This is a genomic window from Photobacterium sp. SP02 (assembly GCF_038519165.1).
Lineage (GTDB): Bacteria > Pseudomonadota > Gammaproteobacteria > Enterobacterales > Vibrionaceae > Photobacterium > Photobacterium halotolerans.
The window spans coordinates 1-91,630 of the sequence record NZ_JASJOJ010000013.1 but is presented as its reverse complement, the minus strand read 5'-3'; the positions used below and the strand labels follow the sequence as shown (position 1 = coordinate 91,630).

Genomic DNA, 91,630 nt, shown 5'->3' with positions numbered 1-91,630 from the left:
CTGATGTTACAGAGCAGCTGGCTCCTTGTGCTCAGACAGGGAGTCTGCCAGGGCAATAAAAGCACTCAGATAATCAATGTCCAAATCTGTTTCCCTGACCCCCAGGTGAATGTGCTTGTGAATGCCACTTTCGCCCAGCCGCACAGCGACGATCGGCATTTTCTCCTCATATTCTTTGGCCAGCCATTTAGGTAGTGCCGCGACACCGCGTCCGGCCGCCACCATCTGCAGCATAATGTCAGTCGTTTCAATCAGCTTGTGTTTGCGCGGGCTGCATTTGGCGGGTGTCAGAAACTGGCTATACACATCCAGCCGGCTTTGCTCAACCGGGTAGGTGATCAGGGTTTGATCCAGCAGCATGTCCGGCGCTATGTATTCCTCGTTAGCCAGCGGGCTTTGCGCGCTGACCACCAGCACCTGCTCATAATCAAACACGGGAATATAGCGGATACCGGGCCGGAGTAGCGGATCGGGCGTGACCAGGACATCGATGTCATACCCGAACAGCGCGCCTAAACCGCCGAACTGGAATTTCTGTTTCACGTCCACATCGACATCCGGCCAGCCTTGCAGGTAGGGATGGACCACTTTGAGCAGCCACTGATAGCAGGGGTGGCATTCCATACCAATCCGCAGTGTGCCCCGCTGACCGGAAGCGAACTGCTGCATCTGCACTTCCGCGTGTTCAAATTGCGGTAACACCCGCTCCGCCAGCCGTAACAGATAAAACCCCGCCTGGGTAAAGTGCAGGCTGCGGCCTGATTTGCTCCAGACAGGCGTACCTATCTGCTGCTCCAGTTTTTTCATGCTGTGGCTCAGCGCCGACTGGCTTAAATACAGTGCCTCTGCGGCGGCTGTCAGTGAGCCGAGCCGGTGTACCTCGCGCAATATCGCCAGATGGCTTCTTTCTATCATAGTGATCCTTAACTTATGATTAGAATTCATTAATTGATGAAATAATGCCATTTTTATTCATCACAATATAGCCATAAGATGTCTTCAACAACCTTGGAGGACGTATAGATGGCTAAAATTCATAACTTAGGTTTCCCGCGCATCGGTGCTAGCCGCGAACTGAAATTCGCACTGGAAAAGTACTGGAAAGGCGAAAGCAGCCAAAGCGAGCTGACAGAGCTGGCCACCGGCTTGCGTCAGAAACACTGGCAGCAGCAGTCGGGTCTCGATCTGACCCCGGTCGGCGACTTCTCTTTTTATGATCAGGTGCTGGATACCAGCTTCACACTCGGCAATATCCCGGCCCGTGTCGAAGGGCTGGCCGGTGACGAGCTGGACAACTATTTTCGTGTTGCACGTGGCCGTTCAGCCAACGACAGCGGTTGTCACTGTGTGCATGCCGGTGAAATGACCAAATGGTTTGATACTAATTACCACTATATCGTGCCTGAATTTACCGCTGATACCCGTTTTGAGCTCAACCCAGAGCGCCTGCTGGCACAACTGACGGAAGCCAAAGCGCAGGGCGTCGCCGCCAAACCTGTACTGATCGGCCCTGTGACCTATCTGTGGCTCGGTAAGGAAAAGGACAACTCCAATAAACTGGAACTGCTTGACCAGCTGCTGCCTGTGTACGAGCAGCTGCTGGCGCTGCTGGCCGACAACGGGGTCGAATGGGTGCAAATCGATGAGCCGATCCTGGTCACTGAACTGTCTGCAGAATGGCAGCAGGCGCTGAGCAAAGCCTACCAGTCGTTAAACAAAGGTCAGGTGAAACTCTTGCTGGCCACTTACTTCGGTGAGCTGAAAGAGAACCTGTCGCTGGCGGTCAATCTGCAGGTTCAGGGCTTACATTTTGATGCGGTGCGTGGCCGTAATGAAGTGGACGCCGTCATCGCTGCCCTGCCGGCTGACAAAGTGCTGTCTTTGGGGGTTATCAATGGCCGTAATATCTGGAAGACTGACCTTAATGCGGTGCTGAACTGGCTGGCGCCGATTGCCCGCGATGTCGGCGACCGCCTGTGGGTGGCCCCCTCCTGTTCACTGTTGCACGTACCGGTTGATCTGAACAGCGAGCAGAAACTCGATGCTGAAATTCAGTCATGGCTGGCCTTTGCGCTGCAAAAACTCGACGAGCTGACTGTATTGGCCCGTGCCCTGAACCAAGGCCGCGATGCGGTCTTCGCTGAACTGGCCGCCAATCAGGCCGCCATCGACAGCCGTCGTCAGTCTCGCCGGGTGAATAACCCTGACGTGCAGGCCGCCGTTGCGGCGATTAACCCGCAGCTGGGCCAGCGTCAGAATCCGTATGCCGATCGTATTGCTAAGCAAACGGCGCACCTGAATCTGCCGGCGTTTCCGACCACCACTATCGGGTCGTTTCCTCAGACCGCTGACATCCGTCAGGCCCGGCTGAAATTCAAGAAAGGTGAGCTGGATCAGGCAACCTATGTCAGCCAGATGAAGCAAGAGATTGCCCGCGCGGTGCGTGAGCAGGAAGCCCTGGATCTGGATGTGCTGGTTCACGGTGAAGCGGAACGTAACGACATGGTGGAATATTTCGGCGAACAGCTGGACGGCTATGCCTTCAGCCAGTTTGGCTGGGTACAGTCTTACGGTTCGCGTTGTGTCAAGCCGCCGATCCTGTTCGGTGATATCAGCCGACCGGCTGCCATGACGGTAGCCTGGACCCAGTACGCCCAATCACTGACCGCAAAACCCATGAAAGGTATGCTGACCGGTCCTGTAACCATATTGAACTGGTCTTTTGTCCGCGACGATCAGCCTCGCTCCGTCTCTTGCTACCAGCTGGCACTGGCCATTCGCGCCGAAGTGCTGGATCTGGAAAAGGCCGGGGTAAAAGTGATTCAGATTGATGAAGCCGCTCTGCGTGAAGGCTTGCCATTGCGCCGCTCTGAGTGGCAGGACTACCTGAACTGGGCTGTGGAGTCGTTCCGTATTACGGCGAACGGGGTGGCCGATGAAACCCAGATTCATACCCACATGTGTTATTCCGAGTTTAATGACATTATTGCGTCAATAGCCGAGATGGATGCCGATGTGATCACCATAGAGACTTCCCGTTCCGACATGGAACTGTTGGACGCCTTTGATAACTTCAAGTATCCGAACGAAATTGGCCCGGGTGTCTATGATATCCACTCGCCCAATATTCCGACTGAAGCCCAGATGGTGAAACTGATGCAGCAAGCAGCAAAGCGTATCCCGGCCGAGCGCCTGTGGGTGAACCCGGACTGCGGCCTGAAAACCCGCCAGTGGGCAGAAGTGGTGCCTGCACTGCAAAACATGGTGGCAGCCGCCAAGACGCTGCGTGCTGACGGCTAAGCAGAGCCGGAGGCCTTCAGGCCAGAACCCTAAACCTATTGCGTCCAGCCAAGGCTGCTCCTGACAACAGGGCAGCCTTTTTCATTTGAAACATATTCAGCGGATGTGGCCGTATCGACACTATAGTGTATCGGTAGGTGAAATTTTAAGGAGTGGAATATGCCGCTTACGCAATTGGATAGTCGCACTGCATTGATTGTGGTTGATCTGCAAAAAGGCATAGTGGGACTGCCTCTGGCTCACGATGCCGGCACCGTCGTGAAACATGCCGCCCGGCTGGCAGAGGCGTTTCGCTGCCATCAGTTACCAGTTGTACTGGTGAATGTGGCAGGCGGCGCGCCCGGGCGCACAGAGCAGCCCCGTGCCGGAGGCACGCCTGCCACCGACTGGGCGGAGTTGGTACCGGCAATGACGCCGCTGGCGAATGATATCTGTATCACTAAACGGTGCTGGGGGGCGTTCAGCCATACTGGCCTGGAAGAAACACTCAGCGCCTTGTCCGTAACCCAGGTTGTGGTGGTCGGTATTGCCACCAGTATCGGTGTGGAATCAACCGCCCGTCAGGCGTATGAGCTCGGGCTGAATGTCTCTTTATGTACCGATGCCATGACAGATGTGAATGTGTATGCCCATCATAATTCGCTGGAACGTATTTTCCCCCGTTTGGGCGAGACAGGAACCTGCGAGGAACTGCTGGCCTTGCTGGACAAACGCTAGCGTATCAAGGCCGTTGGGCACAGGCCAGACAGTCCTAAGTTATGAACTACTTTAGCCGGGCTGGATGTCCAGTCCTGCAAGGCGGTGCCAGTAACCGTTACAGTGGATGTGATCCGTTAACGGGCTGGTGGTGCCTGTTAATTCGGCCTGTTTGAATGCGCTGAGTGTGGCCAGTGTATCGCCAGCGAGCGGACTGATACGGACGACATCGACTAATCCTTTCATGCTGGCGAGATCCTTGATCAGGTTATAGCAATAACCAGATTGCGTTTGAATGCCATTCAATGTGAACAGGCGCTGATTTTCCTGACTGTTTGCGGCCAGGCCTTGCGGGTAATGAATGCAGCAGGTCTGACAGTCGTCTTTGGTTTTGCCTTCCGCCCGGGCGGTAAAACAGCGGGCGGAGTAGGCCAGCGGCAGATAGCCATAACTGAACACTTCGGTTTCAAACCGGTGACGAATCCCCATTGCAGCACAATCGTTCAGAATGTTATTCAGCCAGTCCCGTGACAGCTCTACCGGCATGCACCAGCGAACCATTCCCTGTTTCACGAATAGCTGTAAGGTCTGCGCGTTATAACAGTTAACCGCCGGGCCAACCACAAAGGGGACGTTTTGCTGATGAGCAAGATGGATGGCTGACACATCATTGGCTTCTATACTGAATTCGCCGTTAGCAATGTATTTCTTCATCACATTGATTTCGCTGGGGGCTTCCAGCAGAGCCTGAGTCGAAAGCACAACATTTTTGCCGGCCGCCGCCAGTTCCCGGGCCAGCAGCAGCCAGTCGGCGGGTTTCATTGCCCGTCGTTTGGCACACACGGTTTCGCCCAGATACACAATATCGGCATCGCTGCTTGTGGCCGCATGATAAAAGGCCTCAATGTCAGTTTTTGGCCAGAAATACAACAATGGTCCCAGTGAAAACTTCATGTTTTTCTCCTGTTACTGCCACTGACGCTGGTAAGCGCCCAGGGTGGTTTGTGCGCCTTCAGACAGTTTGCCCAATGCCGCATCCCATTCACGTTTTACCTGATAGCTGCCGGGCGAGGACAGATAGCTGTCGATGGCTGCACGCCAGGTACGGGTAACCTGTTCTACGTAGGCCTGGCTTCGCTGACGGCCTTCGATTTTGACTGAGGCAATACCTGCGTTGAACAATTCAGGCAGCAGGCTCAGGGTGTTGAGGCTGGTTGGCGCTTCCAGCACATGTCCTCGCTGGCTCAGTCCGTTTACTTGTGTATCAAATCGCCCTTTGCATAAGGTGGGATAGCCGGCTTTCTCATCCTGACGGTAACGGTCAATCAAAATACCGTTCAGGCGTGATTCCAGTCCGTCCCCGGTTTCCTGCCAGCGGACAAATTTAGCCGGAGAGCAGGCCCCGGCTGTGTTTGGCGACTCACCGGTCAGATAAGAGGATAAATAACACCGGCCTTCAGCCATGATGCACAAACTGCCAAAAGCAAAGACTTCCAGCTCGACCTCGCTATTGCGGGCAAGCTGTTTTACCTGGTGGATGGACAACACGCGAGGCAGCACAACGCGCTTTACGTTGAAGTTGTCACGGTAAAAGGCAATGGCTTCGGTGTTGGTGGCGGACGCCTGAACCGACAGGTGCAGTTCCAGCTCAGGATAGCGGCGGGCGGCATAATCCAGGACTGCGATATCGGCCACAATCAGGGCATCGACGCCCAGTGCGGCGGCTTTATCGACAGCCTGCTGCCAGCGGCCGAAACCGTCGGGATGGGCAAAGGTATTGAGGGCAACATGCAGTTTCCGGTTGTGCTGGCGGACATAGTCTGCGGCTTGTTCGAGCCGCCGGCCGTCAAAGTTCAGGCCGGTAAAATGGCGGGCATTGGTGTCATCTTTGAAGCCGATGTAGACCGCATCGGCGCCGTTATCGATGGCGGTCTTGAGTGCGGGTAAATTACCGGCCGGACAGAGCAGCTCCATACCTGGGCTCCTTGAGTGTCGAAAGAAGGGGATATCATAAAAAGCTGGCGGGAGACGATCTTGATATCACGCAGGTTTTTTCTCGTTTTTAAACGCTATACCCCTTTGGGGTGAACTGCGCTGGTCCGGGTTATTGATGTATCGCAGTAAGTGCCGTCTTGATTTCCCGTAAGCTGATGCCATCACAATGATGGAGGAGGGATTCACAGTGTATTTGCAGATCTTGCCGGGCTTACCTGAACTGGCACCGCAGTTGTTGAAATACCATTGCAGGCTGGCACCGTTTTTTGTCCATAAGAGACTGATAGAACAGGCGCTGGCTGTGGTGTTTAAAGAGGCGTTATCCGACGGTGAGCTGGATTTTCTGGCCGATCGGACGGTGACGATCACGATCGAGGATCTGGATTGGTCGTTCACCCTGACACTGAATTCCGGAAGGCTGGTGGTGTTGCCCTGTGTTTCGGCACCAGACGCGCTGATGAAAGCCAGCAGCCAGGATTTGTTGCGTATAGCCGCCCGTAAGGTGGATCCCGATACGCTGTTTTTTCAGCGGCGCCTGACGATGCAAGGGGATACCGAACTTGGCCTGGCGGTAAAAAATCTGCTGGACAGTCTCGATCTGGACAGCCTGCCTAAGTCGTTACACTGGCTGCTGACCAAAGCGGCGTTGGTGTCCGGCGCCGCATAAGCGCTCAAACAGACGGTTCAGTAAGTGTTGAACCCACGGCGACAGGAGGGTTTTACTTGGCTTGTCGCCGATTTTCGTTCAGTTATTTTGCCTGGTTCGCGCATCGGAAGCAGCTTGAGTGGCGAGTGACTGTTTCTTTGCGCAGACTTTGCGTATAATTCCGCCATCATATACCCAAGTCATCCCCTACTGCCTGTTACGGCACAGAAGAGCAAACAGAGGCCAGGATGTAACCACAGGTTAATCAGCCATCACCCGGCTTGTTCCGGGCAAGACTCAACTGACATACCGGGCGCCGCGTTTAAACGGATCTCGCCTGGGCTGACTTAATTCGATAACTGGATCTTCACTGAATATGTCTTTTTTAACTGAAGTGGGTAAACGCCGCACGTTTGCCATCATTTCTCACCCGGATGCGGGTAAAACCACCATTACTGAAAAAGTGCTGCTGTTCGGAAACGCCTTGCAGCGTGCCGGTACGGTCAAAGGCCGCGGCTCTAACCAGCACGCCAAGTCGGACTGGATGGAAATGGAAAAAGAGCGTGGTATCTCGGTCACCACCTCTGTGATGCAGTTCCCGTACAACGAGTGTCTGGTCAACCTGCTCGATACTCCGGGGCACGAAGATTTCTCGGAAGATACCTACCGTACCCTGACCGCCGTGGACTCCTGTCTGATGGTGATTGATGCGGCGAAAGGTGTTGAGGACCGGACCCGTAAGCTGATGGAAGTCACCCGTCTGCGCGACACGCCTATCGTGACCTTTATGAACAAACTTGACCGTGACATCCGCGATCCGATGGAATTGCTGGATGAAGTGGAAAGTGAGCTGAACATTGCCTGTGCGCCGGTCAGCTGGCCGATTGGCTGTGGTAAAGAGTTCAAAGGCGTTTACCACATTCATCGTGACGAAACCATTCTGTACGCTACAGGTCAGGGTCACACCATTCAGGAAGTCCGGATTGTGAAAGGCCTGGACAACCCTGAGCTGGATGTGGCTGTTGGCGAGGACCTGGCCGGCCAGCTGCGTGAAGAGCTGGAACTGGTGCTGGGTGCATCGCACGAATTCGATCGTGAACTGTTCCTGAAAGGGGAGCTGACGCCGGTATTCTTCGGTACGGCACTGGGCAACTTTGGTGTTGACCATATGCTTGACGGCCTGACTGAGTGGGCACCTGCGCCGCTGCCGCGTCAGGCGAATGAGCGCGATGTTGAAGCCACGGAAGAGAAGTTCTCCGGCTTCGTGTTCAAGATTCAGGCCAATATGGACCCTAAACACCGCGACCGTATTGCCTTTATGCGCATCGTCTCGGGCACTTATACCCAGGGCATGAAAATGAACCATGTCCGTATCGGCAAGAACATCAGCATTTCGGATGCTGTGACTTTCATGGCCGGTGACCGCTCCCGTGCTGAAACCGCCTATGCCGGCGACATCATTGGTCTGCATAACCACGGGACGATTCAGATTGGCGATACCTTTACCCAAGGGGAAAGCCTGAAATTTGCCGGTATTCCGAACTTTGCTCCCGAGCTGTTCCGCCGTATCCGCCTGCGTGATCCGCTGAAGCAGAAACAATTGCTGAAAGGCCTGGTGCAGCTGTCGGAAGAAGGTGCGGTGCAGGTATTCCGTCCGCTGCTCAACAATGATTTGATCGTCGGCGCCGTCGGTGTGCTGCAGTTTGACGTGGTCGTGGCCCGTCTGAAGGCAGAATACAATGTCGAAGCCATTTACGAGAGCGTAAACGTGGCAACGGCACGCTGGGTCGAGTGTGCTGACGGCAAGAAATTCGAGGAATTTCGCCGCAAGAATGAAGTGAACCTGGCGCTGGATGGCGGTGATAACCTCACTTACATCGCACCGACTATGGTGAACCTCAATCTGGCGAAAGAGCGTTTCCCAGAGGTGGACTTCCGCGCCACCCGCGAGCATTAATGCCTGTCTGTTGACTTAAGGCTACGAAAGAAAAAAGCCCCTGATTTCAGGGGCTTTTTTTGTAACGTCTTACTCAGAAATAGACTTTGGGCTGGCTGAGACTATCACAATAGCCGTTGTTGGAGAGTGGGTTGAAAAAGACCCGCTCGGCGGCTGGTAAGCCAAAGGCCGCGACCTGATGACCGGCTTTGGCGCTGTAGGTCAATCCCATCAAATCCAGATAGGGGCGATAATCCAGGCCGGCCGCGTAGCTGGCGGCAATCAGTAACCAGTCGTTATTGTCCAGAGCACGGGCTTCCTCGCGAGAAAAGTTTGCAAATCCAAGCGTCGCTTTTTTGGCCTCCCAGTCGCTGTTGTCCCCAGCGGCCTGAGAAAAGGCTTTTTCCAGTAAATGTAACCGCGGGATTAAGTGCCAGCCATTAGCCAGTAACCCTTGGTCCTGAGCGTGCATCAGCATTTGAATAATGAGAGTAACCCCCTGGCTCCAGCTGCTACTGTAGCGGCTCGCCATATAGGCCATGGGATCGGCGGTCAGTTGGCTTTGTTCAATGTCAGCCAGTAAGTCGTCAAACGGCAACGACTGGCACTGATGGTCATAACCCGGCTCATTGATGGCTGCCAGCGATTTAGGGTAATAGGAATAAAAATTCGTGGTTGCATGCCCTTCAAAGCCATTGAATTTAAATCTGCCGCTTTCGACATTGTGACCCACTTCATGCAGGTCACCGTGACCCAGAATGCTGAAAGCCCAACCGGCATCGTAGGGATTACCCGAGCAGCCATAACCACAGGTCGGCTGGTCGGCATTCATGTGCTGAATCTGATCCCAGGTGGGGACGCTGAACTGATGCTGGTCTGCAAAGGATTGCACCTCACTGATAGGGGCTATGTTTTCACCCTGACTCCCCGCCAGCGCCCTGAGCGCACTGTGGTGATAAGTCGTAATGAAATCTGCCATTTCACCGGGCGTATCCCAGCGGCTGTTTTCGGACAGTGTGGTTTGCATCCGGTTGTTTCGCGAATGGATTTCAAAATGTTCAGTTGCCACTTCCGCCCAGTCGAAGGCGTTGTTGTTCAAGGCTGCGAGAAAGGCCGCATCGTTTTGACCCAGCTGCCAGTAAGGATGGAGCCCAATCTGGCGAAAGGAAAAGGTCATTGCTGTTCCCTTGTCGGTAAAGCCAATCTGGATCGGGCCGCCATAGGGAGAAGTGATCGTCAGCGTTTGGCCGGCTTTAATCGCCAGGCGGTGAGACTGGAGGTATTTAGGGCGGTTATAACCATTGCTGACGGCCATCTGTTTGGTGGACGCTGGGCGCTGGGTATTGATAGAGATACTGGCGGCCACCGCATCATTGTTATCGGTGCGGGTAACACTAAACGTCTGACCCGGAAGGGCATAGACACCTGCTGCTCGCCAGGGCTGCCGGCTGACCAGCGTGACGTTTTTTTCTGTTGGCGTGATGTGGCTGAAGTCAGTCCGGCTGAAGTTGCCTAAATCAGGCTGAACCGGATTGAACCGGCGCGCGTTATACACCAGGTGGTCGGCATAATAACTCTTTAAAAACGCGAGAGTGGATGCCGTGTTCTTTGACATAGGAAACTGCACTGCTTCACGGTATTTATCCGCCAGCAGGATCAGATGTTTTTCCAGTGTATACTGCCCCGGAAGGGCAAAGATATCTGTCGCGGTTGCATCTAAGGAGCCAATGAGCTGGCGCAGTGATCCGGCAGGGGAAAGAAACTCACGGTTAAAAGCTGGAATATTGCTGCAGTTCGCATTGTCATCTTCGCAATCTGCAACAGAGAAGCTGAAGCTATCGTACTGAAGGTGCTTTACCAGTGCATGAATCTGAGCCAGCAGCCCAGTCTCAGACCGCATATCGGCGGCAGATGTCCAGTTAGCTTTATCTTGCGAAAAATAATTCCCTGCTCCGCCTATCTCCTCGGTTCGGGCGCCAAAGTAGGTCAGAACCAGGTTGGTCAGCGGTGCCGCATTCCAGCTGTTAGTGTGGACATACAGCAGGGACTGTTTACGGGCTGCCGCGGCACTGAGGGCGGTCTGAACCGCAGATTCGCTGAGCGCGCCGCTGGAACCGGTAATGATAAGGTGTGCTGATGATAAACACTCTGCCAGTTGCGCTTGATTACTGCAGAGGGTGGTTTCTATTGTGGGGTAGCGGCTGGCAAGCCAATTTTTCGACTGGTTGTACTGGCTGTTGCTGAGCAACATAAAAGACACGCTGACAGTATCTTTCTCCGCAAGTGAGGCGGGGACAAGCAACCAATCTGTGATGCTTTTCATGTGTGATGCGAAGGCCGCGTTCTCGCCAGCATCAAGGTCGCGCAAAATGTTACTGCCAAAAGCGACACTGCGGCGCGATTGCTGTTCACTGACGGTGGCCAGCGTATTTCCCTGGTTACCCGTGATCAGTTCTTTGGCGCTGGTTAATGTGTGCAAGCTGAAAAGCCGGGAGTTTCGGCTAGGATCATAATCGATCGCTTTATTACCAAAAATCTGCTGATGCGTAACAGTGAGAGCCGTTTGCTCAGCATCGATCAGATCTGTAATTCTTTGTTCAAGCAGGGCGGCATCGGCAGGCAACAGTGCGGGATCGCCCTGTTGTACGGCTTTGCTGATGGGATCTTGCGGTAAAGTGATCGCAGGGGGATGCCCATTGTCATGCGGTGTATCTGGCAGACTTCCGGAGGATGCCGATGGGGTGTTTTCCCCTCCACACGCTGTTAATGAGAGTAAGAAAAGAAAACTGTATTTGTTCATGGGTGTATATGGTCGCTGAGCCTTGCGGGCTTAGTATCATAAACCGTGATGATTTGCTGAAATGGAAGAAAGACTTGGGCTGAATGGCTGATTTTGGGAAAAACAGTGTTGGAGTGAAAGACTGCAGTCACATTGGAGCGCATTCCTTGCCCAAGATCTGAATGCCGGTATGTTGATTGTGTTTTTTGCCTGACATAATGACCACAGAGATTCTCCGCTATTTAGGAAGAAGGTGCCATGTTAACTCTGATCCGCCGTTGGCTGGCTCACTATGATGCCTGGTGCGAGCGTATGGGCTTTGTGCCGGAAAACCGGCGCTGCTGTGCGCCCGTCCGCTATGATGAAGACGATGACCGTCATCCGGCGCAGCGCGCTGCCAGGGCAAGAGCGTGTCAGTCAGTGAAAAAGGATACCTCAGGTGCAGCTGATAGATAGTCACTGCCATTTCGATTTTCCGCCGTTTGCCGCTGAACCAGAGTCCTATCTGGCACAGGCCGGGCAGGCTGGCGTCAGCCATATCGTGATCCCATCGGTCGGGGCGCGTAACTGGCAGCCCATTCAGACCTTGTGTGCCCGCACGGCATCCCCTGCACAGCCGGCACTCTTCTATGCGCTGGGCATGCACCCGTATTTTGCTTCCGAGCATGATGCCGACACACTGAACCAGCTGGAGAGCAGGCTGGAAACGGTCAGCCAGCAGGCGGGCAACCGCTGTGTGGCTGTCGGGGAATGCGGGCTGGACTTTGCTATCCCCAATGCAGACAGACAGCAGCAAATGGGCTGGTTGATCAGGCAGCTGGAATTCGCCAATCAATTTAACCTGCCGGTGATACTTCATTGCCGCAAAGCCTTTCCTGAACTGATGCAATGCCTGAAATCCTGCCCGCCAATTCGGGGAGGGGTTTATCATGCATTCAGTGGTAGTTTGCAGCAAGCGTCTCAACTTCTTGATCTAGGTATCAAAATTGGAGTAGGTGGTACGATCACCTATCGCAGAGCGAACAAAACTCGAACTACAATGACTCAGTTACCTCTTGATGCAATGTTACTGGAAACCGATGCGCCAGATATGCCGTTGGCCGGTTACCAGGGAGAGCCGAATCAGCCGGACAGAGTGGCGTTAGTGCTGGCGGCTCTGGCTGAACTGAGATCAGAATCATTGGCGGTACTTGCTGCTGCTACTAGCAAAAATGCAGAAGTTTTGTTTGCACTGCCTTCTCAAATTTGATGATTCTGACATTTCTCTGGCTTTTCTTTATGCATCAGGTAGTGCTTTGGTGTGAGTTTCATCACACTTGATGTTCAACTTTCACTCGGTTTCCAATCAAAGTGTGATGTGTGCATTACATGCTGTAAGTTGCCATGCGTATAATGCGCCCGACTCTTGAGAGAGCCGAATTGTCGAGACGCCAAAATTTAACTATAGGGATGCCATAAACTATGAGCGTGTTTATGAGCCTGGTTGGGATGGTTGTGCTGCTGCTTGTGGCTGTGCTGCTGTCTGATAACCGTAAAGCTATTAACTTACGTACCGTGGGTGGCGCGTTTGCCATTCAATTCTTCTTCGGCGCATTTGTTCTGTATGTGCCGGTAGGCCGTGATGTGCTGTATGGTGCATCGCAATTCGTTGCCAATGTGATCGGATATGGTGATCAGGGGATTTCCTTCCTGTTCGGCGGTCTGGTTTCAGGCAAGATGTTTGAAGTCTTCGGTGGCGGCGGTTTCGTCTTCGCCCTGAAAGTGCTGCCGGTTATCGTGTTCTTCTCAGCACTGATCAGCGTACTGTACTATCTGGGTATCATGCAGTTTGTGATTAACATTCTGGGTGGCGCACTGCAAAAAGCGCTGGGAACGTCCCGTGCCGAATCCATGTCTGCAACAGCAAACATTTTCGTGGGTCAGACCGAAGCACCACTGGTTGTGCGTCCGTTTGTACCTAAGATGACTCAGTCTGAGCTGTTTGCGGTGATGTGTGGTGGTCTGGCGTCTGTTGCCGGTGGTGTACTGGCCGGTTATGCCTCTATGGGTGTACCGCTGGAATACCTGATTGCAGCCTCTTTCATGGCGGCACCGGGTGGCTTGTTGTTTGCGAAAATCATCAAACCTGAAACAGAAACGCCTGTGGATCAATTGGGCGTTGATAAAGATGATGAAGGTCACGATGACAAGCCTGCTAACGTCATTGACGCAGCGGCTGCGGGTGCCTCTTCCGGTATGCAACTGGCACTGAACGTCGGTGCGATGCTGCTGGCGTTCATCGGTCTGATTGCACTGATCAATGGTATTCTGGGTGGTGTTGGTGGCTGGTTCGGTATGCCTGAGCTGACGCTGGAACTGATCCTGGGTTATGTCTTCCAGCCGCTGGCTTTCCTGATTGGTGTGCCTTGGAATGAAGCACAGGTTGCCGGTTCTTTCATCGGTCAGAAAATAGTCGTGAACGAGTTCGTGGCTTACCTGAACTTCACGCCGTACCTGAAAGATGTGGCTGATGGTGGTCTGCTGGTTGCTGAAACTGGTGTAGCGATGACTGAGAAGACCAAAGCGATTATCTCTTTCGCACTGTGTGGCTTCGCCAACCTGTCTTCTATCGCTATCCTGCTGGGTGGTCTGGGCGGTCTGGCACCAAGCCGTCGTCACGACATTGCCCGCTTCGGTATGAAAGCCGTTGCCGCAGGTACGCTGTCTAACCTGATGTCTGCAACGATTGCAGGTCTGTTCCTGTCACTGTAATTCAGTCAGAAACCGTTAGATTGAAAACGCCACAGCTTAGCTGTGGCGTTTTTTTTTTGCCTCGCATTTTCTTTGCCGCTGACAATGGCGGCTGTCAACAGAATCAGTAACTATCTGAATCATTTCCGGTAAAAGCCGCTAAAAAGCGCCAATTGACTCTTCCTTCACTCAGGCGGCACGCGCATGCTTAAGGGGTCAGCAGACACTTGGTTTTCTGCAGTCTACACTCTGTGAGTATTTCCAAACCGGACTGCTTCGCTCTCCCGGTCTGGTCACAACGACGGGAGTGACAGCATGCATGATGTAATCGTGGCTTTACTGGCAGGTGTGATAGTCGGGCTGATGTTTTCCGCACTCAAATTGCCGATTCCGGCTCCGCCTGTGTTATCCGGAGTGATGGGCATTGTTGGTGTGTATCTCGGCGGACAACTGTATCAATGGCTGATTGAACGTTTCTTTTCCTGAGCAAGGGATCAGAAGTGATCCGAAGGGGCCGGGCGGAGAGGTGACGATAGCTGCGTGCTGGGTCAACACATTATCCACTCTGGGAAACGTCTATTGTATGGTTTGCCTCTGAGCTCCTTGGTAAAATGGCAGCGTGGAATCGCGGATTGATGATATCTGCGTGTAAGTATTCTGATAATTTTGTGAATTAGGATGCAAAAATGAATGGCTGGCAAGGTGATAGCCACCTTGTGCGGTGAAAAGGACGTCGATCGGGCACGCTGTAAAGGGCCTGAGTCTTCATGGAATCAAGTCCGCTTCTGTTTCTCTGAGGCTACAATCTGCAGAGTTGCCACTGTCTGAGTGAGCAAAGTGAACAGGACACTTGGTAGAACATAATCGACTGGAGAAAGTCATGAGCGATTTAAAAACGGCTGCACTGCGTGCGTTAAAACTGATGGATCTGACCACACTGAACGATGACGATACCGATGCGAAAGTGATCGAACTGTGTAAGAACGCGAAAACCCCTGTTGGTAATACCGCGGCGATTTGTATTTATCCGCGTTTTATTCCGGTTGCCAAAAAGCAGCTGCGCGAGCAGGGCACGCCGGATGTCCGTATTGCCACAGTGACCAATTTCCCGCACGGCAACGATGACATTGAGATTGCCGTGGCTGAAACCAAAGCGGCCGTTGCTTACGGCGCGGATGAAGTGGATGTGGTGTTCCCGTACCGCGCTCTGATTGCCGGTAACGAAGATGTGGGTTTTGAGCTGGTTAAACAGTGTAAAGCCGCCTGCGGTGATATTCTGCTGAAAGTGATTATCGAAACCGGTGAGCTCAAAGAGCCGGCACTGATCCGCAAAGCCTCTGAAATTTCTATCAAAGCCGGTGCGGATTTCATCAAGACCTCCACGGGTAAAGTGCCGGTGAACGCAACGCCTGAAGCAGCAGAGATTATGTTGACGGTAATCAAAGACATGGGCGTACAGGACAGCGTAGGCTTTAAGCCTGCCGGTGGTGTACGTACCGCTGAAGACGCACAGCAGTTCCTGGCGATGGCTGATTGTATTCTGGGTGCCGACTGGGCAGACAGCGCGCACTATCGTTTTGGTGCATCCAGCTTGCTGGCAAACCTGCTCAATACGCTGGGTGAAGGCGAGAAAGCCGCAGAAGGCGGTTACTGATACCTCTGGTATCGGTTGACCGATTCTGAACCTGATCTGTGGCAGCCGGCTCGACTGGCTGCCACAGGAAACTGCCAATAAAGGGAAAGACCGCGTCTGCCGGCACCTGCCGCTGACGCTGCCTGGTCTGCCGGGCGTTATTGTCTCTCCCCAGCCATGTCGAGGCATCCTATGTATTTACCTCAGGAAATTATCCGCAAAAAGCGCGATAACATCGCACTCACCCAAGACGAAATTAACTTCTTTATTCAGGGCATCGCCAAAGACACTGTGTCTGAAGGCCAGATCGCGGCTTTCGCGATGGCGGTGTACTTCAACGACATGACCATGAATGAGCGGGTCGCGCTGACCTGTGCCATGCGCGATTCCGGCATGGTGCTGAACTGGGATCACATGAACTTCGGCGGCCCGATTGTCGACAAGCATTCCACCGGCGGTGTGGGTGATGTGACCTCACTGATGCTCGGCCCTATGGTCGCCGCCTGTGGCGGTTTCGTGCCTATGATTTCTGGTCGTGGTCTGGGCCACACCGGCGGCACGCTGGATAAACTGGAATCCATTCCGGGCTATAACATCATGCCGTCGAACGAGGTGTTCGGTCAGGTGACCAAAAGTGCAGGCGTGGCCATTATCGGTCAGACCGGTGATCTTGCACCGGCTGATAAGCGCGTGTATGCCACCCGCGATATTACTGCCACGGTCGATAACATCTCGCTGATCACTGCTTCTATTCTGTCGAAGAAGCTGGCGGCAGGTCTGGAATCGCTGGTGATGGACGTCAAAGTCGGTTCAGGTGCTTTCATGCCAACCTATGAGGCCTCGGAAGAGCTGGCGAAATCCATTGTGGCCGTGGCCAACGGTGCCGGCACCAAAACTACCGCCTTGCTGACCGACATGAACCAGGTACTGGCTTCCAGTGCCGGTAACGCAGTAGAAGTGCGTGAAGCCGTCCAGTTCCTGACCGGCGAATACCGCAACCCGCGCTTGTTTGAAGTCACCATGGCGCTGTGTACCGACATGCTGCTCAACGCTGGTCTGGCCAAAGAGGAAAGCGAAGCCCGTGCTAAGTTGCAGGCGGTGCTGGACAACGGCGCAGCGGCAGAGCGGTTCGGCAAAATGGTGCACGGCCTGGGCGGCCCGGCGGATTTTGTTGAAAACTATAATAATTATCTGGCGAATGCAGAGATCATCAAACCTGTGTTTGCTGAAACCAGCGGCTTTGCCGGGGCGATGGATACCCGCGCACTGGGCATGGCCGTGGTGAGCATGGGCGGTGGCCGGAAAGTGGCTTCCGACAGCATTGATTATGCGGTGGGCCTGACTGACATGATACGTCTGGGCCAGACAGTTGATCAGCAGACCCCGCTGGCCGTTATCCATGCCCGCACTGAAGCACAATGGCAGGACGCTGCGAATGCTGTTCGTCAGGCTGTCACAGTCACTGAGCAGGCACCTGCGGCGACCCCTGAGGTTTACCGCCGCATCCGTGCTGAAGATGTCTAAATTGGAGCAATGATGAAAAGAGCAATTATCCTGGTACTCGATTCTTTTGGCTTGGGTGCCACTGAAGATGCGGTCAAATTTGGCGATGTGGGCTCGAACACCATGGGCCATATTGCCAAAGCCTGCGCCGAAGGCCGCGCCGACAATGCCGATCGCAGCGGTTTGCTGAACCTGCCAAACCTGACCCGACTGGGTCTGGGTAAGGCGGCGGAAGAGTCCTGCGGTGAATTCCCGCAAGGCTTAGATCCTGTGGCTGAGATCACCGGTGCCTACGGTCATGCTGCTGAGATCTCATCCGGCAAAGACACCCCGTCTGGCCACTGGGAAATCGCCGGTGTGCCGGTATTGTTCGACTGGGGTTACTTCAGCGACACCAGCAACAGCTTTCCGCAGGAGTTGCTGGATCGCATTGTCGAACGTGCACAACTGCCGGGTTACCTGGGTAATTGCCATGCTTCCGGTACTCAGGTACTGGACGATCTGGGCGAGGAGCACATGAAAACCGGCAAGCCGATTTTCTATACCTCGGCAGATTCGGTGTTCCAGATTGCCTGCCATGAAGAGACTTATGGCCTAGATAACCTGATGACGCTGTGCGAGATCGTGCGCGAAGAGCTGGAAGACTACAATATCGGCCGCGTGATTGCCCGTCCGTTTATCGGCGCAGGTAAAGGTCAGTTCGAACGTACCGGTAACCGCCGTGATCTGTCCCTTGAGCCACCGTCAGCCACTGTGCTGCAAAAACTGGTGGAAGAGAAGCAGGGTGAGGTGGTGTCTGTCGGTAAGATTGCCGATATCTACGCCCATTGCGGCATCACCCAGAAAGTGAAAGCGACCGGCCTGGAAGCCTTGTTTGATGCCACCCTGGCACAAATGGAAAAAGCCGGTGACAACACCATAGTGTTCACTAACTTTGTCGATTTCGATTCTGCCTACGGCCACCGCCGCGATGTGGCCGGTTATGCCGCCGCGCTGGAATATTTTGACCGTCGTCTGCCTGAGCTGTTGTCGCAGCTGCAAGAAGACGACGTGCTGATCATCACGGCCGATCACGGTTGTGACCCAACCTGGCCGGGCACAGACCATACCCGTGAGCACATTCCTGTGCTGGTGAGTGGTCCTAAGATCCCGGCCGGCTCACTGGGCCGTCGCGACACCTTTGCCGATATCGGCCAGAGCCTGGCGAGTTACTTCGGTACCTCGGCAATGGATTACGGCAAATCTTTTCTGTAACCGCACTGCAGTGTGGTGAGGTTTGATGCTGAATGCGTCACTGCCTCGTCCATAATGGATGAGGCACTCAACAAATTTAAGGAGCGAACAGATGGCTACTCCACATATTAACGCTGAAATGGGTGATTTTGCCGACGTGGTTCTGATGCCGGGCGACCCATTGCGTGCCAAGTTCATCGCAGACACTTTCCTGGAAGAGGTCAAAGAAGTCTGTAATGTGCGCAATATGTACGGTTTTACCGGCACATACAAAGGCCGCAAGATCTCTGTGATGGGCCACGGCATGGGCATACCTTCCTGTTCTATCTATGCCACTGAGCTGGTCAAAGACTTCGGCGTGAAGAAAATCATCCGTGTCGGCAGCTGTGGTGCGGTGCGTGATGACGTCAACCTGCGTGATGTAGTGATCGGCATGGGAGCCTCGACCGACTCTAAAGTGAACCGCATCCGTTTCGGTGGTCACGATTTTGCGGCCATTGCTGATTTTGGCATGGTGAAAAATGCCGTGGATGCCGCCAAAGCCAAAGGCATTGAAGTCAAAGTCGGCAACCTGTTCTCTGCCGACTTGTTCTACAACCCGGATTTTGACTTCTTCAAGACCATGGATAAGTACGGCATTCTGGGGGTGGAAATGGAAGCGGCCGGTATTTACGGTGTGGCGGCGGAATTCGGCGCCAAAGCCCTGACCATCTGTACTGTGTCTGACCACATTCTGCGTGGCGAAGCGACGACCTCTGATGAGCGTCAGACCACGTTTTTAGAGATGATGGAAATCGCCCTGGAATCTGTCCTGCTGGGTGATAAAGACGCCTGAATTTGAGTCTACGCTTGTGGAGACAGGCGGACGCGCAAAAGAGGCTTCGGCTTCTGACTCAAAGCAAAAGACGACCGCATGGTCGTCTTTTTTTTGCTCATACCGCGTGGGACAATGCCGCTCTGCAAGCGCTTTCGCCGCATCGGAGAGAACATCTAATCCTTGGCGTTCGCCGTCAGCAGGAACGGGAAATGCCACACGTCTTTTCGGCGTCCGAAGGTATAAGCCAGAATAAAACCGATCAACAGCGCGACCAGTAACATTCCGCGTACTGTGTTGGTCATACTGTCAATCTGATCGGCAGCGTGCTGGACCAGTTTGCCGTGTTCCAGCGTCAGGCGGATAAAGCCGACCACCTGACCTTCATCGGTTATCACAGGCTGAACCAGCTGCTGGCGGCCGATACTGGCCGTCGAAAGAGGGGTAGTCAGGCCGGACACCTGCTCAAGCGGCATCGCATCTTCGGTTTGTGCCAGCGGAACACCTTCAAGATCATAAATACTGGCGTCCAGTATCAGGGGTTCATCGGAAATACGGTTGACCAGATCCTGCAGCTTATCCTGCTGTTTGTCGAGAATATCGCCAGCTGCTGTGCTGGCAGCCTGACGGGCGATAATGCGAGACAGCGACTGCGTCTGCTCACTCAGCATGTTGAAGTTATTCTGATTCAGCCGGGCGCCGTACTCCAGCATGGTAATCAAGCCGGCAAAACTAACGGCTAATACCAGAAACTGCCAGATACGCTGCATGCGTACAGTTTTGAACTTAAACATAGTCGTGACTTCTTCGATAAGGCTAACTGAGCAATATTGGGACTTGCCCTGACAAATTGCAATAGGGTACTTTGAAGGGAGTTGAATACGCCTTTACAGGGATGTGATATACAGTGCTGACCATAAAAAAACATACTTCGCTTCATACCCGCTTTCCAGACTGTGTTGCCAGCAGTAACCTGGATGTTAAACACGTGGCTTCAGTGATTTACAGTAAATCTCTGACTACAGATCGTATCGATCGTCTTGAGAGCCAGACTGGTGAGAGCCTGTCGCCGGTGGCCGCCTGGAAGGTGGGCGAGTACGACGTGCTGCTGCTGACCAACCCTTTGTCCGACACCCTGATCAGTGCGCTGGACGCCAATAAGATTGATTACGCCCATTATAAAGACTTGCCGGATTTGTCCGAGCCGGGTCTGGTGGTGTTTGATATGGACTCCACGGCGATTCAAATCGAATGCATTGATGAAATTGCCAAACTGGCCGGTGTCGGTGAGCAGGTGGCGGAAGTGACTGAGCGAGCCATGCAGGGGGAGCTGGACTTTGAACAGAGCCTGCGCCAGCGCGTCGGCACACTCAAAGGCGCCAGTGCTGAGATTCTGCAGCAGGTCCGCAACCAGCTACCTCTGATGCCGGAAATGCGCGATTTGGTGGTGGCGCTGCACCACTATGGCTGGAAAACCGCGATTGCCTCCGGCGGCTTTACCTATTTCTCTGATTATCTCAAAGACGAGCTGAATCTGACGCACGCCCAGTCCAACCAGCTGGAAATCGTCGACGGTAAACTGACCGGCCAGCTACTCGGCAGTGTGGTCGACGCACAAACCAAGGCCGATATCCTGCGCGAGCTGGCAGAAGAATACGATATCGCCAGGCACAACACGGTCGCGGTCGGTGACGGCGCCAATGACCTGGTGATGATGGCAGCCGCCGGGCTGGGTATCGCTTACCATGCCAAACCCAAAGTGGTCGCCGCAGCACCCGCCGCCGTCCGCTACGCCGATCTCGGCGGCGTGCTGTGTATTCTTTCCGCTTCCCTCTGGCCGCAGAAAATCGGCTGGTAAGTGATTCTGAAAAAATGGAAAAAGCGAAATCGGTCGGTTTCGCTTTTTTGTGCGCCGTCAAATGAGGGAGAGATTTCATGCCATCTCAGTTGGAAACTCAGCCGCCCCGGAAAACACCAGAGAACCCAAAAGGCTTTTCTGGACACGCTGTAAGCAGACCAAGCATGTCTGGCGCGCTTCAAACCATGCTGAGGTGAACACCGGACTCAAGCGCGACATGCGTCCGCAAGAATTGATGTTGTAAATCCCACCGCTATTTAGTTAGAGAAATGACAAGGACAGCAGCTTGAATTACCGAAGGATTCAGCAAAACATCCTCAGAAGGATAGTCAGCCACAGCCCCAGGGTAAAAATACATGGATGTATTTTTAGGTTGTCGGCGCTTGGAGCGCCTACAACCGACCCGAACAACACCAGAGATCCAAAAAGGCTTTTCTGGGCACTCTTTGAGCAGACAAAGAGTGTCTGGCGCGCTTCAAACCATGCTGAGGTGAACACCGGACTCAAGCGCGACATATGTTCCGCAAAAATTGATATTGTGAGTCTTCCCATCATTAGTTAGATGAATGATCCGGACAACAGCAGAGAACCCAAAGGCTTTTCTGGACACGCTGTGAGCAGACCAAGCGTGTCTGGCGCGCATCAAACAATGCCGAGATGAACACCGAACGCAAGCGCGACATAGGTTCCGCAACAATTGATGTTGTAAATCTCACCCCTATTTAGTTAGAGAAATGACAAAGACAGCAGCTGGAATTACCGAAGGATTCAGCAAAGCATCCCCAGAGGGATAGTCAGCCACGCCAGGGTAAAAATACATGGATGTATTTTTAGGTTGTCGGCGCTTGGAGCGCCTATAACCGACCCGGACAACGTCAGAGAACCGAAAAGGCTTTTCTGGGCACTCTTTGTGCAGACAAAGAGTGTCTGGCGCGCATCAAACAATGCTGAGGTGAACACCGAACGCAAGCGCGACATAGGTTCCGCAAAAATTGATGTCTTTTTATAAACGTTTTGTGGAACAACATTTTACGGAGAAATTAAAATCGATGAAAATTGACGCTTATTTGGTTAATTCCTTTACTGCCAATGGTACCGGCGGAAATCCTGCCGGCGTAGTATTGCACGCAGATAATCTTTCTGACGACGAAAAATTAACCATCGCCAAAGCCGTTGGTTATTCAGAAACCGCGTTTGTATCCCAAGATGACGAAGCCGATTTTGAGCTGTCGTTTTTTACCACCACGGATGAAGTCGATTTCTGCGGTCATGCCACCTTAGCTGCATTTGCAACCCTGTATCAAAAAGGGATCGTAACCGATGGGCAATATGTTCAGAGGACTAAAGCCGGTTTACTTGCCGTCACTATAGAGCCTGATGGCCATATCGTTATGGCGCAGAAATTACCTGAATACCTTGGGGTGTTTGATTGCGAGGCGATATCAGCGTTAATTGGTATTGACTCGACAGCTCTGGCGTCAACCGGATTACCTGTCGAGGTTATTTCAACAGGCTTGCCAGATATGATTGTTCCCGTGCCATTGGGGTATCTGGATAGAATCCAGGTAAATGAAGACTTACTCAGTGATTTTTGCAGAGAACATGATCTTGTCAGTCTCCATGCTTTTGAACTGTGTGAGAAAGACAGCGGACTGACAGCGAGTTGTCGAAACTTTGCTCCTTTGTTTGGTATCCCGGAAGAATCCGCAACCGGAAGTGCCAGCGGCGCCTTAGCCTGTTATTTATCCAAGCACCTTGGTAGCGAATATTCGGAAGGTTTTACTTTCGAGCAAGGAAGGGCAATGGACTGTGTTTCAATCATTACCGCGTCAGTTGAGTTGAAAGAGCACAATATTTCCAAGGTACGGGTCGGCGGTTATGCGCATGAGATTGGGCTGCAGCAAGTCTTCTTATAACAATGAGCTTAAATGGACAATCGACTCCCTCTGTTTTTAACAGCATAAAATGACATGGGAGATTTAGACTTGCACTCCAGCAAACGAGAGCGCCCCTGCTCGTCATCTGTCTGCCTCCCGATCGCCCCAGTGGGACAGGAGTGCCTCGCGAAATACAGTCAGTTTGGCCGAATATTGACGAGATGGCGGGTAGAGTAAAGTCAGTGGCTGGGGAGGCGGTGCATTGTGGCTGAGCACTTCCTGTAAGCGTCCGTCGGCGAGATATGGCCGAACGAAAAAAGTCAGCAGTTGCACAATTCCGGTGCCGGCGACGGCTGCTTCAACCAAAGGGTCGCCATGATCAAGAATCAGATTCCCACTCACATCCATGCTGATGGGTTTACCGTTATCCGTAAACCGCCATGGGTTAATCAGCCCGTTTGTAGATAAACGAACTCTCAGGCAATTATGTTGCGATAACTCCTTGATACACTTTGGGACGCCACGTCTGGCAAGGTATTTAGCAGAGGCCACTGTGACCCAATTGGCTGGCGATAAGCGCCTGGCTATTACTCGGGCATCGGCAACGGGGCCGCTGCGAATGACCGCATCAAATCCCTCATCAATAATGTCGACTATTCGATCGGTCAAAACCAGTTCGATGTTTAACTGGGGATGGGATTCCAGTAACTCACTGACGATCGGAATCAGGATAGCCCGTCCAAATGCGGAAGGCGCACTGACTTTCAGCGTGCCTTTGGGAGCATTGCCATGATGCTGCATTTCATGCTGAGCATCAGAAAGTCCGGAGATTAATGGGCGGACGCGAGACAGAAATAATTCACCGTCTGCGGTCAGGCTCAGGCTGCGGGTATTGCGATGTAACAATTTAACACCCAACTGTGCTTCCAGTCTGCTGATAGCCCTGGAAATACCCGATTGCGTGATACCTAGCTGCGTGGCTGCAACGGTGAAGCTTTGATGGTCGGCCACTTTAATGAATTGCCTGATGGCATTGAGATCAGCATCCATGATTTAAGTCATTAGTGAAATGATTTCAAAGTATTTATCGATCATATTTCATAAATGATACTGGGTGAATCTCAAACGTCATTTGGAATGAATTTATGCGATCTCCTCTACCTTCAGGGATTTACCTGCTTAGTCTCGGTATCTTTATCATGATTTCCTGCGAGTTGCAGGTGCTGGGTTTTATGCCTGCGCTGGCAGCCGATCTGGGTGTTTCCATTGCTGAGGTCGGTTATCTGGTCTCAGCCTTTGCCGCCAGTATGGCCATTGGCGGGCCAATCCTTGCTGTCGTGAGGTAAATATTGCTCAACGAGGAGTCGCTCGTCATGCTTTTGACGTTCGCGGCGATGACCTTTATGCCCTTGCTGAGCGCCTTGCTTTTTTGTCGATTTTCTCCGAGTGGGGGGACGTATTCCTGGCCTTGTTGGCAAAATTGTCTTTAGAGGGAGGCACGGAAGAATTACGACTACTTTGATTGAGTCGGTCTTCAAGTTCAGCAATTTTGTTCCTGAGGAAGCTGATTATCTCTCTCGCCTGCTCGGGCGTATCAAAATTAGGAACAGGAAGCATTTTCTTTGTCATGCCACTAACATGACAGCTGGGGAGGATCGTTCAAGGTGAAATGCGGATCAAGTTAACACGGTCACAAAAAATGCGTGTCGATATGCACCCGGTGAAATGTTGCAAAAACATTTCAGGCCTGATCATTACTCAATCGCAAGTAATGTAATATTCAAAAAAAGATCACAATAAAAATTAGATCAAAGTCACAAATGTACACCAAAGGATTTAAAGAATAATTTAGAATATTAACCTAGATTTACATTAGATGTGAGGATATAACACCAAAATTCAAAAAGAAATGAGAATCAATATCAAAACAATGTGAGGTATAGTGCATATTAATATGATCGCATATAAATTCAATTGATTTCATATGGTTATGATAATTTCCCCACCCCTACTTCTGCCTAATTAGCCGTAAAAAGTAAGATAATGAGTGATTCTTGTGTAAGCCAGCTAATGATGGGCATAATAATTTTCTGCCAAACTCTTATTTACAAATAGGAAATAAATCAAAATCTTATCGTTGACAATATTTATCATTAATAATATCTTTTGGTCGTTTAAACAACAGTCTTAATAATTTCTGTTGTGTGAAAAATTAAAGCCAACAAAGTTCAATTATCAAATAATTTTAATACAAAGGAAGTATGATGAACAGAGTTAATCATATTGGGTTCGATCACCCTAAAAGTTTTTTAGATTCAGAGGAAAGTTTAGAAGTTAAAAATAAAATTGACACCTACATTGATAAAAAAATGGCAGAGTGGGATGAAAAAGTCGTTCATGCGAAACACTTATATGAGCCAGGTGTTGATACTGCTTATTACAAACGCCATATGATTGAGCATGTTTGGCGTATTCGAATGAGCCGCACTGTTCAAGCAAAAGCTCTTCATCAAATTGCTAAAATATCTCCAGAAGCAGCTCAATTATATGCTCGCTACCAAGATGAAGAAATGCTTCATGACATTCTTTTTAAGAATGATGCACTTGCAATCGGTGTCACTGAAGAAGAAATTAAGTCGACTGAACCAATGTTCAGCACACGCTTATTAACCGGGTTTAAATATTTTATTGTTGAACATGAAAACCCACTGGGTGCGGTTGCCTACAGTTACCTGGTTGAGTATGTAACGGCTAAAATCACACCAGATCAAGTCAATAACTTACAATCCGAACTTGGTTCAGAAAAAATAAAAGGTCAAGTTGCGCACATTAATACGGACCTAAGCCATGACCATTCCGGTGATATGTGGGAAATTGTTAAAGCATTAATTTTCTGTGAAGAAGATATTGATTCATTCATGAAGTATATCGATGAAATTCAAGACCTTCTTGCTATGTATTACACCGAACTATATGAAAAAACGGTCGGTTTAAATAAAGCGGCATAAATTATAATGAGACATGTTAGCAATCGAGAACATGTCTCAATTATTTTTATGCAATGGAATGAAGGTTCCAATAGTACTCTAAAATATAATACGATTTTTTATATTTATTTACTACCAAATGTTACATCCCTATCCTGACAAAGTAACTTGAAGTAAGTAACACATAAATGAAATTGATATAAAGCCATGACTCCTCACTTGTGAAAACACTCTATAGGATAATTTATGTTTAGATTACTATTCGTTAATTTAAACTTCTCGCGCTTTGTCTTGGGAAGATTCTTCACGCTATGTGCAGATCAGATTCTATTATTTGCTATACCTCTTATTGTATACAGAAATACAGGAAGTATCACACAAAGCGGTATCGTGTTTTTTTTAGAATGGCTACCACGTGTGATCTCACTTCCCGTTTCAGGAATTTTGGCTGATCGATTTGGTGGTCGATTACTATCTATTATTTCAGACTTTATGCGAGGAATAAGTTGTCTTGTTGTCGCATTACTGTTAACGATTCATAATGAATATAGCTTCTATATTCTAAGTGCACTTGCAATAGTCAGTTCATTTTTTCAAGCTCAGTCATTGATAGCAATAGAGTCACTTGTTCCTAATATCTTTGGCTCCTCAAAGCTCATTCAAGTTCAATCTTTACTTCAGGCTATTATACAGCTTTCAATGATTGCTGGGCCGATCGTTTGCGCTTCAATGCTTTTGATTATAGATAAAAATGGATTACTATTTCTAGCATCATGCATTTATATTGTATGTTTTTTAAATACAATATTCTTGCAATTTGACAATCCAGTTTATGATAAAGAACATGGAGTATCATTCATAAAAAAAATACAACTATCTGTATCACTTATTTTTAATCAGCATAAGCTTCGGTATCTTACGCTTGAGTCGATGGCTGTAAACCTTTTATTTGGGGTTTTAATGGGGCAAGCCTCTATTATCTCAATATCCGCTTTTAATGTGACAGACCAAGAGTTTAGCTTAGTTCAATTAAGTCTGGGTATCGCAACAATTTCTGCTTTGTCATTTAGTGGTAAAGTCTTTGAGAAGTGGGAAGGAGTTAATATTTGTATGACATCTATTATACTCATTTTCTCTGGGTGCATCGTCGTTGCACTATCAAAGTCTTTTTCTGTATTTATTTTCGGGTATGCCGTGATGATGGCCGCTTTATCTTTCTTCAATGTATATATGAGAGCAGAACGAGTAAAACTTATACCTGAAGGCGACAGAGGAAAAGTCATTTCTGTAATGGTCATGCTTAATCAAATCCCACTTCCTTTATCTGGAATTCTTATCTCTCTATATGCGGAATCACTTGGCCCACAAAACTTGTTATTAACATCAGTTTTATCAATCAGTATTTTAAATATTTTACTCTTCTCTTTATATCGTTCTAAGAGGAAATTGAAAATCAAAGAATATACAAATCAAAATTGATCATGGAGTTAGATATGCCAACTATAAAATTCAAAGGATGTGGGGATTCAATACACTTAGCTAAAAATAGCAATCTTACTGAGCTTGATAACTCTTCACAGCAAGAGCTCATGTTTGGTTGTCGGGCAGCTGCATGTGGCTCTTGTGCTATTAATGTTTTAGAAGGAATTGAAAACTTGAATTCAAAAAATGCAAAAGAAAATCATTTGCTCGATATGTTATGTATGAATGGCGACACACATCGCCTGGCTTGCCAATGTAAGATTCATGGAAACATAACAATTGAGTCTTTGAGCTAAGAGAGAATCATTATGAAAGGGATTATTGCGCTGGTACATGGTGGTAAGTCATTTATCAACCAAATAAAATATACCTGTGATAAATTAAATCTTGAACTTTACGTGATTTCATCAAAAATAGCTGATCCTAGTATTTTAGAAAATATGAAATCAAAGTGCTCTGATCACAGAGTTGTCGAGAGCTCTGACTTAAATGAAGAACAGTGTTTATCATTCCTCCATCATCTGATTGAGGATGGAAAAAATCCAGTCGCATGTATCAGTGTTTGGGAGAACTACCGTTCACTCATGGCTGTCACCAATGGAAAAATTGGCAATCATGATATGCCATCCTCTCAAGTATCATTCTTGAGGGATAAATATCTTCTTCGTAAAAAACTAAATGACTCAAATTTAAGCACTGTGGAGACTATTGTTTTAGACTCTTCTGTTTTTAATAATATAAAAGAAGAAGGTAAACAAAAGTTCATTAAACCACGCCAAGGAATAGCATCTTTCGGAGCATTTAAATTAAAAAACAACACCCAGTGGGAACATATTATTAACATATCAGATCAAATAAAAAATGATGAAATTTATCAGTCAAGCTTTACTGAAGAAATACAATTTATTGCTGAAGATTATATCCCTGGAACTGAATACTGCTTCGAAATAATAAATAATAGTAAAAATTGCCACATTATAGCAATACACGAAAAATTAGAAGTCGGTGAACTGAACGGGACAACACTAGAGAATGTAAGTATTACGCCACCGGTTTCTTTGAGTAAAGAGCAAATAAAATCAGCAAATCATTGGGTTTCATTGATATTTGCATCACTTGAATTAGGAGATGGTTGCTTCCATCTAGAAGCAAAATGTTCAGCTGACTCCTGGGAAATCATAGAAATCAACCCAAGAATTGGTGGCGCATTCATCAATGAAAGCGTTGCTAATCATTCAGGATATTCTTTATTAGAACTTTGGATCAGTTCTCTGATTGATTATAACTGTAAAGAATTTGAGGGATTATTAAACTCATTAAATCCTGAATCTGAGTGTTTTTTTGAACGAAGAAAAGGATCATTTTTCAGAGTTTTCTTTGCTGAGCCAAGTAAATCAATAAAAAAAATAAAATTCAACTCAAATTTTTCACCTATTCAAAAGGCAATATTTATGCAGGAGGGACAGGAAACTCCTGATGCAAGCCGTGAACTATTTATGGCGCAAGCCCTATGGTCTTGGGATATATCCAAAGAAGCTCATCAAATAAAAAATACGGTCTACGAAACACAATCAGCCTTAGAGGTAGATTATGAGTAAGTTTTTTTTAATCGTTGGGTGTGCACATAGTAGAGTCCCAGATCTGGAACAAATTTGTCTGTATGTTAAACAAGCATATCAGTTAAAAACAATTTTACTGGCAAAAAAACCAAAAGATAATGCTTATAATATCTGTGATGTGGTCTTTGACATGAATCTCACAGATGAAAACTTCTTGGAGAGTGCATTATCAAATATTTCAGAGTACCCAATTAAGGGAGGTTTGCTTTTTTCTGATGAGTCTATTAAAAACGGGCCTTCATTATTTAAAAATCTTGGTATTTTATGTGACGAGCAAGAACTAGGTCGAAATGCATACTCTAAGCTTTCATTCCGAAAACATGAAGAAAAATATCTATCCACTTATGGAACAGACGATATATTCCGACCTTGCTATAAGGAAGTCACTTCTTTTTCAGACGTCTTAAATTTTGCAAAGGATAATCCAGAAGGATTTATCCTTAAGCCCGTCAGTGAGGCCGCAAGCCGGGGAGTCCTGAAGCTAAATATTTCATCTGATTTAGAAAAATCATTTAAAGAATTAGAATGCTATGCCCATGGCGGTTTGATCTGTGAAACTTTAATACCTTTCAACAGGGAGTTCTCCTTTGATGGTTTTTCAACATTTTCTTTTCTCACTGAGAAAATAGTCTCTTCTGGTCAATATCCAGTTGAAATTGGTCAGGTTTTACCTGCTGATATCAGTGTTGAAGAAGCTAGCCGAATTAAGAGCCATGGCATAATCATGAACTCATTAACTGGGCAAAAAATTGGTGCATTTCATAATGAAATCGGTTATGTCGATTCAACTCACCAAACAGCAAGTATTGAAGCCAACCGCCGGCCAGGAGGTATGGGTATTTGGAATCTTGCAGAAAAAGTTTATGGCCATAATTTATATCAGTTACTCGTTGATGCGGCCATGGGAAAAAACCTCAGCGATATTTTATTTGAACCCCAAGGGAAAGCAATTACTTGTATGCTAGGTTCAGCTGAGGATTTGATCGATGATTTAGAACCTCATATTGATTTAATAAATAAAGAATTTGAAATAAATATTATCGATAATATTGAGATTTTATCATTCCGTTGGATTAATACCCAACCTCAGAGTGTACCTTTGATTCCTAAAAGCAATCATGATTTTATCGCAGAAGTCTATGTATATTCTTCAAAATCAACCTTACCCACTAAATTAATGTTTTCAGCAGTCCAAAACGCCTGGAATAAGTCTTTGCACATTGTAAAGAAAAGGAAATTAATCGCATGAATAACCCTTTATCAATTCTTATTTTACATCGAGTTCCATTTGAGAATGTTGGCTATGACAATGTTATCGATCATCAATTTCATAACGTTACTTATATTGGATTAAGCAGTGCTATAAACAGTATACCTCCACAGATTCATTGTTCTCGTGTCATCATTGAAAGCACAGACGATTTAGTTGAAAAATCTGTTAACTTGTGCAAGGAAGAGAATAAAAAGTTTGACCATGTTATTGCAGTTTCAGAATATCAATTATATGACGCTGCTAACATTCGTCACACTTTAAATATACCTGGTCCCAAGATGCAAGAAGTGAAGAAAGTAAGGGACAAGGTCATTATGAAGAAAAGTATTGAGAGTGCCGGACTTGATACACCTAAATTTTCAGAATTAACAGATGTTATATTTGGAAAAGAAAAGTTTTGTGCTGATATAAAGTTAATTTTAAAACCTAAAGATGGCGCATCTAGTGAAAATGTCATTGCTTTTGACAATATTGACTCTCTTTTAAGTTCAATTCACAGAAAAGAGACAGGTATTGAATTACTTGATAAGCATCATGCTTATGAAAAGTTTGAAGTTGAAGAGTTTATCACTGGATCCATTATCCATATCGATGGCATTGTAGAAAATTCACTCATCAGTGAATTAATAGTTAGTCGATATGAAGGAACATGTTTAGCTTTTGCAGAAGGCCAAGCATTTGGATCCTATCAAATTGACATGGAAGAGAAGTTTCACGTCTGGGCACAGTCTGTTATTCATGCATTAAATATAAAATCTGGTGCATTCCATTTGGAAGGATTCGAATCGGGAGGTAGATTGGTATTTTTAGAAATTGGCCATCGAGCAGGTGGTGCCAATGTAGTTAAAACATTTGAACTCGCAACTGGTATCAATTTACATCAGGCAAATATCGCAACACAACTTGACTTACCGATAAAAATAAAATCAGTTCAGGCCGGAAAAAACTATGGGTGGTTTGTATTCCCTGGCCACCATTATCCCTGGACTCATTGTCGTCTTTCTGGACATGAAAAGCATTGTATTGATGAAAGAATGTTAGAGTGGAATCAATTGATGCCTAAACAACAATTGACCAAAAATATAACATATCAAAAGAAGGAAGTTCCCGCAGCAGGCATTATTCATGGTAATAATACCTTAGAAGTACAACAATTTATGCAACTTGTTCTTAATGAAGTTAAAGTTTTAGAGCATTTATAATAATTGGCGATTAAATTTATTTTTGAATACTGATTACTTTTAAATAAATGAGGCAATGCATGAATAGGGAATTTGATTTAATTATTGTGGGAACCGGACTGGCTGGCTATGGACTTGTTGAACAAATAAGACAAGTTGAATCTAATCTGTCTATATTCATGTTAACACAGGATGATGGAAGTTTTTATTCAAAACCTATTTTATCTACTGGATTTAGCAATAACTTAGAACCTTCATCAATTATTGATTATACAGCCGAGGAAATGGCTGAAAAACTAAACATTGAGATTAAAACCTTTGTTAAATCAGATTCAATAAATACCAAAGAAAAATTAATTTCAGCAGGTGGTTATGTATATCGATATAATAAACTTGTCCTTGCTCAAGGTGCATTGCCAGTTCATCTGGAGTGGCCTGTCAATGTACAACCATCTGTTTTCTACATCAATAACCTCTCTGAATATCAAGACTTTAGAGAAAGTTTGAAAAAAAATAACAAAATTGCTCTTGTTGGTTCTGGCCTGGTTGGAATGGAATATGCGAATGACCTTGCTGCAAGCGGTATGCAAGTTCATGTGATTTCTGTAGATAACTACCCATTGGAAAAACTAATTCCATATAAGCTAGGAAATGCTTTAAAAGCGTGCTTAGAAAAAATAAATGTTAATTTTCACTTAGATACAAAGATCACTGACTCATATGTAAAAACTAATGGTGAAATCAGTATAACTACTGAGAACGGTGAACAGATTGACGTTGACATCATTTTATCTGCAGCAGGATTAAGGCCAAACATTCAATTAGCAAAATCGGCTGAATTAAACATTGGGTATGGCATTAAAGTAAACTCAACACTACAAACAAGTGATGAAAGCATATATGCAATTGGAGATTGTGCTGAGATAAATGGTGATGTCCGCATGTTCTTGATACCTATAAATTTAAGTATTAAGTCATTAGCCAATACTCTGACAAATAGTTATGGTTTGAGTGATGAAGTCAATTTTCCACTTCTTCCTGTTTTAGTGAAAACCTCAGCATGTCCCATCTTCTGTGTACCACCTCCGGTAAATGTTCAAGGAAATTGGAAAATTGACGGTGAAGAGAACAATCTTAAGGGTTGTTTTTTTGATAATGAAAATAATTTAAAAGGTTTTGCCTTAATGGGAAGTCGAATCAGAGAACGTGTCTCTCTGATTAAAGAATGCAATCAATAAATCCTTTTAATAAAAAGATAATCATTGATGTGAATCTCAGTGGGATAAATTACCTCACTGTTTTTCATTATATCTCTAAGTATCTTTCGAATGTTCTGTAACTTCACTGAAATTATGTTTCAAAGCCTCAAATTCTTGAGGCTTTCGTGTATCCGATATTCCGGAGCCATTTCAGGGATAATCCGCTTCATATAGCTTGCCCAATAACCTAAGTAATCGTGTTTGATTTTCCTGGATGCCCGTAATGAACCTTGGCCGCCTAGTTTGAACGTATCTACCTCCTCGAATTTCAAGAATACCCAACGCGGGGTTGGTTTTGAGGTTGTCTTGTTCTTAACCATTCTTGGTAAAAACTCGTCGCTATTGGCTAGTTGCTCTCGGATTTTGTGCTCAAGACCGGCATAAACCAGTAAACTTAACGTCATGATTATCAGCGATGCTTCAATGCGCTGTGGCTTTTTCAAAAAGAACGATGACGTTAAGAACTCAGGGCTTTTGGGAAGCGAAAGCCTCGCTCTACCTTCTGTTGCGATTTGTAATGCTCAAGTAATGCAGGCATATCAAGTTCGGGGCTGTCGATGTCATTCGTCGCTAAAATGAACATGCCGACTTTCAGTTTTGCTATATTTTCTTTTTCTAAATTAGCGAAGGGGGTGATGGTCGGCCACTTTAATGAATTGCCTGATGGCATTGAGATCAGCATCCATGATTTAAGTCATTAGTGAAATGAATTCAAAGTATTTATCGATCATATGTCATAAATGATACTGGGTGAACCTTAAACATCACTTGGAATGAATTTATGCGATCTCCTTTACCTTCAGGGGTTTACCTTCTTAGTCTCGGTATCTTTATCATGATTTCCTGCGAGTTGCAGGTGCTGGGTTTTATGCCTGCGCTGGCAGCAGATCTGGGTGTTTCAATTGCTGAGGTCGGTTATCTGGTCTCAGCCTTTGCCGCCAGTATGGCCATTGGCGGGCCAATCCTCATGCTGGCGCTTTCTCGCTTTCCACCACGCACGATTCTGACTTGCCTGTATAGCATTTTTATTCTGGGTGAGCTCTTTGGTGCTCTGGCACACAGCTATACCCAGCTGATGTTGGCGCGTGCTGTTACGGGTATGGTGTCCGGCGCATTCTTTGGGGTATCGATTGGGCTTTGTTCAAGGATGGTTGCACCCAAAGACACGTTGCGAGCCGTTGCAATGGTGCTGGCGGGTATCATGTTGGGCACCATTATCGGCTTGCCTCTGGCAAAAGTGATTGCAGAATATTGGGGATGGCGTGAAAGCTTTTATGTGGTCGTGGCACTGGCAGTGTTCAGCGCAGCCTTGTCGCTGAAGGCTGTTCCGTCCTTGCCAGCAGAAGCTTCGCATCCGTTAAAGCAAGAGCTGAAAGGGGTACTGGATGTGAAGCTATGGTGGGTTTTTGCGACCAGTTTTTGTGTGCTTGGTGCGGTTTATGCGCCTTTTAGCTTTATCGTGCCGATTCTGACTGACTTAGCAGCTCTGCCGGAAGGGGCTGTCACCTGGTTACTCTTGGTCTACGGGCTGTGCATGCTGGTAGGGAACAATGTTGTTGCTTCTCTGGCTGTGAAACATGCTAAAGCGACAATCATGGGTGGTCTGGCTATCATGAGCTTTGTTTTTGTGATGTTTGCGCTGTTTGCCGACATTGGCTGGGTGGCAGTGATTTGTCTTGTCCTGTTGGGTTTCTGTGGTGTGAGTCTCAACCCGGCCTTGGTCAGCCGACTGATGTCGTTACCACAGGGGCAGGGGGCCTTTATCAATACCTTGCACGCTTCTGTGATTAACGCAGGGATTATGTTCGGCAGCTTTGCGGCAGGCCTGACACTGGATTCAGGCTTCAGTCTGCATGCCACAATATGGCTGGGAGCTGCCATTGCTATCCTTGGTCTGACTGTGCTTGGAATGTCGCCTCAGCTTTGTGTATCCTCTGCTCAAACAGCGTCGCAGTTGCCTCAGGCAGATTAGTCCCGTATCCATTTTCGGACAACAATAAAGCATTGCTGTCCGAAAATGCACCTGTTGTCAGCACCTTGCCCTGATGATCCTCACCATCGATATTCAGCTAAGCTTGGCTAAATCAACCCCCGAAACACAATAGACTTAGCGGAGTTAGACAATGAGCGAGTTGACTATCTGGACGTTAGACTGGGTACCTGAAGGCCCACGCGGCTTTGTGCGTGACTTGCGCTTGCGATGGGCATGCGAGGAAGCAGGACTGTCATACAAAGTGCAAACGATCCCCTTTGATGGCCGCGAGACTAATCATCTTGCCCGTCAGCCTTTTGGTCAGGTGCCGTTTTTGAGTGACGGTGAACTGCAGTTATTTGAAAGTGGCGCATGCCTTATGCATATTGCGCAGCAATCTGACAAGCTGATGCCGGGCGATGCTATTGGTCAGGCGCACACGCTGCAATGGGTATTTGCGGCGCTCAATTCTATTGAGATAGTCAGCGTACCCTGGTGGTTTCTGACGATTTCCGGTAATAGCGATAATGAACTGACCGGGTGGGTAGACAAGCGCCTGGCGCAAATTGAAGATGTGCTGAGTAAGCGAGAATGGCTTGCTGGTGATCGGTTCACGGCTGCGGACCTGCTGATGGCTGACGTGCTGCGCATACCGCAAGTACGTGCTGTCAGTAACCGCCCGGCTTCGGAAGCCTACGTGATTCGTTTAACCAGCCGTCCGGCCTTTAAGAAAGCTTATGCGGATCAGATGGCACATTTCGAACTGGCCGACAAGGAGCGGACTTAACCTGCGTTTCGGCTGTGTGTCAGCCCGGATCTGACCGGATCACTCAAAAACACGCTCAAGCCGCATTCTTGTTGCGAGGGAGGGGCCGATAGATCAACCTGGCAGTAATGCCAGGTTTTTGCGTGTTCATTCAACCTAATACGCGTTACAGGCCCAGCCTCAGCAGCACTTCATCGGTCACGTCGTAGAACTCACCGAATCCCATCAGCGAGGTAAACTCATTTTCCAGCGCTCTGGCGCGGTGCATGGCCAGGCGGGACAGCTCTGCCAGCTCCCGGCTGATCAGTGCGGTGGTCGGATCCAGCATAGGTACGGCGGTGATACGTACCGCCAGAAAATGCCCTTGCTCTCTGGCCTGCTGAGCAAAGCGGCGGCGGGTGTCGCCTGTCGGAAAATCACTGAACAGCTTGCTGAGCACTTTGGGCTGACCAAGCGGCTGAGGCAGCACCGCCAGGTACATTTCGTGTACATAGGGTTCACTGACGGTTATCGGGCGCATCGGCTCGCTGAGCAGCGTTTTCACCCTGTTCTGGAAAATGGGTGCCAGATTGATCTGCTTGCCATCGCCCAGCTCCATCATCAGTTTACCCAGCGCCGGCAGCGGCTGGTTAGCGCCCAGTGCGCGCACTTTCACCTGATTCTCAATTTTCTCGCAGAAGAAGGGCAAACAGTTGAGCCGTGTCAGCAACATCTGGTGCATGGCCAGTAGCAGCGGACCGGCAGGCATAATTTCTTCGCTGACAGGCAGTCGTTCTTCGTTGTGTTTGATGAGCCGCCGCAGAAAATGTTCGCTGCGTGTGGCGTCATCACCGCGGCCGGTTTCAAGCTGCACATTACGCCTGTCGGGACTTAAACGGACAACCTGATAAGGAATGCGTTTCAGCGGGGCATCTTTGGCCATTTTCAGCAGTTCATCGAAAGTGACTTTCAGCACATCGCCCCGCTTGGCATCCAGCGGTTCAGTCAGGCGAATGTTCAGGCCGCGGGTGGACACATCAATACTGGATCCGCTGAGAACACTGGCTTCTTTGTCTGCCGCGCCGGGCTGCAACAGGCTGACAGGTGTGCGGAACAGAAAGCGTGATTCGCTGCGCTGCGGCTTGGGATCAAAGTAAATGGCGCGTGAGCCGGAAACGGGATTTCGCGGATGACGGAACGTGTGTAAGTGCTTGCTGGGTAGTGCCGGTTTTTCTGTCAGGCGATAGTCGTGCTGACCATCCTTGTTGGTTAAATTCTGCAGTACCCCGATATGGGTCAGGGTAGAGAGGGTTTCCAGCAGCTCAGGGGCGATTTCCTGCAGCTGGATTTTGTCATCCTGACTAATAGGATACAGCGTCAGGCGAACAACCCGCCAGCTGTCTCTTGTTGCCCCGATTTGCCAGAACAACTGCCGCTCTTCCACGCTCATCTCGGGCAAGGCGGCGGAATAAAAATAGGCTTTTTCTTCGTGCTGATGAGTAAAGCTGTAAATCAGGGTACTGCATTGACTCAGGCCTTTGCGGCCCAGAGTACGGATACGATCTTCCGACAGCAGATGGTTGATCACCGACTGATTACGCTCGTCATGCCAGTGTTCCCAGAGATGGCGGTTATGCTCTGTCAGCAGACAATATTTCAGCTCATTACCGGCAAAAAACAGCGGTATGCTGCTGGTATGCTTGAGGAAGCAGTGCTCATAGCCCCGGGTGCGCGACTGAATGATTTTATCTTCATGGTTCTGGCGCGAGCGGCTGGCCGCTATTTTCTGACGGGCTTCAATCGCATCTTTCAGGGCATCACTGGATTCAATCAGCATCAGGCGCAGCCAGGTATAGCTGTCGTTATCTGCATGAGGTGATACCCCCAGAATCCGGTAACTGATCCCCTGCACCAGCCGTTCGTCTTTGAGTTGCTTGGCCAGTTCGGGGAAAAACGCGGTGACAACCTGCCCGGTATGGTAGCGGAAGGCGGAAGACACCCGAAAGCGTGCGCCGGAAGGCGAAATATCTGATGTGGTGCCGTTCACTTCCTGTGAATAGGGCAGAGTCAGCACAACCGGTGTGGTGATCTGGATACGCTGTTCGCTGCGGCTGAGGTGGTAACCAAAACGCAGCAACTCGGCCCCAAAGGGCAGCGCTTCGGTCGGCTCCTCTGGCAGCGGAGTTTGTGTGTCCTGCTGCTGCATGACCCGGAAGTTATTACGGGTATTCATCAGCGATTCAAACAGGCCGACCCGGTATTGTTCGCCATAGGTTTTGATCCGGCGACGATAGACATTCATCGCCACATCATCCAGCCAGTGCGTCATACCGTGCATGTCGTAGGGGCGACACTCGCCACTGACCTTGCCGCGTAAATCAACGGGCTGGCGGCAGGGGGCCATCAGGCGGTTGATTTCCATTTTGACCTGCAAGCGTACCGGGCCACTGAGATCCGCGGTCAGGTGCTGAAACAAGTCATTAAAATCCCCGCTGTCATAAGCCGGGAGCAGTTGTTCTATCAGTCCTTTGTATTCATCCAGCAACATAGTGGTTTTAGCAATAGGTCTCTATCGGGTATGATCCCTATTGTGCAGTAAAACGAAGAATTGTCATAAGCTTGTAGGCGGAAAGTCAGGCATGACGCATGTCCTGTCTGTTTCTTAGCCACAGATTGGCTGTCGCCTGCACTGAGTGGCCCTTACTGGTCACGGCTTGAAGACTCAAAAGGGATACAATGGCGAAAACCAAAAGAGCTTACGTCTGCAGTGATTGCGGCGCCGATTTTCCACGCTGGCAGGGCCAGTGCAGTGCGTGTGCCGCCTGGAATACCATTACTGAATTTACCATTCCCAAAACCAAATCTGCACTCGGCGGTGCTGGTGGCAGTGCAGCCAGCAGCTATGCCGGTTCGTCGACCAAAGTGCAGACCTTGTCGGATGTCGAAAGTAAAGATCTGCCGCGTTTCAGCTCGGGCATTTCAGAGCTTGATCGCGTGCTGGGCGGCGGTATCGTGCCTGGATCTGTGCTCCTGCTTTGCGGTGATCCAGGCGCCGGTAAATCCACCCTGCTGCTGCAAAGCATCGGGGCGGTCGCGGAATCCCGTCAGGCACTGTATGTCTCGGGTGAGGAGTCCATTCACCAGATTTCACAGCGTGCCAAACGCCTGGCGACGCCGAACATCGATAAAATTCAGGTGGTGGCCGAAACCTCGGTTGAGCAGATCCTCAATCACGTGGTCGAGCAGAAAGTCTCTTTCGTGATCATTGACTCTATCCAGACCATGACGGTGGCGCACAATGAATCGGCGGCGGGCAGCCCGAGCCAGGTCAAAGAATCGGCGGCGGCACTGACCCGTTTTGCCAAGACCGAAGGCGTGACTTTCATGATAGTCGGCCACATCAATAAAGACTCGAATGTGGCCGGTCCGATGCAGCTGATCCACATAGTCGATGGCTTGTTCGCACTCTCGTCGACCTCGGATGAAAAATTCCGGGTATTACGTACCTCGAAGAACCGCTTCGGTGCCGATTCTGAATCCTGTTTCTTTGCCATGACAGAAACCGGCATGAAGCAGGTCAAGAACCCGTCTGCGATATTTCTCAGCCGCTCGAACAAAAACCATGCAGGTTCGGTGTGTACCACGCTCTGGGAAGGCACCCGCCCGCTGCTGGTGGAGATTCAGGCGCTGTGCAATCAGTCAATGACGGAAGTACCGCGCCGCTTGAGTGTGGGGTATGACTCCAACCGGCTGGCGATGTCCATTGCAGTGCTGGCGCGTCATGGCGGCGTGATGCTGTCGGACATGGACATCTTTGTAAACTGTGTCGGCGGGATCCGGATCGAAGAGACTTCTGCGGATTTATCTGTGTTGCTGGCGATATTCTCCAGTTTCAAAAACGCACCGATCCCACAGGATGTACTGGTGTTTGGTGAAATCGGCCTGAACGGTGACATCCGTCCGTCAGCGAACGGGGTCGAACGGATTCGGGAAGCGGCAAAGCAAGGCTTTACCCGTGCGATTATCCCGAAAGCCAATGCAAGTCGCCCGCTTCCCGGCATTGAAATCATGCCGGTTGAAGACTTGCAAGAAGCACTGGCCGCGTTTGAGCGGGTCGCTGTTTAAACCACGAAGGCTTGTTCTTCTCCTGATTCCCCCTGTCTGGCCGGTGGTTGTGTAAGGCGAACACAACCACCGGTTTTCGTTGCCGTTAGTCACGGCTATTAACTCCTGTTCAGGGGAATTAAAGGCTTACCGTTTTAAAGAAAATTCACACTTCAGGTGTTAATTTCACACTGAAAAAAGTGAATTGCCCTTTATCTTTAGTCAATATTTTCAATAGCCTTCCAGTAAAATCTCCTTATTACATAGGAGGTAATACATGGCAATTGAATCATTTCTGAGCTGTTCTCATTTTAAAGATGCACCTAAAGATGTTTTCATGGCATCGCCTTATCAGCGTCCTTGTCGGCCACAAGATGTAAAGGCACTGGATTTATCGAAACCTGTTAACCTTGATAATTACTCGTCAAATGAAAACCTGTTAATTCAACGTGCAATTTTAAATGCGTATGAGTTGGACCTGGTCTTTCTACCTTCCAGTAAAGCTGTAAATTTAAAAGAGTTAAAAACATTCTATAGTGATGAAAACTACAAGAATGCAGCCGCTGTATTACCTTCTTTTGAACATCTTGCTTTTTCATCTCTGGAAAAAAGTATCAATGTATCCGGTCACTGGACTCTGCAAGATTTTATTAAATATACAAAGACAAAAATAAAAGATGTTGCCAATAGTGAGTCAACACTTTACAAGAAAATAACAGGTTCGAAAGATCCTGAGTCAGCGGCTAGGTTTTTCTTTATCCAGTGTGCAGGTGACTTCCTGTCTGAAGCATCGGCTATGGCGCGGAATGTATTAGGAAATTATGGCTCTGCTACGTCTGAGCTATTTAAAGTGCTGATCGATGAATACGGATATGGCGTTCACGAGAAAAAACACTCCAGTATCTTTGAAGGAATGATGAAAGATGTTGGATTAAATGAAATGATTCATTACTACTGGAATTTTTATACACCTGGTAGTTTATCACTCATTAACTACTTTCATTACATTTCTAAAAATCACAGCCGTTTTTTTAAGTATCTTGGTGCGCTTTATTATACCGAAGCGACATTAGCCTTTACCACCAAGAGTCAATCAAAGATTGTTAATGATGTGTTTAAAGGTCGGGTGAGTGCTTTGTATTTTGATGAGCACAGCCATATTGATATTCATCATGGCAGAATGGCGCTAGAGAAAATTATCATTCCTCTGGTTGAATTACACGGCGAACATATAATCCCGGATATTTTGGCAGGATTTGAAGAATTTGCATCTCTACAAGATATAGCTGACGAAGAGTTGTATCGTCATATTGAGGTGCATGACTCGCTTGATGAACTGATAGCAAAAGCGAAAAATTATCACGATTTAAGCGGTGCAATTAAATTTGAAGAAGTACTTGGTGAGGTGTCAGTATCGCATATCCATAACAACGATGAGTTATTCATGGTTGATGACGGGGAGTTAGAGCTTTATTTCTCACCCGATAAAGTGGTACAGATGAAGGCAGGAGATAAGATCATTATTCCATCAGGAATCCTGCACCTGTCGAAAATTACTTCTGAAAAATGTCTTTACTCTGTCAAGCATATTGAGGTGGCGTAAATGACGGTTATATCTTTAGATTCAAAGCAAAATAACAGACTTGCTGTTAATGACCAAAAGTTTTTCATTAAACGTGTTGAGCATGACGGTAAAGTTTGGGTCTTGCCGTCTGAATGCCCGCATCGAGGTGGTCCACTGCACCTTGGTAAACAGTGTGAGAAAACAGGCGCAATAGTTTGCCCTTGGCACGACAATCGAATTAGCATGCATTGTATAAAGAGAAGTTCATTGCCTGCTATATCTAATAAAGATTTAGTTCACGTGGTGTTACCGAATGATAATTACCATATATGGTCGGAAAGTAAATTATAAAGGAATGGGAAATGAATAGTACATTATTAAAGACGTATCTATTGCTTGCATTTTCTGTTTTTCTTGATATGTCAATTCAAATTGTCATGATCTGGAAAATACTTGAAATAACAAGCTCTACTGTTTATATGGGGATGATTGTCAGTATTGGCGCTGTTACGCCTTTTATTCTCAGTAAAATAATTAAAAAGAAAGACATTTTCTACAAGAAATCCACTATCACAACACTCAGGGCTATCTTTTTTGTTTGCATGGCTACCGTCTTGTATTTTGATATCACTGGCTTGATATACATTATCTTTATGATTGCTGTTTTTTCATCATGCAATATGGTTTGCAGTATTAATACCTTTGAGGTGAAAAACTCCAGTTTTGTGAAAAACAAACTGATTGAAGCCTCAAAGGCGTCCAGGGTGCTGCAAACAACCATTCAGTTTGGTGCTTTCTTTGGCGCGCTGTTTGGGGGTTGGTATCTCAAAGCTATGGGGTTTGAAAACTTCATTTATTATATAGCCGTGATGTCCATATTATTATCAGTGTCTTATTTGTTTGTTTCTGATGTTGATAAAGAAGAGACAGAAACTGAAGCAAGCAATCAGCAAGCACTTTCCGGGAAAAGAGAACGCTTTATTATCCAGGTTGCCTTGTCGGTTTTAACCGGTTTGCACATCGGTGCGTTCAACACTTTCGTACCAGTGTACTATCAGCTATTCAGGGAGTGGGGGCCTGATATCCTGGGTTTTGCATCAGGTTTGGCTGGTATAGGCGCATTATGTGCAGCGCTTCTTCCTCAGAATAAACATGTTTATTTGCTCAGTGCGATACTGTTACTGGTAGGGGATATCGGGCTTTTCTTGATGGATATGCCTTATTTATCAGTGCTTTTCTGTTTCTGCATCGGCTATGCGGTGAACTCAGTGAGAATTACATCAAGAACGGAAATATTGAAGTCTGATGCTGTTCAGAGTGATGTCAATAGTGCTATCAGTCATTCTAATTATCTGTTCTATATTGTATCAGGAACCATTCCAATGCTGGTGACTATGGTGTTGACTTACTTTTCATTCTCAAGTCAAGCCTATGGTATATCACTGATACTGGTCGGTATTTTCTCCGCTGTTGTCATCATGCTGTTAACCAGAAGCAAAAAAACAATCACATTGGAAGGTGCATATGAAAAGTAAAGTATTGATAGTAAACCCAGCTTCCAGCGGAAAAATGATCCGACCGAAACTGCAAGCAAACAATATTCAATGCGATGTGTATTTTGATTCAGAGCATGATCCGAAAGGCATGCTGGATACGATTAACATGGAAAACTATGATAATAATGTATCCCATCTTGAAATTGATGCATTGCAGAATGAAAAGTACGATGCGGTTATTGCTGGCTCTGAATTAGGTGTTGAACTGGCAGATAAGCTCGCCAGTGAATTAGGTTTACCGGGAAACTCACCTTTGACGACCGGTCTGCGCCGGAATAAAAATGAAATGCAAGATGCATTGAAAAAACATGGATTAGCCTATATTCAGACATTTCTGGTTGATATGGATGGAAAAGGTCTTAATGAGCTTCATGAAATTAAATGCAAAAAGTATATCATCAAGCCAGTTAACTCTGCAGGTTCTGAAAACGTCTACTTCTGCAATAGCAGAGATGACGTAATTAATAAGATATCTTCCCTGCCTTGGAGGAAAATAAACAGTACAGGAAAAATAAATGATCAGTTTCTTGTTCAGGAGTTTATTGAAGGCGAGGAGTATGTTTTAGATCTGATAGTCAATGGGGACCAAATCGCTTTAGTGGCTATATGTAAATACGTAAAAGGTCAGTCTGGTAATAATCCATTTGTTTATAATCGACTGGAACTATTGGATCCTTATGACGCCGGGTTGGCAACAATTCGTGAATATGCTGTTGCGGCCACCAGAGCACTCGATATTAGGTATGGGCTTGTGCATATGGAACTGATGCTGAGTCCGTCATCAGGCCCGGTCATGATTGAAGCCGCAACACGGATACACGGTGGTGTTGCCCCATCATTATTTGAAAGCTGTTATTCTCCCAGTTTGCTGGATACGATTGCTTCACTGGTGTCAGAACACAGAGTACCGGAACTAGATTCGAAGCTAGTTAAGCAGGGGAGAGTGTATTTTCATGTCAATAAACACGCTGCGAAATTTTCAGGTGTCGATGCCATCAGTGACGGTAAGCTAAAAAGTATTCCATCCTTGATTGATTATTTTGTCACAGTGAAAGAGGGGCAAGAATTACCGGCCACGGAAGATTTGTTCACTTGCCCGTGTCTTGTGTGGTTAGCCAATGATAATGCCTTTGATTTAGAGTCTGATATTCAGGACGTTGAGCATGTTCTTAATGGTGTATTTAATAAGGAGTTGATCAGTGCCTAAGCTAATTATTAAAGACACAGATGAAACGATAGAAGCAGAAACAGGAACCCCTGTTTCAGAATTGTTTGAGTTTGATGGGCTTAGAAGTGTTCCGTTTAATTGTATGCGTGGCATTTGTGGTTCTTGTGCCGTAAAACCGGTCACAAATATAGATCATCTCGGCGATGTACATGAGAATGAGAAAGGCACACTTGAGATTCTGGCTTTGTGTCCGACTGAATACAGGTTACTGTGTCAGTGTACTTTAGTCAGGGATTCTGAGGTTGAGTTAGCTTAAGGTAATTATGAATATATCTACTTTATATAATAACAATGTGAAGTTGTTTGAAACGTTAAACCTGGATTATCGTTCATATAAACATGAGCCTATACTGGATTATGAAACCGATTTGAAAGTTTCTAAAGAGTTAGGCTGGACAGCAGCACCCAGTAAAAGCTTATTTCTGAAACGTAAAAGCGGCGGCTACTGTGTGTTTGTTACCCACAAAGAAAACCGTTTTGATCAGAAGAAGATTCGCGACGTTATTGGTGAGCGGGTGTCTATCTGCAACAATGAAGAGATGGAAACGATTACGGGATGTATTGCTGGTGCGCTCTGTCCTTTTGTTTTAGATACATCGATCCCGATTATTTTAGATGTATCTTTATTGGATCATAAAGAAGTGATGTTTACTCCAGCAGATCCCAGTTATACCTTCATTGTTGAGTCAGATTCGCTGGTCAATGTGTTTGAAAGCCTGAACAATGAAATGTATTTTTACGCTAATTAAAGCTAATTAAAATAGGGGGCTGTTAAGCCCCTTATTCATGTTTAATGTCTAACACTGGAAGAATATGGATGGATTCAATACCGCCTATATCTATGATGAATTTTTTAATTTCATACAGTAACGGAAGTCGGGTGCTGTTGACCCTTATCAGGCAGTCGAACTCACCGTATATAGATTCGAATTGAAAATCATAACCGGCACTTTTGAGGTGTTTGAAAATCTGTTTACAGTCTACGCTTCCGGATTTGATCAACAGGTAAGAATGGATATCATCAGAAGGGGATAAGCGCTGATCAAAGCAAGTACTGATTGTGAAGCCTGTTATGACGTTCTCCTGTATGAGCGATTGTATTCTTTTATCAACGGCACTGCGTGAGAGATTGACCTGTTCTGCAATTTTTTGGATGCTCTCTCTTGAGTTATTTCTCAATAACTCAATGATTTTCATGTCCACTTTATCTAAATTCATGATGGTTACTAACTAGCCTAGCCTGGTGAATTTTTGATTCAAAAGAAACAGAAAGTGTTTTTAGTTATATTCTGTTTTGATATCGGTTCTTTCTCTGCTTTGTTTGACAAGCAACCGCATACTTACCATACACCTCAGGTATCTTGTCAATATGAACATTAACGATTATGTGAATAACGTGATAGGAAATGATCTCAGTAGAGAAATGACTGAAACGGCAGGGCGCTGTCGTGAGAGTGGTTAGGGTCACCTGAAGCCGTAACACATGCGAAACTGGCCCTGAAAAGCAAAATTGTGTCCTGTCTGCATCAAGGCACTTCGCTGGCGCGCTCGCCGGGCAGCACAGGTGAAACGTTGTGGGTTTCAGTCAGCAAGATCGGCAAGGAGTTCCAGTTCACGATAAAGCAGCTCATCGTCCCCCACATTAAGTTCAATCAGGCGGCGCAGGTGAGAAATGCTGTCGATATCAATATTCACTATTTTCATCCGCAAACAGTCGCTGTCATGGGCGACCAGTTCAGTGACCATCGTCATATGAATATCTGTGTCATGCAGGGTGACATCGACTTCAAACGGGGCATTGTCATCCGGCTGCCAGTGTTCAGGCATGCTGAGCAGAATACCATGCAGCGAGATATCCCGAACATCAGCAGGCCAGTGTGACTGGGCCTGACGTATCATCGCCGGGGCCTGATAAACAATACGGATAAACTGGCGTCTTTCGTTCATAGTCTGTGATTACCTGTATGAGCCTATATTGTCGAGTTTAGGGGCTGCTGGCTTTTTTTGGTTCTGTTTTTTCTATGTTGACGCGATATCTGTTTGCAGCGCTGCAGCTCAGCTGAGGAATCGAGTGGCGATTCATCCTGTGCTGAAACAACCTTGAACCTGATTAAACAGGCGACTTTGATGATTTGCTTATTAAGTAATCACGCAATAAAAAAGGCTGCCAAAATAGCAGCCTGAGTTCAGTGATTGCACATCTGTCCGGAGACGGTTATTTGGCAATACGTTTGTACTTAATACGGTGCGGCTCTGCAGCCTGCGCGCCCAGCGTTTTCTTCAGCCAGTCGGTATACTCGCTATAGTTACCTTCGAAGAAATTCACCTGGCCTTCGTCGCGGTAGTCCAGAATGTGGGTCGCGATACGGTCCAGGAACCAGCGGTCGTGCGAGATCACCATGGCGCAGCCAGGGAACTCCAGCAGGGCTTCTTCCAGTGCACGCAGTGTTTCTACGTCCAGGTCGTTGGTGGGTTCATCGAGCAGCAGTACGTTGCCGCCGGCTTTCAGCAGTTTCGCCAGGTGGACACGGTTACGTTCACCACCAGACAGCTCGCCAATGCGTTTTTGCTGGTCGCTGCCCCTGAAGTTAAAGCGGGACACGTAAGCACGCGACTGAATCTCGAAGTTGTTGATGCGAATCACATCATTGCCTTCAGAGATTTCCTGATACACAGTATTGTTATCATCCATGCTGTCGCGGAACTGCTCAACAGAGGCCAGTTTGACTGTGTCGCCCAGCTCGATAGTCCCTGCGTCCTGCTGCTCAGAGCCGCTCAGCATCTTAAACAGGGTCGACTTACCGGCACCGTTCGCACCTATGATGCCCACGATGGCACCTTTAGGCATGCTGAAAGACAGGTTGTCGATCAGAACACGGTCACCAAAAGATTTGGTCAGGCCGTTGACTTCGATCACCTTGTCGCCCAAACGATCACCCGGCGGGATGAAGAGTTCGTTGGTTTCGTTACGTTTCTGATGATCTGAGGTATTCAGCTCTTCAAAACGGGCCATACGAGCTTTGGATTTGGCCTGACGACCTTTCGGGTTCTGGCGTACCCACTCCAGCTCTTTCTCTATGGTTTTCTGGCGCGCTTTCTCCTGAGAGGCTTCCTGCTTCAGGCGGGCGTCTTTCTGCTCCAGCCAGGAGGTATAGTTGCCCTGCCATGGAATGCCTTCACCACGGTCCAGTTCCAGAATCCAGCCGGCGGCGTTATCCAGGAAGTAACGGTCGTGCGTGATCGCCACCACGGTACCGGTGTAATCAACTAAGAAACGCTCCAGCCAGCCCACGGATTCGGCATCCAGGTGGTTGGTGGGTTCGTCGAGCAGCAGCATGTCCGGCTGTTCCAGCAGCAGGCGGCAGATAGCCACACGGCGGCGTTCACCACCCGACAGCAGCTTGATCTGCGCGTCCCACTCCGGCAAGCGCAGCGCATCGGCAGCACGCTCCAGCGTGTTGTCCAGATTATGGCCGTCTTTGGCCTGAATCAGCGATTCCAGCTCACCCTGCTCTTTAGCAAGGGCATCGAAATCCGCATCCGGTTCGGCGTAAGCGGCATACACAGCATCCAGGCGGGTCAGGGCGTTTTTCACATCGGAAACGGCCTCTTCGACCACTTCACGTACTGTCTTGCTTTCGTCCAGTACCGGTTCCTGCGGCAGATAGCCGACATTCAGGCCGGGTTGCGGGCGGGCTTCCCCTTCGATATCGGTATCGATACCTGCCATGATACGCAGCAGAGTGGATTTACCGGAACCGTTCAGGCCCAGTACACCGATTTTGGCGCCAGGGAAGAAACTTAATGAAATATCTTTCAGAATCTGTCGCTTAGGTGGCACAACTTTGCTCACTCGCGACATGGTATAGACGTATTCAGCCATTTCCGTAGGTCATCTCTAATGATTGGAGAAAGGGGTATTTTAACCATTCTGGCCCTAAGTTTAACAGCAATGTCTCACAATGACGGTTAAGATGAATACATGCCCCTGTAAGCAGGTTTTCGTTATTGACCTGAGCCTGACTCTGGGCTGACGTTGATGAGGGGATGGGACGCTAGGATACAGTGTTAATTAAACGTGCTGATTTTTAATCTGAGTGAAGCTGGAGCTGGAAAAAGTATATATGCAGTCTGAAGCCGTTATGCACCGTTGTAGCCGTTGGATGCTGGGCCTGGGGGTATGGGTGCTGTTGGGAGGAAGCGTGGCACAGGCCGCCTCGCTTGAAGAGCAGAGAGAATGGTATGAAGCCGCTAAGGATGCGCTGGAACGCAAGGACCAGTCGGCTTATCAGCGTTATCGCACCAGGCTCAATGACTATCCGCTGACCCCTTATCTCGACTATCGCCAGTTTCAGGACAATCTGGATAAGCGCTCCCCTGCCGAAGTGAGTGCATTCATCAAAAATTTTCAGGATCTGCCTTTCACTATCAAGCTGGGGTATGCCTATCAGGATGTGCTGGCAGAGGCCAGGCGCTGGCAGGATCTGGTGACCTTTCAGACTGAACCGCCATACAGAGAAAGTTATCAGTGCCAGTATTATCTGGCGCTCAGCAAAGTGGGCCGCAAGGATGAAGCCTGGCAGGGCGCGCAGTCACTCTGGCTGACAGGTCAGTCTCTCGACGATGATTGCGATCCCATGCTGGATGCCTGGCAACAAGCCGGAAAACGTACCAATCAGCTGATTCTGGATCGTATGCTGCTGGTGTTTGAAGCCGGCAATCAGGGGCTGCTCAAATATCTCGACAAGCAACTGACAGGCAGCGCCAGAAAAGTGGGGGACACTCTCCTTTCATTGTTTGCCAAACCGCAAGGTGTGGCGGACTTCGCCAAAAAAAGCAAAGTGACCGACTATAACCGGCAATTGACGCTCGCGGCCTATAAGCGCTTGGCGCGCGTGGATACCAAAGAAGCCCTGAGCCAGTTAGAGCGGGTGGCGGACGGGCAAAAGCTCAATACAGCGCAGAAGCAGTCACTGGCGGATTATACGGCGTCACGGCTGATGGATGCCGAAGAGGCCGATCTTGTTCGCTGGCGTGATGCCATGCTGCGCAAAAGCAGTGATGATGATTTGATTGGACGGCGCATCCGTCTTGCCCTTCGTGAAGGCAACTGGACCGAAGCGCAGGCATGGATCCCTCAGTTATCGGCCGAAGAACAGAACTCGCTGCGGTGGAAATTCTGGCAGGCGCATCTGCTGGCCAAAACCGATCCTGTGGTTGCCAAGCCGAAATATCAGGCATTGCTGGGCGAGCGGAACTTTTACAGTGTTGCTGCCGCCACTGTGCTGGGTGAAGAGATCGATTTTCCGGTGGAATCCCTGAGTGAGACAGAGCAGGATGTGACCCCTTATCTGCCGGCGTTAAAGCGGATTGAAGAAATGATTGCCCAGGATAAGGTGTTTGATGCCAACCTGGAGTGGTGGTATCTGATGAAAGATCTCGATCCGAAAGCCATCTGGCCGCTGGCAGGCTACGCAGGTAAGCAGAACTGGCACCATCTGACGGTGCAGGCCACCATATATGGCCGGATGTGGGAGCACCTGTCGTTACGTTTCCCGCTGGCCTTTGCCGAGACATTCAAGTCATTCGGCCAGCAGCGTGAGCTCTCTGTGACCACTATGATGGCACTGGCGCGTCAGGAAAGTGCGCTGAATCCGCAGGCAATGTCGCCGGTAGGCGCCCGCGGACTGATGCAACTGATGCCTGCCACAGCCAGAGAAACCGCGGGTAAGCTGAACTATACATATGCGGGCAGCAGCAGTCTGTTTGAGCCAGAGGTCAATATCCGGCTGGGCAGCGGTTACCTGAAAATGATGCTGGAGCGTTACGACAACAACCGGATCTTTGCTTTCTCGGCGTACAACGCCGGTCCGGGCAGAGTCATCAGCTGGCGGAAAATCAGTGATGGCAAACTTGATGCTTTTGCCTTTATGGAAACCATTCCTTTCGGTGAGACACGCGGTTATGTTCAGAATGTGCTGATGTTTGAAGTCTACTACGACAAGCTGACCAGTCAGCCGGTCCAGTTGCTGACCACAGAGGAACTGAACGCTAAGTATTGAGACAAACTGCTGCTATAGGTTTGGTGGAAGGCTGTGGTTCAGGGTAGAATCCGGACAGAATTAATACGCCTGTGTGGGTTACTAACGGCTAGCGCAGGCAATTTTTGAGGAAAACCATGTCAACCAAAGCCGATACGCCGGACTTTTCTGACTGGCAGCAAATAGTCTCTCTGTTTCGTCAGGCCTCTGCTGAAGGCAAAGATGAATTACTCCTTCGCCTGCTGTTAACCCCGGATGAGCGTGAATCGCTGATCGCCCGGGTGAATATCTTCCACGAACTGCTGAATGGTGAGCGTAGCCAGCGTAAAATCAGCGAGTTGCTGGGCGTTGGCGTGGCGACCATCACGCGTGGCTCCAACGAACTGAAACACCATGATGCGGAGATCCGCGACTGGTTAGCTGAATTCCTGTTGAAACAGCAGCCGAAAGGCTGAAGTACCTTGTCACCCCCTCCTGACCTCCCCCTTGAAAAGGGGGAGGGATTATACAGAGCTCACTGAAACCACGAAGATTCCCTCCCCTTGAAAAGGGGGAGGGATTATACAGAACTCACTGAAACCATGAAGATTCCCTCCCCTTGGCAAGGGGAGGGTTAGGGTGGGGTTCGTCAAGCGTTCACGGACTTTGCGTCAGTACCTTGTCACCCCCTCCTGGCCTCCCCTTTGAAAAGGGGGAGGGATCGTACAGAGCTCACTGAAACCACGAAGGTTCCCTCCCCTTGGCAAGGGGAGGGTTAGGGTGGGGTTCGTGACTTGAGCACAGATGCTGAGTCAGTGTCCAGTAACCCCCTCCTAGCCTCCCCCTTGAAAAGGGGGAGGGACAGTACAGAGATTGCTGAAACCACGGATATTCTCTTCCCTTAGTCAATCCTCAGAGCGAGAGCGACATTACTTTTGTACGAACTCAGTGCCTGTCTGATCGTACAGTCCCGGGTTCATAAAAGGGATCAGGGCCAGTATCAGAGCCTGCTGATACACACTGCTGCGGCTGAGCTTGTGCTCAGTGAGCATAGCAATGGCGCCCCCTTGTTGTTTCACATTCTGCTGCTGAAACATATCATCCATCACATCCCCCAGTTCTTCTCCGTCATGCAGACGGGCCAGCGCTTTGGGCGGCAGAGGCAGCGAGGCAGAACGGGATTCACCCCGCTGATTGCCGTTATCTATCACCATCCAGGCAAACGTCGCACAGCCATCAAGCCCGGCTTCCAGACTGACGTAATAATCCGCGCCAGGCTGCAGTTCCCGGGCATGTACAACCCGGTTACGGGCACCGGTCAGGGTTTCTTCGGCACACATAGGCTGTGCTCTTACGCCGCTCTCCACTGCCACACCGCTAATTTGCAGGGCTTGCGCCGGGAAGGCCTGGTGGAAGGCGTTTTCTACCGCCCGGATTTTGGCCGGGTTTGTCGAGGCGACAATAATGCGAATCTGGCGCTCTGGTGCTGGATTGGTGGTGTGCATGATGGGCTCCTTCAGTTCACGTCGTTATTGTACGCATTGGAAGGGCGCTGTCACCCCTGACCGGCATCTGCAAGAGCATGAGCAAATCAGGGGGGAGGCGGCAGGATAACCAGCGGGGCAATCAGAGGCGGTCGAATGACCAATCGGACTGAATAATGTAACCGTGGATCTTGAACTCGTCGTGGTTGACAAACAGGTTCGGAAAATCCGGCTGGGAAGTGGAAAACACCACGCCATCTGCCAGTTGTGTCATGTGGTAGAAATCGGGCTCGCTGCCACGCACCGACGCAAAAACCGGCTGTTTAGGACGATAAGGGGCTTTACGTGTGGCCAGCGCATAGCTGCCCAGCGGCGCACACTGAGCGATGTTTTCGTTATCTACCAGCAGGCCAAGGCAGTCATCGCGATCTAAATGATGCGGGATCGCCCGCTTGCTCAGCACGTCGACTTTGCCGCCATCGCGATAGGACAGATAGTCTTTGCGATGAATAATCGGAATGTAAGTCGATGTCGTGTTGTGCCCCGTTTCGTGGCTGATGGCCGTTGTTGCCTGAGTACCTGAATCAATCTGTCCGGTCAGCAAGTAGCTGATGGAGGTGTTCAGGGTTTCAGCAATTCTTTCCAGCTCACGTACTTCAATGCCGTATTTGCCTGACAGCTTACGGCTCATGGTGCCTTGTTGTAAGCCCAGAGTTTCACCCAGTTGTTTCTGGCTAATCCCCTGAATCTTGGCCAGGCGCTTAATCCGCTCTAAATATTCCATAAGAATGGCTTCCCGCTCGCAGTAAAAAAAGAATGCGAAAGGCATTCGCAAAAGTCATAAATTATTTTACTGATATCCTTGTCTAAAGATTTTACTCAAGCTGAAAAGTGCGATGGATTTCGTTAAAGGAATATACATTTGCACTCGGTTGGGTAAAAAAAGGGACAATTTTTTTTCAGTAAAATAAGCCAGTAAGAAAAAACAACGCCAGCTGCTGACAAAAATAACATATCAGTTCCGACCAAGAAATAAGGAAACTGCATGGTAAAGGCGGTTTTATGCCTATTTTATGATATGCAACCCAAGGTTTAGCAGGATTTCTTAAAAACCTGCTGAATGACAGAAAGGCCTGCAGATTCAGTCCGTAAATGAAATCGATTTCATTCTCAGTGTGAATATGTGTCGGTTATCAATAAATACAGTGCATATTATGCCAATTTGGAATATTCGATAGATTCCGTCCGCCACCCCGGCAAGGAATCAGTAAAGAGCAAGGACTGCCGGAATGGACTTTTCCTTAACCGCTGAACGCTTTCATTTAAATCTGTGTGTGGCGTTTCACCCTAATTGGGCAGTAAAAAGGTGTACAAGTTGCACCATTATGGGTCGAACGGAACGGTATTGGTGCGCAAGGCTCGGGTGTTACGGACGTACAGCTGAACACACTATTTTTTGTTATTGATTTTCAATCACTTAGTTTTACTGGCGAATTTAGCAGTTAGTGAATCAAATTGGAACAGTTATTGCTTGCCCCTTAATCATGATTGATTCGCCCTAATTTGGGGCTTGTGGTTAATTTTTGTACATATTTTGTGCGCGACTTAGGGAAGAGTTCAATGACTGAATCTATGACACAGGTAACGGGGGCCGTGCAGGCCCTCACGCAAAGTGCGGACACTTTGTTTCTGTTGCTCGGTGCCATCATGGTATTTCTGATGCATGCCGGTTTTGCATTTCTGGAAGTGGGCACGGTACGGCAGAAAAACCAGGTCAATGCGCTGGTGAAGATATTGGCTGATTTTGGCGTCTCAACCATCGCTTATTTCTTTATCGGCTACTGGCTGGCCTATGGCGTCACCTTTTTTGCCGATGCTGAAACCTTATCGGCCGGCAATGGCTTCGCCTTAGTCAAGTTCTTCTTCCTGCTGACCTTTGCGGCAGCGATCCCGGCGATAGTCTCCGGCGGTATTGCAGAGCGGGCCCGCTTCAACCCTGTGCTGATTTCGACCTTCTTTATTGTGGGCCTGGTGTACCCCTTGTTTGAAGGCATGATCTGGAACGGCAACTTTGGCCTCCAGGCGTGGTTTGAAGGTCAGTTTGGTGCCGCTTTCCATGATTTTGCCGGTTCTGTTGTGGTTCATGCGGTCGGCGGCTGGATTGCGCTGGTGGCGGTAATGCTGCTGGGGATGCGCAAAGGGCGTATCCGGGCAGGCAAACACACCAACTTCGCGCCTTCTAACATTCCGTTTCTGGCGTTGGGGGCGTGGATCTTAAGTGTCGGCTGGTTCGGCTTTAACGTGATGTCGGCACAGTCGATCAACGGTGTCAGCGGACTGGTTGCCATCAACTCTCTGATGGCGATGGCTGGCGGGATTCTGGCCGCCGTGGTGCTGGGGAAAAATGACCCCGGTTTCATCCATAACGGCCCGCTGGCTGGTCTGGTGGCTGTGTGCGCCGGTTCGGATCTGATGCATCCGTTGGGGGCGCTGATCACCGGCATCGTGGCGGCTGCGATCTTTGTCTGGCTGTTCACTTACCTGCAAAATCACACCAAAATTGATGATGTGCTCGGTGTCTGGCCGCTGCATGGCGTGTGCGGAGCCTGGGGCGGCATTGCGGCCGGCATCTTTGGCCTGCAGTCGTTAGGCGGGTTAGGCGGCGTCAGTTTCGTGGTGCAATTGCTGGGCACTGTGATAGGCATCGCGATTGCACTGGCAGGTTCGTTTATCGTTTATGGTCTGGTGGATAAGCTGTCGGGCCTGCGCCTGAGCGAAGAAGATGAGTTCAACGGCGCCGATCTGGCAATCCACAAGATCAGTGCCACTAATCTGGAATAAAACGGGTTCAATCCGTGAATTTTCGAATGCCGCCTGGTGCGGCATTTTTTATGCGAGGTATTCAATGCGTGAGTGAAGGAAAAACCGTTAACTGTCACTCTGGTGTTGGTCACAGTTAACGGCCCGGATTTCTTACTCTTATGACGACGCAACTCGCTGCTATTACATAAGCTCAGTCTGTGTTCCTGTGCTGGGTTTAAAGCATGCAGCAACGAATATGGCAAGGTCAGTGGCATCGACTTATCGCAGCCGCCTTGAGCGGCCTTTTTGTCATCCTGATTCAGGGGCTGCTGAGTGCCAGTGTGGCAAGCGCAGAAGCCCCTGAACTGAAAGCGCTGCACCAAAAAGAGCCCTATGTCAGCTGGGATCGCACCGCGTCAGAAGCACGAGTGCTGTTGCAGGAAAAAACCGCAGATACCACTCAACTAGAGCGCATTCGCGCAACCCTGGCAGAACAGCGGGGTGAAGCTTATCAGATATCACAAGACAAATCGGTGGATGTACGCTGGCTGGAAGCGCAAATTAAATCCCTTGGTCCGGAACCGAAAGAAGGGGAAAGCGAACCCGAGGTCATTAGCAGTCGTCGTGCCGAGCTGGAAAATGAACTGGCCATAGTCAGTGCACCGATTTTTCTTGCCGATGCAGCGTATGAGCGGGCTAACCTCCTGGTGGGTGAAGTCGACAAGGTGATCCGCCAGAACCTGTCTGAAAAATTGCTCAATAAAAGCCCGACCCCGTTATGGCCAGGGCGTTGGGGAGACGCGCTGAGCGAACTGAAACAGTATGCCGGCGTGTTAGGACAGCAGTTTCACGCCGTCAGGCAAGATCCGCAACAAGCCCGAGATATGAGTGCATCCATTACCCCGTTTCTGGTGTTCATGGTGTTGGCTCTGCTGACCATGCTGCTGATACAGCCTTGGGTGATCAACCGGCTGGACAGGTTTAGCCATAACCTGACCAAGAAAAGCCAGATTCTGATCTGCAATGTATTCTCAACATTACTGAGGCTGTTCTTTCCTTTGCTCACCGCGTTCCTGTTAGTGGTGGCAATCGGCCAGCTGAAGTTGCCTTTACCGGCTGTGAAAGCAACGATCAGCGCGCTGGCGGGCGCGGCTGTGTATATTGTTGTCAGCCATTGGCTGGGGTTTCTGATATTCCGCCCCAAGGCAGCAGAGCAGCGAATTATCCATCTTGATGACGCTTCAGCCCGGCGTGGCATGCGGATCTGCCAGCTGCTCGGGGTTTTTCTCGGTCTGATTATCCTTTTGACGGCAGTCAAAACGGATCATGCCTTTTCAGCGGCCAGTTCAGCATTTTTGACCTTGCCTATAATCGTGTTCGGCAGCTGGTTAATGTGGCAACTGGCGAAAGTATTAAGCAAGGCCGCCAAGAAAGCCGATGAGACCGATGAGCAAAGCGAGCAGGCCAACCATGTCAGTCGTGGCGCACTTAACGCGCTGGTCTGGCTGATGAAGGCGTCCAGTATTCTCAGTGTCGTCTTTGTCTGCGTGGGCTACGACAGCCTGGCGCGGCAGGCCATCATACCTATGGTGATGTCCATTGCGCTGATTGCTTTTGCCATGGTCATTTACTACGGCCTGCTGAATGTCATTACCCGGATCCTGGGAGGTGACAATGAGCAAGACACAGAAGTGAGTGTCAGCGAGGGGCTGTTACCCATAGTGCTGATTGTCATTATGTTCATGCTGTTTGCTCCAATGCTGGCACTCACATGGGGCGCCCGGCTCACCGATATCGCAGAAATCTGGCGGCTGTTATCCGATGGCGTTGAGCTGGGAGATGTCCGCATTTCTCTGGACGTTATTATAATGTTTCTGGTGGTGGTGTTTGCCGGTGTGCTGCTCACGCGATGGATTCAGCACGTCATGCGTCATTCCGTGCTGCCAAAAACCAAGACCGATCCCGGTGCGCAAACGGCCATTGTGACAGGCCTGGGTTATGTGGGTTATACCTTGGCCATCATTATTGCCGTGTCAGCGGCGGGTCTGAATTTATCCAGCCTGGCAGTGGTGGCTGGGGCATTGTCGGTCGGTATCGGTTTTGGCTTGCAGACCATAGTGTCGAATTTTGTGTCCGGCATTATTCTGCTGATCGAGCGGCCGATCAAAGAGGGAGACTGGATTGAAGTGTCCGGTTATTCGGGCTTTGTCCGTAAGATAGCCGTCCGATCAACGCGAATCGAAACCTTTGATCTGCAGGATGTGGTGGTGCCCAACTCGGATCTGATCGCCGGTATCGTGAAAAATATGACCCTGCGATCCGACCATGGCCGGCTGATAGTCCCGGTTGGTGTGGCCTACGGCAGCGATCTCAATATCGTCAAGCAAGTGTTGATGGCTGCGGCCAAAAAGCATGGCATGATCCTCAGTTATCCCGAACCTACCGTTGTCTTCACCGAGATGGCCGACAGCGCTTTGCTGTTCGAGCTTCGCTGCTTTGTCCGCGACATCAAACTGTACATGATTATCAAATCCGAACTTTTGTTCGACATTTATCAAGCGCTGACTGATCAGGGCGTCAGTATCCCATTCCCACAACGTGATGTGAGTATCAAAGGGCTGGAAAAGTTACTGAAGGCATGGGAAGAGAGAAAAGCGCAATCGGGTGACTGAGCGATGAGCCTCGCGCGTTGCACCGAAGATCTGAATGCATTTGCCTAACAAAGGATTGTATGACGATAGCGCAATCATAATAATGACAGCCATTGTTCTTTGCTATGGCTTTGCTTTTTATGATGACTCCGTCCGCTTTCTTTCAGCCGCTGCGCTCAGTCACTTTGCCCGGATGTGGCACTGAAGTGTTACTGGCCGGGTTTGATCTGCACCATTACTCGCCGTCCCTGTTCAACCAGCTTGGCGTCAAGATGCCTGACGCAATAAGCCGGGCGGTGCCCAAGCGGCAGGCGGAATTTCTGGCCGGCCGTTATCTGGCACAGCAACTGCTGACAGAGCGGGGAATCGCACCGGTTGAGATAGCGGTTGGCGACAACCGTGCACCTGTCTGGCCGCAGGGGCTGACCGGCAGCATCAGCCATCATGACCAGCTGGCAGCCTGCGTGATTTGTCCCCGGCACCATGAGCAGGCCGGTGTCGGTTTAGATATTGAACTACCCGTTAATGCGGATATTGTGCCGGGCATGCAAGGGATGGTCGTCAATGAGCAGGAGCTGGCCAGGCTGGAAACCGATGAACAAAATGCAATCTGGCTGATGACCCTGATGTTTTCCGCCAAAGAAAGCATTTTTAAAGCCTTATACCCGCAAGTTCAGCGCTATTTCGATTTTCTGGATGTCTCGTTTCTGGGGATGGACGATCAGTGGCTGTACTTTGAGTTGAACACAGAGCTGGCCGGGTCTTTGCCTTCCGGTCGACAGGGAAAGGTGTATTACACCAGAATGGGAGAGTCTGTGCTCACGTTTACCCGTTCTGAGTATTTTACTGATAATAATTATCATTATTGAGTTTGCGCCGGTCGGCAGTTACAATCGCTTTTTTTTTTGTGAATGGATCGTGTCGTCATGGACAGCAACACGCTGAATGCAAAGTCAGTGTTAAGGCTTGCGCTGCTTATTAATATGCTCTCGGTCGGTACCCTGATGATGGTGATGCCGCTGGGGCCCGATTTAGTCCGGGATATTGGTTTGCAAGGTGAGCACATCGGATACATCAGTGGGGGAGCGACGTTCGGCTCCGCAATCATTGGTTTTTTCCTTGCCCCGGTATTGGATCGCTATGACAGACGGGCGGCACTGACACTGTTTCTTCTGCTGCGCTCAGTGCTGATTGCGCTGTGCGGGCTGGCAACCACGCCGGAACAACTGCTGTTGATGTTTATTGCTGCAGGCTGTTTCTCGGGCCCGCTCAGTGGATTGATCATGGCCTCCGTCCTTGATGTGACCAAAGTGGCGGAGCGGGGCAGGGCAATGGCCTTTGTTGCCAGCGGGTTTTCGCTGGCGGCGATCATTATTGTCCCGGCTTCTTTGCTGCTGGCGCAGTGGCTGAACTGGCAGATGACTTTCTTTTTCTTTGGTGGCATGGGCCTGATACTGGCCGTCGCGGTAAGGATCTGTATGCCGTCGCTGGTGCCACAGCAACAAATGCCCGGAAGCCCGGTCGCACTATCGGCAGGGCTGTCCGGGATGATTGGGTCAACGCCGTTTCTGCTGGCGATGGCGATGATGGGGATCAGCCTGTTCGGGCATTTCCTGCTGGTGCCGAACCTGTCGGCTTATTTCCAGTTCAACCTCGGTTTCCCGCGTGACGAAATCAGTTACTTGTACTTGCTGGGCGGGATCATGAGCATACTGGCGATGCGATACAGTGGCAGGATGATGGATAAGGGCTCAGGTCAAACGGCCTTGTTTGGTCTCTGTGCGATTGTGGCGGCTGTGGTGTACTACGGCTTTGTCAGCGACAGTTCGGACAAATGGGTCTATCTGATTTTTATGATTCTGATGGCCTCCAGCTCGGCGCGCAGTGCGGTGCTGGCGGCATTCACCTCAAGGGTGCCTCCTCCGCAGTATCGGGCGGCCTTCATGACCTATCAGTCGACTGTCTCGAACCTGGCTGCCGGTGCCGCCAGCATCATGGGTTCGGTATACCTGACATCCGGCCCGGCGCATCAACTGCTGGGGCTGGATACGCTGGCAACGGCCACTATAGTCAGCGCGATTGCCGTGCCATTGCTGGTCTGCTGGTTTATCCCTTCGCTCAAGCAGGCTCAGGTTTCACAACAGGCTCCGGGTTAATCCCGGAGTTTTTTATCTCTTTTATTCTCCCCGCCAATACCCCCTCAAGTGCATATAAAAACATCATTTTTATAAGTAATCAGTCTCAGTCTTTCCGTTGCACTTGAACGCGAATAAAAAAAGTTATCAATTCGATTGAACTTTTATTGACGTTGATAATAACAATAATTATCATTTGCGCCATTGTTATTAATGGAGTGTTGAAATGTTTCAGCAACAAGGAGATAGTGTGATCAAGTTAACTCGTTTGAACCGGGCTTTATGTGTTGTCGGTATGGTCTCTTCATTTACGGCGATGGCCGAAGTGGCCAACAAAGAAGTGATGGTGGTGACGGCGAGTCAGACGGAGCACCCTGAATTAACGGCTCCTGCTTCTGTGTCTTATATCACGCGTGAAGAACTGGATAACCTGGTGGTCAATGATGTCGGCGAAGCGATCAAAAAGCTGCCGGGTATCAACATCAATCCAGGCACCTCATACGGCCGGAATGAAATCAAAATCCGCGGTCTGGGCGCAGACTACACCTTGCTGCTGATCAATGGCCGCCGCATTAACTCACGTGATGGTCTGCTCAGCGCCTACGGCAACGACTTTGACCTGTCCAGCATTCCGATGTCCGCGGTTGAGCGGATTGAAGTGATCCGCGGCCCGATGTCATCCCTGTACGGTGCGGATGCACTGGGCGGCGTGGTGAACGTTATCCTGCGCAAACCCACCGAGGAAACGCAGGGCTCTGTCGGTTACCAGTTTGACGGTATCACCGAAGGCTCAGGCGGCGACACCCATAAACTCAATGCTTATGTCAGCGGTGCGCTGATCCCGGAAACCCTGCTCGGTAACCTGATTGTTGAAAAAAGCGATCGTGATGCCTGGCGCACGGATAAATCGGTCAACCCGGATACCGATGTGCTGGAAGAGCGCGACGAGCTGAACCTGTACTCCAACCTGAAGTGGCTGGTGAACGAGCAGCAGGATATCGATCTGGATTTGATCTACAGCAAAGATGATCGTGATGCAGACTGGAACAATTATGGGACTGCGGCGAACAACGTGCAGGAGATGGCGCGTTATAACGTTGCGCTGACCCATTACGGTTACTGGGCCAACTTTGATTCCCGTCTGCGTTACAACCTGGATAAGTCTGAGCTGAGAGACGATTCAGAACTGAACGGCGCGGTTGGTAATATTGATCAAACCAATAATACCGTGGACGGGCAGCTGTCCGGCTACCTGGGTGATCACCTGCTGACCGGCGGCGCGGAATACCGGGATACCAAGGTGAAGAATAACCTGACTCTGAACACGGATTCCGTGAACTACAGCCAGGCGGCCGTTTACCTGCAGGACGAGTTCTCACTGGGCAATCTGGCCCTGACCCTGAGTGGCCGTTATGACGATCATGAAGTGTACGGGGGTGAGTTCAGCCCGCGTGCCTATGCAGTTTATAAAATCAGCGACAGCTGGGTCGTCAAAGGGGGCGTGGGTAAAGCTTTCAAAGCACCGGGCCTGAACCAGTACAGTGACTCTTACTCAGTCCTGGCCTGCCGTGGTAAATGTAGCGTGGTCGGTAACCCGGATCTGAAAGCAGAAACCTCGCTGAGCTATGAGCTGGGCACCAGCTATGAAGCCGCTCGCTGGGGTGCCGGTCTGACATTGTTCCAGAACGACATTGACGACATGATTCAGGCTGAAAACTGGGACCGCGTCAGCACCGAGCTGAGCTACTTCAATGTGGCGGAAGCGGAAGTGAAAGGCGTGGAAACCATGGCCTGGGTGGATATCACAGACACTGTAAGCCTGTCGGCGAACTACATGTACACCAGTGCCGAAGATAAAGACACCAAAAAGGATCTGATCCTGTCGCCAAACCATACTGCCAATGTCCAGCTTGACTGGCAGGCACTGGAAAACCTGTACGCGTACACTTCGTATCAGTACACAGGCTCTCAGTATGTCCGTTCAGGTCAGAAACTGTCGGCATACGGCACTATGGATCTGGGCGCCCGTTACGAAGCCATTGAGAATCTGAATCTCAAACTGGGTGTCACTAACCTGACCAACGAAGAGCGCGACGAAGCCGCGACAAAACTTGATTACATCCTGAAAGCCCGCAGCGTCTATGCCGGCGTGTCATACGACTTCTGATAACAACATCAGTCAGGACCACCTGACAGCAAAAGAGCCAATGTCCATTGGCTCTTTTTTCCCTGCAAAAGCAATGTGATGTCACTTTCTAACAATTAAAGCCCTAACGAATTAACACTCAATCAGCCAGTTTGCGATGCGTCATAAGCTGCACATATTCTTGCGTAAAAAGGGAGTTGTGACATGCAACATACTCAAAGTGAGAATCCAATACTGAATCCGGTATTCTCACCGAATAGTGATCTTTTCTTCTCGTCTGTGTACCGAACAGTCAGAGGTAAAGGGATTAGCCAAATTATCACCACACCTGCCATTCACGGTGAGCACAGCCAGAGTGAATTCCAGCAGGTCATACAACAGAAATTCGCCGAAGAAAAAGCCAAAGGCGTTGACAACCCCATTCTGATCGGCTCGATTCCGTTTGATGTTTCTGAGCCCTCCTGCCTGTATATTCCCGAATCTGTCGAAGTGACCGAGCACAAACCGGACACCTTTGGCGAGTTCAGCGGGATGTCAGCCAGCAAACCTTTGCAGGTGTTAGCCAGGCGCAGTGAACCGGAAGAGTCTGTGTTCAAGCAGGCCGTCGCGCAGGCGGTGGAAAAATTTCAGCGCACCCAACTGGAAAAAGCCGTGTTGTCACGGGTGCTCAATATTGAGCTGAGCGATGACATATCAGCCAATGATATTCTGGCCCGCCTGATCAAACAAAACCCGACCGGCTTCCATTTCGCCATTCCGCAACAGGATCAGTCGGTGTTGCTGGGCGCCAGCCCTGAGCTGCTGATCCGCCAGGAAGGGCTGCAGATTCTGTCCAATCCGCTGGCGGGCTCGGCGAAGCGTCAGGCCAGTGCGGACGCCGATCGGCAAGTCAGCGAAGCGCTGCTGCAATCGGTCAAAGACAGGTATGAACACCGTCTGGTGATCGATGAAATTGCCCAGCAACTCAAGCCTTACTGCCGTGAGCTGGATGTACCTGCCGGTCCGTCTTTGATCAACACCCCGACCATGTGGCATCTGTCGACCCGGATTGAAGGCCAGCTCAACACGCCGGAAAATCAAACGGCGCAGTCAGAAACGTCAGCTTATAACGTGCTGCAGTTGGCGTGCCTGCTGCACCCAACCCCTGCGGTCTGCGGCTTTCCGTTCAACCTGTCACGTGATGCGATCAAAGAGCTGGAAGGCTACGAGCGCGGCATGTTTACCGGCATGGTGGGCTGGTGCGATTCGCAGGGCAATGGCGAATGGGCGGTCACTATCCGTTGCGGTAAAGTGCGCGAGAAATCCGTTCGCTTGTTCGCCGGGGCCGGTATCGTCGACGCCTCCTGCCCGCAGGCCGAATGGGCGGAAACCGAAGCCAAGCTGGGCACTATGCTCAACGCCTTCGGGCTGGGCGAGCAGGGGGTAGCATGAGTATTGCCTTTACGCCCTGGCCGCCGGCGTTTGCCGATCAGTACCGCCGGAAAGGCTATTGGACCGATGTGCCGATGACCGACATCCTGACGCGCCACCTGGAAGAACGAGGCGATCACTGGGCGCTGATGTGCGGTGAACGCAGCTGGACCTATCGCCAGCTTGAGCAGGATGCCGAGCGGCTGGCGGCATCCCTGCTGCGACTGGGGGTGAAACCCGGTGAGACCGCACTGGTGCATCTGCCCAATGTGGCAGAGTTCTACATTGTTTTCTTTGCTCTGATGAAACTGGGCGTGGTGCCGGTGAATGCCTTGTTCAGCCATAACCGGCATGAACTGACCGCCTATGCCGAGCAGATCCGGCCGACACTGGCGATCGTCTCGGCCTGCCACAGTTTATTTGCGGATGGTGAGTTTGCCCAGGCGCTGAGCCAGCAGGTGCCTTCACTCAGGCACTGGCTGGTCGATGGCGATGCCGGTTTCGGCGACTCGTTAGCCGCGGCTATAGCAGCAGGTACACCGTCGCAGAGCCGCGCTCTTAATGCTCAGGCTGCCGAGGATCTGAGCTGGCCGGATCTGTCGGCCTCTGAGGTGGCTTTTTTCCAGCTGTCCGGCGGCAGTACCGGCACCCCGAAACTGATCCCCCGTACCCATAACGACTATTACTACAGCGTCCGTGCCAGTGCAGACATCTGCCAGCTGGATAGCGACACGGTTTTCCTGTGCGCGCTACCGGCGCCGCATAACTTTACCCTGAGCTCACCGGGCGCGCTGGGCGTGTTTTACGCCGGTGGTGCTGTGGTGCTGGCGGCAGAGCCCAGCCCGATGACCTGCTTCCCGCTGATCCAGCGTCACCAGGTCACCATGACCTCTCTGGTGCCACCGGCTGTCACCCTGTGGCTGCAGGCGGCCGCGGATGATCGCTCGGCGCTGGACAGTCTGCAATGGCTGCAGGTCGGCGGCGCCCGGCTCGGGGAAAGCCTTGCCCGTCGTATTGAGCCCGAACTGGGCTGCCGTTTGCAGCAGGTGTTCGGCATGGCCGAAGGCCTGGTCAACTACACCCGCTTTGACGACAGCGAGTGGCATGTGCTGAATACCCAGGGACGCCCGATCAGCGACGATGACGAAGTGCGGATCGTGGATGAAGACGGCCAGGATGTCCCGCGCGGTACCCCCGGCGCGCTGCTGACCCGCGGCCCTTATACCTTCCGTGGCTATTACAACAGCCCGGAGCACAATCGCGTCGCGTTTGATCAGGACGGTTTCTACCGCTCCGGCGATGTGGTGGTGATGACCGAAGACGGCTATCTGATGGTGGTCGGCCGCGACAAAGATCAGATCAACCGCGGCGGCGAAAAAGTGGCGGCGGAAGAGATCGAAAACCAGCTGCTGGCTCTGCCGGAAATCACTCAGGCGGCGCTGGTTGCCATGCCCGATGAGGTGATGGGCGAGAAAAGCTGCGCCTTTATTGTCACCACAAATCCCAAGCTGAAAACCCTCAGTATCCGAAAGCACCTGCGGACGTGCGGCATCGCCGACTACAAGCTGCCGGACCGGATCGAGAAACTCGACGCCTTACCCATGACGCACGTCGGCAAAATTGACAAAAAAGCCCTGCGTCAGCTCATTGCCAACCAGGTTCAAGCCCAGTCACAGCCTCAGCCAGAAAAGGACGTTTTATCATGACTATTCCAGCATTACCGACTTATACCATGCCTGCTGCCGAGGCCTTTCCTGCTAACAAAGTGTCGTGGGCCTTTGAGCCGCAAAAAGCGGCGTTTCTGATCCACGACATGCAGGAGTACTTCGTCAGTTTCTATGAGCGTGACAGCGCCCTGATGCAGACCCTGCTCAGCAATCTGGTGGCCCTGAAAGCCTTCTGTAAAGCCAACGGCATTCCGGTGATCTACACCGCCCAGCCCAAAGAGCAGAACATGGCAGACCGGGCCTTGCTGAACGACATGTGGGGGCCGGGCCTGAACAAATCTCCTGAGCTGCAACAAGTGGTTGCGGCGCTGGCGCCGGAAGCGGGCGATACCGTGCTCGACAAATGGCGTTATTCGGCGTTTCAGCGCTCGCCGCTGGAACACATGCTCAAAGAGCTGGGCCGTGATCAGCTGCTGATCGGCGGTATTTACGGCCACATTGGCTGCCTGATGACGGCGGTGGACGCCTTTATGCGCGACATCAAGCCTTTCATGATCGGCGATGCGATTGCCGATTTCTCACTGGAAGAGCATGAAATGGCGCTCAGGTATGTCGCCGGTCGTGCCGGTATGGTGGTCTCGACCGCTTCGCTGATCGGCACAGCTCAGCGGGCTGGCTCACCGCACAGCGAGTTGCCGGAAGTGCTGACCCGCAGCGGCTTGCTGGCTCGCATTGCCAGGCTGGTGGAAGAAGAGGAAGACGAGTTTGATCCTGAGGAGAACCTGATCGACTACGGCCTGGATTCGGTGCAGATCATGTCATTGATCACCGAATGGCGTAAGCACGGGGTGGTGATGAATTTTGTCCAGCTGGCAGAAACCCCGACCTTTAATCACTGGTGGGGCTTACTGGAACAAGCGCTGGACAATGTGAACAAGGAGGTGCAGGGATGACAGCACTCAATACTGCTCAGCACGGGTTGTGGCTGGGGCATACCCTCAACGAAGACAAGGCGTTGTTTAACACCGCCGAATGTATTGTGTTTGACGGCAAAGTGGATGCCGGCAAACTGGAGATTGCTGTGCGCCAGGCGGTGGTGGAAAGCGAGTGCCTGTCCTGTTATTACCGCAGCGAGAACGAGCAGCCTTATCGGGTTGCTGCTTCAGAGCCTGTGGCGTTTGCGGTGGTGGATCTCGAACCGTGCGGTGGACAGGACGCCGAGCTCGCGGCAGTGCGCCGCTGGGCCGAGCAGGATATGACGCAGGCGTTCGATCTTGAGCAGCAGTTGCCCGGCCGCTTTGCCCTGCTGCGCGGCGGGCAGCAGGATTATCTCTATAACTGCGTCCACCATATCGCGCTGGATGGCTTCGGCACCACCCTGGTCTTCCAGCGGATCGCCGAGATTTATTCTCTGCTGGTACAGGGTGTGCCGGTCACGCCGTCGCCGTTCGGATCGTTTCAGGCGGTGCTGGATGAAGATCAGCAGTGTCGCGACTCAGGCGCCTATGACAAAGCCCGCCAGTTCTGGCTCGAGACCCTGGCCGGCAATACTGCTCCTTCATCGTACAGCCGTGATGTGGCGCCGATTGCGGCCCGCTTTCACCGCCAGAGCAGCACCTTCAGCGACAGCCTCTGGCAGCAGTGCCAGAGCCTGGCCGAACAGCATCAGCTGACCTGGGTCGATGTTTTCCTCGCCGCGCTCTGCACCCATCTGCGTCACTACAGCGACACCGAGCAGGTGGTGCTGGGCATGATGGTGATGAACCGCCTGGGCTCTAAATCGCTGACCGTACCCAGCATGCAGATGAACATAGTGCCGCTGGTGGTCGAGGTGTGCGGCGACGACGATCTGCTGACTGTGGCGCGCAAAGTGGCGGCGCACAAAAAGAAAATGCGCCGTTTCCAGCACTACCGCTATGAAGATCTGCGCCGTGATCTGAACCGGGTCGGCGGCAGTCAGCGTCTGTACGGCGCGCTGATCAACATCATGCCGTTCGATCATCCGCTGCAGTACGCCAATCTGGCAGCCGATACCCTAAATCTCAGCGCGGGCCCGGTGGAAGATCTGACCATCGAGCTGCACAGTAAATCGGAAGGGCTGCCGGTGGTGGACTTTGATGCCAACCCGGCGGTGTACGAGCAAGGCGAGCTGGCGAATCTGCAACAGGAACTGCTGAGCCTGCTGGCGAACTGGTTAGCGGCACCGGGCCAGAGCACAGACACTCTGCTGTGTAGCTTGCATGCCAAGGCGCGACTGGACGCCATGATTCAAGGTGAAAAACACGGGCAGACTGAAGTGACTTCAGTGCTGGCCGCAATCCGTTGCCATGCCGCTCAGCAGCCGGACACGATTGCGCTTGAGCAGGACGGCATGTCGCTGACCTACCAGAGCCTGATAGAAAAAGCCGATGCTGTTGCCAGCGCCTTGCTGGCACAGGGCGTTCAGCCGGGGGAAAAAGTCGGGGTGGCGCTGAGTCGCTCTCTGCCGTGTATCACCACTGTACTGGGTGTGATGCTGAGCGGCGCGGTCTATGTGCCGCTGGATCCTGAGCAGCCGATTGAGCGTCAGAGCAGCATCGTCAGTCAGGCCGGGATCCGCACCCTGATCACGGAAGCCCAGCACCAGCACCGTCTGTCGGTGCTGCCGGTCACGATTCAGCTGGCCGGTCATCTGCATGCGGCGCCTGTGGCTTTGCCGGATACGACAAGCTCGGATCTGGCCTACATCATGTTCACCTCCGGCTCGACCGGACAGCCAAAAGGCGTGGCCATCAGCCATCATGCGATGAATCACTTCGTGGCCGCCGCTGCCATCCGGTATGACATCAACGCGAGCGATCGGGTGTTGCAGTTTGCGCCGTTTAACTTCGATGCCAGCATTGAAGAAATCTTCGTCACCTTAAGTCAGGGCGCCACGCTGGTACTGCGGACCGATGCCATGCTGGAGTCGATGGCAAGCTTTTCTGACTCGGTGCAAGCCGCCGGGATCAGCCTGCTGGATCTGCCGACCGCGTTCTGGAACGAATGGGTGGTCAGCCTGCAGGCGGGCACAGCTACGCTGCCGAACACGCTCAAAGGCGTGATTATCGGCGGTGAAGCCGTGTACCCCGAGCCGCTGGCCCAGTGGCAGAAAGTGGTTGAGCAGGCCGGTATCGCGAACGGCGTGCGTCTGTTTAACACTTATGGCCCGACGGAAACCACGGTAGTGGCCACCTGCAGCGAGCTGCAGAATTTTCACGGTGAGCACAGCCAGTTACCGATTGGCCTGCCGCTGCCCGGGGTTGAAGCTCTGGTGCTGGATGCGCAGTCCCGTCCGGCGAGCTCAGGTGAGCTGGTTATTCTGGGTGACACCCTGGCGGACGGTTATCTGGGACAGACCCATCCGGCCTTTACCAGCCTGCAGGTGGGTGATGAACAGCGCCGGGCTTATCGCACCGGCGATCGGGTCACTCTGACGGATGGGCAGCTGATTTATCTGGGGCGTATTGATAACGAGTTCAAAATCAGTGGTTACCGCATTCAGCCGGGCGAAGTGGAATCCCATCTGCTGGCTCTGGACGGGATCGACGAAGCCTGCGTACAGGGCATGGTGTTCGACAACGGTATCCGCCGTCTGGTGGCCTTTGTCGCTGGTGAAGGGCACGAAAGTCTTGATGCCCTGAGCATCAAGAAAGCCCTGCAGGCCAGCCTGCCTCCGGCCATGATCCCGACCGATTTCCGCTTTTTTGCCAGCCTGCCGAAAACCGGCAGCAACAAGGTGGATCGCAAAGCCTTACTGGCCGGTTATCAGAATGACAGCGGCGAGCAGGTGCTGGCCAGCGAAACCGAAAGCCGGGTCGGCACTGTCTGGCAGCAGATCCTCGGGGTCAGCGCGATTCAGTCGCAGGATAATTTCTTTGAGCTGGGCGGACAGTCCTTGCAGACCATTCAGATTGTGAACCGTCTGGGCGCGGAGTTTGAGGTCAGCATCAAGGTGTCCGATGTGTTTGACCGCCCGGTACTGAGTGATTTCTGCCGCTATCTCGATGAGATGCAGCAACAGAGCGAAGACGAAGTGGAGATGGTGTGGTGATGGCAGCGCAGCAGCAAACAGCAATGACCTTCAGCGGTCAGTTCGAGAACAAAGTGGTCTGGGTGACAGGTGCCGCTCGTGGCATCGGGCACGCGGTCGCCATGAGCTTCCACCAGCTGGGCTCTCAGGTTATCGGCCTGGATATAGATTTCAGCGCCGCACGTGAAGCGGGCACTGAACACCCGTTTGCCACCTATGAGGTGGATATCAGCAACCCGGATGCAGTCAGAGAAGTGGCGCAGAGGATTCTGGCTGCCTTCCCTGTGATTGATGTGCTGGCGAATGTCGCCGGGATTTTGCGGATGGGCCAGACTGAGGAGCTGTCAGTGGATGACTGGCACACCTGCCTTAACGTCAACGCTTCCGGTGTGTTTTACCTGCTGCAGCAGGTGATCCCTGTGTTTAAGCAGCAGCGTCACGGCGCTGTGGTGACGGTCAGCTCTAATGCGGCGCACGTTCCGCGCCAGCACATGACCGCTTATTGCGCGTCCAAGGCGGCGCTGAGCAGCCTGGCCAATTGCGCTGCCCTGGAGCTGGCTCCTTATGGCGTGCGCTGCAACCTGGTGTCACCGGGTTCGACCGATACCCAGATGCAGCGCTCACTGTGGCACAGCGAGGATGCCGAGCAGCGCACTATTGCCGGTTTCCCCGAGCAGTTCAAGCTGGGCATTCCGCTTGGCAAAATCGCTCAGCCACAGGAAATCGCTCAGGTTGTGGTGTTCCTGGCCTCCGATCTGGCCAGCCATGTCACCATGCAGGATATCGTGGTGGACGGCGGGGCCATTCTCAACGCCTGAGCAGGCGCCCAACAGTGAAACAGGAAAACACAATGACAGACATGATTTCATTTTTGGCGGATCTTGAGCGCAAAGGCGTCCGGCTGGCACTGAACGAGAAAGGTCAGCTGATTTCTCAGTGCAGCAAGCAGGCACTGACGCCGCAAATCGGACAGCAGATCCGCGACAACAAAGACGCCATCATCCGTTGCCTGAGCGCCCGCCAGGCCTATGAGCAACCCATTCCGGTACAACAGGCGGCCTCCGGGCCGCTTTCTTTCTCGCAAAGCGGCCTGTGGTTTATTGAGCAATATGAAGACAACTCGCACCTGTACAACATGCCGGTGCATTTTCGTCTCACCGGCAAGCTGGATGTCGGCGCGCTGGAATACGCCTTCTCGGCACTGGCACAAAAGCATGCCAGCCTGCGAACCCGCTTTCTGCGCAACAGCCAGGGCAAAGGCGAGCAGCATATCGCGCCGCAGACTGAGCTGACGGTGATTCACCATGACTTGTCCCATCTCGACAAAGCGGCGCGCGAGCAGGCACTGCTGAAAATGGTCGAAGAGGACATTTACCGGCCGTTTGATCTGGAACAGGGCGGGCTGACCCGGGTCGAACTGGTCAGGCTGGGAGAGGAAGAGCATCTGCTGATGCTGACCCAGCACCACATTATTTCAGACGGCTGGTCGGTAAAAAACATGTTTGCCGATTTCAAGCAGGCTTTTCTGGCCTATCAGAATAACCAGCAGCAGCCGGTCAAACCGACAGCCGTCAACTATATCGATTACGCCCACTGGCTCAACTCTCCGGCTTTTCGTGACTATCACGAAGAGTTTCGTCCGTTCTGGGTCGAGCGCCTGAAAGGCATCCCGGAAGTGCATGCCCTGCCGCTGGATAAACCGCGTCCGGCCAGTCACAACAATGACGGTGCGCTGGTGTTCTCTGAAATCTCCCTGCCGAAGTGGCAGCAGTTTCAGCGTTTGTGTCAGCAGAACAGCTGCTCTTATTTTATCGGCCTGCATGCGGTGTTCTCGCTGCTGATGGCCCGTCTGGGTGGCGATAAGGATGTGGTGATCGGGACACCGCTGGCCTACCGTGAGCGCGCCGATATCGAAGATGTGGTGGGCTTTTTCGTCAATACCATAGTGCTGCGCACTCAGCTTGATGAGCACCTGAGCTTTGCCGATTACCTGCGTTACTGCCGTGAGCAGGATCTGGCGGCGTTTGATCATCAGTTGTTCCGCTTTGAATCGCTGAGCGAAGCGATCGGGGCCGACCGGACCACAGCCCTGAACCCGATCTTCCAGATCATGCTGGTCTATCAGGCCAAGGTAGATTTTAACGATCTGATCCCCGGCTGTGGCGCGGTGGAAGAGCCCTCGCCGGTACTGCCGGCAAAAACCGATTTGTCACTGAAAGTCACCGAGCTGGTGGACGGCGTCCGGCTGGAATGGCTCTACAGCAAAGGGGTGTTTGAACACCAGACCGTGGCCCGCTTTGCAGACATGTTCCTGAAATTGCTGGACGGCATTCTGGCCGCGCCTCTGGCCAATGTGATGCAGTTGCCTGTGGTGGATGAAGCGCATCAGGCCAGCATCGCTCAGGCACTGGCAGGTTTGCCGGCCCGCGCCGATGCCCCGCTGCTGATCCATCAGCAGGTGAGCCGTCATGCGGCAGAGTGTCCGGCTCAGCTGGCCGTGACCGGATTGGACCGGACCCTGAGCTATCAGGAGCTGGAGCAGGCGGCGAACCGGCTGGCGCATTATTTGCTGGCTCAGCAGTCGCACAGCGAAGCTCAGCCTGCGGAGCACAAAATTGGCGTGGTCGCCAGCCGGACCACTCAGTATGCGGTGGCGGCACTGGCGGCCTGGAAAGCTGGCATGAGCTATGTGCCGCTCGATCCTGCCTATCCGACTGCCCGGCTGCAGCACCTGGTCGATGACGCGCAACTGACCCTGATCATTGCCCCGGACGCGCAGTTTGCGGAGTCCCATGGCGCGCTGACAGGGAGCAAAGTGATTAATGTCACAGCGCCGTCCATGGCTGAGCAACTGTCCCTGCTGCCGGAGACCCCGCCTGCCGTGACAGTCAGCGCGGACGATCTGGCCTATGTGATTTATACCTCGGGCTCGACCGGTCTGCCGAAAGGGGTGGAAGTCGAACACGGCGCGTTTGTCAATGTGCTGACCGATCATACTGCCCGCTTGGTGCTGACCGCAGACAGCGTGATGTTTAACCCTATGTCGCTGGCTTTTGATGCCGGGAACATGACGGCCATTCTGCCGCTGTTTGCCGGATCGCAGCTGGTGCTCGGCGAGCCGGATGACACCTTGCTCGATCAGGCCGAGGCACACGGCGCCACGCATATGATCAGCTCGACTGCGCTGTTTGCCGCTATGGCCCCCCGACCGCTGAGCTCGCTCAACACAGTCGCGTTTGGCGGCGAAGCCTGTCCGGCCACCCTGGCGGCCAGCTGGCAGGGCAAACTGCGCCTGCTCAACATGTATGGCCCGACTGAATTTACCGTCACCGCGCTGGTCAAAGAGCTGCAGCCCGGGGAGCCGGTGACTATCGGCCATCCGGTCGATAATACCCAGGCGCTGATCCTCGATGCGCAGGGCCAGCTGTGCCCTGTGGGGGTTGCCGGTGAGCTGTGTCTGGCCGGTCTGGGTCTGGCGCGGGGCTACCTGAACCAGCCTGAACTGACGGCCAAAGTTTTTGTGACCGTGGAAATTGCCGGACAGACGGTGCGCTGCTATCGCACTGGCGATAAGGCGCGCTGGCTCAATAACGGCGAGGTGGAATACCTGGGGCGGATAGATCAGCAGGTCAAACTGCGCGGTTACCGGATTGAGCTGGCCGAGATTGAAAGTCAGATCGCCAAAGTGGCGCCGCAGCTGCATCAGGTGCGGGTGATTGTCGCCGGTGAAGGCGCGCAGCGCCAGCTGGTGGCCTATGCCACCGCGGAAACCTCATCTGTGGTGGCTCAGCAGCAGCCGAATCCGGGCCAGATCCTGTCCGCCGCGGCCCGCATTCTGCCGGAATACATGGTGCCGGCAGAGCTGCTGGTGCTCGAGGAGCTGCCGCTGACCGTCAACGGCAAGCTGGATATCAGCCGCCTGCCGGCCCGCCAGCGGGTGACGGGTGAAGGTGCTCAGCCGGAAACGGAGACGGAAGCCCAGGTGCTGGCGATCTGGCGCGAGGTGCTCAATACCGAACTGGGCGTGGAAGATGATTTCTTCCGCCTCGGTGGCGATTCGATCCTGAGTATCCAGCTCAATACCCGCCTGCGCGATGCCGGTTTTGCCTGTACCGTCAAAGATGTGTTTGAAGCCAAGACGGTACGTAAACTGTGCCGCACCCTGGCTGCGCATGCTGAGACGGAGCGGGCGGTCGATGCTGAGCAGGGCCAGCTGTCCGGCACCTTTGACTTGCATCCGATCCAGCGCTGGTTCGATGCCCAGCCTTTCGCCCGTCCGGCGCACTGGAATCAGGCGGTGGTACTGGCGATTCCGGATCTGGATACGGCCCGCCTGACGGACATGATGAGCCGCTTGCTGGCCCATCATGACGCCTTGCGCCTGCGGGTCACGGAAGAGGATGGCGTGCGCCGTCAGCGTTATCAGGCCTCTGTCACTGTGCCTGAGCTGACAGAGCTGGATGCGGCAGCCATGACGCAAGATGAGCTTTATGATGCCCTGACCGCGCTGCAGTCGCAGTTTGATCTCGAGCACGGGCCTGTCATGGCCTGGGCGCGGATCCGCCATCTGCCGGGTGAGGAGGGCGCGACGTCTCAGACCGGTCTGTTTGTGGCGCTGCACCACTGGGTGGTGGATGCGGTGTCCTGGCGGATCCTGGCTGACGATCTGCAGCGGTTGTCGCAAGGGCTGCCGCTGGCAGATAAAACCTCCAGTTACCGTCAGTGGGGCGAGGCGCTGAAGGACTATGCCGATAATCATCCGGCGCAGTTTGACTACTGGTACAGCCAGCTCGAGAGCGCCCGTAATGGCGCTGGCAGCGCGCTGCCTGCCACACGCAATACAGACAATGACGGTAACGTCATTCCGAGTCAGGCCTTGCTGCAGCTGGATCAGGCACAGACCGACCGTCTGGTGGGGCCGGCCAATACTGCGTTTAGCACTGAGGTGCGTGACCTGCTGCTGTCGGCCCTGAGCGTAACGCTCAAGGCGCTGGGCTGGGGGGAGCAGTCAACCGTGATGCTCGAAGGCCATGGCCGGGAAGAGATTGGCGCGCAGCTGGATGTCAGCCGCACCGTGGGCTGGTTTACCAGTACCTATCCATGCACTGTGGCGGTGCAGCCTTCACTGGCTGAAACCATCAAGCAGGCCAAAGAAACCCTGCGTCAGATCCCGGATAACGGGGTTGGTTTCAATGCCCTGCGCTGCTATCACCCTCAGGGTGAGCAACTGACCTTCTCGCCGGTTGTCTTTAACTATCTCGGCCGTCAGACCCAGAAGCAGGGCCAGCAGGCCGAACTGTGGCGTCCTTTGCCTGTGATTCCGGGGCAGACCGCTTCGCCGCTGAACCCGGGCGCGGAGCTGCTCAGTCTGCATGGCGGGATCTACGACGGCCAGCTGACGCTGCGCCAGGTCGGGGTGCTGGATCAGGCATTGAGCGAGCAGTTCATGGCGGCGTTCAAAGCCAGCCTGCTGAGCGTGATCCAATACTGTGAGCAGCATGCTGAATCGCACGGACGGCAGTCGACGCCATCGGATTATCCGCTGGTGAGCCTGACGCAGCCGGAGCTGGACAGGCTGAGCAAGCGGTTTGAGATTGAAGCGCTGCTGCCGGCCTCGTCGCTGCAGCAAAGCATGTTTGCCCATCAGCAGCGTTGCCCGGACGATGAAGCCTATCTGCTGCAGACGCCGATCCGCTACCGTCAGCCACTGGATCTGGCGTGTTACCAGCAGGCATGGCAAGCGGTTGTGGCCGCTTACCCGGCTTTGCGCACTGTGCTGAGCGGCCCTTATCGTGCCGGTAATCAGCTGATCCAGGTGGTGCAGCGTCAGCTGGTACTGCCGTTTGAGGTGGTGGATCTGACCGGCGAGGACGATGCCGAGGCGCTGATCGCCGAATACTGCCAGTATGATCGTCAGCGCGGTATAGCGCTCGATGGCGATGCTTTACTGCGCGTGCGCTGCTTCCGTCTGGCCGACGAGGATATTCGGGTGATCTTCAGCTGTCACCATGCTGTGATTGACGGCTGGAGTGGTCCGCGTCTGTTTGCGGCGCTGCATCAGGCTTATGAGGCGCTGGCGGATCATAATAGCGACGATCTGGCCGCCTTGCTGCCGGTCGATCAGGCCTATCTGGCCCATGCCGAGTATGCCGCCAGCAGCCAGCCTGAGACGGCGACCTTCTGGGCCGGTAAAGCACTGACAACCGCTCAGGCCGATGATTTAACGGCGCTGTTCGGACCGGATTTCGCTTCATCACCGCTGCAACAGCAGCCAGAAGTGGTGAAAACGGTGCTGAGCGCGCAAGCCCAGGCGTCGTTGCAAGATTTCGCGCGTCAGGTCGGTGTAACCCACAGCACGGTGGCGCAGTTTGCCTGGCACCGTCTGGTTGCCCGCCTGACCGGCCAGTCATCGAAAACCACCACCATAGTGGGCAATGTGGTGCCGGGGCGTGATGCGCCTGTGGACGGGATTGCCGCCAGTGTCGGGCTGTATATCAACACCTTGCCGCTGATCATCCACTGGCAGAATGAGGCGTCGCTGGCCGAGCAATTGCTCGGGCTGCAGGGCGAGGCCATGGCGCTGAACCAGCATGCGACCCAGTCGCTGATGGCCTTGCAGGCCGGACGGGGCCGACTGTTTGACAGCGTGTTTGTCTACGAGAACTACCCGCGCGCTGAGGCGGATGCCAATCGTCAGAGCGAGACGGCCGACGGGCGACTGCGTCCCGAGTTTGGCCCGGCGTTTGAAAAAGTGGAGATCCCGCTTAGCCTGGTGGTCAATGAAGTGGGCGGTCAGCTGTCGCTGCGCTTTGAATTTGATGGCGCGCAGGTCGATCCGTCCCGTGCCAGTGAGGTGCTGATGCTGTGGCAGGAGGAGTTGCTGCAGGTGATCGCCGCCGATCCGCAACAGGCATGGCCGCTTATACCCGCAGACCTAACCACTCAGACCCTGCCGTATCAGGAGGCGAAAGTCCGGCCTGAGCAAGCTCACCCTGAGCGGGGCGTGATTGCAACTGAAATGGCTGAGCTGGTCAGTGAAGTCTGGCAGCAGAGTATCCCGCTGCCAGTGACGCCGGAGAATCACAACTGGCATCAGCCTTGGTGCGCGCTGGGGATAGATTCTCTGGCGGCCATTACGCTGGTACAGCGCCTGAATCATGCGCTGAATATGCATGATGTGTCGGCGGTAGGCGTCACGCAGCCTGTGACCTTAGCCTTCCTGTATCAGCATGCCACACCGGATGCGATGTGCCGGGCACTGAGTGCTGCCAGTTCAGAGCCGCTGGATCAACAGTCCGAACAGGAGGTGGCGGATGTCAGCAACTAATCATCGGGCTAAGCTTTGGGCTAAGTTCCGGGCAGATACTGCGCCGGACTTAGCGCCTATGCTGGAGGCCGCCCTGATCGGGGCGGCCGAATCCGGCCGGGTGGCGATCGACTTTGGTGAGCAGTCGGTAAGCTATCGTCAATTGCTGGCAGCAGTCAGCCGGGTTCAGCAGCAACTGAATCAGGCAGGTTTGCAGCCGGGCAATCGGGTGGGGATTCATGTCGAGCGCTCGCCGACCCTGATCGCAACTTTGCTGGCCTGCCTGTTTTCCGGCGTGGCGTTTGTGCCGCTCGACCCGCTGTTTCCGGCCGGACGGCTGAGAGACATTGCTGATGAAGCGCAGTTGGATGCGGTGCTGGAGACGGGCAGGGATGATTTCGCGCCAATCGGCTTTTGCTGCCCGGTGCTGTCTGTGGAGCCTGAAGGTGAATGGCCGTTGCTGGCGGGCAATGCGGCGCCAATGAGTACGCTTTCGCTGCATCCGCACACCACGGCCTACATGATGTTCACCTCAGGCTCGACCGGCAAGCCGAAAGGGGTAGTGATCAGCTATCAGGCACTGTCGACTTTTCTTTGTGCCGCGCTAGCTAGGCTGAATCTGGACGCCGGTTGCCACTGGCTGCTGATCACCACAATCGCCTTTGATATCTCGATGCTGGAGATTTTTGCGCCCTTACTGGTGGGCGGGCGTTTGCGGCTCACCAGCAGCGAAGAGCATAAAGATCCCCATGCCGTTGCCGCCATCTTAGCGCGCTATCCCTCGGTCAATACCCTGCAGGCCACGCCGACCTTCTGGCGGATGCTGGTCAATACCGGCTGGCAGGGCCAGAGCGGGCTGACCGCACTGACAGGCGGTGAAGCGCTGGATAGCGGGCTGGCGCAGCAGTTGTTATCGCGCTGCGCGGTGCTGTGGAATTGCTATGGCCCGACGGAAGCGACTGTCTGGTCACTGATGGCTGAGGTGCAGCCGGATCAGCCGATCACTATCGGCCGCAGCCTGGCCGGTTATGGGCATCTGGTGCTGGATGACAACGATCAGCCGGTCGCTGTGGGCCAGGAAGGTGAGCTGTGTATTTATGGCGAGGCGCTCAGTGACGGCTACTGGCAAAGGGCGGATCTGACCGCGCGCCAGTTCATCACCCGCAGTGACGGTTTGCGCTATTACCGTACCGGTGATAACGTCCGGCGGCTGGCGGATGACAGCTATCAGTATTTTGGCCGCCTGGACGGTCAGGTCAAACTGCGTGGTTACCGGATCGAGCTGGGAGAAATTGAAGCGCGGCTGCGCGGGTTAGCCGCCGTCAGGGATGCTGCGGTCACACTGGAAGGAGAAGGCGAGCAGGCCATGCTGGTCGCGTATCTGGAACAGGGGGAGCGCAGCGAAGCCACTTCGCCTGAGATGACCCGCCTGCAACTGCGCAAGGCGCTTGCGGCCCATCTGCCCGGTTATATGATCCCGGGGCGTTTTGTCTGGCTGGCCTGCCTGCCGACAACCGCCAGCGGAAAAGTGGATCGCAAGCAGCTCGCTGCCGGTTAGTCTGACCTGTTGCCACAACGAAAAAACCGCCTGATTGACGTCAGGCGGTTTTTTTATCGCTGAACTTTTTTATAGAAGCGCTGTTTATGACAGCGCTGGCTCTGTGAGCGCTTACTGCGTCAGCGGCTGAGCGTCCGGGGTATTAACCAGTCTGGCGATGTCATCCATCACTTTCAGTGCCGCCAGCGGGCCGCCGACCGAGGTCCACAGCGAGCCGTCAACCGGGGCGAAGCGACCGGATTCAATGGCGCTCAGCTGACGAAATGCCGGAGTATTCTCGGCCTGTTTCATCGCTTCAACCGCCTCACCTGAGGTGCTCAGCGTGCCGATCACCATCCAGTCGCCGTCCAGCACCGCCAGAGCTTCCAGACTCAGCGACATGGAGTGGGTATGACCCGGATCCTGCTGGTTGGCCGGGCGTTTCATGCCGACATCGGTGATTACCTGGCTGGCAAAAGAGTCACGGAACATGTAAGCCGGGCCTTTCGGGTTCCAGCGCACCACGCTGATGGTCTGGCCCAGTTTGTTACCAATCGCCTGTTTGGTTTTTTCCGCATGGGCCTGGTAACGCGCCATAAAGGCATCGGCATCGGCCTGACGGTTCAGGATATTGGCGGTGCGCTGGAACACGCTTTTCCAGTTTTCGCCGTAGTTGAACGTCACCACAGTCGGGGCGATTTCGCCCAGCAGTTCAATCACTTCCGGGCGGTTGGGTGCGGTCAGGATCAGATCCGGTTCCAGCTCAAGAATGGTTTCCAGATTCGGGCGGGACAGATCGCCGACGACCTGAATATCGCCGTTAATGGCCGGGGTCAGATAACGGGGCAGGGTTTGCTGGCCGCGACCATTGACTGTGCCGATCGGGGTCATGCCCAGCGCCAGCGCAGTATCCAGATCGATCTCGCTGAGGGTAATCACGCGTTTCGGGTGTGCGGGGACGGTGACTTTCTCACCCAGGGCATCTTCTATGGTGCGGGTATCGGCAGCACTGGCTTGGCTTGCCATGCAGAACAGGGCCAGGGCCGTAAAAAGGCTTCGTAGCAAAATAACGCTCCTTATTATGCATCTCAATGAATTCAAGAAATCTATCCGGATTGTACTTAATAAAGATATTGAGAACTATTTTTATTTAATGCTGTTCTCACAAATGACGGGTTGATATCATGCTCAGCTTCGTTGTTATACATGGAGTTGCAAGCGTGTCGAAACTTCACCTCGTCTGGTTGGCAGCAGGCGTGTTCAGTGTCTGTTTTTTTTCTGTGATGTCTATGTCGGTCGGTGCCGGGGAGTACGGTGCAGCAGAAGCGCTGGCCTACTATTTCTCTGCCATTGTTCCGTCAGAACACATGACCATGGTGATGGATACCCTGCGCTTGCCGCGCACTCTGTGCGCCCTGATGGTCGGTGTCAGTTTGTCACTGGCCGCTTCCTTATTACAAAGTGCCACCCGTAACCCGCTGGCGGAGCCGGGCTTGCTGGGCGTTAATGCCGGTGCGGTGCTGGGGCTGGTCACCGGCCTGACCTATTTTGGCGTCGAATCGGCCCAGGGCTATCTGGTCTGGTCCGGCTTGGGCGCACTGGCCGGGAATATCGTGGTGCTGCTGGTCGGCCATGTGATGGGCAAATCCAGCCCGCTCAAACTGATTCTGGTCGGGGTGGCGATGAACGCGACCTTCGGCGGTTTATCCAATTATATTTTGCTGTCGAACCAGGTGGTGCTGGATCAGTTCCGCTTCTGGAACCTGGGTTCGCTGGCCGCAGCCGATATGACGGCGATGGCGCTGATCTCGCCCTTTATGCTGGCTGCCATAGTGCTGACCTTCCTGCTGGCCCGCCAGCTCACCATGATGCAGCTCGGGGAGCAGCAGGCTCGCTCGCTCGGCATTAATACCCACTGGGTGCGCATCGGCGTGCTGCTGGCCTCGACCCTGTTTACTGCCTGTGCCATTTCTGTTGCCGGGCCGATCAGTTTTGTCGGTTTCCTGGCAGCCTATTGCGCCCGTATGGTCGAGCCGGTACGGTTGTCTCTGCAGGTCATATTTTCGGCGCTGTTCGGCGTCTGTTTTATTCTGATCGCCGATATTCTGGCCCGCTGGATGATCCAGCCTTATGAAATGCCCAACGGGGTATTGCTGGCCATGATCGGCGCGCCTGTGCTGATTGGCGTGGTCCGGCGTGGCGGTTTCCGCTCCTTGCTGGCGGTGAAGTAGGAGCCTGAATGATGGACAAAAGTATGTCGCAGCACATGGCTGCCAGTGAGCGACCAGCGACCTCGTTACCCCCAGCTCAACCGGTACGGCATATCCCGTACGGCAAGTGGTTGTGGCAGTTCGGCAACAAGACCCTGCTGGTAGAGCGCCGGGCTGTGCTGTTAGGCGCGCTGCTGATGTTGGCGCTGGTGGCGATGAGCCTGCTGGCGGTCAGTATCGGCTCGGCCAAACTGACGCCCTGGCTGGCACTCAAAGCTTTGTTCGGTGAATCGACCCGGATGGTCGAGATCATGGTGTTTAAAATTCGTCTGCCCCGTGTGGTAGCCGTGTTGGTCGCAGGTGCGGCGATGGGGCTGTCGGGGTGTATGATCCAGACGCTGGTACGCAACCGGCTGGCGACCCCGGATATGGTGGGGGTGAATGAAGGGGCCACGCTGGCGATCACCTTTTTTACCTTATACCTCACGCTGGGTTCCTGGCCTTGGTGGGCGGCGCCGCTGGGTGCAGTCGTGGCGGCTGTGATGCTGTATATGCTGTGCCGCAATCCCGGCGAGCAGGGCTATCTGTTTGTGGTGATAGGTATCGGGGTCTCAGAGCTGATGCGCGCCGTGGGCGAGTTTTTGATGTCGACCGAATCCATTGTCCATGTCAGCAGCGTGTATTTCTGGACCATGGGCAACTTTGTCGGTCAGGGCTACAGCGTCAGTCTGCCGGTGGCCGGATTGCTGCTGTTACTCAGTCCGGCAGTGATTTACTTTTCCCGCCAGCTGGATGTGCTGCGGCTGGGGCTGCCGACCGCCCAGAGCCTGGGCGTCAACGTCAGCCGGGTGCAGGTGGCAATTCTGATGCTGGCGATCCTGATCGCCGCGCTGGGAACGGCCATTGGCGGCCCTGTGGTGTTTATCGCCATGGCGGCTCCCATTATTGCGACTTTCCTGCTGCGGGGACGTATTGTGCCACTGTGGACCGCCGCCATGCTGGGGGCACTGTTACTCCTGCTGAGCGATACCCTGGTGCGGGTACTGGCCGATCCCCACGAAGTGGCCACCGGGATCATGACCCGCATTCTGGGTGGCATCATGCTATTTATATTTCTACTGCGAGATAAAGGACAGGCAGACTAATGACAGCGTTATCGATGACAGGCGTAGGGTTTTCCTACGAGAGCAAGACCGTCCTCAGGGATGTCTCATTTCGTCTCGGCAAAGGTAAGCTGGTTGGCATAGTCGGCCCGAACGGCGGCGGTAAATCGACGCTGCTCAAGATGATGGCCAAGCAGTTGGCCCCGCAGCAGGGCGAGATCACCCTCAACGGCACATCGCTGGCGGACTACTCCATGAAAGCGTTGGCCAGAGCGCTGGCTTTCCTGCCGCAGCAGCCGATCAGCCCGGCCGGGATCACGGTGGAACAACTGGTGCAGTACGGTCGTCATCCCCATCAGGGCTGGTTCAGCCAGTGGAGTGATGAAGATGCGGCTCAGGTCGCCAAAGCCATTCAGTGGATGAAACTGGGCGATTTGCTGCAGCAACCTGTGGCCAGTTTGTCCGGTGGTCAGCGTCAGCGCGCCTGGCTGGCGATGATCCTGGCGCAGGATACTGATGTGATTTTGCTGGATGAGCCGACCAGTGCGCTGGATATCGGCCATCAGATCGAAGTGATGGAAAGCATCAGTCAGATGGTGGCCATGGGTAAAACCGTGGTGCTGGTGATACACGATCTGGCGGCGGCCGCGCGTTACTGTGATGAACTGGTGGCGATTGGTGAGCAGGGCGTGGTGGCGGCAGGGCCGGTTGCCGAGGTGATTACCAAGCCGATGATCGACAAGCTGTACAATACTCATGTCGATATTCTTAAAGCGCCGTTTGATGATGCGCCTGTGATTGTACCGCGCCGTCAGGCAGACTGGCAGCAGATCGCGGGCTAGCAGCAGCCTGTTGTACAGTCTAAATAGTTACGCAGTCCCAAGAGGTGCACAGTCTAAAAAGAAGCCAGCCTGAAACGGCTGGCTTTTTGTTGTCACCTTCAAAACACCGCCTGTAGCGGGTGTGACTGTTCAGATTTACCCTTCATTGGCCGCTAACCGGGTCTGATGTCCCTGACGGCGCTCTTCGACAGCGCTGGCCAGCATCGACAGCAGGGCCTCGGTATCGTCCCAGCCGAGGCAGGCATCGGTGATGGACTGACCATAGATCATGTCATCTGAGATATCCTGCCGTCCTTCCACCAGAAAGCTCTCGGCCATGATGGCGGTGATGGCATGATTGCCGTTGCCAATCTGGCGGCACAGCTCTTCGGCCACCAGCAGCTGGCGCCGGAACTGCTTCAGGCTGTTGCCATGGCTGCAGTCGACCATCACCCCTGTGGTGATCCCTTTGGCCTCCAGCTGCTGCAGGGCATGGTGAATATCTTCTTCGCTGTAGTTCGGCGCTTTACCGCCACGCAGGATCAGGTGGCAGTCCGGATTGCCTGCACTGTTAACGGCATAAAGCTGCCCGTCCTGACCTGTGGTGGTGTACAGGTGCGGGTGGCGGCTGGCAATGATGGCATCCATCGCCACACTGACATTACCGTCGGTGCCGTTTTTAAACCCGACCGGACACGGCAGACCGGAAGTTTGCTGACGGTGCGGCTGAGACTCAGTGGTTCTGGCACCTATGGCGCCCCAGCTCATCAGATCGGCCAGGTAAGTGAAACTGGTGGTATCAAGAAATTCGGTGGCGGCCGGCAGACCCAGTGCGTTAATGCGGATCAGCAATTCTCTGGCCTGCTGCAGGCCTTTGCCTATCTGATCGCTGCCGTCCAGATCCGGGTCAAACAGCATGCCTTTCCAGCCCACTGTGGTGCGCGGCTTTTCAAAATAGGTGCGCATCACCACCACCAGCTGATCCTGATAGTGATCGGCGCAGCGGGCCAGTTGTTCGGCATATTCTATGGCCGCATCCGGATCATGAATCGAACACGGGCCGATGACGACCAGCAGCCTGTCGTCCTGGCCGTGTAAAATCTCTCTGATGGTGCTGCGCGAGTGTGCGATATGCGCGCTCAGTGCGGCCGGGCAGGGAATCGCTGTTGCCAGTGCCGCTGGTGTGGGTAGTGCCTGCCATGAATGGGCGCGGATCACTGAAGGGTCAATAGCCATTGTTGTTTCCTTTGTTGTCATCGGGAGATGACATCACTCTTGTGCTTCAAAGTGCCCATACAGGCAAATGCCGGTTCGGTCTGGATTATTATTAATTATCAACAGCCTGGTGACGACTGGTGTGATAGCTGTCTTCATCTATACCAAAGCGCCAATAGGGAATGGCATAGACCTGAGTACGCTCGACATCCAGTTCGCGGCGAATAAAGCGGCGCAGGCCAACGACAATCTGCTCTTCACCGCCGAGCCAGAAATAGCTGTCGGCAGTCGTTTCTGCACTGAACGGCTGCTGGCAGAACTGATCGATCAGCGGCTGCACCTGATCCGGCTGGCCGATAAACCACTGAACCTCAACCCCTGCCGGACAGCGGAGATCCTGAATATCGGTTTCATCACCGACCTGGATCGCCACATAGCCGCGGCTGTCCGCCGGCATCTCTTCCAGCATCGCACTGATTGCCGGCAGGGCCGTCAGATCCCCGGCCAGATAATACTGCGAGGCCGGTTTGAGCATAGGATACGGGCCACCCGGTGGTGAAATCCCCAGCTTATCGCCGGGACGGGCATTGAGCGCAAACCGCGACGCCGGGCCCAGATCGCCGTGCAGGGCAAAGTCGATATCCATTTCACCCGTTTCCCGGCGCAGTTCGCGGACCGAGAAGGTACGCAGCAGCGGCTTGTCCTCGGGAGATTCCCATTTTGGCCCGGTTGCCGTCATGGTCGGCAGCACAGGTTCAGACTGTCCGTCCTGGCTCAGCATGATCTTGATGTGCGCACCATTACTGCACGGCGGGTAGTGCGCCAGCGCCGTTGATGTGAAGGTGATACGCCGATAACGCGGGCCCAAATCCTGGACAGATTTCACCGTAAGTAACACCGGCTGACGTTTTTCCCTGCTGTCGGGCACGGACATAATGTTTCCTTAATCAGTAATGATATCTATTCTCGTTTGATTATACATAAACATATCAGCGATAAAAGCAAAAGCTCACTTAAGCAACTGAAAGAGTGTGGGAAGTGAGGGATGGTGGGGTTAGGGGGATAACGCTGATAGTAGTAAAGCCCGCCAGGTTAAAACCTTGCGGGCTGGTACAGGAATTCAGGATTAATCCCATTCAAACCGGAGTTCGGGAAATCGCTGCTGAATTTCTACAATGAATCGGTTTGTATTATTGATATCCCAGTTTCTGGCAACGTAGTAACCAATGTCTTGATAGAAGAACTCAGGTTCACGTTCAGAGCGGTATTTTCTATATTTGTCAGCTGTGCCAGTGATTTCATGTAACTGCTTTAACAGCTGAAAAGAGCAGGTTTTATTATGTCTTAAGTAGTCAAATACTGCGTCATCAATCAACTGGTATGTTTGAAGCGCCTGGACGGTATACAAGCCTATATCCGATTTGCGAAAGCCTTGCTGATACAGTGTACCGTTCACATACAGGTTCAGTCGTGAGCGATCCTTTCCGTCATTTCGCGCCGCGCGTTCTTCACGCTTTTTGTGCCGGACCTCAATCTGATAGTCCATGGCTTCGGGCAGCGGAATGATTTGTTCGACATTTAACAGCAGCCGTTCGTCAAGACGCAGTGGGTTTAAGCGAACACAACGGATATCTAACCCCATATCGTTGAGCCAGAGTACCGAGGTGGTGATTTCTTTTGAAAAATTCCTGGCTGCAAGAACGATGCGCGACTCCTTGCCGAAATCGTCTTCCTGCGGGGTATCCCAGCCAAGGAAATCAAGCAGCACACTTTCTGCGTCAAGATCTTGTTCTGTGCGGCTTAAAAACTCTTTATAGGCATGAATTGCATGCTCCCAGGTTAAGTTCGCCACCATGGCAGCGTAGCGAATGGCCTGAAGCTCCATATGGCCGCCATCGTCATCACGCTTTAACTCAATCACAACGAGATTGGCCGATTTATCCACGCCGAGTAAATCAATGCGGCGATTAGACTCAACAAAATGCCCGTATTCTTCGGCAATCACCAGGGTGTCCGGGCTTATAGCTTCAATATTGGCTCTGAGCAGACGCTGGATATCCTGACGCTCTCTGAGTTTCTCTACTTCGAATGACGTTGTTTCTACCTTGATTAGGGTGTCATTGGCTAATTCGTAAATGGCCATAATTATTCTTTATATCCACTGAGCATATCGAAAATGACCCGGGCAAATTGCTGGGTTTTAGAGGGATCAGACAACAACTGCATCATCTGTTCCTGATGGGCGGCACTGCTGCTGAGGATGGCATCATCAATCGCTTTCGGAAAATCGCCCAGCATGGCTTGTTCCCGGGTATTGTTGGCGACCTGCTTCATGACTGTCTCGTTTTCAGTCAGTTTATCGCGGACGGTGTAGGCATAGTTGATCATGTCGCCGTCGGTCAGATTGTCGGTAATAAAAACCTCATTCAGACGTTCTATCACATGCGAGAGGAATGCCTCTTTCTTGTTCTTGGGCTTAGCCGTGCCGACATCATCGTTGGGTTGGAGCTTGTATTCCGGGCTGTTTTCCCGCAGCTGGATATCCTGCTGGCGAATTTTCGACAGCCGATAGTGGCTCATCACCACATTGCCCAGGTCAATATCATCGTCATCGTGTACGTCTTCGCGCAGCATAGGACGTAAGTGGCGCGCGTACAGACTGAGTTTCTCCAGCTCTTTATCGTCGTAATCGACAATCTGAGACATAAACTCATAGAAACGGGTAAAGCTGCCCAGATCTTTTTTGAAGATTTCCAGACGGTCTTTTTCTTGTTTGCATTCCTTCAGGCTGTTTTCTGCATTGGCAATGAGCACGGCATCGCCTGTCTTTTTCGTGCGTTCAAACATTGCCTTCGCGCGGATATAAGCGTCCACGGCAGAGCTGTAGCGCTGACGCCAGCGGTCTTGCGCGGGTTTACATATGTTACTGATCGCCGCATTGGATTTATTTTTTGTGAAGAAGGCCGTAGCAAATTGTTCGACTTCTGACCACAGGAAAATCCCGCTTGAGCGCAGCTTTTCAAAGAGGTCAAATACCTTGTTCGGGTCAGAAACATCTTCCAGCTCAGCGGTTTGATAGTAAGGCTGAAAGGCATCCAGAATATCTTGCGGCTCGTTGAAGAAATCGAGCACGAAGGTGCCGCACTCAGCTTTACCCGGAAAGGTTCGGTTCAGGCGTGACAGGGTTTGCACACATTCCACATTCGCCAGTTTCTTATCCACGTACATGGCGCAGAGTTTGGGCTGGTCAAAGCCGGTCTGGAATTTGTTGGCTACCAGCATGACCTGATAATCATCACTGTTGAAAGCGTTGCGCATCTCACGACCTTTCAGATCCGGATTCATGTTGTGCTCGGTGAATTTCTGATCCTGCAGTGCCATGCTGTCGGGATCATTCGGATGAAACTCAACTTCACCAGAGAAAGCCACCATGGCCTGAATGCCGGAATAACCGTTTTCAGCCACGTATTTGTCAAAAGCCAGTTTATAGCGCACTGCCTCTTTGCGTGAGCTGGTCACCACCATGGCTTTCGCCTGACCGCCCAATAAGCCCATTACGTTCTTTTTGAAGTGCTCCACAATCACCTTCACTTTCTGTGAGATGTTGTGATCATGCAGGCGCACCCAATTGTTCAGTTTCACCTTGGCTTTGCCTGCATCGACTTCAATGTCAGCAGCATCGAGCTTTTGCTTGAGCTGATAAATCACCTTGTAATTGGTGTAGTTCTTCAGCACATCCAGAATAAAACCTTCTTCAATGGCCTGGCGCATTGAATAGATGTGATACGCCTCTGGTTTGTTCTGTTTAGATGCGGGCAGCTCAGGGTTCGGCAAGCGGCCAAATAACTCTAAGGTTTTAGGCTTAGGGGTAGCCGTAAAGGCGTAGTAACTCAGGTTCTGGCTGCCCTGGCGCGCGGCAACCGTGGCATCAAGAATATCTTCGGAAGACAGTTCCGTGTCGTCATCCACTTCATCGGTCATCAACACTTCTTTGAGCTGGCGCGCTGTAGAACCGGTTTGCGAGGAATGCGCCTCATCGGCAATGACCGCATAGCGGCGTTCTTTCAGCGATGCTGAATGCTCAATCGCTTTGAGCACATGCGGGAAGGTTTGAATGGTGACGATAATGATCGGCTGAGAAGACTCTAATGCTGCCGCCAGCTTTTCAGATTTAGAACCATCGCCTTCCTTTCTGTTGATCCGCCCGACCACGCCATCGGCATGCTCAAACTGGTAGATGGTGTCCTGTAACTGATCATCCAGCACCGTCCGGTCGGTCACTACAATCACGGAGTGGAACTGTTTGTTGCCTGCAGCATCGTGTAGTGTTGACAGTTGGTGGGCTGTCCAGGCAATGGAGTTGGATTTCCCGGAACCTGCACTGTGCTGGATCAGATATTTGTGTCCGCTGCCTTCGGCAATGGCTGCATGAACCAGCTTGGTAACCACATCCCATTGGTGGTAGCGCGGGAAAATCAGGGTTTCTTTCTTGTATTTGAGGCCTTCCCAGTCTTCTTTTTCTTCAATCTGCAGATGAACAAAACGGCCCAGAATATTCAGCAGGTTATCCGGCGTCAGGACTTGATTCCACAGGTAATCAGTCGCGTAGCGGTTCTCATCTTCAGGAATATCATTGCCTTTGCCGCCGTCGTGTGTCCCTTTGTTGAATGGCAGGAAGACGGTGTCTTCTCCTGCTAGTTTGGTGGCCATATACACTTCATACTGGCTGACTGCAAAATGCACCAGAGCACCGCGCTTGAAGGTCAGCAAAGGCTCCGGTTTTTTCGTCGCCGGATCTTTGGGCAGGCGAGTGGCCTTGTATTGCTGAATGGCCTTGTTCACTGATTGCTTGAATTCAGATTTCAGCTCCAGTGTCGACACTGGCAGTCCGTTGACGAACAAGACTAAATCAATCCGCCAGTTCTTGGCTTTCTGGCCGGTTTCTGCCAGATGCTCGGCACTGGCATAAGGGCTGTACACTAGCTCCGGCACAATCCGGCAAATATTTTGCTGATAGCGAGCGAGAGTTTCCGGGTTCAGTGCATGTTCTGGCTTAAACTGGCACAGCGAAAAGCGGGCATTGCGGATTTTCAGCCCGTGACGTAAAACACCCAAGGTGCCATAGGTGCGGGATGCACGATCGGTTGCGTTGATATCGGCTTTTTTGAGCTGGGCGACCAGAGCCTCTAAAAAATGACGCTCTGAATCGACAGGAAAAACTTTGCAGAATTTTTCCCAGGCTTGCGGTTGTGTGTCTTGAACAAAGCTCAGCACATCCTGCTGATAGAGTGCTGATTCGCGATCGTAATCTGCCCCGGTGCCTAGCTTCCAGCCATTGGCCACCATCTGGCTTATGATGTCGTCCTGAAATACCCGTTCTTGTGTTGTGTCTTTCATATTGTGATTCTATTTATTGTTTAACTGCTGATGGGAGTGATTTTTTATGTTCTAGCTGTAGCTTGTTGCTACCCATTTTTTCTGCCAGCTTCTTGTAAGTGTCTTGTAACGCATCAAATCTTTCTTTTCTATCATAGAGTTCCAGAACAAATTGGAAAATTTGAAATGAATACAATAAGTCAAGTTCTTCAACACTTGATCCGTGCGTTCCTTCATTCCCGACCAGTTTTAACGGCTCTAAATATGAAGCTTCTTCTGGATAGACCTTTGCTAAACTTTGCACTTTGCGATTTAAATTTGAACCTTCAACCTGCATGTCATTACAAAACTGCTCTATTGCTCGGCGTAGTTTTGATGCTGAAGATGACGGATCAAAATGAAAATGCTTAAAAGCATCGATTAACTCATCACAAATAGTTTTAGGTATGTTGGATGATAGTGGGAAGATAGGTATGGTTGGTGAAAAATGCTCAATTTTTATATGGTCTGGTTTAACTTTATTTTTATCAAAAGGGTTTTGGGGTTTGAGTAACACACCAGACGCAGATACATGTTTTAAGCAACTATGACATGTTAAAAAGACTGTCATGAGGTATGCTTCGCCGTTTAGTGGATGAGTTAAATCTTGATAAGCCACTGAAATGGCATCAATCAATGGCAACCAAAAACCATCAGATTGGCTTAAAGTTTCTTGTTTTGATTTGAGCGTATTTCTCTTGTTATTGTGCTCTAATTTATATTTTTTACTGCTTGATAAGAGTGTCTCTTGGGATATTGGTTTCGTTTGAAGGCTGTCTTGCTCTAGTTGTAATTCTGTTTTTTTACAATATGGGCAAGGTAAGTTGGGATAACAATCCAACTCAATAAAACCAGAAATCCGTTCCCATAATGACAAGTCCATTACTCCACCTTAGTAATCAATTTTCCACGCACTGCGTGAACAATCTTGATATCAGAAAAAACTTCTGCAAATTTAACGCAGTAACTTAGCTGCGCCTTGCTCCAGCCCTTGCCGAACTGTGTGGTCAGCCGCTGGGCGAGCCTGGCAATCACCTGCTTGCCGTAATCCGCCCGGCTGCCGCCTAATACTTCTTCATGAATTCGTTGCCCGACAGACCAGTACAGCAGCGTCAGCTCTGCATTCACCGCCACCGCTGCCTGTTGTTTTGCTGCCTGGATCAGCGCAATCACATCCTGTTCGAACGCAGCAGCGGGTTGAGTCATGCCATCGCCTCCAACGGTTCCTCATGAACACTGGCCACGTGTTGAACGCCTGGCGCCTGCCAGTTGCGAACATCAATCTTGCCTGTGACAGCGGCGGAGATAAGAGCGGTGCGGCGTTCTTTCATTAAATCGATAGCTTTTAGTGCATTTGACTCTAGATCGTCATATTGCGTTTTCAGATTCAAGATATGCTCATGAATTGCGATCAATTCTTTTTGTGGCGGCACTGGAACAGGGATATTCTCAACTTGTTCGACACGCAAATGGCTAACAGTGCTTCCATGCGAAACGCTATTGATGTACCTGTCTAAGCAATCTGAAATTAAATAGTCAAAGAGATAGTTCGTATACGCCTGACTATTTGAAATAAAGTTCATCATGCGCTGTCCCATGCAGAACTTTAGGTTATCAGGAACTAAACATACTTCACCTGTAGGCGCTTCTCGTGTAAAGAGAATTGATCCAGATGGTGGAATCCCTCTTTGAGTCCAAATGTCGAAGTTTTTCTTATCGGTGTATAACGCACCGTTGAAGTTTAATTTCTGCTTTTTCACGTTTGTCGTTCGAACAACAAAATATTCACCGTTCTCAAAATACTCAGGAGTTTTATTTCGACAATCGACAACGTCACATTCAAACTTAAGGCGAGATACATCCCAATGCTCGGGCACTTCCCCTAACCACTCCACACCAGAATCTTTCATTGGTGCTTGAGGGTTCAAACCTTTGGTCACCGCATGGCTGATCACCGCTTGGCGCTTTTCTTTCAGTAGCTTGATTAGTAGCTGCTGCTTTTCGATCAAGGTGTCGATTTTGGCAGTTTCGTGGTCGAGGAAATTGGCGATTTGGGTTTGTTCAGGCAAAGGAGGTACCAACATGCTGAACTTTCTTAGGTCTGCTTGGAACAGGTGAGGTACACCCATTCCCCCTCGCATACGTGTTATGACGTTTTGTGTGTAATCTGACACAAAAAAATAGAACAGATAGTTACAGCCTACAGCACCTTTGCTTCTGAGGACTGCGATTGAACTATTAACAGTGGCAGGTTCTGGCAATACGCGAACGAGATTAGTAGTCCCTGTGGTCGAGCCATCTTTGGTGACAAGCACATCTCCTGTTTGCAACATTATTTCTGGAGACTCATCGTATCTGTCTTTCGTAATACGGTTTACATCGGTAAAGTCGATCTCTTTACCTTTGATATTTGGCGTTGCGAGAAAAACGTAACCTTCATCAACGTACTCATCTGCTTTCAACCCCTTCCAGCCAAGCCTTGCTTTTACAGAACTTTCGTGACCGATATTACTGATATGCCAATGCGATGGGATCTCAGTTATCCATTCGATGCCAGACTCTTTATATTCTGGATAAGCCTGATACTTGCCCATTACGAATGCACCTCTTGCAGTAGCTTCATAATGTCGGCACTCACGGCATCCAGATCTGAATCAATCGCTTCCAGTGCGCGTGGTGGTTGGTAAACATAAAAATGGCGATTGAACGGGATTTCGTAACCCACCACACCAATCTCATTATCTTTGTCATCACGCTTATCTGCGTTAATCCACGCATCAGCAACGTGCGGTTGCACTTCGCGTTTGAAGTCGCTTTCGATAAGCGTTGATGTGCTTACGCTTGGGTCAAGTGGTACGTTCTCGTTATCGCGCAGGTCGCCATCTTGTTGGAACTCAACAACCTTACCTTTGTAGTCGAAAGCACCGTAAAGCGGCTGCGCGTCTTCTTTCAGCACTTTTTTGATCACAGGCTCGGCGTCTTGGTTCTTCCAGGTGATCGCATCAGTAAACTGTTTCTTCTGTTTAGCGTCGAACTTGATGCCAGTAGCCTTGAACGCACCTTTGAGGGTCAGTTCAAACTGGTTAAAGTCGTCTGATTGTTGCGCCTTTCCACCAAGTTTTTCACCAACGGCAACTTGCAGGGCTTTCGCCGCATCCATCAGGGCTTTCTGGCTTAACCACAGTTTACTGTCCAGCACGTCTTTGATTTGCTTTTCTTTCAGCTCAGGAAAATCAGCTTTGATTAACGCACGTACTTCGGCTTCTACGTCAATCAGTGTGCCGTATGTGTCGTCATTCCACGCAGTGCCAAACTGATCAAAGACTGCCTGCATCACGGCGTTAAATGGCTTAGGTGCAAAGCGCAGTGATTCCACCGCTTCATCGGTGATTTGTGCAGACAGGCGCAGTGGGCGCTCAATGGTTAAGCGGCGGTAGCCAAACTCGTGCGTATCAAAAATCTTAGCGGTTAGTGGCTTGCCACTTTCGGTCAGGGTGTCGGTTTCAACAAACTCACCAAAGTTTTTCGTGATAGCGCGGATTTCATCATCGGTCAGGAAGTGACGCTTAGAGCCAAGCGATTTACGCATTTTACTGCTTAAGTTGGCACCATTGATCAGTTGTACTTTGCCTTTGCGTTCAGGAGCTTTCTTATTGGTCAGCACCCAAACATAAGTCGCAATGCCTG

Annotated in this window: 69 protein-coding genes and 2 pseudogenes; 48 read left to right on the top strand and 23 right to left on the bottom strand. The window is 51.4% G+C overall.

The window, feature by feature from the left end; translation table 11 throughout:
* Positions 1 to 6: 6 nt before the first annotated feature.
* The gene (locus P0Y67_RS08300) at positions 7 to 915 is read right to left on the bottom strand and encodes a LysR family transcriptional regulator (RefSeq protein ID WP_342391514.1); all 909 of its coding nucleotides are present in this window, start codon (positions 913 to 915) and stop codon (positions 7 to 9) included.
* Between the two features lie 108 nt (positions 916 to 1,023).
* On the opposite strand from P0Y67_RS08300, the gene metE reads away from it, so the two are divergent.
* Positions 1,024 to 3,300, top strand: coding sequence for a 5-methyltetrahydropteroyltriglutamate--homocysteine S-methyltransferase (metE, locus tag P0Y67_RS08295; RefSeq protein WP_342391513.1), 2,277 nt, complete (start codon positions 1,024 to 1,026; stop codon positions 3,298 to 3,300).
* Between the two features lie 159 nt (positions 3,301 to 3,459).
* A complete protein-coding gene (locus P0Y67_RS08290; protein WP_342391512.1) occupies positions 3,460 to 4,017 on the top strand; it encodes an isochorismatase family protein in 558 nt (185 codons plus the stop codon).
* 51 nt (positions 4,018 to 4,068) lie between these two features.
* Here P0Y67_RS08290 and P0Y67_RS08285 read toward each other — a convergent pair whose 3' ends face one another.
* The gene (locus P0Y67_RS08285) at positions 4,069 to 4,950 is read right to left on the bottom strand and encodes a U32 family peptidase (RefSeq protein WP_342391511.1); all 882 of its coding nucleotides are present in this window, start codon (positions 4,948 to 4,950) and stop codon (positions 4,069 to 4,071) included.
* A 12-nt stretch (positions 4,951 to 4,962) separates the two neighbouring features.
* Positions 4,963 to 5,970, bottom strand: coding sequence for a ubiquinone anaerobic biosynthesis protein UbiU (gene ubiU / locus P0Y67_RS08280; RefSeq protein ID WP_342391510.1), 1,008 nt, complete (start codon positions 5,968 to 5,970; stop codon positions 4,963 to 4,965).
* Positions 5,971 to 6,178: 208 nt separating this feature from the next.
* Here ubiU and ubiT point away from each other — a divergent pair, with 208 nt between their 5' ends.
* Together ubiT and prfC are read left to right on the top strand one after the other, a co-directional pair.
* Complete coding sequence (ubiT, locus tag P0Y67_RS08275) at positions 6,179 to 6,658, top strand: ubiquinone anaerobic biosynthesis accessory factor UbiT (protein ID WP_342391509.1); 480 nt, start codon at positions 6,179 to 6,181, stop codon at positions 6,656 to 6,658.
* A gap of 355 nt (positions 6,659 to 7,013) precedes the next feature.
* Positions 7,014 to 8,594 (top strand): peptide chain release factor 3, encoded by a 1,581-nt coding sequence (gene prfC, locus P0Y67_RS08270; protein WP_342391508.1) that lies wholly within the window; start codon positions 7,014 to 7,016, stop codon positions 8,592 to 8,594.
* A gap of 73 nt (positions 8,595 to 8,667) precedes the next feature.
* Here the strand turns inward: prfC and P0Y67_RS08265 are convergent, their stop codons facing one another.
* On the bottom strand, positions 8,668 to 11,373 hold the full coding sequence (locus P0Y67_RS08265) for an ImpA family metalloprotease (RefSeq protein WP_342391507.1): 2,706 nt from the start codon (positions 11,371 to 11,373) through the stop codon (positions 8,668 to 8,670).
* Positions 11,374 to 11,610: 237 nt separating this feature from the next.
* On the opposite strand from P0Y67_RS08265, the gene P0Y67_RS08260 reads away from it, so the two are divergent.
* The 8 genes from P0Y67_RS08260 (at position 11,611) to deoD (ending at position 19,286) form a co-directional block, all read left to right on the top strand.
* Positions 11,611 to 11,808, top strand: coding sequence for a hypothetical protein (locus P0Y67_RS08260; RefSeq protein WP_342391506.1), 198 nt, complete (start codon positions 11,611 to 11,613; stop codon positions 11,806 to 11,808).
* Complete coding sequence (locus P0Y67_RS08255) at positions 11,792 to 12,601, top strand: TatD family hydrolase (RefSeq protein WP_446728815.1); 810 nt, start codon at positions 11,792 to 11,794, stop codon at positions 12,599 to 12,601. The genes P0Y67_RS08260 and P0Y67_RS08255 overlap by 17 nt, the downstream gene beginning before the upstream one ends.
* Before the next feature lie 212 nt (positions 12,602 to 12,813).
* Positions 12,814 to 14,103 carry a NupC/NupG family nucleoside CNT transporter gene (locus tag P0Y67_RS08250; RefSeq protein WP_342391505.1) on the top strand — a complete coding sequence of 430 codons (1,290 nt, stop codon included), beginning with the start codon at positions 12,814 to 12,816 and terminating at the stop codon, positions 14,101 to 14,103.
* Between the two features lie 294 nt (positions 14,104 to 14,397).
* Positions 14,398 to 14,568, top strand: a complete 171-nt coding sequence (locus P0Y67_RS08245) for a XapX domain-containing protein (RefSeq protein WP_342391504.1) — start codon at positions 14,398 to 14,400, stop codon at positions 14,566 to 14,568.
* A gap of 394 nt (positions 14,569 to 14,962) precedes the next feature.
* Positions 14,963 to 15,736, top strand: coding sequence for a deoxyribose-phosphate aldolase (gene deoC / locus P0Y67_RS08240; RefSeq protein ID WP_342391503.1), 774 nt, complete (start codon positions 14,963 to 14,965; stop codon positions 15,734 to 15,736).
* Between the two features lie 171 nt (positions 15,737 to 15,907).
* Positions 15,908 to 17,239, top strand: a complete 1,332-nt coding sequence (deoA, locus tag P0Y67_RS08235) for a thymidine phosphorylase (RefSeq protein WP_342391502.1) — start codon at positions 15,908 to 15,910, stop codon at positions 17,237 to 17,239.
* Between the two features lie 12 nt (positions 17,240 to 17,251).
* Entirely contained in the window at positions 17,252 to 18,472 is a 1,221-nt protein-coding gene (gene deoB / locus P0Y67_RS08230) for a phosphopentomutase (protein ID WP_161444497.1), read from the top strand.
* 91 nt (positions 18,473 to 18,563) lie between these two features.
* Positions 18,564 to 19,286, top strand: a complete 723-nt coding sequence (gene deoD, locus P0Y67_RS08225; protein ID WP_161444499.1) for a purine-nucleoside phosphorylase — start codon at positions 18,564 to 18,566, stop codon at positions 19,284 to 19,286.
* A 155-nt stretch (positions 19,287 to 19,441) separates the two neighbouring features.
* Here the strand turns inward: deoD and P0Y67_RS08220 are convergent, their stop codons facing one another.
* A complete protein-coding gene (locus P0Y67_RS08220) occupies positions 19,442 to 20,059 on the bottom strand; it encodes a YtjB family periplasmic protein (RefSeq protein ID WP_342391501.1) in 618 nt (205 codons plus the stop codon).
* Positions 20,060 to 20,172: 113 nt separating this feature from the next.
* Here P0Y67_RS08220 and serB point away from each other — a divergent pair, with 113 nt between their 5' ends.
* Positions 20,173 to 21,123 carry a phosphoserine phosphatase gene (gene serB / locus P0Y67_RS08215; protein ID WP_342391500.1) on the top strand — a complete coding sequence of 317 codons (951 nt, stop codon included), beginning with the start codon at positions 20,173 to 20,175 and terminating at the stop codon, positions 21,121 to 21,123.
* 995 nt (positions 21,124 to 22,118) lie between these two features.
* Positions 22,119 to 23,039, top strand: coding sequence for a PhzF family phenazine biosynthesis protein (locus P0Y67_RS08210; protein ID WP_342391499.1), 921 nt, complete (start codon positions 22,119 to 22,121; stop codon positions 23,037 to 23,039).
* 102 nt (positions 23,040 to 23,141) lie between these two features.
* Here the strand turns inward: P0Y67_RS08210 and P0Y67_RS08205 are convergent, their stop codons facing one another.
* Positions 23,142 to 24,050, bottom strand: a complete 909-nt coding sequence (locus P0Y67_RS08205) for a LysR family transcriptional regulator (protein ID WP_342391498.1) — start codon at positions 24,048 to 24,050, stop codon at positions 23,142 to 23,144.
* Positions 24,051 to 24,145: 95 nt separating this feature from the next.
* On the opposite strand from P0Y67_RS08205, the gene P0Y67_RS08200 reads away from it, so the two are divergent.
* On the top strand, positions 24,146 to 24,346 hold the full coding sequence (locus P0Y67_RS08200; RefSeq protein WP_237794038.1) for a hypothetical protein: 201 nt from the start codon (positions 24,146 to 24,148) through the stop codon (positions 24,344 to 24,346).
* A gap of 55 nt (positions 24,347 to 24,401) precedes the next feature.
* On the opposite strand, the gene P0Y67_RS08195 is transcribed toward P0Y67_RS08200, so the two are convergent.
* Positions 24,402 to 24,617: a DUF6444 domain-containing protein gene (locus P0Y67_RS08195; protein ID WP_446728816.1), complete on the bottom strand. Its 216-nt coding sequence runs from the start codon at positions 24,615 to 24,617 to the stop codon at positions 24,402 to 24,404.
* Positions 24,618 to 25,264: 647 nt separating this feature from the next.
* Between P0Y67_RS08195 and P0Y67_RS08190 the strand changes: the two genes are divergently transcribed.
* From P0Y67_RS08190 to P0Y67_RS08160, 7 genes are all read left to right on the top strand, one after another.
* Positions 25,265 to 26,008: an iron-containing redox enzyme family protein gene (locus P0Y67_RS08190; RefSeq protein ID WP_237902773.1), complete on the top strand. Its 744-nt coding sequence runs from the start codon at positions 25,265 to 25,267 to the stop codon at positions 26,006 to 26,008.
* Between the two features lie 225 nt (positions 26,009 to 26,233).
* Complete coding sequence (locus tag P0Y67_RS08185) at positions 26,234 to 27,466, top strand: MFS transporter (protein ID WP_237793864.1); 1,233 nt, start codon at positions 26,234 to 26,236, stop codon at positions 27,464 to 27,466.
* Positions 27,467 to 27,480: 14 nt separating this feature from the next.
* A complete protein-coding gene (locus P0Y67_RS08180) occupies positions 27,481 to 27,765 on the top strand; it encodes a 2Fe-2S iron-sulfur cluster-binding protein (RefSeq protein ID WP_342391497.1) in 285 nt (94 codons plus the stop codon).
* A gap of 12 nt (positions 27,766 to 27,777) precedes the next feature.
* On the top strand, positions 27,778 to 29,067 hold the full coding sequence (locus P0Y67_RS08175; protein ID WP_342391496.1) for an ATP-grasp domain-containing protein: 1,290 nt from the start codon (positions 27,778 to 27,780) through the stop codon (positions 29,065 to 29,067).
* Positions 29,060 to 30,337 carry an ATP-grasp domain-containing protein gene (locus tag P0Y67_RS08170; protein WP_342391495.1) on the top strand — a complete coding sequence of 426 codons (1,278 nt, stop codon included), beginning with the start codon at positions 29,060 to 29,062 and terminating at the stop codon, positions 30,335 to 30,337. The genes P0Y67_RS08175 and P0Y67_RS08170 overlap by 8 nt, the downstream gene beginning before the upstream one ends.
* Positions 30,334 to 31,563 (top strand): ATP-grasp domain-containing protein, encoded by a 1,230-nt coding sequence (locus tag P0Y67_RS08165; protein WP_342391494.1) that lies wholly within the window; start codon positions 30,334 to 30,336, stop codon positions 31,561 to 31,563. The genes P0Y67_RS08170 and P0Y67_RS08165 overlap by 4 nt, the downstream gene beginning before the upstream one ends.
* A gap of 59 nt (positions 31,564 to 31,622) precedes the next feature.
* Positions 31,623 to 32,780, top strand: a complete 1,158-nt coding sequence (locus P0Y67_RS08160; protein ID WP_342391493.1) for an FAD-dependent oxidoreductase — start codon at positions 31,623 to 31,625, stop codon at positions 32,778 to 32,780.
* Between the two features lie 171 nt (positions 32,781 to 32,951).
* Here the strand turns inward: P0Y67_RS08160 and P0Y67_RS08155 are convergent.
* Positions 32,952 to 33,432, bottom strand: a pseudogene (locus P0Y67_RS08155) (IS1634 family transposase); the annotation flags it as partial.
* Between the two features lie 150 nt (positions 33,433 to 33,582).
* Here P0Y67_RS08155 and P0Y67_RS08150 point away from each other — a divergent pair.
* Together P0Y67_RS08150 and P0Y67_RS08145 are read left to right on the top strand one after the other, a co-directional pair.
* Positions 33,583 to 34,773, top strand: a complete 1,191-nt coding sequence (locus P0Y67_RS08150; protein WP_342391492.1) for an MFS transporter — start codon at positions 33,583 to 33,585, stop codon at positions 34,771 to 34,773.
* Between the two features lie 151 nt (positions 34,774 to 34,924).
* A complete protein-coding gene (locus P0Y67_RS08145; RefSeq protein ID WP_342391491.1) occupies positions 34,925 to 35,560 on the top strand; it encodes a glutathione S-transferase family protein in 636 nt (211 codons plus the stop codon).
* Positions 35,561 to 35,705: 145 nt separating this feature from the next.
* Here P0Y67_RS08145 and P0Y67_RS08140 read toward each other — a convergent pair whose 3' ends face one another.
* Positions 35,706 to 38,066 carry a PilZ domain-containing protein gene (locus P0Y67_RS08140; protein WP_342391490.1) on the bottom strand — a complete coding sequence of 787 codons (2,361 nt, stop codon included), beginning with the start codon at positions 38,064 to 38,066 and terminating at the stop codon, positions 35,706 to 35,708.
* A gap of 188 nt (positions 38,067 to 38,254) precedes the next feature.
* Between P0Y67_RS08140 and radA the strand changes: the two genes are divergently transcribed.
* The 7 genes from radA to P0Y67_RS08110 all read left to right on the top strand — a co-directional run bounded on the left by radA (position 38,255) and on the right by P0Y67_RS08110 (position 44,719).
* Positions 38,255 to 39,643, top strand: coding sequence for a DNA repair protein RadA (gene radA, locus P0Y67_RS08135; protein ID WP_342391489.1), 1,389 nt, complete (start codon positions 38,255 to 38,257; stop codon positions 39,641 to 39,643).
* Between the two features lie 256 nt (positions 39,644 to 39,899).
* The gene (locus P0Y67_RS08130; protein ID WP_342391488.1) at positions 39,900 to 41,225 is read left to right on the top strand and encodes an iron-containing redox enzyme family protein; all 1,326 of its coding nucleotides are present in this window, start codon (positions 39,900 to 39,902) and stop codon (positions 41,223 to 41,225) included.
* A complete protein-coding gene (locus P0Y67_RS23010; RefSeq protein WP_442956992.1) occupies positions 41,226 to 41,537 on the top strand; it encodes a Rieske 2Fe-2S domain-containing protein in 312 nt (103 codons plus the stop codon).
* 11 nt (positions 41,538 to 41,548) lie between these two features.
* Positions 41,549 to 42,721, top strand: a complete 1,173-nt coding sequence (locus P0Y67_RS08125; protein WP_342391487.1) for an MFS transporter — start codon at positions 41,549 to 41,551, stop codon at positions 42,719 to 42,721.
* Complete coding sequence (locus tag P0Y67_RS08120) at positions 42,711 to 43,949, top strand: ATP-grasp domain-containing protein (protein WP_342391486.1); 1,239 nt, start codon at positions 42,711 to 42,713, stop codon at positions 43,947 to 43,949. The genes P0Y67_RS08125 and P0Y67_RS08120 overlap by 11 nt, the downstream gene beginning before the upstream one ends.
* The gene (locus P0Y67_RS08115; protein WP_120511573.1) at positions 43,942 to 44,226 is read left to right on the top strand and encodes a 2Fe-2S iron-sulfur cluster-binding protein; all 285 of its coding nucleotides are present in this window, start codon (positions 43,942 to 43,944) and stop codon (positions 44,224 to 44,226) included. The genes P0Y67_RS08120 and P0Y67_RS08115 overlap by 8 nt, the downstream gene beginning before the upstream one ends.
* Before the next feature lie 7 nt (positions 44,227 to 44,233).
* The gene (locus tag P0Y67_RS08110; RefSeq protein ID WP_342391485.1) at positions 44,234 to 44,719 is read left to right on the top strand and encodes a YbaK/EbsC family protein; all 486 of its coding nucleotides are present in this window, start codon (positions 44,234 to 44,236) and stop codon (positions 44,717 to 44,719) included.
* A gap of 31 nt (positions 44,720 to 44,750) precedes the next feature.
* Here P0Y67_RS08110 and P0Y67_RS08105 read toward each other — a convergent pair whose 3' ends face one another.
* From P0Y67_RS08105 to ettA, 3 genes are all read right to left on the bottom strand, one after another.
* A complete protein-coding gene (locus tag P0Y67_RS08105) occupies positions 44,751 to 45,188 on the bottom strand; it encodes an Lrp/AsnC family transcriptional regulator (protein WP_342391484.1) in 438 nt (145 codons plus the stop codon).
* 363 nt (positions 45,189 to 45,551) lie between these two features.
* Positions 45,552 to 45,917 carry a PilZ domain-containing protein gene (locus tag P0Y67_RS08100; RefSeq protein WP_342391483.1) on the bottom strand — a complete coding sequence of 122 codons (366 nt, stop codon included), beginning with the start codon at positions 45,915 to 45,917 and terminating at the stop codon, positions 45,552 to 45,554.
* 268 nt (positions 45,918 to 46,185) lie between these two features.
* Entirely contained in the window at positions 46,186 to 47,853 is a 1,668-nt protein-coding gene (gene ettA / locus P0Y67_RS08095; RefSeq protein ID WP_342391482.1) for an energy-dependent translational throttle protein EttA, read from the bottom strand.
* Between the two features lie 241 nt (positions 47,854 to 48,094).
* Here ettA and sltY point away from each other — a divergent pair, with 241 nt between their 5' ends.
* The gene (sltY, locus tag P0Y67_RS08090; RefSeq protein ID WP_342391481.1) at positions 48,095 to 50,032 is read left to right on the top strand and encodes a murein transglycosylase; all 1,938 of its coding nucleotides are present in this window, start codon (positions 48,095 to 48,097) and stop codon (positions 50,030 to 50,032) included.
* 116 nt (positions 50,033 to 50,148) lie between these two features.
* On the top strand, positions 50,149 to 50,466 hold the full coding sequence (gene trpR, locus P0Y67_RS08085; protein ID WP_337114210.1) for a trp operon repressor: 318 nt from the start codon (positions 50,149 to 50,151) through the stop codon (positions 50,464 to 50,466).
* Between the two features lie 453 nt (positions 50,467 to 50,919).
* On the opposite strand, the gene yjjX is transcribed toward trpR, so the two are convergent.
* Entirely contained in the window at positions 50,920 to 51,495 is a 576-nt protein-coding gene (gene yjjX / locus P0Y67_RS08080) for an inosine/xanthosine triphosphatase (RefSeq protein WP_342391480.1), read from the bottom strand.
* A gap of 121 nt (positions 51,496 to 51,616) precedes the next feature.
* Positions 51,617 to 52,258, bottom strand: coding sequence for a helix-turn-helix domain-containing protein (locus tag P0Y67_RS08075; protein WP_027253022.1), 642 nt, complete (start codon positions 52,256 to 52,258; stop codon positions 51,617 to 51,619).
* 836 nt (positions 52,259 to 53,094) lie between these two features.
* Here P0Y67_RS08075 and P0Y67_RS08070 point away from each other — a divergent pair.
* From P0Y67_RS08070 to P0Y67_RS08015, 12 genes are all read left to right on the top strand, one after another.
* Entirely contained in the window at positions 53,095 to 54,315 is a 1,221-nt protein-coding gene (locus tag P0Y67_RS08070; RefSeq protein WP_342391479.1) for an ammonium transporter, read from the top strand.
* Between the two features lie 203 nt (positions 54,316 to 54,518).
* Positions 54,519 to 56,948, top strand: coding sequence for a DUF3772 domain-containing protein (locus P0Y67_RS08065; protein ID WP_342391478.1), 2,430 nt, complete (start codon positions 54,519 to 54,521; stop codon positions 56,946 to 56,948).
* Positions 56,949 to 57,067: 119 nt separating this feature from the next.
* Complete coding sequence (locus tag P0Y67_RS08060) at positions 57,068 to 57,796, top strand: 4'-phosphopantetheinyl transferase family protein (RefSeq protein WP_342391477.1); 729 nt, start codon at positions 57,068 to 57,070, stop codon at positions 57,794 to 57,796.
* Between the two features lie 57 nt (positions 57,797 to 57,853).
* On the top strand, positions 57,854 to 59,083 hold the full coding sequence (locus P0Y67_RS08055; protein ID WP_342391476.1) for an MFS transporter: 1,230 nt from the start codon (positions 57,854 to 57,856) through the stop codon (positions 59,081 to 59,083).
* A 229-nt stretch (positions 59,084 to 59,312) separates the two neighbouring features.
* Positions 59,313 to 61,229, top strand: a complete 1,917-nt coding sequence (locus P0Y67_RS08050; RefSeq protein ID WP_342391475.1) for a TonB-dependent receptor domain-containing protein — start codon at positions 59,313 to 59,315, stop codon at positions 61,227 to 61,229.
* A 183-nt stretch (positions 61,230 to 61,412) separates the two neighbouring features.
* Positions 61,413 to 62,639, top strand: a complete 1,227-nt coding sequence (locus tag P0Y67_RS08045; RefSeq protein ID WP_342391474.1) for an isochorismate synthase — start codon at positions 61,413 to 61,415, stop codon at positions 62,637 to 62,639.
* The gene (locus P0Y67_RS08040; protein WP_342391473.1) at positions 62,636 to 64,324 is read left to right on the top strand and encodes a (2,3-dihydroxybenzoyl)adenylate synthase; all 1,689 of its coding nucleotides are present in this window, start codon (positions 62,636 to 62,638) and stop codon (positions 64,322 to 64,324) included. Before P0Y67_RS08045 ends, P0Y67_RS08040 begins: the two co-directional genes overlap by 4 nt.
* Positions 64,321 to 65,238, top strand: a complete 918-nt coding sequence (locus P0Y67_RS08035; protein WP_342391472.1) for an isochorismatase family protein — start codon at positions 64,321 to 64,323, stop codon at positions 65,236 to 65,238. The genes P0Y67_RS08040 and P0Y67_RS08035 overlap by 4 nt, the downstream gene beginning before the upstream one ends.
* Positions 65,235 to 68,357 carry an amino acid adenylation domain-containing protein gene (locus tag P0Y67_RS08030; RefSeq protein WP_342391471.1) on the top strand — a complete coding sequence of 1,041 codons (3,123 nt, stop codon included), beginning with the start codon at positions 65,235 to 65,237 and terminating at the stop codon, positions 68,355 to 68,357. Before P0Y67_RS08035 ends, P0Y67_RS08030 begins: the two co-directional genes overlap by 4 nt.
* Positions 68,357 to 69,154, top strand: coding sequence for a 2,3-dihydro-2,3-dihydroxybenzoate dehydrogenase (dhbA, locus tag P0Y67_RS08025; RefSeq protein ID WP_446728814.1), 798 nt, complete (start codon positions 68,357 to 68,359; stop codon positions 69,152 to 69,154). The genes P0Y67_RS08030 and dhbA overlap by 1 nt, the downstream gene beginning before the upstream one ends.
* Positions 69,155 to 69,186: 32 nt before the next feature.
* Positions 69,187 to 75,663: an amino acid adenylation domain-containing protein gene (locus P0Y67_RS08020; protein WP_342391470.1), complete on the top strand. Its 6,477-nt coding sequence runs from the start codon at positions 69,187 to 69,189 to the stop codon at positions 75,661 to 75,663.
* Positions 75,650 to 77,200 carry an amino acid adenylation domain-containing protein gene (locus P0Y67_RS08015; protein ID WP_342391469.1) on the top strand — a complete coding sequence of 517 codons (1,551 nt, stop codon included), beginning with the start codon at positions 75,650 to 75,652 and terminating at the stop codon, positions 77,198 to 77,200. Before P0Y67_RS08020 ends, P0Y67_RS08015 begins: the two co-directional genes overlap by 14 nt.
* A 111-nt stretch (positions 77,201 to 77,311) precedes the next feature.
* Here P0Y67_RS08015 and P0Y67_RS08010 read toward each other — a convergent pair whose 3' ends face one another.
* On the bottom strand, positions 77,312 to 78,244 hold the full coding sequence (locus tag P0Y67_RS08010) for an ABC transporter substrate-binding protein (protein WP_342391468.1): 933 nt from the start codon (positions 78,242 to 78,244) through the stop codon (positions 77,312 to 77,314).
* Positions 78,245 to 78,399: 155 nt separating this feature from the next.
* Between P0Y67_RS08010 and P0Y67_RS08005 the strand changes: the two genes are divergently transcribed.
* Genes P0Y67_RS08005 through P0Y67_RS07995 form a run of 3 tightly spaced genes read left to right on the top strand, consistent with a single transcriptional unit; the run spans position 78,400 to position 81,334 of the window.
* Positions 78,400 to 79,410, top strand: a complete 1,011-nt coding sequence (locus tag P0Y67_RS08005) for a FecCD family ABC transporter permease (protein ID WP_303455741.1) — start codon at positions 78,400 to 78,402, stop codon at positions 79,408 to 79,410.
* A gap of 8 nt (positions 79,411 to 79,418) precedes the next feature.
* Positions 79,419 to 80,534, top strand: coding sequence for a FecCD family ABC transporter permease (locus tag P0Y67_RS08000; protein WP_342391467.1), 1,116 nt, complete (start codon positions 79,419 to 79,421; stop codon positions 80,532 to 80,534).
* Positions 80,534 to 81,334: an ABC transporter ATP-binding protein gene (locus P0Y67_RS07995; RefSeq protein ID WP_342391466.1), complete on the top strand. Its 801-nt coding sequence runs from the start codon at positions 80,534 to 80,536 to the stop codon at positions 81,332 to 81,334. Before P0Y67_RS08000 ends, P0Y67_RS07995 begins: the two co-directional genes overlap by 1 nt.
* Before the next feature lie 135 nt (positions 81,335 to 81,469).
* Here the strand turns inward: P0Y67_RS07995 and P0Y67_RS07990 are convergent, their stop codons facing one another.
* From P0Y67_RS07990 to P0Y67_RS07955, 8 genes and pseudogenes are all read right to left on the bottom strand, one after another.
* Entirely contained in the window at positions 81,470 to 82,549 is a 1,080-nt protein-coding gene (locus tag P0Y67_RS07990) for a 3-deoxy-7-phosphoheptulonate synthase (protein ID WP_342391465.1), read from the bottom strand.
* A gap of 91 nt (positions 82,550 to 82,640) precedes the next feature.
* The gene (locus P0Y67_RS07985; RefSeq protein WP_342391464.1) at positions 82,641 to 83,462 is read right to left on the bottom strand and encodes a siderophore-interacting protein; all 822 of its coding nucleotides are present in this window, start codon (positions 83,460 to 83,462) and stop codon (positions 82,641 to 82,643) included.
* A gap of 192 nt (positions 83,463 to 83,654) precedes the next feature.
* A complete protein-coding gene (locus P0Y67_RS07980) occupies positions 83,655 to 84,671 on the bottom strand; it encodes a hypothetical protein (RefSeq protein ID WP_342391463.1) in 1,017 nt (338 codons plus the stop codon).
* A 2-nt stretch (positions 84,672 to 84,673) separates the two neighbouring features.
* Positions 84,674 to 87,925, bottom strand: coding sequence for a type I restriction endonuclease subunit R (locus P0Y67_RS07975; protein WP_342391462.1), 3,252 nt, complete (start codon positions 87,923 to 87,925; stop codon positions 84,674 to 84,676).
* A 13-nt stretch (positions 87,926 to 87,938) separates the two neighbouring features.
* The gene (locus P0Y67_RS07970) at positions 87,939 to 88,826 is read right to left on the bottom strand and encodes a DUF4145 domain-containing protein (RefSeq protein ID WP_342391461.1); all 888 of its coding nucleotides are present in this window, start codon (positions 88,824 to 88,826) and stop codon (positions 87,939 to 87,941) included.
* The gene (locus P0Y67_RS07965; protein ID WP_342391460.1) at positions 88,826 to 89,149 is read right to left on the bottom strand and encodes a DUF1016 N-terminal domain-containing protein; all 324 of its coding nucleotides are present in this window, start codon (positions 89,147 to 89,149) and stop codon (positions 88,826 to 88,828) included. The genes P0Y67_RS07970 and P0Y67_RS07965 overlap by 1 nt, the downstream gene beginning before the upstream one ends.
* Positions 89,146 to 90,537: a restriction endonuclease subunit S gene (locus P0Y67_RS07960; protein WP_342391459.1), complete on the bottom strand. Its 1,392-nt coding sequence runs from the start codon at positions 90,535 to 90,537 to the stop codon at positions 89,146 to 89,148. The genes P0Y67_RS07965 and P0Y67_RS07960 overlap by 4 nt, the downstream gene beginning before the upstream one ends.
* A pseudogene (locus P0Y67_RS07955) lies at positions 90,537 to 91,630 on the bottom strand (SAM-dependent DNA methyltransferase); the annotation flags it as partial. The gene P0Y67_RS07960 and the pseudogene P0Y67_RS07955, both read right to left, overlap by 1 nt.

Coding starts and splice junctions, on each gene's coding strand:
- deoA (WP_342391502.1), top strand. CDS start 15,908: ATGTATTTACCTCAGGAAATTATCCGCAAAAAGCGCGATAACATCGCA.
- P0Y67_RS08055 (WP_342391476.1), top strand. CDS start 57,854: ATGGACAGCAACACGCTGAATGCAAAGTCAGTGTTAAGGCTTGCGCTG.
- metE (WP_342391513.1), top strand. CDS start 1,024: ATGGCTAAAATTCATAACTTAGGTTTCCCGCGCATCGGTGCTAGCCGC.
- sltY (WP_342391481.1), top strand. CDS start 48,095: ATGCAGTCTGAAGCCGTTATGCACCGTTGTAGCCGTTGGATGCTGGGC.
- P0Y67_RS08020 (WP_342391470.1), top strand. CDS start 69,187: ATGACAGACATGATTTCATTTTTGGCGGATCTTGAGCGCAAAGGCGTC.
- P0Y67_RS08065 (WP_342391478.1), top strand. CDS start 54,519: ATGCAGCAACGAATATGGCAAGGTCAGTGGCATCGACTTATCGCAGCC.
- P0Y67_RS08285 (WP_342391511.1), bottom strand. CDS start 4,950: ATGAAGTTTTCACTGGGACCATTGTTGTATTTCTGGCCAAAAACTGAC.
- deoB (WP_161444497.1), top strand. CDS start 17,252: ATGAAAAGAGCAATTATCCTGGTACTCGATTCTTTTGGCTTGGGTGCC.
- P0Y67_RS08060 (WP_342391477.1), top strand. CDS start 57,068: ATGATGACTCCGTCCGCTTTCTTTCAGCCGCTGCGCTCAGTCACTTTG.
- P0Y67_RS08210 (WP_342391499.1), top strand. CDS start 22,119: ATGTCTTTTTATAAACGTTTTGTGGAACAACATTTTACGGAGAAATTA.
- P0Y67_RS08145 (WP_342391491.1), top strand. CDS start 34,925: ATGAGCGAGTTGACTATCTGGACGTTAGACTGGGTACCTGAAGGCCCA.
- P0Y67_RS08030 (WP_342391471.1), top strand. CDS start 65,235: ATGACAGCACTCAATACTGCTCAGCACGGGTTGTGGCTGGGGCATACC.
- deoC (WP_342391503.1), top strand. CDS start 14,963: ATGAGCGATTTAAAAACGGCTGCACTGCGTGCGTTAAAACTGATGGAT.
- deoD (WP_161444499.1), top strand. CDS start 18,564: ATGGCTACTCCACATATTAACGCTGAAATGGGTGATTTTGCCGACGTG.
- dhbA (WP_446728814.1), top strand. CDS start 68,357: ATGGCAGCGCAGCAGCAAACAGCAATGACCTTCAGCGGTCAGTTCGAG.
- P0Y67_RS08100 (WP_342391483.1), bottom strand. CDS start 45,917: ATGAACGAAAGACGCCAGTTTATCCGTATTGTTTATCAGGCCCCGGCG.
- P0Y67_RS08290 (WP_342391512.1), top strand. CDS start 3,460: ATGCCGCTTACGCAATTGGATAGTCGCACTGCATTGATTGTGGTTGAT.
- P0Y67_RS07995 (WP_342391466.1), top strand. CDS start 80,534: ATGACAGCGTTATCGATGACAGGCGTAGGGTTTTCCTACGAGAGCAAG.
- yjjX (WP_342391480.1), bottom strand. CDS start 51,495: ATGCACACCACCAATCCAGCACCAGAGCGCCAGATTCGCATTATTGTC.
- P0Y67_RS08150 (WP_342391492.1), top strand. CDS start 33,583: ATGCGATCTCCTTTACCTTCAGGGGTTTACCTTCTTAGTCTCGGTATC.
- P0Y67_RS08110 (WP_342391485.1), top strand. CDS start 44,234: ATGAATATATCTACTTTATATAATAACAATGTGAAGTTGTTTGAAACG.
- P0Y67_RS08260 (WP_342391506.1), top strand. CDS start 11,611: ATGTTAACTCTGATCCGCCGTTGGCTGGCTCACTATGATGCCTGGTGC.
- P0Y67_RS08195 (WP_446728816.1), bottom strand. CDS start 24,617: ATGCTTCCTGTTCCTAATTTTGATACGCCCGAGCAGGCGAGAGAGATA.
- P0Y67_RS08045 (WP_342391474.1), top strand. CDS start 61,413: ATGCAACATACTCAAAGTGAGAATCCAATACTGAATCCGGTATTCTCA.
- P0Y67_RS08000 (WP_342391467.1), top strand. CDS start 79,419: ATGATGGACAAAAGTATGTCGCAGCACATGGCTGCCAGTGAGCGACCA.
- P0Y67_RS08190 (WP_237902773.1), top strand. CDS start 25,265: ATGAACAGAGTTAATCATATTGGGTTCGATCACCCTAAAAGTTTTTTA.
- ubiU (WP_342391510.1), bottom strand. CDS start 5,970: ATGGAGCTGCTCTGTCCGGCCGGTAATTTACCCGCACTCAAGACCGCC.
- P0Y67_RS08300 (WP_342391514.1), bottom strand. CDS start 915: ATGATAGAAAGAAGCCATCTGGCGATATTGCGCGAGGTACACCGGCTC.
- P0Y67_RS08160 (WP_342391493.1), top strand. CDS start 31,623: ATGAATAGGGAATTTGATTTAATTATTGTGGGAACCGGACTGGCTGGC.
- P0Y67_RS08180 (WP_342391497.1), top strand. CDS start 27,481: ATGCCAACTATAAAATTCAAAGGATGTGGGGATTCAATACACTTAGCT.
- P0Y67_RS08265 (WP_342391507.1), bottom strand. CDS start 11,373: ATGAACAAATACAGTTTTCTTTTCTTACTCTCATTAACAGCGTGTGGA.
- P0Y67_RS23010 (WP_442956992.1), top strand. CDS start 41,226: ATGACGGTTATATCTTTAGATTCAAAGCAAAATAACAGACTTGCTGTT.
- P0Y67_RS08205 (WP_342391498.1), bottom strand. CDS start 24,050: ATGGATGCTGATCTCAATGCCATCAGGCAATTCATTAAAGTGGCCGAC.
- P0Y67_RS08105 (WP_342391484.1), bottom strand. CDS start 45,188: ATGAATTTAGATAAAGTGGACATGAAAATCATTGAGTTATTGAGAAAT.
- P0Y67_RS08075 (WP_027253022.1), bottom strand. CDS start 52,258: ATGGAATATTTAGAGCGGATTAAGCGCCTGGCCAAGATTCAGGGGATT.
- radA (WP_342391489.1), top strand. CDS start 38,255: ATGGCGAAAACCAAAAGAGCTTACGTCTGCAGTGATTGCGGCGCCGAT.
- P0Y67_RS08130 (WP_342391488.1), top strand. CDS start 39,900: ATGGCAATTGAATCATTTCTGAGCTGTTCTCATTTTAAAGATGCACCT.
- P0Y67_RS07975 (WP_342391462.1), bottom strand. CDS start 87,925: ATGAAAGACACAACACAAGAACGGGTATTTCAGGACGACATCATAAGC.
- P0Y67_RS08035 (WP_342391472.1), top strand. CDS start 64,321: ATGACTATTCCAGCATTACCGACTTATACCATGCCTGCTGCCGAGGCC.
- ettA (WP_342391482.1), bottom strand. CDS start 47,853: ATGGCTGAATACGTCTATACCATGTCGCGAGTGAGCAAAGTTGTGCCA.
- P0Y67_RS08250 (WP_342391505.1), top strand. CDS start 12,814: ATGAGCGTGTTTATGAGCCTGGTTGGGATGGTTGTGCTGCTGCTTGTG.
- P0Y67_RS08175 (WP_342391496.1), top strand. CDS start 27,778: ATGAAAGGGATTATTGCGCTGGTACATGGTGGTAAGTCATTTATCAAC.
- P0Y67_RS08140 (WP_342391490.1), bottom strand. CDS start 38,066: ATGTTGCTGGATGAATACAAAGGACTGATAGAACAACTGCTCCCGGCT.
- P0Y67_RS08015 (WP_342391469.1), top strand. CDS start 75,650: ATGTCAGCAACTAATCATCGGGCTAAGCTTTGGGCTAAGTTCCGGGCA.
- P0Y67_RS07960 (WP_342391459.1), bottom strand. CDS start 90,537: ATGGGCAAGTATCAGGCTTATCCAGAATATAAAGAGTCTGGCATCGAA.
- P0Y67_RS08200 (WP_237794038.1), top strand. CDS start 24,146: ATGCGATCTCCTCTACCTTCAGGGATTTACCTGCTTAGTCTCGGTATC.
- prfC (WP_342391508.1), top strand. CDS start 7,014: ATGTCTTTTTTAACTGAAGTGGGTAAACGCCGCACGTTTGCCATCATT.
- P0Y67_RS08170 (WP_342391495.1), top strand. CDS start 29,060: ATGAGTAAGTTTTTTTTAATCGTTGGGTGTGCACATAGTAGAGTCCCA.
- trpR (WP_337114210.1), top strand. CDS start 50,149: ATGTCAACCAAAGCCGATACGCCGGACTTTTCTGACTGGCAGCAAATA.
- P0Y67_RS08125 (WP_342391487.1), top strand. CDS start 41,549: ATGAATAGTACATTATTAAAGACGTATCTATTGCTTGCATTTTCTGTT.
- P0Y67_RS07980 (WP_342391463.1), bottom strand. CDS start 84,671: ATGGCCATTTACGAATTAGCCAATGACACCCTAATCAAGGTAGAAACA.
- P0Y67_RS07985 (WP_342391464.1), bottom strand. CDS start 83,462: ATGTCCGTGCCCGACAGCAGGGAAAAACGTCAGCCGGTGTTACTTACG.
- P0Y67_RS08120 (WP_342391486.1), top strand. CDS start 42,711: ATGAAAAGTAAAGTATTGATAGTAAACCCAGCTTCCAGCGGAAAAATG.
- P0Y67_RS08185 (WP_237793864.1), top strand. CDS start 26,234: ATGTTTAGATTACTATTCGTTAATTTAAACTTCTCGCGCTTTGTCTTG.
- P0Y67_RS08245 (WP_342391504.1), top strand. CDS start 14,398: ATGCATGATGTAATCGTGGCTTTACTGGCAGGTGTGATAGTCGGGCTG.
- P0Y67_RS08070 (WP_342391479.1), top strand. CDS start 53,095: ATGACTGAATCTATGACACAGGTAACGGGGGCCGTGCAGGCCCTCACG.
- P0Y67_RS07970 (WP_342391461.1), bottom strand. CDS start 88,826: ATGGACTTGTCATTATGGGAACGGATTTCTGGTTTTATTGAGTTGGAT.
- P0Y67_RS08165 (WP_342391494.1), top strand. CDS start 30,334: ATGAATAACCCTTTATCAATTCTTATTTTACATCGAGTTCCATTTGAG.
- P0Y67_RS07965 (WP_342391460.1), bottom strand. CDS start 89,149: ATGACTCAACCCGCTGCTGCGTTCGAACAGGATGTGATTGCGCTGATC.
- P0Y67_RS07990 (WP_342391465.1), bottom strand. CDS start 82,549: ATGGCTATTGACCCTTCAGTGATCCGCGCCCATTCATGGCAGGCACTA.
- P0Y67_RS08040 (WP_342391473.1), top strand. CDS start 62,636: ATGAGTATTGCCTTTACGCCCTGGCCGCCGGCGTTTGCCGATCAGTAC.
- P0Y67_RS08220 (WP_342391501.1), bottom strand. CDS start 20,059: ATGTTTAAGTTCAAAACTGTACGCATGCAGCGTATCTGGCAGTTTCTG.